Origin of the sequence: Streptomyces sp. NPDC096339 (genome assembly GCF_044762985.1) — a bacterium.
Classification (GTDB): Bacteria; Actinomycetota; Actinomycetes; order Streptomycetales; family Streptomycetaceae; genus Streptomyces.
In genome coordinates this window covers 1-85,683 of the sequence record NZ_JBIWFI010000035.1, presented here as the reverse complement: position 1 = coordinate 85,683, position 85,683 = coordinate 1, and the positions used below count along the sequence as shown (strand labels likewise).

Sequence of the window (85,683 nt, the reverse complement as noted above, 5' to 3'; positions counted from 1 at the left end):
ACGCGCCTCGAATGCCGGCGGGGGCTGGAGGTGGTTTGGGCGTCCGTCCCAGACCTCGCGCCTCGAATGCCGGCGGGGGCTGGAGGTGGTTTGGGCGTCCGTCCCAGACCTCGCGCCTCGAATGCCGGCGGGGGCTGGAGGTGGTTTGGGCTTCGGGGGCGGGGAGTTCCGTGCGGGCTGGGCTTGGGCTCGGCCTGCGTTTTTGCGGGCGCGGCCGCGAGTGGGCCGTGCCTAGCATGCCGGGGTGGATGGGTTTCGGCTTGATGTGGCGCAGGGGGAGTTGGACGACCTGCGGGAGCGGTTGGGGCGGGTGCGGTGGGTCGAGGGGTTGGAGGGGGTGGGCTGGGACTACGGGATCCCGGTGGCCGAGGTGCGCGAGCTCGTGCGGTACTGGCGCGACGAGTACGACTGGCGTGCTGCCGAGGAACGGTTGAACGAGTGGCCGCAGTTCGTGACCGAGATCGACGGGGCTCGGGTGCATTTCGCTCATGTTCGATCGCCTGAGGCCGGAGCCACGCCGTTGTTGATGACCCATGGGTGGCCGGGGTCGTTCGTGGAGTTCCAGCGGGTCGTCGGGCCGCTGACCGATCCTCGGGCTCATGGCGGGGATGCCGATGACGCGTTCCATGTGGTGATGCCGCACATTCCGGGATTCGCCCTGTCCGGGCCGACCAAGGAGGTGGGGTGGGAGTTCAAGCGGGTGGCGCGGGCCTTCGGGACGTTGATGGAGCGGCTCGGGTACGCGGAGTACGGGGTGCAGGGTGGCGACTGGGGGGCCGCCGTCTCGCGGGAGCTCGGGCGGGTGCGGCCGGGGAACGTGGTGGGGGTGCATTTGAACCTGCTGCCTGGGGGTGGTGCCACCGCCGAGCCCGGGGAAGAGGAACTGGCCGCGCTGAGCCCCGAGGAGCGGGAGCGCACGTGGGCCTCTTGGGAGCGGTACCGGGTGTGGGCGCGTGAGCGGCAGGGCTACGCCGACATCCAGGCGACCCGGCCCCAGACCCTCGCGTACGGGCTGAACGATTCGCCGGTCGGGCTGCTCGCCTGGATCGGGGAGAAGTTCGCGGAGTGGAGTGATCCCCGGTGCCCGATCGACCGGGATCAGATGTTGACCAATGTGATGCTGTACTGGCTGACGGGGACGGTTGGGTCCGCTGCTCGGATGCACTACGAGCGGGCGCGTGCCGGGTATGCCGGGGAGGCGGTCGACGTGTCGCGGACGCCTACCGCGGTGGCCGACTTCCCCCAGGACAACTTCATTCCGCTGCGGCACGTGGCCGCGCGGACCGACTCCGTCGTGCGGTGGACCTCGTACGACCGGGGTGGCCACTTCGCCGCCATGGAGGTGCCGGAGTTGCTGGTGGCGGACGTGCGGGCCTTCTTCCGGCAGTTGCGGGCGAGGGAGCCGCAGGCTTCTTAGGCCTGGGCGGTGGGGTGGCGGTCCACCGCGTCGAGGGCCAGCTGCCACGGGAAGTGGGGCGGGGTGTCAAGGCCGGCCGGACCGGGGGTGAAGCCGGACTCGCCGTACAGGAGCTCCACCCCGGCGGTGCGCAGGACGGCCAGGGACTGGTCGAACTGGGGGTGCGCGGCGATGGCGGAGTTCGTGCAGGGCATGGCGACGACGGGGGTGCCCTTGCCGATCGCCTCGGCGGCGACCCCCACCACGAAGCGGTCGGTCAGGCCGAGGGCCCAGGCGTTGACCGAGTTGAACGTGGCGGGGGCGAAGAGCAGCGCGTCGGCCGGGGGCCATACGTCGGGCTCGCCGGGGAGCTTGTACTGCCAGCGCACGGCGTGGCCGGTCAGGGCCGCCAGCCCGTCGAGGCTTCCGGACAGCCAGTGCGCCGCGGTGGGGGTGAGGCCCAGGCAGACGTCCCAGCCGCGGGCCTGGGCGTCCTCGACCACGTGGGCCACGTCGAAGACGGGCGGAGCGGCGGAGCAGAGCAGGTAGAGGGTCTTCGTGGTCATGTTCGTGGTCATGCCGCAATATGATCATATTGCTTGACCTTGGGAGGTCGTCAGGTCAGCGGGAGGACGCCCACCGGCTGGTCGCCGCTGAGCTCGCCCGTGCGGTGGAAGCCCAGGCCCAGGTAGAACGGCTCGGGGCTGCCCTCGCCCGCGTGCCACGTGACGTACACCTGCGAGGCGCCCCGGCCGCGGATCTCCTCGGTGACCGCCTGGACCGCGAAGCGGCCGTAGCCCTTGCCCTGGTGGCCGGCGGCGATGTTCAGACGCCAGATGCCCGAGCGCCGGTCGGCCGGGTCCTCGGCGGGGTTCCAGGCGATGTCGAGGAACGCCATCACGAAGCCGACCACCTCGTCGCCGTCGACGATGGCCCGGGGCCAGGCCGTCTCGCCGTGCACGTACGCCTCGGCCAGCGACTTCATCACGGGGGAGACCAGGTGGTTCTGGTCGGGGCGGACCCGTATCGCGCACACCGCGTCGATGTTGTCGGCGGTGACCGGTTCCAGGCGGAGGGAGGCGGGGGTGGTCATGGGGGGAGTCTAAGTGGCCTCTGCGCTGGTCAGGGGGCTGGGGCGGGTGCGGCGAAGGTCGCGCACATCCGGCGCTCAAGCGCAGGGGTGCACCATCGGGGCGCGTCGAGCCGTAGGCGCGGGCCGTGGGTGTGTCGAGCTGCATAACACCCAGTTCCGCGCGCCCAGTTCCGTGCGTCTTGTTGTATGCGTCCTGCTGTGTCGGTCCTGTTGTATCGACCTGTCGTATTCGTCCAGTTCCACGCGTCCAGTTCGTTGTGTCTCCCGGACTCAGAGAAGAGGAACCGCCCTGATGCCGTCGACCTCCATCACCACCACGACCGCCTGGCTCGCCTCGCTGGAACAGCGGATCGAGCGCCGTGACCCCGGCGAGCCGGAGTTCCACCAAGCCGTGCGGGAGGTGCTGGAGACGCTCGCCCCGGTCTTCGACGCGCGCCCCGAACTGCGCGAGGCCAGGGTGATGGAGCGGATCGCCGAGCCCGAGCGGCAGATCCTCTTCCGGGTGGTGTGGCAGGACGACCAGGGCCGTACGCAGGTCAACCGCGGGTTCCGGGTCGAGTTCAACAGCGCGCTCGGCCCTTACAAGGGCGGCCTGCGCTTCCACCCGTCGGTGAACCTCGGGATCGTGAAGTTCCTCGGGTTCGAGCAGATCTTCAAGAACGCCCTGACGGGGCTCGGGATCGGCGGCGGCAAGGGGGGCAGCGACTTCGATCCGCGCGGACGTTCCGACGCCGAAGTGATGCGGTTCTGCCAGGCCTTCATGACCGAGCTGCACCGGCACCTCGGCGAGCACACGGACGTCCCGGCCGGTGACATCGGCGTGGGCGGCCGCGAGATCGGCTACCTCTTCGGGCAGTACCGGCGCATCACCAACCGCTGGGAGGCCGGCGTCCTCACCGGCAAGGGCACCGGCTGGGGCGGTTCGCAGGTCCGGACCGAGGCCACCGGATACGGCAACGTCCTCTTCACCGCCGAGATGCTCAAGGTGCGCGGCGAGGACCTCGACGGGCAGCGGGTCACCGTCTCCGGCTCGGGCAACGTCGCCATCTACACGGTGGAGAAGGCGCAGGCGCTGGGCGCGCAGGTGCTGACGGTGTCGGACTCCGGCGGATACGTGGTCGACGAGAAGGGGCTCGATCTGGAGCTGCTCAAGCAGATCAAGGAGGTGGAGCGGGGCCGGATCAGCGAGTACGCCGAGCGCCGCGGAGGCTCCGCCCGCTACGTCGAAGGCGGCAGTGTCTGGGACGTGCCGAGTGATGTGGCGCTGCCGTCCGCGACGCAGAACGAGCTGACCGAGACCGACGCGCTGAACCTGGTGCGGGGCGGGGTCAAGGCCGTGTCGGAAGGCGCGAACATGCCGACCACACCCGAGGCGGTGCGCGTCCTCCAGGAGGCCGGTGTCGCCTTCGGCCCCGGCAAGGCCGCGAACGCGGGCGGGGTGGCCACCAGTGCGCTGGAGATGAGCCAGAACGCCGCGCGCGACGCGTGGCCGTTCGCCCGGGTCGAGGACGAGCTGGCCGGGGTCATGCGCCGCATCCACGACACGGCGTACGAGACGGCTGAACGGTACGGCCGTCCCGGCGACTACGTGGCGGGCGCCAACCTGGCCGGCTTCGAGCGGGTGGCCGACGCGATGCTGGCGCAAGGCCTGATCTGACGCCTCCATCTCACTTCCGTCGCGGCCCGAGTGGGCTGAGACACGCTCGACGCGTCCATGCGAGCGATGGAGGGCTGACGATGACGGTGAAGGCGATGGGCAAGGCTCCGGAGAGGCCCGTGGCGCTGGTGACCGGGGCCACCAGTGGTATCGGGCTGGCCGTCGCCCGGGATCTGGGAGCCCGCGGCCATCGGGTGTTCCTCTGTGCCCGCACCGAGTCCGTGGTCAAGCAGACCGTGGAGGACCTGCGGGCCGAGGGGCTGACCGTGGAGGGCGCGGCCGCCGACGTACGCGACCGCGCCGCCGTGGAGGCGCTGGTCGCCGCGGCCGTGACGGCGTACGGCGCACCCGTCAGCGTCCTCGTCAACAACGCGGGCCGCAGCGGCGGCGGCGCCACCGCCGGCATCACCGACGAGCTGTGGCACGACGTCATCGACACCAACCTGAACAGCGTCTTCCTGCTGACCCGCGAGGTGCTGACCAGCGGCGGCCTCGGGGCCGAACCCTGGGGGCGCATCGTCAACATCGCCTCCACCGCGGGCAAGCACGGGGTGCTCCTCGGGGCGCCCTACTCGGCCTCCAAGCACGCGGTGATCGGCTTCACCAAGTCGCTCGGGAAGGAGCTCGCGACGACCGGGACCACCGTCAACGCGGTCTGCCCCGGCTACGTGGAGACGCCGATGGCGGCGCGCGTGCGCACCGGGTACGCGCAGGCCTGGGACACCACCGAGGAGTACATCCAGGAGCAGTTCGAGGCGAAGATCCCGCTCGGCCGCTACTCCACCTCCGAGGAGGTCGCGGGTCTGGTGGGCTACCTGACCACCGACCTGGCCGCCTCCATCACCGCCCAGGCGCTCAACGTGTGCGGTGGTCTCGGGAACTACTGAGGCCACCCGCCCGTGGCGCGTACGAGAGGGCCCCGGCCGGTTTCTCCGGTCGGGGCCCTCTGGTGTGTGCTTCCGGTGTGCTTCGCGTGCGTGGGGTGCGTGGGGTGCTTCGCGTGTTTCGCGGGCTTCGTGCGGTGTCCCTCACAGGATGGTCGGCGACCCCGACACGTCCCGTACGACGGCCCGCGGAGCGATTCCGGCGGCCCGCCAGTCGGCCAGCACCCCGGAGTCCACCTGCTCGTCCGCCAGCAGGACGTGCCGCAGCGCCGGCAGACTGCTGCCGCGCGCCGCCGAGGTCAGCCGGGCGAAGGCGGACGGCAACTGCGTCACCACCGTCACCTCCTGCTCGGCCAGCAGCCGGGCGAACCCGCTCGCGTCGGACGCCGTCTCCCGGTCCACGACGACGGCCCGTCCGCCCGTGAGCAGCGGCCCCCACATCTCGCGCATGCCCAGGTCCAGGCTCATGGAGTGGAAGTACGTCCACACGTCCTCCGGGCCGGTCTCCAGCATCGGGACGCAGCTGTCCACCCAGGACAGCACGTCCAGGTGGGACACCGGCCGCACGGCCACGGCCCGCCCCGGGTCGCCGCCGGAAGGGAGCGCCAGGAAGGCCGTGTGCGGCGGGATCTCGCGGCGCATCGCCACCTCCGGCCGCATCGCGATGACGAACCGGCCCGCCTTGGCCACCGGGATCTCGTCACGCAGCAGTCCACTGTCCGAGATGACCATCTCGGCGCCGGCGTCGCGCATCAGGAACTCCTGCAGCCCCGGGTTGTGCCCGGGCTCCAGGGGCAGCACCGCCGCCCCGGTGCGCAGCGCGCCCACCACGGCGGACGACGCCATGCACGAGCGCTGCGCGCGCACGGCGACGGCCGCACCGGGGCCGGTCCGCCCCGACAGGCGGCGTGCGATGTCGTCCGCGGCCCATTCCAGTTCGAGGTAGGTCGCCTTCTCCTCCGCGTCCTGGGCGGCGACCCGGCCCGGATGGCGGGCGGCCGCGGCCGCGAAACGGACGTCGATGCGGTCCCGGCCCGCGGGCCACTGGCCGGCCGGGTCGAGCCCGATCCGTCCGAGCAGACCGGCCAGGTCGGCGGACAACTGGTCAAGCTCCGGACGGTCCGGAGTGGCGTTCATGCGGCCTCCCAGCGGGCGGGTCGTTACTCCATGCCCGATGGTGTGGGGCCGCGCCGGAGAAACGCTCAAGTCCTGACGTACAGGACTGGTCAGGGGAGGGTCAGGGGCAGGTCAGGAGCACGTCCGGGGCCGCTTGAGAGGTCCTGGAGGCCGGGTGCAGACGGGGTCGAGGGCCGCTCGGGACAACCTGGCAGGGCCCCCGGGCGCGTGCCTACGATTCTGGGGCTCATACCGAAGCCGCACTTTCCCAGTCGTGCTCCGAGCGGACCACTCGTAGACGCACGCACATGGAACTGAGCTTTGTGGCTATGGCCCGTCTCACGAGACTGGAATTGACTGTACTCATGACTCAGAACGCGAACATCACCCTCGTCATCGGCGGAAACGGCAAGACCGGCCGCCGCGTTGCCGACAAGCTTTCCGCCCAGGGCCGCGAGGTCCGGATCGGGTCCCGCAGCGGTGTGCCCCCCTTCGACTGGCACGAGCCCTCCACCTGGGTGCCGGCGCTGGAGGGCGTCGACCGGGTGTACGTGACCTACTTCCCCGACCTCGCCTTCCCCGGTGCCGCCGAGCAGGTCGCCGAATTCTCCAAGGTGGCCGTCGCGAACGGCGCGCGCCGTCTGGTGCTGCTGTCCGGCCGCGGTGAGGAGGCCGCGGAGGTCAGCGAGGAGAACCTGAAGGCCTCCGGCGCCGACTGGACCATCGTCCGGGCCAGCTGGTTCAACCAGAACTTCTCCGAGAGCTTCTTCCTGGAGCCCGTCCTGGCCGGCGAGATCGCCCTGCCGACCGGGGACGCCGTGGAGGCCTTCGTCGACGCCGACGACATCGCGGACGTCGTGGTGGCCGCGCTGACCGACGACAAGCACATCGGCAAGACCTACGAGCTGTCCGGTCCGCGCCTGCTCAGCTACACGGACGTCGCGGCGGAGCTGTCGAAGGCCACCGGGCGCGAGATCAAGTACATCTCCGTCACCAACGAGGAGTACCGCGCGGTCCTGCGCGAGAACGACCTCCCGGAGGAGTTCGCCGACCTCTTCACCATGATCCTCGACGGGCGCAACGCGCACCTGGTGCACGGTGTCGAGGAGGCCCTGGGCCGCAAGCCCAAGGACTTCGCGGAGTTCGCCCACGAGGCGGCCGCCAGCGGGGTCTGGAACGTCTGACCCGCTCCACGAGTGCCTTCCCGTACTGCCCGCCTGCCGGGCGGCGACTCTGGTACGGCCGCCGCCCGGTGCGCAGGGCCCTCGGGGAGGCATCCGCGCACCATGCACGACGCACCACGCATGACCGACCGGCAGGAGGCTCCCGTGCCCACTCCCAAGTCGTTCTCCAGCGAACACGGACTGGAATCACTACCCCCGCACTTCCACGGCTTCGCCCTGATGCACATCGCGATGCGTCGCGACGCGGCCCGGCTGCGCGCCGCCGCCCCCACGTGGAAGGGCTCGGGAGCCGAGTGGTGGCAGAAGTTCCGCGAGGTCGTCGAATGGCACCACATCAGCGAGGACGACGTCCTGTGGCCGGGACTGCGCCGCCGGGACGCCGACTTCGACGCGCAGGCACGTGAACTGCACGAGGACCACGAGGAACTGGACGCGGCCATGGCGGCCGTGTCGACGGCGATCGACCGCCGCGGCGAGGACCTGGTCCGGGCGGCGTCGACCTTCGAAGGCGTGCTGCGCGACCACCTGCGCGACGAGGAGCGGATCGTCTTCCCCGTCTTCGACCGGCTCGGCGAACGCGCCTACCTGGCCGAGGAACGCAAGCTGATCTCCAGCGCCCCCATGCGCGTGATGACGTACCTCCAGCCGTGGATGTTCGACGGTGCGAGCAGCCGCTCCGTCGCCTACGTCTCCGAGACGATTCCGCCGCCCGTCCGGCTGATCGGTGCGACGCTGTTGAAGAGGCGGTACGAGCGCACGCTGAAGGGAATCCTGAAGTGACCAGCACGACGACGCAATCCGTGACCCTGGTGGCGGCGACGGTGGGCACCGGCCTGATGGCCGGCCTCTACTTCGCCTTCGACATCTCGGTGATGCCGGGCCTCGGCCGCGGCGACGACCAGACCTATGTGACCGCGATGCGGAACATGAACGAGGCCATCGACAACGGCCTGTTCGGCCTGCTGTTCCTGGGCGCCTTCCTGGCGACCGGGGTCGCGGCCGCGCAGCAGCAGCGCGGCGGCCGGCCCGACGCGGCGCGCTGGGGCTGGGTGGCCTTCGCGCTGTACGGGCTGTCGCTGCTCGTGACGGCGATCGTGAACATCCCCCTCAACAACCAGCTCGCGCGGGCCGGGGCCGACGTCTCGGCGGCCCGCACCCGCTTCGGCGGCCGCTGGACCTCCGGCAACGTCGTGCGCACGGTGGCCTGTACGGCGGCCCTCGCCGCGCTGGGCCGCGTACTGACCCTGCACGGCCGCGCGTCGGCGGCGTAGGCAGACAGGCAGGCAGGCTGTTGCAGCACCGGTTCCACCCCCGTGAACGGCGCCCGCTCTCTCTCCGTCCCCCGCGGCAGAGCGGGCGCTTCGGGGTGCCCGGGGACGGTTCGGAGAATCCGGAGAGGACGTACGCATGGACACGCTGACCGGGCTGCTGGAAGGGCCCAAGGCCCGTGGGGCCTTCCTCCTCAAGTCCGTCTTCAACCCGCCCTGGTCGCTGCGCGTCGAGGACCGGGCCCCGCTGTCCGTCGTCACGATGGTGCGCGGAAACGCCTGGCTCCTGCCCGACCACGGGGAGCCGGTGCGGATCCGGCCGGGTGACGTGGCCGTCGTACGGGGCCCCGAGTGCTACACGGTCGCCGACGCCCCGGACACCCCGGTGCAGATCACCGTCGGTCCGGAGCAGCGGTGCAGCACGGAGGAGGGCGAGGACGTCACCGAAACCATGGCGCTCGGCGTACGCACCTGGGGAGCCGGCTTCCAGGACGCCGGCTCAGCGGTGATGCTCAGCGGCACCTACCAGGCTCCCAGCGAGATCGGCAGGCGGCTGCTGAACGCGCTGCCGACCATCCTCGTACGACCGGCCGAGGCCGCCGACAACACCCTGGTCACCCTGCTGACCTCGGAGATCTCCAAGGACGAACCGGGCCAGGAGATCGTCCTGGACCGGCTCCTGGACCTGCTGCTGATCGGGGTCCTGCGGACCTGGCTGGCGGCCCCCGGCAGCGGCGCGCCGTCCTGGTACCGCGCCCAGAGCGACCCGGTGGTCGGCCCCGCGCTGCGGCTGCTGCACGAGAACCCGGCGCACGGCTGGACCGTCGCCGAACTCGCCCTGAAGGTGGGCGTCTCGCGGGCCTCGCTGGCCCGCCGGTTCACCGAGGTCGTCGGTGAAGCGCCGGTGGCGTACCTGACCGGCTGGCGGCTCGCGCTCGCCTCCGACCTGCTGCGCGAACCGGACGCCACGGTCGCGACGGTGGCCCGGCGCGTGGGCTACGGCTCGGCCTTCGCCCTGTCGACCGCCTTCAAGCGGGTGCGGGGGGTCAGCCCCCAGGAGTTCCGTACGGGTGCCGGCCCGGCCGCCGCGCCGGAGGCGGCGCAGCCGCCGCGCACGGTGGTGCTACCGGCCGGCTGAGCGCACCACGGCGGTCAGGACCAGGTCGGGGCCGGCCAGCCAGCGGCCCTCGTAGACCGGGTCCACGGGGGTGGGGGTCGGGGGGCGGAGGGTGGTCGTGAAGGTGCCCTCGGGGGAGAGGGTGAGGGTGGCGTCGCGGAAGCCCAGCCAGATGCCGGTGGCCGGGTACCAGGCCTTGTACGCGGCCTCCTTCGCGGAGAAGAAGACGCGGTCCCAAGGGACGGAGGGGTCCGCGCCGGCGAGGGCGGCCAAGTGGGCGCGTTCCTCCTCGGAGGTGATCAGGTTCAGGACGCCCTTGGGGAGCGGGCCGGACGGTTCCGCGTCGATGCCCAGGGCGGCTACCGAGGAGGCCGTGGCCGCCACCGCCCCGCGGTAGCCGTCGCAGTGGGTGATGCTGCCGACCACGCCGGACGGCCACCGGGGGGCGCCGCCCGGGCCCGGGAGGAGGGGGACGGGCCTGCGGCCGAGGTCGGCGAGGCAGCGGCGGGCGCAGGCGCGCGCCGTCGCGAACTGGCGGCGCCGGCGCGCCCGGCGGCCCTCCATCAGGGCCGCTTCGGCCGGGAACAGAGGAGCGGGCGCCGCGTCGTCGAAGGCTTCCGATGACGTGACGCCCGGGGGCAGGAGTTCCTCGATCATCGCGAGGCGAGTTCGGCGACCGCGGAGACGGCGAGGAGGGGGCGTTCCAGGGGGAGCATGTGGCCGGTGTCGGAGATCTTCTCGAAGCGGGCGTTGGGGAGCGCGTTCGCGAGGATTTCCGCCAGGTCGATGTCGATGACCTTGTCGGCTTCGCCGTGCAGGACCACCGCCGGGATCGTGACCGAGGCGAGGGCCCCGCGCAGGTCCCAGCCGCGGGTGCAGCGGAAGAAGTCCGCCCGGACCCGGGGGACCGTCGCGGCGAACATCTGGCGGTTGACGTCGAGGAGGACCGGGTCCACGCCCTTGCCCATGGTGGAGCCGAGCAGCTTGCGGCCGAGCCACGGGCGGCGCAGGGCCTTGGAGAAGAGGGGGTTGCCCATCATCTTCACTTCGCTGTCCGGGGTGTCCTGGCCGTGCGCCGCCGTACCCAGCAGCACCAGACCGCGCAGCCGGCTCGCGGAAGGAGAGGTGGTGGCGTACGAAAGGGCCGCGAAGCCGCCGCCCGAGTGGCCGACGACCACGGCCTCGCGGGCGCCCGTCTCGGCCAGGACCGCCGCCAGGTCGGAGCCGAGGCGTTCCACCGACACCGGAGTGCGGCCCTCGGTGGAGGCGCCGTGGCCCCGCTGGTCGTAGAGCACCACGCGGTGCCCGGCCCGGATCAGCCGGTCGGCGACCGTGCCCCAGGCCCGGCGGGCGTGCGCCCAGCCGTGGACGAGGACCACGTCGCCGGCCGTGGCCGGGCCCGAGAGAGGGGCGAGGATGGTGACCGCGAGGTCGGCGCCGTCGTCCGTGCGGATCGTCAGTTCGTGGGTGGTTTCCGGGGCCGTGGTCACCGCGGGACCGCCGACAGTTGACGGTCCAGGGACTCGAAGGCCGCCAGGGTGCCCTTGGAGTGCTCCGCGCCCAGGTCGGCGACCTTGGAGAGGATCTTCAGCCAGCCGTGCGGGGTGCCGACGAAGTGCATGGAGATCCGGGTGCGGCCGTCGCCAAGGGGTTCGAGGCGGAAGGTGCTGGGGCCCCGGAAGACCCCGTCCACGTACTCGATGTCCAGGCGGCGGCCCGGCTCCACGGCCACCGTGCGCGAGGTGAAGCGCAGCTTCAGCCCGCCCTTGTCGGAGCCCTTGGTGTGCACGGTCACGCCCACCAGGCCGCCGACCTGGTCGGGGGCGCCGGAGATCGTCTTGAACGTGTTGGCCGGGACCCACCACTTCTCCCCGCCGCGGAATTCCGAGAGGAGCGCGTCCCAGACGGCGTCCGCCGGAGCGTCGATCACCGCCTCGTCGATCAGGTCGTACGTCGTCATGCCGAAGCCTCCAGTGGATGGGGGATACGAGGGAACGTCCGGGAAAAAAGGGAAAGGCGGGGGCGGGATCCCTCTCCCGCCCCCGCCGGGACTCCACGACCGTCAGGGCCGCCGTCAGGCGAAGAAGCCCTGGCCGGGCGTGAAGGTGTTGTTGGGGTCGTACTTGCGCTTGGCGCTGCAGAAGGCCGTCCAGCGGTTGCCGAAGTGGGCCTTCCAGTCCTCGCGGGTCATGTTCGGGATCGAACCCACCAGGTAGCGCTTGGCACCCATGGCGCGCGCGATCTCGTACAGGCGGCGGTTCTGGGCGAGCATGCCCTGGATGTCGGCGCCCGGGTTGGGGAAGCGCAGCAGGTCGAAGAGGTAGCCGACCGACTCGTTCGGCTGCACCGCCAGCGGTCGCTTGATCTTCGAGGTGAGGTACGGGTAGAAGAGCAGGAACCCGCCGCCGAGGGACTCGGCGTTCAGCTCGCGCTCGACCTGCTGCATGAAGGTCTTCGTCTTCGACGCCGGCAGGAACATGCTCAGCCACGGCTTGGGCTGGTACCAGTGGCCGGACTCCTTCAGGTACGCCTCGTAGGCGTCGAGCCGGAACATGTACTCCCGGTACGACGTGTCCTCGATGATCGCGTCGGCCCGGACGTCCTTCAGGTCGCCGATGAGCGCGTCGCGGTTCGGCGGGGTCGTGTCGTAGGTGGCGCCGACCTCCATCTTGTAGCGCCAGCCCGAACCGTCGGGCTTCTGCAGCATCTCGCCCGCGTGGACCTGGAACCGGCCCTCGGCCATGACCTTCTCGGAGTCGGCGAGGTAGGTCGCCACGTCGTTGTAGAAGAGGCTGAAGATGACCGAGCGCTGCGGCGCCGGGACCAGCTTGACGTTGACCCGGACGATGATGCCGACCTGGCCACCGCCCGACAGGGCCGCGTTGAACAGGTCCGAGCGCAGCCACGGGGTGGCCGTGACCAGCTTGCCGTCGCCCGTGATGATGTCGATGGCCTGCACGGTGTCGCACAGCAGGCCGTACTTCTGCACGGTGCCGCCGATGCCGCCGATGCTGATGGTGCCGCCGACCGAGATGTACAGGTAGTCGGGCAGCGCCGGCGGGGTCTTGCCCAGCTTCAGGGTGGCGTCGGTGAGCTGGCCCCACGTCACACCGGCCTCGACCACGGCGTAGTCGCTGCCGATGGAGAGGATCTTCGACATGCCCTTGGCGTCGATGGAGATGCCGCCCGGGACCCGGGCCTGGCCGTACACCGAGTGGGACTCGATGTCGGTGCCGGTGCCGCCCTGGCCGTTGACCGCGACCTTGATGCCGTTGACCCGGGCGTAGTTGACGATCTTGACGATGTCGTCGATGTTGCCCGGCCGCAGCACGGCCCACGGCTTCGCGTCGTCCCACAGGTGGCCGAAGTCCTGGCCGAAGGCGCCGACCGTGGCCGCGTCCGTCGTCAGGGTGCCGGTCAGTCCCGGAACGGGGACGATGTTCGCGTTGCCCGCGGCCTCGGCGGCCGTCGCCCAGCTCTGGTCGACCGCGTTCCAGCCGACGACCGCGACGGCCGTGGCGGCGATGCCGCTGAGGATCCTGCGCCGCGACGGCTCCGCGACCGCGTCGCCGGTGGTGTTTCTTGGGGTAGTGCTCATCTGGGTGCGTCTCCCGAATCCCGTGGGCGTACTACTGGTGAGGTACCGGCTTGCTGGTGCGCACCTGCGAGGCGAGCTGGTACTCGCTCAGGTCGAAGCGCTTGGTGGCGCCGCGGAAGCGCCAGGTGTACGTCGGCCAGATCGAGGGGTTGCGGCCGCCGGCGTCCAGGTACCAGCTCTGGCAGTTGCCCGCGTTCCACACGGTGCCGTCGAGCTTGGCGTCGAGCGCCTTGTTGTAGGCGTCCTGCGCCTCCTGCCGGACTTCGACGCTGGCCAGGCCCCGCTTCTCGATCTGCTTCAGCGCGTCCAGGACGTACGCGATCTGCGCCTCGATCATCACGACCTGGGAGGAGTGACCCAGGGTCGTGTTCGGGCCGAGCAGCATGAAGAGGTTGGGGAAGCCGGCGATGGTCGTGCCGCGGTGCGCGGACATGCCGTCCTTCCACGCCTCGCGCAGCTGCACGCCGCCGCGGCCCCAGATCCGCTTCGCGACCGGGCGGTCGGTGGCCTGGAAGCCGGTGCCCAGGATGATGGTGTCGACCTCGCGCTCGACGCCGTCCTTGCCGACGATCGACTTGGCGCGGACCTCGGCGATCCCGTCGGTGACCAGGTCCACGTTGGACTGCTGGATCGCCGGGTACCAGGTGTTGCTGAAGAGGAGGCGCTTGCAGGCCATCACGTAGTCGGGGGTGAGCTTGGCGCGCAGCGCCTCGTCCGGGACCGACTTCTTCAGGTGGTCGCTCGCCATCTTCTGCATCTTCCCGGCGACCTTCGGGCGGGCCATCACGAAGGCCAGGATCTCCCGGCCCCACATGTTGAAGTTCCGCCGGAAGTTCTGGTAGCCGGGCAGCGAGCGCAGCAGCTTGGCCTGGAGCGGGGTGGTCGGCTTGTCGTTCTTCGGGCCGATCCACGGGGGCGTGCGCTGGTAGAGGTCCATGTGCCCGACCTCGGGCTGGATCTGCGGCACGAACTGGATGGCCGAGGCGCCCGTCCCGATGACGGCGACACGACGGCCGGCCAGGTCGTGGTCGTGGTCCCAGTTCGAGGAGTGGAAGACCTTCCCCTCGAAGTCCGCGAGGCCCTTGATGTCCGGCACGGCCGCCTCGCTGAGGTAGCCGGTGCCGGTGACCAGGACCTGCGCGGTGTACTCGCCCTGCGACGTCTCGATCTTCCAGTGCCGCTCGCCGTCGTCCCAGCGGGCGGCGACCAGTTCGTGCCCGAACCGGATGTGGGGGCGCACACCGAAGCGGTCGGCCGTCTCGCGCAGGTACGCGTACAGCTCGTCGCGCTTGCCGAAGGTGGACTTCCAGTTCGGGTTCTGGGCGAACGAGAACGAGTAGAGGTGGGACATGACGTCGCACGCACAACCCGGATAGCTGTTGTCGCGCCAGGTGCCGCCGACCTCGTCGGCCCGCTCGAACACCAGGAAGTCGTCGATGCCCGACTGCAGCAGTCGGATGGCGGTGCCCAGGCCCGAGAAGCCGGTGCCGATGACCGCGACCCGCAGGTGCCGGGTCGGACCGCCGCCGCCGGGAGCCGCCGCGGTGCCCGTCAGCGCACCGCCGTCCTTGGCCGGGTTGAGAATGCTCGCCACGTCGGCCTCCTTAACGGCGCGTGATGGTGACGCGGAAGTTGTTGAAGAACTTGTCCTCGAGCGTGTACGCGAAGATGTCGAGGTAGCGCTCGAAGCGGGAGACGACCTCTTCGCCCTCCAGGGCCACGGCCTCGTCCCGGCGCTCGGCCAGCAGGACCAGCCAGGCGCGGCAGGCCATCGCGAAGGACTCGCGCTCGTTGACGATCTCGTCGATCTCGAAGAGACCCTCGGCGGCGGAGCTCAGCTCGTGCAGGTGCGGGATGTGGCAGCCCTCGAACTCGGAGCGCTGCAGGAACTTCAGGTCGTCGAGGAGCGCGCGGTTCATCGGCAGCGCCTCGGCGGTCATGGTGTGCAGGACGAACTTCGCGCCCGGGTTCAGGGCGTTCGCGATCTGCTGGAAGAAGTAGCGGTAGCGCTTGGTGCGCTCCTTCGGCGGCAGGTTGGAGGAGACGAAGTGCTCCAGCGCGTTGATGCAGAACGCCGCGTCGTACTTCTCGCTGTCGTCGGCGACCTTGTAGTCCGCCCAGCTCTGGACCAGCGTGGTGATCTTCGGGTTGTTCAGCCCGTCGATGAACGCTTCCTGGGTGCGGGACAGGGTCAGGCCGACGGCCTGCTCCGCGCCGTGCACGGTGGTGAGGCGGTTGAGCATGGTGCCCCAGCCGCAGCCGACGTCCAGGACGCGCTTGGTGGAGCCGGCGCGGACGCCCGCGAGCTCGGCGAACTTGTCGAGCTTGCGCTCCTGGGCCTCGTCCAGGGTGGCGACGAGGTCCTCGCCGTCCTCCCAGTAGCCGCCGGAGTACATCATCGTGGGGCCCAGCAGGAGCCGGTAGAAATCGTTGCTGACCTCGTAGTGGTGCCTGATCGCATCGACCTCGGGGTCCACCGACTTGGGGGCGACCGTTGTCATCCTGATCCTCTTTCCTGCGTGTCCGGCGGGCCGTATTTCCGAATTCGCGTCAGAGAAAACCGGATGCCCCGCAAGGCGTGCGCAAGACGGGCAGGATTCAGGCCGGCGTCCGGTGTTGCGGCTTCCTTGCGGGGGCGGAGCTTTTATCGCTCTCGAAAACCAGACACGCACTGCCGAGTTGCATTGCCGAGAGAGGACCGACCCCATGTCGCTGCCCACCATCGAAGAACTGGCGAGCCAGCTCGAGGCCGTTTCGGGTGCCGCGGAGGTCAGCCCCGACGCCCCGCTCCAGCACATCGCGGACGTCGACTCGCTGGACCTGATGGAGTGGCTGTACGGATTCCAGAACCAGTACCCGCACATCCCGGCCGACGAGTCCCTCTTCGCCGACCTCGACGACACGACCACGCTGCGTGACGTGTACGCGAAGATCGTCGAGCTCGTCCCGGCTCAGGCGTAGCGAGGGGTGACGTGACCGGCTTCGACATCACCGGGTGGGGCATGTCCGTACCCGAACGCATCGTCACCAGTGCCGAACTCGCCGAGCGATTCGGCGTGGACGAGCACTGGATCACCAGTCGCTGCGGCATCCGCGAGCGGCGGGCGGTCGACCCGGGGCAGACCACCGCCTCCCTGGCCGTCGAGGCCGGCCGGCGTGCGCTGGAGAAGGCCGGCCTGACCGGCGCCGACATCGCCCACCTCATCGTCGCGACCGCCACGCCCGAGCAGCCGTCCCCCGCGACCTCCGCGTTCGTCCACCACGAGCTCGACATCGCGGGAAGCGCGCACGACGTCAACTCCGAGTGCGCCGGCTTCGTCTACGGGCTGGTTTCCGCGATGGCGCTGATCGCCATCGACCCCCGCCCGATCCTGCTGATCGGCTCCGACACCCACACCCTGACGGCCAACCCGGCCGACCGGGACCTGTCCATCCTCGTCGGCGACGGCGCGGGCGCGATCGTCCTGCAGCCGGGCTCCGAGAACCGGGTCAAGGCCTGGAACCTGGGCGCGGACGGCTCCTGCACCGGCTCCCTCAAGGTGCTCGCCGGCGGCAGCCGGATGCCGACCACCCAGGAGACGCTGGACGCGGGCCTCCACTACGCGCAGATCAACGGCAACGAGATCTACCTCAACGCCGTCCGCTACACCGTCCGCACGGTGCGCGAGACGCTGGAGAACGCCAAGGTGGACGCGGCCGACATCGACCACGTCGTACCGCACCAGGCGAACATCAGGATCATCAACTCGATCCTGTCGCACACCGGGCTCCGCCAGGAGGCCCTGATCACCAACCTCCAGAAGTACGGCAACACGGCCTCGGCGTCGATCCCGATCGCGCTGACCGAGGCCCTGGAGGAAGGCCGGATCAAGGCCGGCGACAAGGTCCTGCTGGCCGGCTTCGGAGCCGGCATGACATGGGGTTCGATCCTGATGGAATGGGGCGGTGTCGCGGCATGAGCAAGAACAGTGCGGGTGTGCGACCGGAGTCCCCGGTCGCGCTCGTGACCGGTGCCTCGGGCGGTCTCGGCCAGGCCCTGGCGCTGGAGCTGGACGCGCTGGGCTGTCGGGTCGCCGTCCACTACAACAGCTCCCGCGAGGGAGCCGAGGCGGTCCGCGAGAAGCTGACCAACCCGTCGGTGCTGGTCACCGGTGACGTCGGATCGTGGGAGGCCACCCAGGCCCTCTACCAGCAGATCTCCGACGAACTCGGGCCGGTGGACGTCCTCGTCAACAACGGGGCCATCCGCAAGGACAGCCTGATGGCCATGCAGAACCCGGCGGACTGGGCGCAGGTCATCCAGACCAACCTGATCGGCTCCTTCCACACCGCCCGCGTCTCGGTGCCGTACATGCTGCGGCAGCGGTGGGGCAGGGTGATCAACATCGTGTCCCCGTCCGGCATCATCGCGACGGCCGGACAGACCGCGTACTCGGCCTCCAAGGCCGGTCTGATCGGCTTCACCCGGACCCTCGCGTCCGAGTGTGGCCGGCGTGGAGTGACGGTCAACGCGCTCTCGCCCGGCTTCATGATCACGGGCATGACGAACACCCTTCCGGACCGGGTCATCGAGGGCATGGAGGACAAGGCCCCGATCCCGCGCTTCGTCACGGTCGAAGAGGTCGCGCGCAGCGTCGGCCTCTTCCTGGACCAGGACTGCATGACGGGCCAGGTCATCAGCATCGACAGCGGGGTGTCCATCACCTGACCCCCGCGGTCGCCCCCCTCGGCTCCGGCCTCCCTCCCCCCGGGGAGGCCGGAGCCGCCGTTCGTTCCCGCGGGGGAGGGGTGGGGCGGGGTACCGGCGTGCCGCCGTTTGGACGCATCGCCGTACTGGCGCAATGACGCATGACGAAGGCCGCCGCCGCGGGAACTTGCCGCGGCGGCGGCCTTCGCCGTACGTCAGGCGGCGGGGGAGGAGGCCACCCGGTGCGTGACGCAGCCGGCGGCCGGTGAACGGGTGCCGGGAGCCCGGTGGTCCACCTCGAAGACCCCCATCAGCACCGGGTCCAGGCAGGTGCACGAGCGCGGGGCCGGCCGGGGCTCCGGAGTGCGCAGCAGCTCCAGGTACGCGGCCTCCGTCTCCGGGGCCGGGTCTATGCCGAGCTCCTCCGCCAGTACCTCGCGCAACTGCTGGTAGCTGCGCAGCGCTTCCGCGCGGTTGCCGGCCCGGGAGTGGGCCGTCATCCGGCAGCGGTAGGCGCTCTCCCGGAACGGGGCCCGGCGCACGGCCTCCTCCGCGTAGCGCAGCGAGTGGTGCTCGTCGCCCAGGGCCGAGGAGGACAGGCTCGCGATCTCCAGCGCCTTCAGGCGGAGCTCTTCGAGCTGCTCGCGCACCGCGTCGACCCACTCGCCCTCGTGGGAGGGCAGGAACGAGCCGCGCAGGTTCGACACCGCGCCGGCCGCGAGCTGCTGGGCGACCGGGTAGGCCCCCGTCGCGTACGCCTCGGTGGCCTCCGTCACGGCCACCTCCGCGCACTCCACGTCCACGGCCGCGTCCTGCGGCAGTCGCAGGATGTAACGGCCGCCCTGTGCGATGAGGGGCGTGACCCCGGGCTGGTCCCCGGGCGTCGTGACGAAGGTGCGCACCCGGCTGACGAGGCTGCGCAGCGCGGAAGCCCAGGTGTCCGGCAGGCCCTCGGGCCAGATGGTTTCGGCCAGTTGGTCACGGTCCGTGCCCCCGGCGCGCTCCATGAGCAGTCGTGCGAAGGCGACCTGGGCCTGGGCGCTCGACAGGTGTTGTGGCGGTGCTCCGTCCGGCTCGATCGTGACAAGGCCTACGAGTCTGATCAGCACTATGCACTCTCCGAAACGGTCGTCATCCGGCCGAGTCCCCCAAGGTCGTGCGATTCAGAGAATAGCGGCGGCCTGCTCTTGCGTCGCTCTTGCGCCCCCCGAGCCTTAATGGAATTCCACTAGAGCCGAGCCGGAAAAACGGCGGAGCACCGATGGAGTTCCGGGTCAGCCGGACGATCACGACGAGGAGAAGAACGTGAACTCATCCGCTGCCTGGAAGCGCTTGGAGCCGAAGCTGGCGTATTTCCGTGACCGCGTCGCGCAGCTGGAATACGAGCCCAACCGGAAGAACAGCTTCGTCGCCTACACGGCCGAGCGGGACTCCGCCTACGCCGACCAGGACGGCCGCCGGCTGCTGATGATGTCCGGTTACTCCTACCTCGGCCTCGCCGGCGACGAGCGCGTCGTCGCGGCCGCCAAGGCCGCCGTCGACCTCTACGGCACCGGCAACCACGGGGTGCGCGCCCTGGCCGGGACGACCCCGCTGCACGAGGAACTGGAGGCGGAGGTCGCCAAGGTGGCCGGCCGGGAGAAGGCCCTGGTCTTCGGCTCCGGCTACGCCGCGAACACCGGCACCGTCGGCGCGATCGTCGGCCCCGGCGACACCGTCTTCATCGACAAGTACGACCACGCCAGCATCGTCGACGGCTGCAAGCTCTCCGGCGCCAAGGTCGTCCGCTTCCGCCACAACGACGTCGCCCACCTGGAGCGCCGCCTCGCCACCGCCCCCGACACCGGCGTTCGCCTCGTCATCGTCGACAGCGTCTACTCCATGGACGGCGACATCGCCCCCCTGGTCGACCTGCGCAAGGTCTGCGACGCCCACAACGCGCTCCTGATGGTCGACGAGGCCCACGCGCTCGGCGTCATCGGCGCCACCGGCAAGGGCATCGAGGAGCACTTCAACTACGAGGTGAAGGTCGACGTCAAGCTCGGCACCCTCTCCAAGGCCATCCCCTCCATGGGCGGCTGGGTCGCCGGCTCCGCGGAGTTCATCCACCACCTGCGCTACGCGGCCCGCCCCTTCCTCTTCTCCGCGGCCCTCGGCGGAGCCCAGACCGGCGCGGCCCTGGAGTCCCTGCGGATCCTGCAGCGCGAGCCCGAGCGCGTCGAGTTCATCCAGAAGGAATCCCAGCGCTTCCGCGACACCCTCAACGAGGCCGGGATCAGCACCGTCGACAGCGAGACCGCCGTCGTCCCCGTCATCGCCGGCTCCGACGACTCCGCCTACGACCTGGCCACCGTCGCCCGCAAGAACGGCGTCATCGGCCTCCCCGTGGTCACCCCGGCCGTCCCCAACGACCTGGCCCGGCTGCGCATCGCCATCACCGCCGCGCACACCAAGGCGGACCTCGACTTCGCCGCCGAGGCCTTCATCAAGTCGGCGCGCGAGTGCCGGATCATCTGACCGCCCTCACGACGACCGTTCACACGCACAAGGGAGCAGACATGCCTGGACCGTCCAGGGGCAGTTCGGCGCGGCCGCCCGTAGCCATCACCGGCATGGGCGTGGTCACCCCCGGCGGGTGCACCCCGGACGAGCTGTGGCAGACGCTGCGGGCCGGCCGGTCCACCGCCGCCGAGCTCACCCACTTCGACCTCAGCCGCCACCGCGTGAAGATCGGCTGCCGCGTCCGCGGCCTCGACGGCCTCGCCGGGCTCGTCCCGGCCAAGGAAGCCCGCCGGATGGACCCCTTCGCCCACTACGGAACGGCCGCGGCCCTCGCAGCCCACCGCGACGCGGGATCGCCCACCGCCGAAGCCGGCCGCACCGCCATCGTCGTCGGCAACGCCGTCGGCGGCCGCGCCACCAGCGACCTGGAGTCCGCCCACTTCACCGAAGGCGGTCCGGCCAAGGTCAACCCGCTGATGCCGCTGATGACGATGCCCAACGCGGCCGCCGCGCACATCGCGATCCGGCTCGGCTGGACCGGCCCCGCCCTGACCGTCGCCAACACCTGCGCCAGCGGCGCCGACGCCATCGGACACGCGCTGATGCTCCTGCAGACCGGCCGCGCCGACCTCGTCATCGCCGGCGGCGCCGAGCACACCCTCACCCCGGTCACCCTGGCCGGCTTCGGGAACCTCAACGCGGTCTCCTTCCGCAACGACGACCCGGAGCACGCCTCGCGCCCCTTCGACAAGGACCGCGACGGCTTCGTGATGGGGGAGGGCGCGGGGTTCGTCGTACTGGAGCGGCTGGACGACGCGCTGGCCCGCGGCGCGAAGACGTACGGGCTGGTCGCCGGGTACGCCGCCACCTCCGACGCCCACCACCTCGCGATGCCGCTCCCCGACGGCGCGCAGGCCGCGGACGCCATGGCCGCCGCCATCGCCGACGCTGGCCTCGCCCCCTCCGACATCGTGCACGTCAACGCGCACGGCACCTCGACCCCGCACAACGACCGGGCCGAGGCGGCGGCCCTCAGGAAGGTGTTCGGCAGCTCCCAGCCGCCCGTCACCGCACCGAAGTCGGTCATCGGCCACCTCATCGGCGCCGCCGGGGCCGTCGAACTCATCGCCACCGTGCAGGCCATGCGGCACTGCGAGGTGCCGCCCACCGCCAACCACGAACAGCTGGAGCCAGGAATGGACATCGACGTCGTCCACGGCGCACCCCGCGCCGTGCCCTCGGGACCCGCGATCACGAACTCCTTCGGGTTCGGCGGCCACAACTCCTCCGTGGTGGTGACGCCGGTATGACGCTCCTGTCGCTTCCCTCCCCGGTCCGCACGCTCACCGTCACCGAGCCTCAGATCACCGACTACCGCGGCGCCGCCCGCCGCGGACTGTCCACCGCCCGCCCCGGCCAGGCCTCGCCCGTCCACACCTTCGTCCTCGCCCACACGGTGGCCGAGCAGACCGTCGCCGCGCTGACCGAGGCCGAGCCGGGCCCGGTGTCCGTGGTCCACCTCGGCCAGGACATCCGCACCGCCCGTCCCGTCCGGCCCGGTGAGGAGGTGACCGTACGCCTCGACGTGCTCGGCATACGCAAGGAGCCGCGCGGCGCCCGGATCGCGCTGCGGGTCCGCCTCATCGGCGAGGACGGCCCGGAGCCCTTCGCGGAACTGGTCATCTCCGCCCTGCTGGTCGGCGCCACCCTGCTGGAGCCCTTCGGCGACATCGCCGGCGGTCCCGCGGCTCCCACCCCGCTCGGGGCGGGCGAGCCGCAGAACGCGGTGCACGAGCTGACCACCGACTGGATCAGCACCTACGCCCACGCCTCCGGTGACCTGAACCCCATCCACCTTGACGAGGAGGCGGCCCGCGGGGCCGGCTTCGACACCGTCATCGCGCACGGCATGAGCGTCGTCGCCCTCGCCGTGGAGGAGGCCGTCGACCGCTTCGCGGACGGCGACTCCGCCAAGGTGCGCGGCCTCGGCTGCCGCTTCTCGGCCCCGGTGCCGCCCGGCATCCCGCTGGAGATCACCCTCCAGCCCGACGCCGACGCCCGCGTCGTCCGCTTCACCTGCAAGACGCCCAAGGGTGCCGCCGTCAAGAGCGGCTGGATCGAGTTCGACCGGCCGGCCGCGGCGGAGGCGGGTGAGGCACCGTGACCGGAATCCCGACGATCCCGACGAGCCCCGCCGTCGAACTCGGCCTCCTGGGCGGATTCCTGACCCAGGTCCGCGACCGGCCGCACGCCACCGCCCTCGTCTTCAACGGGGTCGAGACCACCTACCGCGAGCTGTACGAGCTGGCGGGGCAGGAACGGGACCGGCTCGCCCGGCTCGGACTCGCCCCCGGTGTGCCGGTCGGCGTCCTCGCCGACAAGTCCCCCGCGACCGTGGCCCTCGTACTCGGCTGCCTGCTCTCGCGCCGGCCGCTGCTGCTCCCGTCCCCCGCCCTCGCCGACACCCTGCTGGCCGATCTCTTCGCCCAGGCCGGCTGCGCCCAGGTCCTCGCCCCCGGCGGCGAGAGCGCCCGGGTCGCACCCAACCCGGACGTCGCCGCCCAGCCGCTGCCCGCCGACGAGGCCGCCGACACGGCCTTCATGCTCACCACCTCCGGCTCCACCAGCCTCCCGAAGATCGTCCCGATCACCCTGGACGCCGTGGACCGCTTCACCCGGTGGGCGGGCAACGCCTTCGAGATCGGCCCCGACCGGACCGTCCTCAACTACGCCCCCCTCAACTTCGACCTCTGCCTCCTCGACGTGTGGACCACCCTCGCCCGCGGCGGACGCGTGGTCCTCGTCGACCCGGCACTGGCCGCCCACGGCCGCCACCTCAGCGACCTGGTCAAACGCCACGAAGTACATGTGGTGCAGGCCGTACCGATGGCCTTCGGGCTCCTCCAGGACGCCGCCGCCAAGACCGGCGACACCTTCCCCGGCGTCGAGCACGTGATGTTCACCGGGGACGCCATCCCCGACCGCACCTTCGCCGCCCTGCCCGCCCTCTTCCCCAAGGCCCGCATCCACAACATCTACGGCTGCACCGAGACCAACGACAGCTTCATCCACGAGGTCGACACCTCGGCGACCTCCTTCCCGCCCGTCCCCATCGGCCGCCCGCTGCCCGGCGTGCACACCCTCGTCCTCGACCCCGACACCCTCGCCCCCGTCGAAGGGCCCGGCAGCGGAGAGCTGTTCGTCTCCACGCCCTTCCAGACCCGCGGCTACCTCGACCGGACCCGGCACGCCGACAAGTTCACCGGTCACCCGCTCGGCCTCGACGACCGCCGCTGGTTCCGCACCGGCGACCTCGTACGGCGCGACGCCGCCGGCACCCTGCACCTGACCGGCCGTACCGACTTCCAGGTCAAGGTGCGCGGGGTCGCCGTCAACACCGCCGAGATCGAACGGGTCCTACAGGAACACCCCGAGGTCCTGGAGGCCGGCGTCGCCGCCCTGCCCGACCCGATCGCCGGCAAGCGGCTCGTCGCCGGCGTCCAGCGGGCCCCCGGATCCACCCTGACCGGCCTGCAACTGCGTACGCACTGCGCCCGGCACCTGCCCAGGGCCGCCGTGCCCCACCAACTCACCCTCACCGACGCGCCGTTGCCGAAGACGGCCACCGGCAAGGTCGACCGCAAGGCGCTCGACCGGCTCGACCAGCTGAGCCTCACCACCACACCCGTCGCCACACCTCTCGTCTAAGGAATCCGTCATGAGCAACGTCGACACCATCAAGAACTTCGTCATCACCGAGTTCCTCCCGGGCACCCCGGCCTCCGAGCTGGCCGTCGAGCACGACCTCCTCAACGACGGGGTCATCGACAGCCTGGGCGTCCTCAAGCTGATCGCCTGGGTCGAGGACCGCTTCGAGCTCGCCATCGGCGACGAGGACCTGGACCCCAACAACTTCCGCAGCGTCGAGGCGATCGACACCTTCATCAGCCAGGCCCGCAGCACGGCTGCCGCCTAGGCCAACCACCCACGGCACGCCGACCCACGGCACGCCGACCCACGGCACGCCGACTTACGGCACGCCGACCCACGGCACGCCGACCCACGGCACGCCGACTTACGGCACCCGACGGAGACGAGACGGAGACGACCGTGCACGACGCACTCACCGGCCTGCTGGAGCAGCAAGCTCCCGTCGGCCGCGAGACCTGGCGGTCCTGGTGGGACCAGCTGGGCGCGGGAGGCCTCGACAAGGCCGAGGTCCTCGCCCTGCTGGCCTCCCTGACCAGCCGGCTCCCCGACCACCAGACCCTGCGCCACCTGCTGGACTCGCTCGCCGAGCGCCGGCTGGCGGCCACGGTGACCACCCCCTGGGAGGGCACCGTGAACGTCGTCGGCACCGGCGGCGGGCCCAAGACCTTCAACATCTCCACCGCCTCGGCGTTCGTCGCCGCGGCCGCCGGGGTCAAGGTCGTCAAAACCGGCTCCCGGGCCTACACCAGCTCGCTCGGCTCCGTCGACCTGCTGGAACGGCTCGGAGTCCGTCTCACCTCCTCGTACGCCCAGACCGAGGACACCCTCGCCGCCCACGGGATCGCCTTCGCCGGGCCGTTCGTCTACCCGGCGCAGCTGACCCGACTGGCCCGGACCGTGGCCCCGACGAGCATGAAGCCCTTCGGCCGGTTCCTGAACGCCCTGGGCCCCTTCCTCGCCGACCTGCCGGTGACCGCCCAGGTCACCGGGGTCTCGGCCGCCGCACCCCTCGACACCCTGCGGGAGCTCGCCGCGACCACCACGACCCGCCGCATCTGGCTCACCACCAACGACACCGGCGCGGACGAACTGCTCCCCTTCGCCACCAACACCATCCACGGGGACCGCTCCCTGACCCGGATCATCCGGCCGGGCGAACTCACCCCCGGCGACGGCTCCTTCGGCGACCTGCGACCGGCCGCCGACCCGGCCGCGGCCGTCGAGCACTTCCTCTCCGTCCTGTCCGGGGCGGCGGGCCGGGTCGCCACCCGTACGGTCTGCCTCGGCGCGGCCGCCCTGGTCGTCGCGGCCGGCACCCGCCGGGACTGGCCCTCCGCGGTCTCGCTGGCCGAGGAGGCCGTCCGCTCCGGCGCCGCCCACGACCTGGCGCAGCGCCTCGCGGCGGGCGCCAAGGCCGCCACCCCGGCCCCGCGCACCCTGGCGGTGGCCAGTGTCTAGCCACACGGCGGCGGGGACCCTCGCGGCCCCGACCGCGGCGAACGCACCGGCCCCCGCACTCGCCCCCGCTCCCTTCTTCGCCCGCCGCACCCCCGGCGGGGTGCCCGGACTGGCGCTGTTCCTCAACGCGGGGGACCCGCCCCTGCCGGTCCTGCGGGACCTGGTCCTGATGCTCGACGAGGAGGGCGTGGACTGCCTCGAACTGGCCGTCCCGTTCCCCGACTCGGTCACCGACGGCCCGGTCGTCCGGCGCTCCGCGCGCCGGGCCCTGGACCGCGGCGGGGCCGGACTGGACGACGTACTCGCCTTCATCGCGGACGTACGGCCGCACCTGTCGCACCTGCGGATCGCCCTGCTCGCCGACTGGAGCCACTCCCTCAAGCACCGGGACCTGGCCACCGCCACCCGCGAGATCGCCGCGTCCGGAGCGGACGGACTGCTCGTGCACGCGCTGCCGCCGAGGCTGCGCGCCGAACACCTGGAGTCCGCCGCGGCGGCGGGCCTCCCGGTCGTCACCACCTGCTACGCCAAGAGCGACCCCGAGACGCAGGCGCTGGCCGCCGCACACGCCTCGGCCTACCTCTACCTCGTCGCCCACTACGGACGCAGCGGGACCGCACCCGCCGAAGGCCATGCCGCGCTGGCGCGGACGGTCACCGCTCTGCGGGCGCACACCGACTCCCCGATCGCCGTCGGCTTCGGGGTCAGCACACGACGGGACGTCGAGGCGGTCGGCGCTGCCGGCGCAGACGCCGCGATCATCGGCTCCGCCGCGGTGGCGGCCGTGGAGCGGGCGCAGGAGGCCGGCCTTGATGTGACCGAGGCCTTCCGCGAGTTCGTCCGCTCGGTCCTGCCCGAGGAACCGCACCGCACCGCCTGACCAGTACCGATCCACCCGAAGAAGGCTCCACCCCTCATCCGGAACATCCGAGCGCCACCATCACACCGGGAGACCGTCATGATCGTTCGCGACATCGAGTCCGTGAAGACCGTCGAGTGGGGCAACGGCCTCAGCCGCCGCTTCCTCCTCGCCTCCGACGGACTGGGCTACTCGCTCACCGACACCCTCGTCCTGGCCGGCACCAAGTCCCGCCTGGAGTACGTCAACCACCTCGAGGCCTGCTACTGCATCGAGGGCTCCGGCGAGGTCATCGAGCTCGACGGCACCTCGCACGAGATCGTCCCGGGCCGGATGTACGCCCTCGACCAGCACGACGCGCACTACCTCGTCGCCAGCCCGCACGAGGACCTGCGCCTGGTCTGCGTCTTCTCGCCGGCCCTGCGCGGCGACGAGGTCCACAGCCTCGACGCCCACACCTCCTCCGCCTACTGAGGCACAGCGCGCGCCCCGGCGCCCACCCGGCCCACCCGGCCCACCCGGCCCGTCCGGAGCGCCACTCATCCGAAGCACCACCACCGAAACAAAGGGGTCCGTCGTGATCCGTTGGAACGCCGACCAGGCCGAGCTGCGCGACAGCCTGGAGCGGTGGGGAGACGCACTCAGCGCAGACCACATCGAGCTCGACGAGCAGTCCGCCTTCTCGGAGGACAAGTGGAAGCTCGTCCAGAAGACCGGGATCCTCTCGCTGCCCTTCGACGAGGACTTCGGAGGCCTCGGGCAGTCGATCCTCACCACCATGTACGTGCTGGAGGGGCTCGGCGAGTACAACCGCGACGCCGGCCTCAGCTTCTCGGTCACCACGTCCATCTGCTCGACCGGAATCCCGCTCCAGCAGTTCGGCACCGTCGAGCAGAAGGAGCGCTACCTGCCCCTGATCTGCTCGGGCGAGGCGATCGGCGCCCACGCCATCACCGAGGCCGAGGGCGGCTCCGACGCCATGGCGATGGGCACCAGGGCCATCCGTGACGGGGACGACTTCGTCATCAACGGCAGCAAGGTCTTCGTCAGCAACGGACCGGTCGCCGACCTGGTCGTGGTCTACGCCCGGACCCACCCGGACGGCGGCCCGCTCGGAACGACGGCGTTCCTGGTGGACCGGAACACGCCCGGGATCACCGCCGGCAAGCCCATCAAGAAGATGGGGCTGAGGACCTCGCCGATCAGCGAGCTGTTCTTCGACGACGTACGGGTGCCCAGGAGCGCGGTGCTCGGCAGGGTCGGCGGCGGGTTCATGGTCATGGACTACGTGATGAAGCGGGAGATCCTCTTCTCCTTCATCGTCAACGTGGGCGAGATGCAGCACCGGCTGGAGCGGTGTGTCGAATACGCGAAGACGCGTAAGTCGTTCGGAAAGGCGATCGGTTCGTACCAGACGATCGCCAACAAGATCGTCGACATGAAGATCCAGCTGGAAACCGCCCGCAAGTGGCTCTACGACACGGGCGAGCGGCTGCAGGCCGGCGAGAACGTCACCCAGGACCTCGCCATCGCCAAGCTCGTCACCAGCGAGGCCAACCTGGCCGGCAGCATCAGCGCCGTACAGATCTTCGGCGGCCACGGCTACATGTCGGAGTTCGGCCTGGAGCAGGAAGTGCGCAACGCCGTCGGCGGCACCATCTACTCCGGCTCCAACGAGATCCAGTACAACCGCATCGCCTCCACGCTGGGACTGGGCAAGTGACCACCGCGCGCCCCCTGTCCCAGACGCTGCTGAAGGTCTGCGGGGCCACGGTCCCGCAGGACATCGAGGCGGCGGCGGCCGCCGGGGCCGACTGCGTCGGGCTCTGGCACGGCGTACCCGGCGGCCCGTCGGAGCTGGACCAGGACGGGTTCGCCGCCCTCGCGGCGGCGGCCCGTTCGGCCGGGCTCCTCCCGGTCCTGGTCACCTTCCTGGCCGACCCCGCCGAGATCGCCGGGCTCGTCCGGCGCACCGGGGCCGGCTGGGTCCAGCTCCACGCGTACCAGCCGCCGGCCGTCGTACGGGCCCTGCGCGAGCAACTGCCCGCCGAGACCGGCATCGTCAAGGTGCTGCACGTCGAGGAGCGCGGCGGCTGCGTGGAACGCCCGCTGATCGGCGCGTACGAACGGGCCGGCACCGACCTCTTCCTCCTCGACACGGCCACCGGCGACGGCCGGATCGGCAGCACCGGACGCACCCTCGACCCGACCCGCCTCACCGCCCTGCTGCCCCGGCTGACCAGGCCGTTCCTGCTGGCCGGCGGCCTGTCCCCGGCCAACCGCCCCGCCTACGAGGAGGTCGTGCACCACCCCGGTTTCCGCGGCATCGACGTGGACACCGCGGCGCGCGACCTGACGACCGGCCGCTTCGGCGTCCCGGAGATCGCCGCCCTGGCCCGTGCCTGGCGCACCGACGCCCACCTTTCAGACCCCGCTGACGACCCTCGACTGGAGCTTTCGCGATGACGAAGCAGAACCGGACCGGCTTCCCTTTTCTCGAGGCCCTCCAGGCCTCCCCCACCCCAGTCGTGATGGAGGTGAAACGGCGCGACGCGCACGGCTACGACCTGGTCGGCGGCAGAACCCCGGCCGCGATCGTGGGCTCGTACGAACTCGCGGGCGCGCCCTGCATCTCCGTGGTGACGGGCCGCTGGTTCGGCGGCTCGCCCGCCCTGCTGCGGGACGTGGCGGCGCTGACCGACCTCCCGCTCCTCCAGAAGGACTTCATCACGAGGAAGGATCAGATCCGCAACGCCAAGGAGCTCGGCGCCTCCGCGGTGCTGCTGACGGCGGCCCTGCTGCCCGCGTCGAGCATGCGAACGCTGGTCACGGAATGCCTGCTGACCGGCCTCACCCCCTTCGTGGAGGTCACCGACGAATCCGAACTCGAAGCGGTCCACCACCCCGAGGAGTGCGTGATCGCGGTCAACAACAAGGACATCAAGACGCGCGAGCGCGGCGCCGGCGACCTCGGCCGCTCCCTGGACCTGCTCCCGGCGCTCCGCGCGATCGGCACCGCCTGCCCCGTCAGCGCCAGCGGCATCGAGGGCCCGGCGAACGCCGCCGAACTCCTCGACGCGGGCTTCGGCGGCCTGCTCGTCGGCACCTCGCTGCTGCGCACCGGATCCCCGACGGCCTGGGTCGACGCGATGGCCTCGGCCCGGAAGGAGCTGGCGGTCCGATGACCACACTGCTGGGAGGCACGCGCCCCTACACCCTGAACGCGGCCGGCATCCCCCTGTCGGCGATCCTCGCCCTGCCGGAGGGCTCCGCACCCCGCTCCACCATCCTGGCCATCCACGGCCGGGGCATGCGGGCGGCCTACTGGAACTCCTTCATCCCCCTCGCCACCAGCCTGGGCCACGCGGTCCTGGCGGTCGACCGGCCGGGCTACGGCGACTCGGCGAACCTGCTGCCCGAGGGGCAGGGCCTGGCCGCCCAGGCGGAATCCCTCCACGCGGCACTCAAGGAACACGCCGCCGGCCACGACATCGGTGCCGGAGTCTTCCTCCTGGGCCACTCGGACGGCGGCAAAGTCGCGCTCCACACGGCGGCCACGGACGGCGGCGTTCCGCTGCTGGGCCTGGACGCCTCGGGAGTCGGCTACCGCTACAACCCCGAGGCACTGCACTTCCCGTCCACCCTCGGCGGCGGCGCCACCAAACTCAACTGGGGCCCGCTGCCCCTCTACCCGCGCGGCACCTTCCAGGCCAGCCGCGCCCTGCTCTCCCCGACCCCGCCGCGGGAGTCGGCCGAAACCCTGCGCTGGCCCGCCCAGTACGAGGACCTGGCGGACCGCGTGCGCATCCCCGTACGCCTCACCTTCGCGGAACACGAGGCCTGGTGGGACCTGGACCCCGCCGTCCTGACGGCGATGGCGGCCCGCCTCACCTCGTCCCCGCGGGTGGCCCTGGAACACCTCCCGGCGGCGGGCCACAACATCAGCCTCGGCCACGCGGCGGCGGCGTACCACCTGCGGGTGCTGATGTTCCTGGAGGAGTGCCTGCCGCCGCCGGGCGCCTAGAGCTCGGAGGTGTCGAGCTCGATCCCGAACGGCTCGGGGAGGCGGAGGGCCGCACCGAAGGGGTGCGGCCCGTCGCCCTTCGTCAGCTCCTTCGGTGCGACGGCGATGTCGGGGGCGTACCAGTTGAGCGACCCGGGGAGGTCGAGGTCTCCCGACCCCATGAAGCCACCGAGCTCCCCGACCCGGTCCCGGATCGTGCGCCGCACCGCGGCGGCGGAGGCTTCGTCACCCCAGGGGCGCGACTGGTGGACGATGCGCACTTCGAGAGTTCGGAGACGTCTTCACCCCCTGACCGCCACCCGGCTCGACCCGCCTGCTGAACACGAGCAACTGCCTGCAGGCAGAAACGCCTGTGCCCCCGGAGAGGCCGGGGGCACAGGAAGCTCGTTCAGAAGGGTCACGTCTCCGAGCGGGCGAGGGACTTCAGGTGTCCGAAGTCCACGATCTCGTAGTACCGATTCGACCGGGTGCCGGGTGCCAGCTCGGTCAAGACCCCGACGGCCCTCAGGTTCGCGATGGCCTTCTCCACCGTGGTGCGGCCAAGTCCGAGCGCGTCGGCGATGTCGGCCTGGCTAGGGCCGTGGAGCGTGACCGCGCCGGTGGGCACCTGGTGGGCTCCGGTGCGGGTCCACCGGAAACGATCGGCCCCCTTTCGGGACGGCGTCATCGCGAGGTACTCCAGAAGGCGCGCGACCCGGATCACGGGGTCCGCCTTCGTGGCCCCGTAGACCGACTCCACGATCCGGGAGCGCTCGTTGGTCAGTTGGGCGAGTAGGAGGGCCAGCACGGGCTCCTTCTCGATCAGCGTCGCAAACGTACGGGTGGTGACGCTCAGGCAAGATCCGATGTGCAGGAACTCGATGTGCGTTCCGGACCCGCGGGAACCAGACTCATCGATGATGCTCTTCCGAAGCATCACCCGACTGATGTCGCCCAGGATCATGCCCGTTCTCCACAAGCGCGCGCTGCCGTGGGGGGTGGTCTCCTTGATGATTCCGCGGCCCATGATGTGGATCCACTCCGGGCCATAGGCCAAGACATCACCTCGCTCCTGGGCCTCAATACGGCCGGCGAGCATCAGGGACTCCATGGCGTACGAGGGCAGGCCCAGCGACTTCAGGTACACGGAGACTGAGCTGTACGGCCAGGACCGGAAGCGCTGGGGCTCGTAGACTACGACGTCGGTCATCGAGCACCCTCTCCGAGGCCGGTCCCGGCCTGTGGGAGCCCCGGGTTGGGCACAGCGGGGGCGACGATCTGCCCAGACGCAGGGGAGGGCGATTCAGCGAGGATCTTGACGACCGGCACCAGGGCGCCGACCAGGACGGCCAGGGCCGTGATGACGACGGCGATGCGGCCAGCGGCCTTGTTGAGGTAGTGGATGGCGAAGCAGGCCGCCCCCACCACGATCGCGACGATCAGTACCGCCGCGAGAATTCCAGACACGAGTACCCCTGGGGTATGGCGGCCGAGCCGTACTGGCCCCGAGGGGAAAGCACAGCTCGACCGCATCTTTGGAATGATCTCGACTTACGAAACGCATGACCGGTGGAGCTCGAACCCTGGCGAGGGGTCGAACCGGCTACACGGCAGAATACGCCACCCGAGTGACCCGGCCGAAACTTCCGCCGCCCGGAGGGAATTCATCCGAAACGGCGAGTCGGGGAGGCATGTTTGGGATTCAACAAAGCTCTACCCAGAGATTTTTGATTGAGTGTCAAGATCCCTTGGAGTAACGCAAAGGCGGTCGCCCCCACAGAGGGTGCGACCGCCTTAGTGCGTGCTCTACGAGCACAAGAGATCAACAGGGGGAGCCACCCTCTGATAGATCTCGGACGCTGAGCGAGACCATTCCAAAGCCGTGTCAGCTGAGAAACAGTGAAGACTGATAACCCGTCCCAGAATCCACCCTGCGAGGGAAACTGCACGCTTCCAGTGCCGAAATCCCCATGGGGGAGGGTTTTACATGCAGAAATCAGGACTTTGTGAGCTTGTGAATACTAACCCAAGATCTTCCAAGTGCTCATAGGGTTCCAGAACTTCTTGGAAACCGAGGGTGCAGGCCCGGCAGTCGAAGGTAGCAATCCGGGGGCAGACTGCCCGCATGAACGCACCACGTCGACCCCTGGTCTCGGTCCGAAGGCGTCGCCGGCCTTCTTTCCCGGCGGGTGTTCAGGACCGGCTTGTGACTCGGCCCCGGGTGCGTGGCGCACCCGGGGCCGGAGGGTCAGGCCGCCACCACTCGGCTCACCAGTTGGTCGCGGATGCGGGACGGGATGGCCGGGGCGAAGCGTTGGAGGTAGTGGTCCATGTGGGAGTCGTCGCTCACCAGGAACGGGAGGTCGAAGACCAGGAGTTTTCGGACCGCGAGGAGGGGGAGCGGGGCGCGTAGGGGGCGGAAGGACTCGTTGTAGAGGCCCGGCTCCTCGCAGACGGGGTGGAACTGGCCGATCATCAGGCCCTCCGCGACGAACTCGTCCTTTGCCTTGCGCTGGAGTTCGTCGAGTTCGATTGAGTCCGTGGGGTCGAAGGCGGGGAGGACCAGGAGGATCGTGAGGAGCTCGCGGTCCTCCGGGGAGAGGGGCTCGGAGAGGACCGCGTGGCGGGTGCGGAGGGAGTCGACCGCCTGGCTGAGGTCCTCGCAGTCGGGGGAGGGCAGGGCCAGGTGGAAGAGTTCCTTGCGCAGTGAGGGCTGGGTGTAGGGGCAGACGGGGCCGGTGCGGCCCAGTTCGGGGTGGCTGGAGACCAGGAAGTCCCGGCTCCACATGAGGACTTGCAGGAGCGGGCCGATCGCGTCGGCCGGTACCTCGCCGCGCGCGATCTCGCCCGCGGTCCACGACTGGATCAGGTCGTCGCCCCTCATCGGGAGTTCCTCCACATCGGGCGGAGGACCGGGCCGTCGGCGGGGAGGGCGATGTCGCCTCCCAGGAGCTCGAAGCCCGCGCGGCGGCAGGCGGCCTCGCCGCCCGGGGAGCTGGCCTCGGCGTAGACGGGTACGCCCTCGGCGTCCGCGCGGTTCAGGACTTCACACAGGAGCGCGGTGATCAGGCCGGACTGCTGGCGGCCGGCGCGGACCGCGCCGAAGGAGACGTAGTAGTGCGGCGGGCCGTGTGGATGGGCCTCGGCCTGGAGGCGGGCGATGGTGCGCAGGGCGTCCGCGTGCTCGCCCAGGGCCTCGGCGAAGGCCGCGTCCAGGGCGGCCTCGTCCGGCTCGGCGCCGGGCGGGAGGAAGAGCAGCACCGCGTCGCCGTCCGGGGTGGTGAGTACGGCGTCGTAGGCAGCCGAGAGTTCGACGAACACGCGGAAGAAGCCGGGCAGCAGCTCGGCTCGCAGGCGCTCGTCGGGGATCATCCAGCGGGTCAACGCGTCCTCGTGGAAGGTGGTCGCGAGGAGCGTGGACAGGTGGGCAACTTGAGAGCGGCTGAGGTTGGGGGAGAGGGTCGGGGACAAGGCAGGCCTCCTGTGGGAAGGGGGGTAGGCGTGTTCGGTCAGGCGCGGGCGTGTGCGGCGAGCTCCGCCACGCGGGCGTGGAGCGTCGGCAGGTAGTGCTCGTGCTCCGGCTTGATCAGGACGCTGCGGATCACGCGGGCCGCCTCCGCGTCGCGGACCGTGTGCGGGTGGCGTCGTACGAACGCGTCGGCGTCGGCGCGCAGCACGCTCAGGAACACCGGGTCGGCCTCGGCCGTCATGCCGTCGCGCAGCAGCCGGTCCGAGGCGGCGTCGACGGAGGAGAGGGAACCGTCGGCGGTCGTCGGGAAGTACGTGACGATGTCGAGGTCCGGGCGCTGGTAGAGGGTGAGGTCGGGGGAGGCGGTGATGAGGTCCGACCAGTGCAGGGCTGCGCGGCGGTTCGCCGACAGGATGCGGCCGAAGCCGTCCGGGGTGAGGGGGAGGAGTTGCAGGGTCAGCCAGAGGGCGGCGGCGGCCGCGCCCGCGCGCGAGCACTCCAGGCTGATCTCGCCCAGGTGCAGGTCCGAGTCGGTGAAGTAGGTGTACGGGGAGTCGTGCGCGAAGTGCCGGCCGGCCCGGGGGTCCGGGAAGAGGACCGCACCGCAGCCGTAGGGCTGGAGGCCTTGTTTGTGGGGGTCTACCACCACTGAGTCGCATGCGGCTATCGCCTGCCAGGGGGCGGGGTCGATTCCGCCGGTGTCGGCCCGGCCGAGGATCGCGTAGAAGCCGCCGTACGCCGCGTCGACGTGGACGCGCGCCCCGTACTGGCGGGCGAGCGGCAGTACCTCGTGCACCGGGTCGACCGCGCCCAGGCCGGTGGTGCCCGTGGTGACGACGACGGTGCCGATCCGCCCGCCGCGCAGGGCGCTCTCCAGCGCGTCGAGGTCGATGCGGCCGTGGGCGTCGGCGGGGATGCGGTGGCCCTCCATGCCGAGGACGTGGCACATCCGCTCGTGCGTGTAGTGGCACTCGGCGCTGTAGGCGATCCCGCGGTCCGGGTGCAGTTGCCTGGCGACGTACAGGGCCTCCAGGTTGGCCATCGTGCCGCTGGTGGTGAGGTGCCCGACGTGTGCGGCGAGGCCGAACATGGCGGCCAGGTCGGCGACCGCCTCGCGTTCCATCTCGGTGGTGGCCGGGCCGCCCTCCGCGGCGTGGTTGTTCGGGTTGAAGAGCATTGCGGTGAGGTAGCCGGTGACGGCCGCCGGGTGCGGGGGCTTGACCATCTGTCCGGCGTAACGCGGGTGGAAGAACGGATAGTTGTGGTCCATCCGCTTCGCGAGGCGGTCGAAGGCCTCGGTGAACGCCTCGGGGTCCGTCCGGTGGGCGTCGTGGGTTTCGTAGGGACCGAACTGGCCGCCCCAGCGTTCGGCCACCCCGAGTGCGCGCGGCAGCCAGCCGCGTAAGTCGTGCAGGTCGTTCAGGTCCACGGGAGCCTCCCCCAGCGGCCGCCGGGCAGGGCGGCACGAGTCGGGCGTACGCGGTCGTACGTACGCACGAGTAAGGGTCGCCGGGCCCCCGCAAGGCCCGCGCAACCTGACCCCATCCGGGCTCGAGTGACCTGCGAGCCGGCCCTGTTCCACTCGCGGCGCGACACCCGCGCGGTCCCCACCCGTCCCAGGAGGAAACCCATGGTCACCAGACGCAGCGTGCTCGGCGGCGCCATAGGCGCGGCCGGTGCGGGCCTGCTCACCACCGGCGGGCTGGCGCCGCTGCTCAACGCCGGGTCCGCGCAGGCCACGGAGGCGGTCACCGTCCCGGCGCCGTTCACCGTGAAGATGCCGACGCTGCCGGTGCTCTCGCCGTACAACGTGCTGGGCGGCCAGGACACGTACGCCGTCACCATCAAGGAGGTGGCGCGGGAGATCATCCCCGGGGTGCAGACGAAGGTCCTCACCTACGATGGCCACTTCCCCGGGCCGGTGCTGCGGGCCCGCAGCGGGCGGAGGGTGTCGATCCGGCACCGCAACAGCCTCACCATGCCGGTCTCGGTCCACCTGCACGGCGGCAGCGTCTCACCGGAGAACGACGGCGGCCCGATGGACACCTTCGGCCCGGGGACCTCGCGCACGTACACCTACCCCAACCAGCAGCCGGGCGCCGCGCTCTGGTTCCACGACCACGCGCACCACATGGAGTCGGAGCACGTCTTCCGCGGTCTGTCCGCCATGTACCTGCTGTCGGACGAGACCGAGCGCTCGCTGCCGCTGCCGGCAGGCCAGTACGAGGTCCCGATCGCGCTCCGCGACGCCCGCTTCGACGAGGCCGGACAGCTGGTCTACCAGATGGACGACGTCTTCGGGCGGACCACGATCCTCGCCAACGGGCGGCCGTCGCCGTACTTCGAGGTCGCGGCGCGCAAGTACCGCTTCCGGCTGCTCAACTCCTCCAACATGCGCTTCTTCCAGCTGCGCCTGTCGGACGGCGGCCAGATGATCCAGATCGGCACGGACGGCGGGCTGCTGGAGCGCCCCTTCACCACGGACACCGTCGGGCTGTCCCCGGCGGAGCGCGCGGACGTGGTCATCGACTTCTCCCGCTACCCGGTCGGCACGAAGATCGTCCTGGAGAACACCCTGGGCCCGGGGACGCCCGACCAGGTGGGCAAGGTGCTGCGCTTCGACGTCGTACGGACGGCCGCCGACCCGAGCCGGGTGCCCGACGTGCTGCGCACGCTGCCGGCGATGCGGACGGCCACGGTCCAGCGGAACATCGTCCTCAGCATGGACGAGGACGGCCGCGAGGAGCCGAGGGGCCTGATGGACGGGCAGGAATGGGACTACCAGCGCATCGACCAGACCATCGCGCACGGCACCTCGGAGATCTGGACCGTCACCAACGCGAACAAGATCATCCCGCACAACTTCCACATGCACCTGATCCAGTTCCGGGTGCTGGAGCGCAACGGCGCCCCGGTGGCTCCGGCCGAGGCCGGGCTGAAGGACACGGTCCGGCTGTTCCCCGGCGAGACGGTGAAGCTGCACGCCACCTTCGACACGTACAAGGGGACGTACGTCTACCACTGCCACCTGCTGGACCACTCGGCGATGGGGATGATGGCGAACTTCCGCGTGCGTTAGGGGACGTCCGGCGGGGCGTGCGGCAGGGCTGTCGCCCCGCTCGACGAACGCTCAAGGACGAGCCGAGGGAGCGTCGGAAGAATCCTGGGCAACAGACCATGTCCGGCCGTGTCCCCCACGGATCTCCGCATGAGTCCACGTGTACGAGTCCGGCAGCTTGAGTCCCGCTCAAGCACTGGTGGAAACCCATGGCAGGGCATTCCGGGGAATGCCACGATCGGATGTCCGTGCCGAGGGCGAGCACTACTCCCACCACCCAGATGAGGATGTCCCATGAACTCCAATCCGGCCGGTAGCGGCTACTACGCCCCGCCCCAGCAGCCCGCGCCGGCGTCCGCCGAGCGTTCCGGGCTCGCCACCTCACTGCTGATCGTCTCGACGGTCCTCATCGGCCTGATGGCGGGCCTGTTCTTCGCCTTCGACGTCTCGGTGATGCCGGGTCTGGCCGCGGGCGACGAGCACACGTACGTCACCGCCATGCAGAACTTCAACTCGAAGATCGACGGCAACGGGCTCTTCGGCATGGCGTTCATCGTCGCGCTGCTCGCGTCCGCCGCCTCCGCGGTGATCGAGTTCCGCAAGGGCCGCCGCAACGTGGCGATCTGGGTCGGGGCCGCGGCGCTGGCCTACTTCGTCGTCCTGATGATCACCTTCTCCGTGAACATCCCGCTCAACAACGAGCTCGCCGACGCGGGCGACGCGGCGAAGCTGACGGACTTCTCGATCGTCGAGAAGTTCAAGACAACCTGGGTCTCGACCAACATCCTGCGCACCCTGCTGTGCACGTTGGCCCTGACCGCCATGTCCCGCGCCCTGATCCTCTTCGGCCGGGGCACCCGCTGATCCACCGACCCCGCCGGTCCCGAGCCTCCCCCCACGCACCACGACGAAGTCCTCCGGCCCACCCGACCGGGGGACTTCGTGCGTGTGCCCGCGTCCACGTCGGCCGGCCCGGGTCAGGCGGTCTGGCCGTGCAGGTACAGGGCCCAGGCCAGGAAGCCGACGGCGGCGGTGCACAGCAGGGTGCGCCAGACGTTGGCGCGGACCCAGGGGCCCTCGAAGGCGCGCCGGACGGCGGCCGGGTCGGCGATCCGGGCCACCGGGCCGGCCTGTTCCAGGGCGTTGTTCAGCGGGATGTTCACCTTGTTGGTGACACCCATCGAGACGATGTAGCAGACCAGGGCCGCGATCAGCGGCGGCAGCACGTCACGGCCGTCGGACGGGACGTGCAGGGCCAGCGCCAAGGCGGTGAAGAGGAACGCGCCGATGTAGCCGAGGACGAACCAGCCGTTGAGGATCGCCTTGTTGATGTGCTGCATGACCTCGATGACGGTGCGGTCGTCCGTACGCTTCAGACCGGGCATCACGGAGACGGAAAAGCCGTAGAACAGGCCGCTGACCAGGCCCATGGTGAGGGTGGCGGCGATGAGCGAGGCCAGGCGCGCGGTCTCCATACGGTCTCCCCCTGGGTCATCGGTTCTTCGGGAACGGGTCATCGAATAGTCAAGGCATGGTGACTATACGGGGGTAGGCCTCGTGTGGCGCGGAGGATTCGAGTGGCCTTCCAGTGCGTCTTGAGCGGTGCTGCTCCAACTCTCCCTGCGGGAGCGGGAGTTCCCCGGAACCCGCGGGCTCGACAACTGGAAAACAAACGGGGCCGCCGGTATATTTTCGGCCGCCGGATGGACACGGGCTGTCGATGGGGGGCACCGCTGTGCAGGGGTTACGTCGCATGCAGGCGCAGGTGGTCGTGGTCGGCGGGGGGCCGGTCGGCATGCTCGTCGCCGCCGAGCTGGCCGCCTACGGGGTCGACACCGTCCTGTTCGAACCGCAGACCCGGGTATCGGACCGGCCCAAGGCGACCACGCTGCACGCCCGGGCCGTGCAGTGCCTGGCCAGGCGGGGCCACCTGCCGGAACCCGGTGCCCGGTCCGCGGCCGCGGCCGGGCCCGCCCCCTTCCACTTCGCGGGGCTGTCCGGCCTGCTCATCGCCGCCCCCCGGACCGAGCCGCGGCCGATCCTCAAGTGCCCGCAGGCGGAGCTGGAACGTCACTTCGAGGGACGGGCCCGGGCGGCGGGGGCCAGGATCCTGCGCGGGCAGCGGGTGACGGGGGTCCTTCAGGATGCGGAGGGGGCGAGCGTCACGGCGCACGGGCCGCTGGGGCCGGTGACCTGTTCCGCCGATTACGTGGTGGCGGCGGACGGGGCGCGCAGTACGGTCCGCGAGCAGGCGGGCATCGCCTCCGACGTCCGGCCGGCCACGGTCGCCTCGCTGATGGGCACGGTCACGCTCGCGGACCCGGCCGCGCTGCCGGAGGGCTGGCTGCGGACGGACCGGGGTTGGATCGTCTCCAAGCGCGATCCGCAGGGCGCGACCCACATCCGCACCCTCGACTGCGCCGGAGCCCATGGCGACCGGCACAGGGAGCCCACCCTGGAGGAGATGCGGCGGGAGGTGTCCCGGATCGCCGGACACGAGGTCGCCATGGCGGATCCGCGCTGGCTGAGCAGGTTCAGCGACGCCACCAAGCTGGCGCGGACCTTCCGGGCGGGCCGGGTCTTCCTGGCGGGGGACGCGGCGCACGTGCACTTCCCGATCGGCGGCCAGGGCCTCAGCACCGGGGTGCTGGACGCCCTCAACCTGGGCTGGAAGCTGGCGCTCGCCGTGCACGGCAGGGCGGCCGGGGAGCTGCTCGACACGTACGACGCGGAGCGCAGGCCGGCCGCCGAGCGGGTCATCGGCAACACCCGGGCCCAGCTCGCCCTGATGCGGCCGGGACCCGAACCGGACGCCCTGCGCACGGTGTTCACCGAACTGCTGGCCGCGGGCGGCGGCCAGGGGCGGCTCAGCGGCATGATCAGCGCACAGGACACTGTGCTCCCGGTGCCCGCCGACCGTGCATCGCCTGATGCGGGAACGTTTCTCTACAACGCGCCGCTGCGCACGCGTACGGGTGCGACCGATGTGATCGGACTCCTGCGGGACGGCCGCCCGCTGCTCCTGCTGCTGGGCGAGCAGGGCGCCTCCCGGGAGGCGGAGGCGCGTTCGTGGGAGGGGGCGCTGCACGTGGTGCGGGCGCTGCCCACACCCGAAGTGCCGTACGACGCGCTGCTGGTGAGACCCGACGGGTACCTGGCGTGGACGCCCGGGGGCATGGAGCTGTCGGCCGCGGTGGCGGAGTACGTCGGGCGGCCGGGTGCGGTGGGTGCGGCGGGGAGGCCGGGACCGGTGGGTCCGGCCTCCCCGGCGGTTCAGCCGACGGCGCCCGCGAGTTCCTGCTCCTCGGCCGCCTTCACGGCCTCGGCGTAGACCGTGGCACCCCGGGTCGCGGAGAGGTCCAGCGAGGCGAGGATGGAGGGCACCACCACGCTGGGCAACACGTGGCGCATCAGCGCGGAGACCCGGCTCACCAGGTCGGCGTAGTCGCAGACGGCCTGGGACATGGACTGGACGCCGGCGAAGGATCCCACGATGACGTCCGCGGTCTCGGACAGCACGACGTGGGGCAGCAGTTCGCCCTGTTCCTGTGCCTGCCGGAGGAAGTGGACGCCGACCTCGCTCCAGCGCAGGAACGGTCCGCTGCGGTCCAGGCCCTGTGCCCGCTGGTCCATCGAAAGGCGGACTCCGGCGCGCACGATGGGGTCGGTCGACAGGCGGTGCGCGTGCAGCATCACCGCGTCGACGAGCTCCTGGGCCTTGCTGGCCCGGGCGGGCGGGACGAGGCTCTGGTCCTGCTCGGCGAGCACCCCCTGCGCCAGGTCCTCCTTCGACTGGAAGTGGAAGTACAGGGCGCCCTTGGTCACCCCGGCCTCGCTGAGGATCTGCGAGATCGTCGCAGCCTGGTACCCGTGTTCCTCGAAAATCTTGGCCGCTGCCATCAGGATCGCCTGACGTGTACGGACGGCTCGGAGTTGTTCGGCCACGCCGGCTCTCCCTTCCCCGGGGACGTGAGTTCGGGTCGATAAAAAAAACCGCTCAGTTCGTATCTTACAGAAGCCAATGGTCTTCGCTCGATCCATGGGACACAAGATGTTGAATGCGGGAGGAGAGGAAGCATGATCCTCGTCACTGGTGCCACCGGGACGATCGGGCGCGAGGTCGTCCGCAGGCTCCCCGCCGACCGGCCGGTCCGCGTCATGGCCAGGCATCCTGAGCGGGTCACGGGCGCCTCGCGGCGGACTCGGACCGTGTACGGGGACTACGAGGACCCGCGCTCGCTCGCGTCGGCGCTGAGCGGGGTGGCGGCCGTCTTCCTGGTCACCAACCGGCTGGGAGAGGACGACGCCCGCGTCGTGCGGGCCGCGCGGTCGGCCGGCGTGCGCCACGTGGTGAAGCTGTCCGCCGCCGCCGTCACCGACGACGGGGCCGACGACGTGCTCTCCCGGGGCCAGCGCGCCCAGGAGGAGGAGGTGCGCGGTTCCGGCATGGAGTGGACACTGCTGCGCCCCCGCGCGTACATGTCGAACACCCTCTCCTGGGCCCCGGCCGTGCGGCAGGACGGGGTGGTCCGGGCCCTGCACCCGGAGGCGTCCGTCGCCTGTGTCGATCCGCGGGACGTGGCGGAGGTCGCGGTGCGGGCACTCACCGAGGACGGGCACGCGGGCCGGACCTACACGCTGACCGGACCCGAGGCGCTCACTGCGGTCGAGCAGACGGCCCAGATCGCCGAGTTGCTGGGCCGCCCGCTGCGCTGTGCGGAACTGGGACCGGAGCAGGCGCGCACCGCGCTGCGCCGGGTGCACCCCGAGGCCGTGGCCGACGCCCTCGTGTACCGGGCGGGGCGGCAGGTCCAGGCCGGGAAGGGGCAGGTGGGGGACACGGTCCCCGCCCTGCTCGGCCGCCCGGCCGGATCCTTCAGGGCGTGGGCGCGTGATCACCTGGGGGCGTTCGAGGCCTCGTGAGGCGCGAACACGGGGGCATGCGCAGGGGCATGAGGAGGGGCATGAGAAGGGGTACGCGCAGGGGTGTGCGCCAAGGCGTGTACAAGGGCGTGCGCGCGGTCAGCGGCCGTGCGTTCCCGCCGTCACGGTGGCGCTGAAGACGAGGGCACCGTCCTGATGCGCGGTGACCAGGACGGTCTCCTCGTCGCCCGAGGCCGAGTCGGTGATCCTGCGGGCCTCGATCATGCAGGGGGAGTTCAGCTCGGCGTAGCGCATGAACTGGCCGGCGACCGAGAGCGGGAGGTAGGAGGAGCGGCCGAGCAGGGCAGCCGTGGCCTGCCGGGCGGCCTCCAGCAGCAGCATGCCGGGGACGTGGTCCACGGCGTGCTCGAAGAGGACGGGGTGCCGGGTGTCCACGCGCAGCTGCCAGCGGTCCGGCTCGGCCGTGGGGGAGAGGACGACATCCATGGGGGACATGCGCCCCACGCTCTGCGGGGCCGCCGGGCTGGTGAGCGGGAGTTGGTGCCAGTCGTCGCCGAGGGTGTGCGCGCCCCGTATGCGGCGGTAGACCGCGGGCGGCATGCAGGAACACGAGCCGTTTCCGGTGGCGACGACGTAGCCGTCGCGCCATACGACCGACTCGAAGCGGAGCTTCGAGACGTTTCTGCCGCGCCGTTCCATCTCCGTACACGTGATCTCGATGTCGAGCGAGGCGGGCTCCCAGCCCACGCGCAGGTGCTCGGGCCGCACGGTGACGTCGAGGTCCCACATGATGAACTGGTGGTCGAGCGGGACCCCGAACTCGGCGTGGGCCAGGAGGATGCTGTACTGGCGCACCGTCTCGCACATGATGAGCGGGTCGTGGTAACCGTCCGCCACGGGGGTGAAGAAGCTGTGGGCGCGGGGCCATTGGGCGGACACGAGGAAGCGGTCCTCCGTCAGCCGCTGCCAGTCGGTGAGCATGACCTCGGCGACGGACGCCCGGTGGACGAGTTCCTTCGGAACGGTGACGGTGAGGGACGGGAACCGGAAGCCGTTCTGGAGGGTCAGGGGAGAGGTGAGGTCTCCCGCTGCGGTGTTGACCGTGGGTTCGACGCGAAACGTGCTTGCGGACATGGCTCCCCCTAGGCTGCGCTGGCGTGAAGGGCTTGTGCCTCGGTGTCTCTGGGCCAGGAAGATACAGACCAGCCGGTTTAATCTCTAGCGGTACCCGACCATCCGCTATCGGGTGAAGTGGAGGGATCTTCTCTCCGTTACCTCTTACTCCTGGTCGGGCCGGTTGTCCCCCCTTCGGCCCCAACTCCGTTCGAAAATTAAGGGATTGCTGCGGGCATAGGCCGCTCGAGCGGGGTGCGAGCCGGTCTTGAGCGCCGGTGCCGAAGGTGGCCGGACGCCCTCGGCGGGGCCGATCCCCACGGCCGAGCAGCGGTGGGCCGTGGCTCACCTCCACAGAAACCGCACAGACGGTTTGTTATAGTGTTCCGTTGAGCGGGACCGCATCCTCGCGCAGCTCCGCGGCACCTTTGCCCTGCCGCCTCTCCGTGGGCGCGCACTCTCTCGCAGTGACGGAGCAGCCCATGGTCAAGCAGGAACGCGCGGCGCGCACGCGCGACACCCTGATCCGGTCGGCGGCCGAGGTCTTCGACCGTGAGGGCTTCCCGGTCGCGTCGCTCACCGCGATCAGTTCGCTGGCCGGCGTGAGCAACGGGGCGCTGCACTTCCACTTCGCCAGCAAGGCGGCGCTGGCCGACGCGGTCGAGGGGGCGGCGCTGACCAGACTCCTGGCCGTCACCGGTGCCGAGCCGGCGCCCGGGGCGAGCCGGGTGCAGCTCCTGGTGGACGTCACCCACGGGCTGGCCGGGGCGCTGCGCGAGGACGTCGTCCTGCGGGCCGGATTCGAGCTGAGCGGAGAGGTCTCCCGCTCGCCCCGGGTCGATCTGCGCGGACGGTGGCGGCAGTGGGTCGAGGAGACCCTGGAGCGGGCCGATGCCGGGGGCGAGCTGCGTTCCGAGGTGGCCGCGGGCGACGCCGGGGGTGCCGTGGTGGCCGCGACCGTGGGTCTGGAGGTGCTCGGGGCCCGGGACGCGGAGTGGCTCTCGGCCGCGACGGTCACCCGGTTCTGGCGCCTGCTGCTGCCGACGCTGGTGACGCCGGCGCTGCTCGCCGACCTGGAGGCCGGAGGGGCCCGCACCCGCTAGACAGTACGGCGCAGCCGGTTTGTTTTCGCAGCCTATGGGCCCGTTCTGGAGTGTCCCTGGAGTCTCCCTGTATGGGTCGTCGACCTTCGATTTTCCCAGATATTTGCAGGTCAGGAGCGTGTTTGGGTCGACAATGGATGGGTGATGAACCCAAAACAGCGCGGTCGGTTTTGTATTGACAAACCGTGGGTCCTGTTTTTAACTGGGATCGGCTCATCCAAGGACAGGGGAGTACGGCGTGGACATCGAAGTTCTGGGCACACTGGCCGTGCGGGAGCAGGGGATCTCCGTCACGCCGACCGCCCCCAAGCCGCGACAGGTACTGGCGATACTGGCGCTCCATGCCGACCAGGTGGTCCCGGTGTCGGCACTGATCGAGGAACTGTGGGCCGGCACCCCGCCGCGCAGCGCACGCACCACGCTCCAGACCTACGTACTGCAGTTAAGGACGCTCATCGCGGCGGCCCTGGAGCAGGGCGCGCCCGTCGGGGGCGACGGCGAGTGCGAGGGCCGGCGGCGCACGGCCAAGGACGTGCTCGTCACGCTGCCCGGCGGTTACCTGCTGGACAGCGGCGGCGGCCTCAGCGACATACGCGAGTTCGAACGGCTCTCCGGCATGGGCTACCGGGCCATGGACGCCGGCGACTTCCCCGGCGCGGCCCGCAAGCTGCGCGAGGCCCTGGCCCTGTGGTCCGGCCCCGCCTTCGCCGACGTACAGGGCGGGATCCAGCTGGACATGGAGACCCGGCGGCTGGAGGAGACCCGGCTCTGCGCCCTCGACCAGCGCATCGAGGCGGACCTGCGACTCGGTCGCCACCGCGAGCTGCTGGCCGAACTGACCGTGCTCGTCAGCCAGTACCGCACGCACGAGAACCTGCACGGCCAGTTCATGCTCGCCCTGCACCGCTCGGGCCGCCGCGGCGAGGCCCTCGACGTCTACCAGCGGCTGCGCGCGACGCTCGTACGGGAGCTGGGCCTCGAACCCTCCACCTCGCTGCGCCGGCTGCAGCGCTCGATCCTCATGGCCGGCCCCGACGGCCTGTCAGAGGTGCCGGAGGCGGGTGGCGGACGACTGGTACGCGTGGGCTGACATGGCCGCACGCGTGAGGGCGACACCTCAGACGACCGATCGCACGACGGACCGCACAGCGGATCGGACGGCGGACCGGACGGCAGCCCGTACGACCTCCCAGACGACGACCCGTACGACGGCCCGGACCGCGGTTCGCGCCGCGGCACGGCCCCGGAGCAGGAGCGCGGGCCGGGGCGGCACGGCCGTGCAGGAGCGCTCGGAGCGGACCCGGCGCAAGCTCGTGCACGCCGGGGCCGAATGGTTCCACCGCCACGGCTACGCGAACGCGACGCTCAGCGGGATCGCCGCCTCGGCCGGCGTGACCAAGGGGGCCCTGTACTTCCACTTCGCCTCCAAGGACGAACTCGCCGTGGCCGTCCAGGAGCGGGGCCGCGCGCTGCTCGACGAATCCCTGCGGGCGCTCGGCGCATCCGGGCTCTCGCCGCTCCAGTCGCTGGTCGACGCGACGCACTGGCTGGCCCGCGCCCTGCTCGACGAGCCGGCCGTGCCCGCCAGTTTCCGGATCACCAAGGAGTGTGCGGACACCCTGCCGGCCCTCACCGACTTCCACCGCGTCTGGGTCGCGGCGGCCTGCGGGCTGCTGCGCCAGGCCCGGGACGCGGGCGAACTGCGCGAGGGGTGCTCCTGGGAGAGCGCCGAATCGCTCGTCGCCGCGACCGTGTGCGGGATCGAGGTGATGGCGGGCACCGGAATGCCCGGCGCCGAGCTCCAGCGCAGGGTGGCCGCGCTGTGGACGCTGCTGCTGCCCGGCCTCGTACCCGAGGGCGCGGCGGACGGCTTCCGTACGGAGGCGCCGAGGGCCGCGTACGCACACGGATTCTCGGGCAGCGCCGGCTGACCCGCACCGGCGCCGGTTTGGAGGAGTCACCGATGACGTACGACCGTTCTTCCGCTCCGCCACGCGCCGCCGATGTGCTGCCCGACGTCATCGGGGTGCTCGGCGACGTGCTGAAGGTGGACCCGCAGAAGATCGACCCCGAGCAGACCTTCCAGTTCCTCGGCCTCGGCTCGCTGCTGATCGCGGAGTTCGTCGCCGTGGTCAACGCCCGTCACGGGACCGCCCTGTGCCCGAGCGACCTCTACGACCACCCCACCCCGGCGGCCTTCGCCCGGGAGGTGGTGCGGGCGGCCGAGCCGGTGGCGCCGGCGGTCCTCCCGGTCGGTCCCGGCGTTCCGGCGGCCGTGCCGATTCCGGTGGTTCCGCCTGTTCCGTCTGCGCCGCCGGTTCCGCCGGTTCCGCCTGTTCCTCCGGTTCCGGGAGTCCCGGTGGTGCCGGGCATGGAGATCGTCGACGTACTGCGCGAGCAGCTCACCGCGATCCTGTGCTGCGACAGCTGGGACGTGGACGCGGACACCCCGTTCCCGCGGCTGGGGGTGGACTCGCTCCTCGGCGCGGAGTTCGTCTCCGTCGTCAACCGTGTCTTCGGGCTGAGCGAGCGGGCCCTGGTGTTGCACGAGTACCAGACGCTGGACGCACTCGCGGCGTACGTGGGCCGGCAGACCGGGATCCGGACCGCCCCGCCGGCCGTCCGCGAGCTCGAACTGCTGCTGGACGCCTTGCAGGACGGGCGGCTCAGCGTCGCCGAGGCGCTCCTGCTGCTGCCGCGCCGAGCCCAGGTCTGACGGGAGACGGGCCGGGATGGACGAGCGGGAGATTCTCACCCGGTTCAAGGACGGGACCCTCGACCGGAGACAGGCGGTCGCCCTGCTGGCGCCCGCCGTCGGCACGGTCGGCACCGTTAACGGCGTTAACGCCGTTAACGCCCTCGGCGGCGCAGACGGCATGATCGTGACGGCCGCCGCGCCGGTCGCGCCCGTCATGCCGTACGAGCCCGCGGGACGGGAACTGCCCCTGCGGGCGGCCCCCGTGGCCGTCGTGGGGATGGCCGGCCGCTATCCGGGGGCCCCCGACCTGGCGGCGTTCTGGCAGCTGCTGTGCGACGGCCGGGACACGACCGCGGCGCCGCCGCCCGGCCGGCCCGGCGGCGAACCGGGCCACTACCTGGAGCGGGTCGGGGAGTTCGACGCGGAGTTCTTCGGGCTCGACCCGAAGGAGGCCGCGCTGACCGACCCCCGGGAGCGGTTGCTGCTGGAGACCGCCTGGGAGGCCTTCGAGGACGGCGGCTGCACCGGCAGCCGGCTCGACGCACTGCGCGCCCCGGACGGAACGCCCCGCAACGTGGGGGTGTTCGTCGGCGCCGGAGCGGGAGACTGGCCGCTGCTCGCCGCCGAGGCGGGCACGGCCTCGCGCGGCGGCCAGTGGGACATCGCCAACGGGGTGTCCCGGGTGCTCGGCCTGACCGGCCCCAGCCAGTGCGTGGACACCGCCGAGGCCTCCGTGCCGACGGCCCTGCACCTCGCGCTCGCGGCCCTGGAACGCGGGGAGTGCACGGCCGCCCTGGTCGGGGGCGTCCACCTGCTGCTGCACCCCTGGAGCCGACGGCCGGGCGCCGGCGAGGCGGTGGGGGCGCTGCTGCTGAAGCCGCTGGACCGGGCCCTCGCGGACGGCGACACCGTGCACGCCGTCGTCCGCGGCAGCGCGGCGGCCCACGCCCGGGGCGGCGCGGCACTCGCGGCGGCCCTGGAACGGGCCGGGGCCGACGGGCAGGAACCGGGCCTGCGCGAGACCGCGCCGTGCGCGCGGCCCTCCGTCGGGGAAGGCGGACCGGCCACCGGACTGGCACTGCTCACCCGGGCCGTCCTCCAGCTGCGCCACGGCGTCCTGCTCCCCGCGCCGGGCCGGGAAGCCGCCGAACCCTGGGGCCGGCCCGACCCGGCGGACCCCGCGGTACCCCGCCGGGTGGTCGCGGGCCTGCGCGGCGCGGGGGGAGTGGACGCCCAGGCGGTGCTGGAGGAGTACACGGCCCCGGCGGCCCCGGCGCCGCCGGCCCGGGAACGTTCGGCCGCGCATGCGGAACTCGTACTGGTGTCGGGTCCGACTCCGGAGCACGCGCGGGCCACGGCACGGCGGCTCGGGGAGTGGCTGCGGGCGGGCCACGAGCCGCCGGGCCACGAGATGCCCGGACGCGCGGTGCCCGGCCACGAGGCGCCGGGCCACGAGATGCCCGGCCACGAGATGCCCGGCCACGAGATGCCCGGACGCGAGATGCCCGGACGCGAAGTGCCCGGACGCGCGGTGCCCGGCCACGAGGTGCCCGGCCTCGCGGCGGTGGCCCGCGGGCTGCGGACCGGGCGCGCGGCCATGGACTGCCGGCTCGCCTTCGTCGTCCACGGAGTGGAGGAACTCGTACGGCTCCTGGCGGAGGCGGAAGCGCCGTGCGCCGACCTGCGCGGCGGGCGTCGGGACCCGATGCGCCTCGGCGAGGCCCCCGAGAGCGCCGACTACCTCGCCGCCCTGTGGCGCGGCCGCCGGCTCGGGCAGCTGCGGGACCTCTGGCTGGCCGGGGTGGACGTGGACTGGGCCGCGCTGGAGGCGGCTCCGGGTGCCTCGGCGGTGTCGGTCCCGATCCCGCCGTCCGCCCTGCTGCGCACCGCGCTGTGGCTGCCGGCGCGGTGAGCGCCGTCCGGTGAGCATCAGCCTCTGGTTCTGCCCCGACGCGGACCTCGCCCCTGCGGTCTCGGCGACCCTGGCCGCGCACTGGCTCGACGAGCAGGAACGGGAGACCGCCTCCCGCTTCCTCTTCGAACGGGACCGGCGCCAGTACCTCGTGGCGCACACCCTGCTGCGCCGGGTGCTGGCCATGGAGACCGGGATCCCCGAGGCGGAGGCCGTCCTGAGGCGCTCCCCGTACGGCAGGCCCCACCTCCAACCGCCGCCGGGGGGACTCCCGCGCGGGGGCGCCGCACTGGACTTCAACCTCGCCCGCACGCCCGGCCACACCCTCGTCGGCGTGGCCCGCGGCCACCGCATCGGGGTGGACGTGGAGCACCTCGGCCGGGGAGCGGCGGCCCTGGACAGCATCGTCGAGGGCTTCCCGCGGGCGGAACGCGACTGGATCGGCGCGGCGCCCGGGGGGCGTGCGCGCACCCGCCGCGCCATGCGGCTGTGGACGCTGCGGCAGGCGTACGCGAAGGCGTGCGCGAAGGCGTGCGCGCAGGGCGCCGGACCGGACCCGGCCGAGCCCCCGTCCACGTACACCTTCACGCGCGCCGACGAGCGCGGAACCTTCGCCTTCACCGTGGACGGGCAGGGGCAAGGCGCCAAGGACCGGTGGTGCTTCCTGGAGTTCGAGCCGGTGCCGGAGATGCTCGCCGCAGTCGCCGTACGGATCGAACGGCCGGCGGGCGGACCGCCGGCCGTGCACCTGAGGCAGGGGTTCCCGTGGGCACGGCCCACGCCCCGGGTCCTGCGCCTGACCTGACCCCCGCCCACCCGGCATGAGCTGACCCGATCTGACCTGACCCGTATGACTCGGGTGACTGGAAACAGCCCCTCGTTCCAGAGGCGTTCAAGCGTCGTTCGAACGGCTCGTGGCAATGCGGAAACGGGGTTCCGGGCCTTCCGCATACGGCCTCATTCAGCGGCAACTCCCCTATCGCGTAAGGGAATTGGAAGCGCGCTCGACGGCTGCTCAAGCTTCCGGAGGTTATTCGCGGAGTCCCGCTACCGTGCACGGGTCAAGGCTGGAAATCGAGGGGAACTCGACGAAAGTGACGGAGGAGACCATGCAGATTCAGGTTCTGGGTCCCTTGAGCGCCGAGGTCAACGGGGGCTCGATTGTTCCGACCGCCCGCAAGCCGCGACAGATCCTCGCACTGCTCGCGCTCTACCCCGGCCGGGTCATGCCCGTACCGACACTCATGGAAGAGATATGGGGGACGCAGCTGCCGCACAGCGCGCTCACCACCCTCCAGACCTACATACTCCAGCTGCGCCGGCGCCTCGGCACCGCCATGGGACCGGGCGCCCCGGGCAACGCCAAAGAGGTGCTCGCCACCCGCCACGGCGGCTACCTCCTGCAGATCGCGCCCGAGTCCGTCGACGTCCACGAGTACGAGCAGCTGGTGACGCGCGGCCAGAGCGCCTTCGAACAGGGGGAGGACGAGACCGCGGCCGCCCTGCTGCGCCAGGCCCTCGGCCTGTGGAACGGCAACGCCCTGGTCGACGTACGCGTCGGGCCGATCCTGGAGATCGAGGTCATGCGCCTGGAGGAGAGCCGGCTCGTCACCACCGAGCGGCGCATCGACGCCGACCTGCGCCTCGGCCGGCACACCGAACTCCTCGCCGAACTCAAGGAGCTGATCGCCCGCCACCCGCAGCACGAGGGACTGCACTCGCAGGCGATGGTGGCCTTCTACCGCTCGGGCCGCCAGGCCACGGGCCTCGACATCTACCGCAGAATGCGGGCCCGGCTGATCGAGGACCTCGGGGTGGAGCCCTCGCCGCAGCTGCAGCGGCTGCACCATGCGATGCTCGCGGTCGACCCGGCGCTCGACGTGGTCGCCGGACCCCGGGGAGGGTCGACCTTCAACCTGTACGCGGCCTGAGCGGACCGATCCGGCACGGGAAGGGCACGAGGATGGGCGTACGGGTGTGGTGCTTCGCGCACGCGGGGGCCGGGGTCTCGGCCTTCCACCACTGGCCGAGGCTGCTCGGGCCGGGCGTGGAGCCCGACGCGTGGCCGCTGCCCGGGCGGGACCGGCGGCGCCGCGAGGCACGGGTGACCGACCGGGCCGCGCTCCTGGAGGACCTCGCGCCGCTCGTCGCATCGCTCGCGCGCGCCGAGGAACCGTACGTGCTGTACGGGCACAGCCTCGGCGGGATCGTCGCCCACACCCTCACCCGGCACCTGCACGAGCGCGGACTGCCGCTGCCGGCCCTGCTGGCCCTCGGCGCCGTGCCCCCGCCCGACGGGCCCGCCGCGCTCGCGGCCTCCGCGGACCTGCCCGACGCCGCACTGCTGCGGCTGCTCGACACCTTCGACGCGCTACCGGGCGGCCTCGAACCCGGAGACATCTGGCACCGCATGGTCTTCCCCGTCCTGCGCGACGACCTCCGGCTCGCCGGAGCACTGCGCACCGCCGCCCGGGAGTCCGCCGATCCCCTCCCCGTACCGGTCCTGGCGGTCTCGGGCCGCGAGGATCCGCTGGTCACACCCGACGTGGTGGCGGGCTGGGCCCGCTGGACCACGGGCCCGTTCGTCCACCGCACGGTGCCCGGCGGGCACTTCTTCGTACGCGACCGGGTCCTGCCGCGGCTGATCGGGCGGGCCGCGCGGGTCGTGGCGCGGGTGACGGGGCCCGCGTCCGCAGTGGCGAGGGGCCGGTGAGGCGGGCCGTCGTCACCGGCCTGGGAATCGTGGCCCCGGGCGGCACCGGGGTGCGGGGCTACTGGGACCTGCTCACCGCCGGGCGCACCGCCACGGGGGCGCTGACCCGCTTCGACCCCTCCGGGTTCCGCTCACGGGTCGCCGCGGAGGCCGAGTTCGACGAACTGGCCCGCGGGCTCAGCCTGACCGAGGCGCTGCGGCTCGACCGCGTGGCGCAGTTCGCGGTGGCGGGCGCACGGGAGGCGCTGGCCGACAGCGGGCTCGCCGACTGGGGCCTCGCCGGCGGCGGCCTCGCCGGCGTCGCGGATCCGACGCGCCGAGCGGTGTCGCTGGGCAGCGCGCTCGGCTGCGCGAGTTCCCTGGACCGGGAGTTCGCCACCACCGCGACGACCGCCGCTACGGCCTTCGGCCACGCGCGTGCGGCGGAGCGGCTGTACGACTACTTCGTACCCTCCTCGATGGCTGCCGAAGTGGCCCGCGCGGTCGGCGCACAGGGCCCGGTGTCCCTGCTCTCCACCGGCTGCACCTCCGGCCTCGACGCCCTCGGCCACGCCCTCGACCTGATCCGCGAGGGCATCGCCGACGTGGTGGTCGCCGGGGCGAGCGAGGCGCCGATCTCCCCGATGACGCTGGCCTCCTTCGACGCCGTACGCATCGCCTCGCACCACCGCAACGACGATCCGGCGTGCGCCGCCCGGCCCTTCGACCGCACCCGCGACGGGTTCGTCCTGGGCGAGGGCGCGGCCCTCCTCGTCGTGGAGGAACTCGAACACGCGCGACGACGCGGGGCCCGCGTGTACGGCGAGATCGCCGGGTTCGGCTCGCGCAGCAGTGCCTTCCACATGACCGCGCTGCGCACCGGCGGGGCCGACCTCGCGGAAGCCGTCCGGGCCGCCCTCGACGAGGCCCGCCTGGACCCGGGCGCCGTCGACCACGTGGCCGCGCACGGCTCGGGCACCCGCACCGGCGACGTGCACGAGACCGTCGCCCTCAAACGCGCCCTCGGCGCCCACGCCCACCGCGTGCCGGTCAGCGCGGTCGCCTCGATGATCGGCTACTCGCTGGGCGCGCTCGGCGCCCTCGCCGTGGCCGCCTGCCTGCTGGCCGTCCGGCACGGCGTGGTCCCGCCGACCGCGAACCTGCACGACCCCGACCCGGTCTGCGACCTCGACTACACCCCGGTCACCGCTCGCGAACAGCGCGTCGGGGCGGCTTTGACGGTGGGCAGCGGCTTCGGCGGCACGCACAGCGCGCTGGTCGTGACGCGGGTCTGAGACCCGCGGACGCCCTGGCTTGGGGCTCATCGGTGCGGAGCAACGGGGACGAGCGGGGTGATTCAGCCCTCGTGGTCGTCGCCGTACAAGCGTTGGTCGAGGTCCTGGCTGAGGCGATCGACCAGGCCGTGGGCCTGGACGGCGTACCCGCCGGTGATCACCAGGGGATAGGGCGCGCCGATGTCGATCACCGCTGCCAATAGTCGGCGGTGCAGGTCGGTGAGCTTCACGCGGCCGCGGACCCAGCCGAAGTCAGTTCGGGGAAGGCGTTCTCCCAGACCGTGCGTACATGTCGGCTGACCAGCTTGCGCAGGACGGGCCACTGGGCGAGGAGGAGGTCACGGTTGAGGAGCCGCACGAGGTCTTCGTGCTGCCCCTCGGCCAGGACCGTGCGGTACATGCCCATGCGCAGACGCGGCCGGTCCAGGTCATAGGTGCGCAGCCCGGACCAGGCGACGTGCAGCGGCAGCTCGACCGGTCCGTGCCCGGGTCCCGCGAGGTCGTCGAGGGAGGCGGGGAGTCTGCTCGCGTACCGGGCACTCAGCACCTCGGCCGCCGACGAGCGGGGACTGGTGGGGGAGAGCGTGGCCATGAATCCGATTATTCGGTGTCCCGCCCGTCCCTGGTACCGCAGACGCGCCACACCGCACCGCACCGGTGGCTATACCGGGTGTCGTGCCGAAGCCGCGTGCCTGGCCCCCGTCAGCCGTTGTGAGCACCAGCCACAGAAAGTCAGCCCCGACGATGCCCGCCATGCGGGACCCGGCAGCAATGTGGGCATCAGCCAGCCCCGGTACCAGCCACGCTACTTGGTTGTTCGCCCTCCCGCGCCGACGCGGTGGGCACCGGTGATTGCCGGGCAGGGCTGGAACCCGGGGACGAGGCGGCCCGCAGTTGCACTGTTCCTGATGACGCACATAGAGGGCGCAGCCCCCGCAGCGCCCTGACCTGCTGAAATCGAAGGAGTATTGGCATCGCCAGATGCCAATATTGGCATCCTAGGATGCCAATACCTGGCGTGTGTGGTCATGTCGTCAGCGGTAAGAGAAGGAACCGTGAGGTTCGTTCAGTTACCACTGACGACATGACGCCTGCGGTAATGTTCGAAGGGTTCGCATCGCACGGCTCGGGGGGTCCAAAGTTGTCAAGGAATCCGCGCAGTAGCCGCAGGGAGCTGGTCAACAGGCAGACCGGTGAACTGCACGAGCTGTGGGAAGACGATTCTTCGCGCCGCTCGTACAGCCTCGGCGGCAGGTTTGGGCAGTTCTCCTTTGCCCGGGTCATGGCCATGCTGAGCAAGGACTCCGGTCTGACCGGTGACGACTTGCGAGTGTTCTTCTACTGCGCGATCCAGACCTACGAGCAAGGCGGGGCCACTGCGATCGAGACCGCCGCGTACCTTGGGCTGACGCCGCAGGGAACGAGGAGGATCGCGAAGAAGCTCGCGGAGAACAAGATCTTCCTCGTCGCCGAGACCGTGGGTCGCACGATCAGATACCGGGCCAGTCCCCACATCGTGTCCAGCCTCACGGGCGAAGAGCAATCGGAGGTTGCTGCCGCTTACCACCTGCCCACTCTCCCGGGAAGACCGGACACCGCACCGAAGGACGAACGCCATGTCACGCCAAAGCCCGTACCCCGAGCTCGAAGCTCTGCGTCTGCGGATAAGCGGCCTGTCACACCTCAAGCAGAACGTGCTGATGACGTATGCGATCTTCGGCGGGATGGACCACTCCGTGGAAAGGACGGCCGCCGAGCTGGCTGAGATCGTCGGCGTTCCGGCCTCGCACTTCTCTCGGAGCCGGCGCGAGCTGGAGGCAGAGGGGTGGATCGAATTCACCCACAAGCAGGGCCAGGTGAAGTTCTTCCGCCTGGGAGCCAAGGCAACCGGCCGACGCGTGGTCGTTCCCCTGCGGCGAGCGACCGGCTGACGCAGGGGCGGTGCCGTGCCGCGCAACGGAGCGAAGCCGGGTCGGCGCAAGGCGGCCCGGCTTCGTCGTCCTTGAGCCCCGGCTACGGCAGGTCGTCGCGGGAGACCAGGCGGTGCGCCGTGCGCCAGCGGCCCCGGGAGCGGACGAGGGTGTCCTCCATGACGCACACCCGGTGCACCTTCGGGACGCCGTCCGGCGGGGTCATGTACACCAGCGCGTAGGCGCGCGTGCGGATCGTGCCGTCGGGGCGCGGCTGTACGTCGAGCATGCCGAGCCAGTGCCGCAGCCGCTCACCGGTGCGCCGCGCCACTTCCTCGTTGTGGCGCACGCAGGCCGCCAGCGCGACCCGCCCGCGCACCGGCTCCGGCAGGGTCGGGACGTCGAAGACGGCCTCCTCGGTGAACGTCGCGGCCCACGGCTCGGCCCGGAACGCATCGAAGAGCTGCATCTGGTGCGCGTAGAACTGCTGGATCTCGGCATAGAGGACGCCGAACTCCACCTGTTCCCGCGCGGACCGGTCCATCGCGTCGATCGTCGTGGTCGGGGTCATGCGAGACAGCCTCTGTACCCGACATCGAGGCCGCTTCGAATCCTTCTCAAGCGTCTCGGCACAGGGTGGGGCACGTCCGATGAGGAGGACGAGGAGGCCGTGCCGTGCCGAGTTCCATCACGTACCCGCAGCTCACCCTCGACGGGCTGCTGCGCCGCGCCGCCGAGCGGGATCCCGACGGGTGCGCGCTGAGGATCGGTCCGGACCGGCTCACCTTCGCCGAACTCGACGCCCTCGCCGACCGGTTCGCCGCGTGCGCCGCGTACCTGACCGGCAGGCCGGGCGCCCGGATCGGGGTGGCCAACACGCTGGGGCCGGAGTTTCCCGCCGCCTACTACGGGGCCGTGCGCAGCGGCGGCACGGCCGTGCTGGTCAACCCGCTCATCAAGGAGGCGGGGCTGCTGCACGTCTTCTCGGCCGCCGCCGTCGAGGTCGCCTTCGTGCCCGCCGCGACCGCCGCGCTGCTCCGAGGCTTGCGCGAACGGCTGCCGGCGCTGCGCGCGGTGGTGGTGGTCGGGCCGGAGGGAGATGCGCTTCCCGGAGGGCTGTCCGTGGTCCCGTTCCCGGTGGTCGACCTCGACGCGGACGCCTGCGTCCAATTCACCACCGGTACGACGGGACGGCCCCGCGGCGTCCGGCTCAGCCACCGCAACCTGGTGGCGAACGCCGCGCAGACCGCGGCCGCGCACCGGCTGGACAGGGGCTCGGTCACCCTCAACCACCTGCCGCTCTTCCACACCATGCACCTGAACTCGGCCGTGTTCGCGGGCGCCACCCAGGTGCTGTGCACCAGCCCTGACCCGCTGGCCTCCCTCGCACTGGCCGCCCGCACCGGAGCCACCCACTACTACGGGCTGCCCGCCCGCCTGCACCGGCTCGCCGGGCAGCTCGTGCAGGCCGGTCCGTGGGCCGAGGGGGTGCCCGCCGGGCCCGCTCTGACGGCGGTCCTCTCCGGGGGCACCGCGCTCGCGCCCGCCACGGCCGCCGCGCTCTCGGCCCGGCTCGGCGTACCCGTGGTCCAGGGCTACGGGATGGCCGAACTGTCGCCGCTCTCGCACTGCCAGAGCCCCGACGGCGGCCCGGCCGGCTCCGTCGGCCGGGCCGTGCCCGGCACCGAATGCCGCGTCGTGGACCTGGAGGGCCGCCGGCCGCTGGGCTCCGGCGCCACCGGCGAGGTACAGGTGCGCGGGCCCCAGCTGATGGCCGGATACCTGGACCCCGCCGAGGACTCCGGGGTCGACGCCGACGGCTGGCTGTCCACCGGGGACATCGGATACGTCGACGAGCACGGCGAACTGTTCCTCGTCGACCGGATCGGGGACGTCTTCAAGTACGACAACGAACTCGTCTCGCCCACCGCCGTCGAGAGCGTCCTCGCCGAGGACCCGCGGGTGGCCGACTGCGTGGTCACGGGCTGGCCGGACCCGGTGCACGGCGCCGTCACCTGGGCCGGGATCGTGCTGCGCGAACCGTACGCACCACGCCTCCTCGACACCCTCGACTCGATCGTCGACGACGCCAACCGGCGCCTGGCCCGCTTCGAGCGGATCCGCCGCGTCGAGGTCGTCGACGCCGTGCCCCGCACCCCCGTCGGCAAGCCGGAACGGCGCCGGCTGCGCCAGGCCCTGCACAGCCGGGCCGCCATCGAAGCCGCTGTCTGAGCCGCTGTCTGAGCCGCTGTGTGAGACGTACCGCTGTTCGAGCCGCATGCACCGCCCCGAGAGAGAGGGACCACCATGGTGATGTCCGACCAGACCTCGGTGCTCGTCGTGGGAGCGGGGCCCGTCGGCCTGACCGCCGCCCACGAACTGGCCCGCCGGGGCATCCGCGTACGGCTCGTCGACGCGGCGCCCGGCCCGGCCGCGACCAGCCGGGCGGTAGCCGTCCACCCGCGCACCCTGGAGACCTTCGACCAGATGGGCGTGGTCGGCCCGGTGCTCGACAGCGGCCGCCACAACAAGGCCTTCACCATGTACGCCGGCGGGCGGCGCCTGGTGCGGCTCGAAGCCGACTACTCCTCGATGCCCACCCGCTTCCCGTTCACCGTCGTCATCGAGCAGACCCGCACCGAGGAACTGCTGCGCGAGGCCTGCGGACGGCTCGGCGTCACCCCCGAATGGGGGGTGCGGCTGACCGGCCTGCGCCAGGACGAACACGGGGTGCGGGCCCGCCTGGAGCACGCGGACGGCCGGACGGAGGAGTACGCGTCCGGCTGGCTCGTCGGCTGCGACGGCGGCCACAGCACCGTGCGCAAGGAGATCGGGCTGGAGCTGATCGGCGAATCCAGCGAGACCTGGGAACTGGCCGACGCACAGGTCGACTTCGACCTGCCGCCCGACACCATCTACTGGGTGCACACCGGCGGCCAGGCCCTGATGATGGTGCCCTACCTGCGCGACGGCCACTGGCGGCTGCTCGACACCGCGCCCACCGCCCGCGCCGGCACCACCGGCGCCGCCCACGACCTCAAGAGCGCCGAACGCTTCTCCGCCCGGCTCAGCGCGGGCCTCGGCCGCGAGGTGCGCGTCGGCCGGCCCGAGTGGACCTCCGTCTTCACCTTCCAGCAGCGCATGGTCCCCCGGATGCACGAAGGCCGCGTCTTCGTCGCCGGCGACGCGGCGCACGTCCACAGCCCCGCATCCGGACAGGGCATGAACACCGGCATCCAGGAGGCCTACAACCTCGCCTGGAAGCTCGCCATGACCGCGCACGGCCGGGCGGGGCGGGCCCTGCTCGACACGTACTCGGAGGAACGCGTCCCCGTCGGGCGCAGGCTCCTCGGCTCCACCAAGCAGGCGACCTTCCTCGTCCAGCTCAAGAACAACCTGGCCGGGGTGATGCTCCCGGCCGTCTTCTCCGTCGTACGCGGCGCGCCGCCGCTGCGCCGCAAGATCCAGCGCAAGGTGCTCGGCGGGATGTCCGGGCTGCTCCTCGGCTACCCCGACTCCTCGCTGAACGGAGCCGGCGACGACGGGCTGCGGCTGCCCGCCGGATCGCGCGCCGCCGCCGTCGCGGCCGCCCTCCCCGCGGGCCCCGCCGCCACCGCACTGCACGCCGAACTCCGCGACATCCGCTGGACCCTGCTGTACGCGCCCGACGGCGACGAGGCGAGCGCCGCCGCCGAGGGCGCCGACGCCACCGCACGGGACTGGCTCTCGGTCCGGGCCGTCGGCGCCCCCGAGGGCAGTGCGCCCTGGCCGCTGCCCGACCCGGACGGCAGGCTGCGCGACGCACTGGGCCTGGCCTCCGGCGGCTGGGTGCTGATCCGCCCCGACGGCTACCTCGCGGCCGGCGGCCGCAGCCTCACCGCCCGGCGGCTGGAGGACGCGCTGGCCGTACTCGGTCCAGCGCTCCTCCACCACACCTCGAACGCGTCCCCAGCGGCCCGGGACACGGTCAGGACAACCACCCGAGTCCTGGAGGGACGACGATGACGGCGACGACTGACGACGCGGTGCCCGCCCACCCCGTGGCCCTGGTCACCGGCGCGACCAGCGGGATCGGCCTGGCCGTGGCCCGGGACCTGGGCCGGCGCGGCCACCGGGTGTTCCTCTGCGCCCGCGACGCCACGGCCGTCAAGCAGACCGTCGAGGACCTGCGGGCCGAAGGCCTGGAGGTCGAGGGCACGGCGGCCGACGTCCGCGTCAAGGAGGACGTCGTCCGGCTGGTCGCCGCGACCGTCGAGACCTTCGGCCCCGTCGCCGTCCTGGTCAACAACGCCGGGCGCAGCGGCGGCGGCCGCACCGCCGAACTCGCCGACGAGCTCTGGTACGACATCATCGACACCAACCTCAACAGCGTGTTCCTGGTGACCCGGGAGGCGCTGCGCAGCGGCGGGCTCGGCACCGGCCCCTACGGCCGGATCATCAACATCGCCTCCACCGCGGGCAAGCAGGGCGTGGTGCTCGGCGCCCCCTACACGGCCTCCAAGCACGCCGTCGTCGGCTTCACCAAGTCCCTCGGCAAGGAGATCGCGGCCACCGGCACCACCGTCAACGCGGTCTGCCCGGGATACGTCGAGACGCCGATGGCCGCCCGGGTGCGCGCCGGGTACGCGGGCGTCTGGAACAAGACCGAGGAGGAGGTCATGGAGGAGTTCGAGGCGAAGATCCCGCTGGGCCGCTACTCGACCCCCGAGGAGGTCGCCGCCCTCGTCGGCTACCTGACCACGCCGCTCGCGGCATCGATCACGGCCCAGGCGCTCAACGTCTGCGGCGGGCTGGGGAACTTCTGATGACCACCTCCCTCCCCGAGGCCGGGCGCCTCCACCGCACCTCGCACGCGATCGAGGTCGCCGCCCCCGCGGGCGTGGTCTACGGCCTGATCGCGGACGCCGCCAAGTGGCCGCTGTACTTCCCGCCCAACGTCCACGTGGAGCGGCTGGCCTTCGACGGGGTGCACGAGCACCTCGCGATCTGGGCCACCGCCAACGGCCGGACCACCTCGTGGACCTCCCGCCGCACGCTCGACGCGGCCGCCCGCCGGATCGAGTTCCGCCAGGAGGTGCCCGCCGCCCCGCTGTCGGCGATGACCGGCACCTGGGCCGTGGAGGCGCTCGGCGCCGAACGCTCCCGGCTGACCCTGCTGCACGAGTTCTCCGTGGCGGGCGACCGGGCCGAGGACGTGGCCTGGGTGAACCGGGCCACCGACACCAACAGCCGCGCCGAACTGGGCAACATCGCCCGGCTCGGGGAGCGCTGGGGACGGCTCGACGCCCTCGTGATGTCCTTCGAGGACACCGTCCACGTGGCGGCCCCGCCCGCGGCCGTCCACGCCTTCCTGGAGAAGGTCGAGGAGTGGCCGGAGCTGCTCCCGCACGTCTCCCGGCTCGACGTGACGCAGGAGGGCCCGGTGCAGGTGATGTCGATGGACACGCTGACCGCCGACGGCTCGGCGCACACCACCGACTCGGTACGCGTCTGCTTCCCCGAGGCCGGCCGCATCGTCTACAAGCAGACCCGCACCCCCGCCCTGATGGAGGCACACACCGGCTCCTGGACCGTCACCGGCGACGCCCACGGCACCGTCGCCACCGCCCGGCACAGCGTGGTCCTGCGCGAGGACAACATCACCGCCGTACTCGGGGAGGACGCCGATCTGCGCTCGGCGCGCGCGTACGTCCGTACGGCACTGGGCCGCAACAGCACCGCCACGCTCACCTACGCCAAGCGGTACGCCGAGAGCCTCCAGTAGTTCGTTGCCGGAGGGCGGCGGCCGCTCCAGCCGTCCTCCAGTGCGGTCGTCGACGCTCGAAGACCGGTACGGGCAACCAACTCGCGGGGGGCAGCGATGAGACGCGTGGTCATCACCGGCATCGGGGTCGTCGCCCCGGGCAAGCCCGGTACCAAGGAGTTCTGGTCCCTGCTGACCTCCGGGCGCACCGCCACCCGCACCATCACGCTCCTCGACCCCGCCCCCTACCGCTCACAGGTCGCCGCCGAGGCAGACTTCGACCCGCTGGAGCACGGCTTCGGACCGTCGGATGTCCATCGGCTCGACAGGGCGGCGCAGTTCGCCCTCGTCAGCGCCCGCGAGGCGCTGGCGGACAGCGGGCTCGCGAACAGCGGGCCGGCGGGGTCGCCCGACCCCACCCGGTGCGGGGTGACCATGGGCAGCGCGCTCGGCTGCACCACCGGCCTGGAACGCGAGTACGCCGCCGTCAGCGACCGGGGCGGACGGTGGCTGGTGGACCACGGCCGGGCCGCCGAGCAGCTCTACGACTACTTCGTGCCCTCCTCGATGGCGGCCGAGGTCGCCCGCGCCGCCGGGGCCCAGGGGCCGGTGTCCCTCGTGTCCACCGGCTGCACCTCCGGACTGGACGCCATCGGGCACGCCGTCGACCTGGTCCGCGAGGGCAGCGCCGACGTGATGGTCACCGGGGCCGCCGAGGCGCCGATCTCGCCCATCAGCCTGGCCTGCTTCGACGCGATCAAGGCGACGACACCCCGCAACGACGACCCGGCCGGCGCCTCGCGCCCCTTCGACCGCACCCGCAACGGGTTCGTGCTGGGCGAGGGCGCGGCCGTCCTCGTCATCGAGGAACTGGAACACGCGCGGCGGCGCGGCGCGCACGTCTACGCCGAAATCGCCGGGTTCGCCTCCCGCAGCAACGCCTACCACATGACCGGACTGCGCCCCGAGGGCACGGAGATGGCCGAGGCGATCCGCCTCGCGCTCGACGAGGCACGGCTGGACCCGGGCGCCGTGGACTACGTCAACGCCCACGGCTCCGGCACCAAGCAGAACGACCGGCACGAGACCGACGCCTTCAAGCGCGCCCTCGGCGAACGCGCCCACCAGGTGCCCGTCAGCTCGATCAAGTCGATGATCGGGCACTCCCTCGGCGCGGTCGGCGCCCTGGAAGTGGCCGCCTGCGCCCTCACCATCGAGCACGGCGTCGTCCCGCCGACCGCGAACCTGCACGAGCCCGACCCGGCCTGCGACCTCGACTACACCCCGCTCACCGCCCGCGAACAGCGCACCGACACCGTCCTGACCGTCGGCAGCGGCTTCGGCGGCTTCCAGAGCGCCATGATCCTGACCCGCCCCAGCCTGAAGGCAGCCGTATGAACGCCGTCCTCGCAGCGCCCGCGACCACCGCCGTCTTCACCGGGATCGGAGTCGCCGCCCCCGGCGGGCTGGGCACCGAGGCCTGGTGGGCCGCCGTCCTGCGCGGCGAGAGCGGCATCGGCCCCGTCACCCGCTTCGACGCCTCCCCGTACCCGGTCCGCATCGCCGGGGAGGTGCCCGGCTTCGTCGACGAGGACCACGTCTCCAGCCGGCTCCTGCCGCAGACCGACCGGGTGACCCGGCTGTCGCTGGCCGCCGCCCAGGAGGCCATCGACGACTCCGGCGCCGAGATCGCGGCCCTGCCCCCGTACGAGGCGGGCGTGGTCACCGCGAACTCCTGCGGAGGCTTCGAGTTCGGCCACCGCGAACTCCAGGCCCTGTGGAGCCAGGGCCCGCAGCACGTCAGCGCGTACCAGTCCTTCGCCTGGTTCTACGCCGTCAACAGCGGCCAGATCTCCATCAAGCACGGGCTGCGCGGCGCCTCAGGCGTCGTCGTCTCCGAACAGGCCGGCGGCCTCGACGCGGTCGCGCACGCCCGCCGCCAGCTCCGCAAGGGCGCCCGGCTCGTGGTGACCGGCGGCCTCGACTCCGCCCTGTGCCCCTGGGGTTGGGCCGCACACCTCGCGGGCGGCTCCATGAGCACCGTCGCCGACCCCGCCCGGGCCTACCTGCCCTTCGACGAGGACGCCTCCGGCCACGTGGTCGGCGAGGGCGGGGCGCTGCTCGTCATGGAAGAGGCCCGCAGCGCGGCCGCCCGCGGTGCCCGCGTCTACGGCAGCCTGGCCGGCCACGCCGCCACCTTCGACGCCTCCCCGCGGGAGCCGCGCCTCGCGGACGCCGCACGCCTCGCGCTCGCCGACGCCGGGCTCGGACCGGCCGACGTCGACCTGGTCTTCGCGGACGCCGCGGGCGAACGGGAGGCCGACCGGGCCGAGGCCGAGGCCATCGCCGCCGTCTTCGGCCCGTACGCGGTGCCCGTCACCGCGCCCAAGAGCATGGCCGGACGGCTCTCCTCGGGCGGCGCCGCCCTCGACCTCGCCGCGGCCCTGCTCGCCCTGCGCGACCAGGTGATCCCGCCGACCACCGGCACCGTGCGGCCCGCCGCCGACTGCCCCGTGGACCTGGTCACCGGCACCCCGCGCACCGGGCGTGCCCTGCGCACCGCGCTGGTACTGGCCCGGGGCCGGGGCGGCTTCAACGCGGCGGCCGTCGTCCGCGCCGCCTGACACGACACACACACGGAAGAGAGGCAGTTCCATGGGACAGGGACAGGAGCGGTTCGAACTGGCGGACCTGGTCAGGCTGCTGCGCGAATGCGCGGGCGAGGCCGAAGGGGCCGACCTCGACGGGGACATCCTCGACAGGGCGTTCGGGGACCTCGGCTACGACTCCCTCGCCATGCTGGAGACCACCGGCCGGGTGGAGCGCGACCACGCCGTCGTACTCGACGAGGAGGAGCTCGACGAGGCGTACACCCCGCGCCGCTACCTCGACATGGTCAACCGGGCGCTGGCCGCCTCGCGGGCCGCAGTCTGACCGCCCCCGGACCGGCGGGCGGGCCCGGGCCGGCCGTCGACCCCTCCCCGAACGGTCCTCAAGCGGCCTTCCAGCCACCTTCCGGCGCGCTCCGGCACATTCGTGACCCTAGGGCGAGAGAGGTGGACCGATGTCACTCGAGCGGACACATCACAGGGCTTACACGGTGGACATGGACGCACCCGCCGGCGTGGTGTACGGCCTGATCGCCGACACCACCCAGTGGCCCCTGCTCATGCCTCCGAGCGTGCACGTGGAGCGGCTCGACTTCGACGGGACCGAGGACCGGTTCCAGATGTGGGTCACCGCCAACGGCGAGGTCAAGTCGTGGTTCTCCCGCCGGGCCATGGACCCCGTGGGCCGCCGCGTCGAGTTCCGCCAGGAGACCCCCGCCGCGCCCGCGCTGAGCCTGGGCGGCCGCTGGACCGTGGAGGACCTCGGCGCCGGCCGGTCCCGGCTCACCCTCGACCACGACTTCACCGTGGCGGAGGGACGACCCGACGACGCCGCCTGGGTGGGACTCGCCACCGACACCAACAGCCGCGCCGAACTCGACCGGATCAAGGAGGCCGCCGAGCGCTGGGAGCGCCTCGACGACCTGGTCCTCACCTTCGAGGACGAGATCAAGGTCCAGGCACCGCCGGAGCTCGTCTACGACTTCCTGTACCGGGCCGACGCCTGGCCCGCCCACCTGTCCCACGTCACCCGCGCCGAGGTCACCGAGGACGCCCCCGGCATCCAGCACCTCAGCACGGACACCCTCGGCGCCGACGGCGTCCGGCAGACCACCGAATCCGTGCGGATCTGCTTCCCGGCCGCCTATCGGCTCGTCTGGAAGGAGACCCCGGCCACCCCGCTGTTCGCCGCGCACACCGGCGAGTGGGCGCTGTTCCCCGACGAGACCGGAGTCACCGCCGTCTCCCGGCACAGCGTCCTGCTGCGCGAGGAGGCCGTCGAAACGGTCTTCGGTCCGGGAGCGGACCTCGCCGAAGCCCGTGCGTACGTCCGTCAGGCGCTCGGCCGCGACAGCACGGCCACGCTGGCCGTCGCCGCACAGCACGCGGAATCCGCTGTCCGCAGCCTCTGACCGGGGAGTTGAGCTCCGCACATGACGACCTCCCTGGCCCCCGCCGGCCCGCCCGTCACCGCCGTGGCGCAGCTCGGCGCCCCCGAGGCGGCCGCCCGCGCCGCCCGCCTCGAAACGCTGCTCGGCGACCCGCACGACCCGGCCAACCCGCACGGGATCGCGGCCCTCGCCGAAGCCGACGCCCGCCGCACGCCCCCGGCCGCCACCGAGGAACTGCTCGCCGGGGCACGGCTCGGGGCCGAGTTCGTGCCCGCCGGGGAGGGCGGCCGGCTCACCCGAGCCGACCTGCTCGCGCAGGTGCTGCGCCCCGTGTTCCGGCGCGACGTGGCCCTCGGCTTCGGGTACGGAATCACCTCGCTGTTCGCCGCCGCCCCCGTATGGGCCGAGGGCGGCCCGGAGCAGCGCGCGGAACTCGCGGCGGTGCTGCTGGGCGGGGGCCGGGCGTCGATCGTGCACCACGAGCTCGCCCACGCCAACGGCATCCTGCGCGACGAGTTCACCGCCGAGCCGGTGCCCGCGGGCGGCTACCGGCTCGACGGCAGCAAGGAGGTCATCCTCAACGCGGCCCGCTCCGGGGCGTACGTGGTCTACGCGCGCACCGCCCCGGCCCGCGGCCCGCGCAGCCACTCCGTCTTCCTGCTCGGCACGGACGCCATCGCGGGCGCCCGCACGGCCGGCCGGCTCACGCATCTGTCGCGCGTCCCCATGAACGGCATGCGCGGAGGCCTCTTCTCCGGGCTGCGCTTCGAGGACTTCCCGCTGCCCGGGCACGCCCTGGTCGGAGCCGAGGGCCAGGGCGTGGCCCTGGCCCTGCGCACCTTCCAGGTCAACCGCTGCCTGATCCCCTCCCTGGCCGTCGCCGCGGCCGACACCGTCCTGCACTCCGCCGTACGGGCCGTCACCGAGGGCCGCACCGCCCCCCTGGCCCGGCGCTGGCACAAACCGCTCGCCGGGGTGTTCGCCGACCTGCTGGCCGCCGACAGCATGGCCACCGTCTCGCTGCGCGCCCTCAGCCTGCTGCCCGAGCACGTCAACGTACTGGCCGCGGCCGTCAAGTACGTCGTACCCGACATGATCCGCGAGGACCTGGAGGAACTGGCCGGCGTACTCGGCGGCCACGGCTACGTGCGCGGCGACGCCCAGTACGGGGCCCTCGACAAGCTGGTCCGCGACCTCCCGGTGGCAGGCCTCGGCCACGCCGGGACCGCCGCCTGCCAGGCCGTCATCGTGCCCCAGCTGCGCCGCCTCGCCGAACGCTCCTGGTTCCGCATGCCCGAGCCGCCCCCCGGCCTCTTCGGTGGCGGCGCGCAACTGCCCGCCCTGGACTACCGGCAGCTCGGCATCGCCGGGGGCGACGACTTCCTCGCGGCGACCCTCGTCGGCGCCGCCGACCGGCTCGGCGGGGCCCTGTCGTTCGGCGGCCAGATGGCCGCCCTCGCCGAGCTCGCCGACGGCTTCGTGGGCGAGCTGCGCGAACTGCGCACCCGGTGCGCGGCCCTGCCCGAGGGCCGGGCCACCCTGGCCGGCCCCGGAGTGGCGGTGCTCGCCGACCGGTACGCGCTGGTCCTCGCTGCCGCCTCGGTCCTCGGCATCTGGGAGGCGCAGGACGGCTCGGACGCCTTCCTCGCCGACCCGGCCTGGGCCGTGCTCGCCCTCACCCGGATCGGCAGCCGCCTCGGCATCGCCGTGCCCGACCTGCCCGAGGGCTGCCTCGCCCAGGTCCTCGACGAGCTCATCCGCCGCCACCTCGCGGGCCGCAGCTACGACCTGGACGGGACGGAGCTCATCCGATGAACCCCGTACCCATCGATCGGGCACCCACCGATCCGGCACCGGTCAACCTGGCGGCGGCGCCGCCCCTCCACGTCACCGGCCCCGCCGGCCCCTGGGAAGAGGTCTCCGCCGGGCTGGAGTCGCGCGGCAGCGTCGTCGTGTACGCGACCTGGGGGGAGTGGCTGACCGCGGCGCTCGCCGACACCTCGCTGCGCCCGCTGCTCGGCCGGGACTGGCAACGCTACCGGCGCACCCCCGACGCGGCGGTCCGCTACCGCTTCGTCACCTCGCGCATGGTCGTCAAGTACACGGCGGCCGCCGCGCTGCGCACCGAGCCGGCCGCGCTCGACCTCTCGTACCGGATCGGCGGACGCCCGTACATCCGCGGCATGAGCCAGATCGACCTCAGCCTCAGCCACACCGAGGACCTCATCGCCGTGGGCCTCAGCCGGATCGGCCGGATCGGCGTGGACGTCGAACCGGCCGGCCGGCGGATGTCCTTCGAACTGCTGCGGGACCGCGTGTGCATTCCCTCCGAGGCCGCCGAACTCGGCCGGATGCCCCCGGACCGGCAGGCCGCCGAGATGCTGCGGCTGTGGACCCTCAAGGAGGCCTACACCAAGGCCCTGGGACAGGGACTGAGGCTGGGATTCACGGAGTTCGGCTTCGGCCTGGCCGACGGCGCCTTCCTCGGGCCGGACGGCCGGCCGGCGGCGGGGGAGGCCTCCTGGTGGTTCGCCACGCACCGCGTGCTGGGGCGGTACCTGCTCAGCACGGCCTGTTCCGACGCGGGACTGGACCCCGCCGGCGACACGGCCGTCGACACGATGTTCGACGAGGGGTTCATGCAAGCCGTGGAGGCCGAACTCGAAGCCGGCTGAGACACCCCCCAAACCCCCAGGCACTGCGATCGGCAATCCCGACAGGAGAGGAGGAACGGACGCGATGAGCGCGGCTCGCCAGAGCTTCCGCACGGGCACCGGCCCGCGCCCGCTGCCCGTCCCCGCCTCGGCCCTCCAACGGGACCTGCTCCTCGACACACTGGTCCGCCCGGGCGCCGGCGTCCACGCCGGTCAGCTGCTCGTGCGCTGGTACGGACCGCTGGACGCGGCCCGGTTCACCGCGGCCTGGCAGGCCCTCCACGACTCCGACGCCGCCCTGCGCACCGCGCTCGCCGACCCCGCGGGCGGGCTTCCCGCGATGGCCGTCCATCCCCGGGTGGAGCCGCGGATCACGCACGCCGACCCGGACGGCGCCGACTGGCACACCCTCGTCCGGCGCGAGCGGCTGCGCGAGTTCGACCTGCGCCGGCCGGGGCAGCTGCGCATCCTGCTGCTGGAGGAGACCACGCCGCCGCCCGGGGCCACGCGGATCCTGTTCACCTACCACCACGCCTTCCTCGACGGGCGCAGCATGCGCGGGCTGCTGCGGGCGTTCCTGCGCGCCTACCTCGCAGACGGCCGCCCGCTGGGCGGCGAGCGCCGGCCCGACGTACGCGACCACGCGCACTGGCTGGCCCGTCAGGACACCTCCGCGGCACGGGAGTTCTGGGTGCGGGCCGCCCCGCCGCCCGGGGCCGCGACCCTGCCCGCGCTGCGCTCCGCGCTCGCGGGCGAGCCGGACCGGTCCGGCCACGGGTGGAGCCGGGAACGGCTCACGCGGGCCGAGGCCGAGCGGCTGCGGGCCTGGGCCGCGGGCCGGGGGGCGAGCGAGTCGACGGCCCTGCACGCGGTGTGGGCGCTGCTGCTGTACCGGGCCGCCGCCGACGGCGGGCACCCGGACCCGGTGCCCGTCGCGTTCTCCGCGGCCGTCTCCGGCCGGGGCATCGGCCTCGCCGGCGCCGAGCTGCTCTCCGGCACGCTGCGCAACTCCCTCCCGCTGTCGGTGCGGATGCGGGCCTCGACACCGCTGGCGCTGCTGCTGGAGGAGCTCGGCGGGCAGGCGCTGGACCGGGCGGCGTACGAGTGGGTGTCCACGGGCCAGATCGAGGAGTGGGCGGGCGGACACCCCGGCACGGCCGCCGCGCCGCCGCCGCCCGCCCGGTCCCTCGTCGTCTTCGAACCGGGGTACGGGACCGACGCCGCCCTCGGCGCCGTCGCGCACGAACTCGCCGCGGAGGGCGTACGGGTGGACGCGCCCGAGGTCATCGAGGGGCACGCCGCCGTGCCCTTCACCCTCGTCGCCCACCACGACTCCGGGGGCGGGCTCCTCCTCACCGGCGTCCACGACCGCGACGGCCTCCCGGACGCCGCCGCGGCCGCGCTGCTCGCCCAGGCCGCCATGCTGCTCAGCGCCCTGCCCGACGGGCGGACCGCCCAGGACGTGGCCGGTGCCCTGACGCTGCTCGACGGCGTACCCGTACCACTGGCACGGCCCGGACGGGCCGCTCCGGCGCGGATCCTGCGGGCGGCCACCCGCCCCGGGGCGGGCACGATCTGCCTGCTGCCGCCGCCGGGTGCACCGCCCGGCTGCTACGACGGCCTCCCCGAGCTCTACGACGGCCCGCAGGCCCTGGCCACCCTGGGCACCCCGCCCGACGGGCAGGACCCGGTCGACCCGGTCCGGTGCCTGTGGGCGTTGCGGCCCGCGCTCGCCCGGGGCGAACCGGTGCTGCTCGGCGGCTTCTCCGGGGCCGGCGACGCCGCCCGGCAGGCCGCCGAACGGGTCGCCGCACACGGCTGGCCGGCGCCGCCGGTCGCGATCGCCGGGGCCGCGGACGGCGGCCCGGGTCCGCTGCGGACGCTGGCCCGCGCGCTGGCGGCGGTGGTGCGCAGCCCCCGCTTCACGTCCGCCTCAGCCCCGTCCACCTCCGTCCCACCGGCTCCCCCAGGCCCCTCGACCCCCTCAGACCCCTCAGTCCCCTCCGTTCCCAACCACCAGGAGTGACATGTCCCGCCGTCTGTTCACCTCGGAGTCCGTGACCGAGGGACACCCCGACAAGATCGCCGACCAGATCAGCGACACGATCCTCGACGCGCTCCTGGCCGAGGACCCGACCTCGCGCGTCGCCGTCGAGACCCTCATCACCACCGGTCTCGTGCACATAGCGGGCGAGGTGACGACGAAGGCCTACGCGCCGATCGCCAAGCTCGTCCGCGAGAAGGTCCTGGAGATCGGCTACGACTCCTCGCAGAAGGGCTTCGACGGCGCCTCCTGCGGCGTGTCCGTCTCCATCGGCGCGCAGTCCCCGGACATCGCCCAGGGCGTCGACACCGCGTACGAGAGCCGGGTCGAGGGCGATGAGGACGAGCTCGACAAGCAGGGCGCCGGCGACCAGGGCCTGATGTTCGGCTACGCCACCGACGAGACCCCCGAGCTGATGCCGCTCCCCATCCACCTCGCGCACCGGCTCTCCCGCCGGCTCTCCGAGGTCCGCAAGAACGGCACGCTGCCCTACCTGCGCCCGGACGGGAAGACCCAGGTCACCATCGAGTACGACGGCGACACCGCCGTCCGCCTCGACACCGTCGTCGTCTCCTCGCAGCACGCCGCCGACATCGACCTCGAGGGACTGCTGACCCCCGACATCCAGGAGCACGTGGTCGAGTACGTCCTCGCCCGGCTCGCCGAGGACGGCATCAAGCTCCAGACCGAGGGCTACCGACTGCTCGTCAACCCGACCGGCCGCTTCGAGATCGGCGGCCCGATGGGCGACGCCGGCCTCACCGGCCGCAAGATCATCATCGACACCTACGGCGGCATGGCCCGCCACGGCGGCGGCGCCTTCTCCGGCAAGGACCCGTCGAAGGTCGACCGTTCCGCCGCCTACGCCATGCGCTGGGTGGCGAAGAACATCGTCGCCGCCGGACTGGCCGGCCGCGCCGAGGTCCAGGTCGCGTACGCCATCGGCAAGGCCGAGCCCGTCGGCCTCTTCGTCGAGACCTTCGGCACCGAGACCGTCCCCGTCGCGGAGATCCAGCGGGCCGTCACCGAGGTCTTCGACCTGCGGCCGGCCGCGATCATCCGCGACCTGGACCTGCTGCGCCCGATCTACGCCCAGACCGCCGCCTACGGCCACTTCGGCCGTGAGCTGCCGGACTTCACCTGGGAGCGCACCGACCGGGCCGAGGCACTCAAGGCCGCCGCAGCCCGCTGACGGCTCACCCTCCTCCCCTTCCCAAGCCGCCCCACCCCGCCGACAGCGAGAGCCCGGCCCGACACGCCCCAGGAGAACCCGTGCGTATTGCGGTGACAGGATCCATCGCGACGGATCACCTCATGGCCTTTCCGGGCCGGTTCGTCGACCAGCTCCTTCCCGACCAGCTGGAACACGTCTCGCTGTCCTTCCTCGTCGACTCCCTGGAGGTCCGGCGGGGCGGGGTGGCGGCCAACATCTCCTACGGCCTCGGAGTGCTCGGGCTCGCCCCGCTGCTCGTCGGGGCCGTGGGACCGGACTTCGGCGAGTACGAGGTCTGGCTCAAGGAACACGGTGTGGACACCGGCGGAGTGCACGTCTCCGGCGGCCATCAGACCGCCCGCTTCATGTGCATGACCGACCAGGACTCCAACCAGATCGCCTCCTTCTACGCGGGAGCCATGGCGGAGGCCGCCGACATCGACCTGCGCGAGCTCGTCGCCTCCGCCGGCCCCCTGGACCTGGTCCTCGTATCGCCCAACGACCCGGCCGCGATGGTCCGCCACACCGAGGAGTGCCGCGCCCTGGGCATCCCCTTCGCCGCCGACCCCTCCCAGCAGCTCGCCCGGCTCTCCGGCGACGAGGTGCGGAGCCTGGTCGACGGCGCCCGCTGGCTCTTCACCAACGAGTACGAGTCCGCGCTGCTGCGCGAACGCGCCGAGTGGACGGCCGAGGACGTACTCGCCCGCGTCGACACCTGGGTGACCACCCTCGGCTCGAAGGGCGTACGCATCGAACGACAGGGCGCCCCGGCCATCGTCGTGGACGCCATCCCGAACGTGCCCGCCGAGGACCCGACCGGCGTCGGGGACGCCTTCCGCTCCGGCTTCCTCGCCGCCACGGCCAAGGACCTGCCGCTGGAGGCGGCCGCCCGGCTCGGCTGCGCGATGGCCGCCCTGGTGCTGCGGGCCGTCGGCTCGCAGTCGTACGAAGCCGACCCCGCCGAACTGCTGCGGACCGTGGGGACGGTGTACGGACGGGACGCCGAGCGGCAGCTGGAAGCCGTCCTGGGCCCGCAGGGAGGCACCTCATGAACCGGGTCGACTCCCTGCGCGAGGCGTTCGCCACGCGCGTGGTCGTCGCCGACGGGGCGATGGGGACGATGCTCCAGGCGCAGGACCCCTCGATGGACGACTTCCAGCAGCTGGAAGGCTGCAACGAGGTCCTGAACGTGACCCGGCCCGACATCGTGCGCACGGTCCACGAGGCGTACTTCTCGGTGGGTGTCGACTGCGTCGAGACGAACACCTTCGGTGCGAACTACGCGGCCCTGGCCGAGTACGACATCGCCGAACGCAACTTCGAGCTGTCGGAGGCGGGCGCCCGGATCGCCCGCGAGGTCGCCGACGAGTTCACGGCCTCGACCGGTCGGCAACGCTGGGTGCTCGGCTCCATGGGCCCGGGGACGAAACTGCCGACGCTGGGCCACATCACGTACGACAGGATCCGCGACGCCTACCAGGTCAACGCGGAGGGCCTGCTCACGGGTGGGGCCGACGCCCTCCTCGTGGAGACCACGCAGGACCTGCTGCAGACCAAGTCGTCGATCATCGGCGCCCACCGCGCCATGGACCGGCTGGGCATCAGCGTCCCGCTGATCTGCTCGGTGACGGTGGAGACGACCGGCACGATGCTGCTGGGCTCGGAGATCGGTGCGGCGCTGACCGCGTTGGAGCCGCTGGGCATCGACATGATCGGTCTGAACTGCGCGACCGGTCCGGCGGAGATGAGCGAGCACCTGCGCTACCTCGCCCGCAACTCCCGCGTCCCGATCTCCTGCATGCCCAACGCCGGCCTGCCCGTCCTGACGAAGGACGGCGCGCACTACCCGCTGTCCGCCTCCGAGCTGGCCGACGCCGAGGAGACCTTCGTCCGCGAGTACGGTCTCTCGCTCGTCGGTGGCTGCTGCGGCACGACCCCCGAGCACCTGCGGCAGGTGGTGGAGCGGGTCCGCGGCATGGTCCCGACCGTGCGTGATCCGCGTCCGGAGCCGGGTGCGGCGTCGCTGTACCAGACGGTGTCGTTCCGGCAGGACACCTCGTACATGGCGATCGGTGAGCGGACGAACGCGAACGGGTCGAAGAAGTTCCGCGAGGCGATGCTGGAAGCGCGCTGGGACGACTGCGTGGAGATGGCACGCGACCAGATCCGCGAGGGCGCGCACATGCTGGACCTGTGCGTGGACTACGTGGGCCGTGACGGTGTCGCGGACATGCAGGAACTCGCCGGCCGGTTCGCCACCGCCTCCACCCTCCCGATCGTCCTGGACTCCACCGAGGTCCCGGTGATCCAGGCGGGCCTGGAGAAGCTGGGTGGTCGCGCGGTCATCAACTCCGTCAACTACGAGGACGGCGACGGCCCCGAATCCCGCTTCGCGAAGGTCACGCGTCTCGCGCAGGAGCACGGCGCGGCGCTGATCGCGCTGACCATCGACGAGCAGGGTCAGGCCCGCACCGTCGAGCACAAGGTCGCCATCGCCGAGCGCCTCATCGAGGACCTGACGTCGAACTGGGGCATCCGCGAGTCGGACATCCTCATCGACACCCTGACCTTCACGATCTGCACCGGGCAGGAGGAGTCCCGGGGCGACGGCATCGCCACGATCGAGTCGATCCGAGAGCTCAAGCGCCGCCACCCGGACGTGCAGACCACCCTCGGCCTCTCGAACATCTCCTTCGGTCTGAATCCAGCCGCCCGTGTGCTGCTGAACTCGGTCTTCCTCGACGAGTGCGTCAAGGCCGGCCTCGACTCCGCCATCGTCCACGCCTCGAAGATCCTGCCGATCGCCCGCTTCGACGAGGAGCAGGTCAACACCGCGCTGGACCTGATCTACGACCGTCGTGAGGGCGACTACGACCCCCTCCAGAAGCTGATGGCCCTGTTCGAGGGCGTCAACACCAAGTCCCTGAAGGCCGGCCGCGCCGAGGAACTCCTCGCCCTGCCTCTGGAGGAGCGGCTTCAGCGCCGGATCATCGACGGGGAGAAGAACGGTCTGGAGGCCGACCTCGACGAGGCCCTGGCCACCCGTCCCGCTCTGGAGATCGTCAACGACACGCTCCTTGAGGGCATGAAGGTCGTCGGCGAGCTCTTCGGCTCCGGTCAGATGCAGCTGCCGTTCGTGCTCCAGTCCGCCGAGGTCATGAAGACCGCGGTGGCCCACCTGGAGCCGCACATGGAGAAGTCCGACGCGGAGGGCAAGGGCACGATCGTGCTGGCCACCGTCCGCGGGGACGTCCACGACATCGGCAAGAACCTCGTCGACATCATCCTCACCAACAACGGCTACAACGTCGTCAACATCGGCATCAAGCAGCCGGTCTCCGCGATCCTCGAAGCCGCAGAGGAACACAAGGCCGACGTGATCGGCATGTCGGGTCTGCTGGTGAAGTCCACCGTGATCATGAAGGAGAACCTGGAGGAGCTGAACCAGCGCAAGCTGGCGGCCGACTACCCGGTCATCCTCGGCGGCGCCGCGCTGACCCGCGCCTACGTCGAGCAGGACCTCCACGAGATCTACGAGGGCGAGGTCCGCTACGCCCGCGACGCCTTCGAAGGCCTGCGCCTCATGGACGCGTTGATGGGCGTCAAGCGAGGCGTCCCCGGTGCCGTTCTGCCCGCCTTGAAGCAGCGCCGCGTCGCCAAGCGGGACACCCCCGCCCTGCACGTGACGGAGCCCGAGCCCGGTGGCCGTTCCGACGTGGCCGTCGACAATCCGGTGCCCGCCCCGCCGTTCTGGGGGACCCGCGTGATCAAGGGCATCCCGCTCAAGGAGTACGCCTCCTGGCTCGACGAGACCGCCCTCTTCAAGGGCCAGTGGGGTCTGAAGGACGCCGACACCATCGAGTCGGACGGCCGGCCCCGACTGCGCGGCTGGCTCGACCGGCTGCACACCGACGGGCTGCTCGAAGCGGCCGTCGTGCACGGCTACTTCCCCTGCGTCTCCAAGGGCGAGGACCTGATCATCCTCGACGACAACGGCTCGGAGCGGACCCGTTTCACCTTCCCCCGCCAGGGCCGCGGCCGCCGCCTGTGCCTGGCGGACTTCTTCCGTTCGGAGGAGTCCGGCGAGACCGACGTCGTCGGCCTCCAGGTCGTCACCGTCGGTTCGAGGATCGGCGAGGAGACGGCCCGCCTCTTCGCCGCCGACGCCTACCGCGAGTACATGGAGCTGCACGGTCTCTCCGTGCAGCTCGCCGAGGCCCTGGCCGAGTACTGGCACGCCCGGGTCCGTGCCGAGTTGGGCATCGCCGGATCCGATCCGGCTTCCATGGCCGGCATGTTCCGCACCGAGTACCAGGGCTGCCGCTACTCCCTCGGCTACCCCGCCTGCCCCGACCTGGAGGACCGCGCGAAGATCGCGGACCTCCTCCGGCCGGAGCGGATCGGCGTGCACCTCTCGGAGGAGTTCCAGCTCCACCCCGAGCAGTCCACCGACGCCATCGTCATCCACCACCCCGAAGCCTCGTACTTCAACGCGCGCTGACCAGTACAGACAAGGAAGGAACGAGCATGGGAGCCGTCCTCACCGAGCACCCGGCGCTCTCGCCCCCGGCGACCGCGACCGCGCCCTCGACCCCGCCCACACCCTCAGCCGTACCCGCGGCCCGTCCCGACGTGCGCGAGCTGCTGGCCAGTGGACGGCGTTCGTTCTCCTTCGAGTTCTTCCCGCCGAAGACGGAGGCGGGGGAGCGCACGCTCTGGAAGGCGATCCGGCGCATCGAGTCGCTCTCGCCGTCGTTCGTCTCGGTCACGTACGGCGCGGGGGGTTCCTCCCGCGACCGTACGGTCGAGGTCACCAAACGGATCGCGGCCGAGACCACGCTGCGCCCGGTGGCCCACCTGACGGCGGTCGGGCACTCGGTCGCCGAGCTGCGGCACATCATCGGCCAGTACGCGGACGCCGGGATCCGTGACGTCCTCGCCCTGCGCGGTGACCCGCCCGGCGACCCGAAAGGCGTGTGGACCCCGCACCCGGACGGCTTCACGCACGCGCACGAACTCGTCAGCCTGATCCGCAGGCTGGGCGACTTCACGGTGGGCGTGGCCGCGTTCCCCGAGCGCCACCCGCGTTCGCCGGGCTGGACCGAGGACATCCGGCACTTCGCCGCCAAGTGCAGGGCGGGCGCCGACTACGCGATCACGCAGATGTTCTTCCAGGTGGAGGACTACCTGCGGCTGCGCGACCGGCTGGCCGCCGTCGGCTGTCTGACCCCGGTGATCCCCGAGATCATGCCCGCCACGGACGTACGGCAGATCAGCCGGTTCTCCGAGCTGAGCGACGCCCACTTCCCCGAACACCTCGCGAGCCGCCTGGAGGCGGTACGGGGCGACGCGGCCGCCGGCCACGCCATCGGGGTGGAGTACGCGACCGTCATGGCCGAGCGGCTGCTCGCCGAGGGCGCGCCCGGCCTGCACTACATCACCCTCAACCGCTCCACGGCGACCCGAGAGATCCACCAGAACCTGAACGTCAACTGACGCTGCACGCTGCCGCCCACACTCCGGAGTAGTCCATGCCCAGCCAGTCCACCGACACCGCCGCCACCGCCGAGTTCACCGACTACAAGGTCGCAGACCTCTCCCTCGCCGCCTTCGGCCGCAAGGAGATCACCCTGGCCGAGCACGAGATGCCCGGTCTGATGTCGATCCGGCGGGAGTACGCGGCGTCGCAGCCGCTGGCCGGCGCCCGTATCACCGGCTCCCTGCACATGACCGTGCAGACGGCCGTGCTCATCGAGACCCTCGTCGCCCTCGGCGCCGACGTCCGCTGGGTGTCGTGCAACATCTACTCGACGCAGGACCACGCGGCCGCGGCCATAGCCGCCGCCGGGATCCCCGTGTTCGCCTGGAAGGGCGAGACGCTGGAGGAGTACTGGTGGTGCACCGAGCAGGCGCTGACCTGGCCGGGCCACGCGGGCCCGAACATGATCCTCGACGACGGCGGTGACGCCACCCTCCTCGTCCACAAGGGCGTCGAGTTCGCGAAGGCCGGCTCCGTCCCGGACCCGTCCACCGCGGACAACGAGGAGTACGCGCTCGTCCTCGGCCTGCTGCAGAAGAGCACCATCGACTGGGTCACCCTCGCCGCCGGCATCCGCGGCGTGACGGAGGAGACCACGACCGGTGTCCACCGCCTCTACGAGATGCACAAGGAAGGCGCCCTGCTGTTCCCGGCGATCAACGTGAACGACGCCGTGACGAAGTCGAAGTTCGACAACAAGTACGGCTGCCGCCACTCCCTGATCGACGGCATCAACCGCGCCACCGACGTCCTCATCGGCGGCAAGACCGCCGTCGTCTTCGGCTACGGCGACGTCGGCAAGGGCAGTGCCGAGTCCCTGCGCGGCCAGGGCGCGCGCGTCATCGTCACCGAGATCGACCCGATCTGCGCCCTGCAGGCCGCGATGGACGGCTACCAGGTCGCGACCCTCGAAGACGTCGTCGAGACGGCCGACATCTTCATCACGACCACGGGCAACAAGGACATCATCATGGCCGCCGACATGGCCAAGATGAAGCACCAGGCGATCGTGGGCAACATCGGCCACTTCGACAACGAGATCGACATGGCCGGTCTGGCCAAGGTCGAGGGCATCGTCAAGGACGAGGTCAAGCCGCAGGTCCACACCTGGACCTTCCCCGACGGCAAGGTCCTGATCGTCCTGTCCGAGGGCCGTCTCCTCAACCTGGGCAACGCGACCGGCCACCCGTCCTTCGTGATGTCGAACTCCTTCGCGGACCAGACCCTCGCGCAGATCGAGCTCTTCACCAAGCCGGAGGAGTACCCGACCGACGTCTACGTGCTGCCCAAGCACCTCGACGAGAAGGTCGCCCGCCTCCACCTCGACGCCCTCGGCGTCAAGCTCACCACCCTGCGCCCCGAGCAGGCCTCCTACATCGGCGTCAAGGTCGAGGGCCCGTACAAGCCGGACCACTACCGCTACTGACGCGGCTTCCGATCGAAGACCGCCGGCCGGCTGCCCGCCCCGTCCCGACCGGGAGGGGCGGGCGGCCGGCAGAACCTCCCCACCGCCCCGGAGGAACCCCGTGACCATCAGTGAAATCGCCCCACCCCCGATCCAGGACCGTGCCGCGGAACTCGCCGAGATCAAGGCCATGGCCATCGCCGGGCCCGACCCGAAGGCCACCGAACGGCAGCACGCCAAGGGCAAGCTGACGGCGCGGGAGCGCATCGAGGCGCTCCTCGACGAAGGCTCGTTCCAGGAGATCGAGGCCCTGCGCCGGCACCGGGCCAGCGGTTTCGGCCTGGAGCACAAGAAGCCCTACACCGACGGGGTCGTCACCGGCTGGGGCACCGTCCACGGGCGGACGGTCTTCGTCTACGCGCACGACTTCCGCATCTTCGGCGGCGCCCTCGGCGAGGCCCACGCGCAGAAGATCCACAAGGTGATGGACCTCGCGGTGGCCGCGGGCGCCCCCCTGGTCAGCCTCAACGACGGCGCCGGAGCCCGGATCCAGGAGGGCGTCACCGCCCTCGCCGGCTACGGCGGCATCTTCCAGCGCAACACCAAGGCCTCCGGCGTCATCCCGCAGATCTCGGTCATGCTCGGGCCCTGCGCCGGCGGCGCCGCGTACTCCCCGGCCCTCACCGACTTCGTGTTCATGGTCCGCGAGACCTCGCAGATGTTCATCACCGGCCCGGACGTGGTCCGCGCGGTGACCGGTGAGGAGATCACCCAGAACGGCCTCGGCGGTGCCGACGTGCACGCCTCCGTCTCCGGGGTCGCGGCCTTCGCCTACGACGACGAGCACAGCTGCCTGGAAGACGTACGGTTCCTGCTGTCGCTGCTGCCCTCCAACAACCGTGAGACCGCCCCCCGCGAGGAGACCGGCGACCCCGCCGACCGCCGCACCGAGGCACTGATCAACCTCGTCCCGGCCAACCCGAACCAGTCCTACGACATCCGCAAGGTCGTCGAGGAGATAGCCGACGACGGCGAGTACTTCGAGATCCAGCCCGGCTGGGCGCAGAACGTCGTCGTCGCCCTCGCCCGCTTCGACGGCCACGTCACCGGCATCGTCGCCAACCAGCCCTCCTCGATGGCCGGTGTCCTCGACATCCACGCCAGCGAGAAGGCCGCCCGCTTCGTGCAGTTCTGCGACGCCTTCAGCATCCCGCTGGTGACCCTCGTCGACGTCCCCGGCTTCCTGCCCGGCGTCGACCAGGAGCACAACGGCATCATCCGGCACGGCGCCAAACTGCTGTACGCGTACTGCAACGCGACCGTCCCCAGGATCCAGCTGATCCTGCGGAAGGCCTACGGCGGCGCGTACATCGTCATGGACTCGCGCTCCATCGGTGCCGACGTCTCCCTGGCCTGGCCCAGCAACGAGATCGCCGTCATGGGCGCCGAGGGCGCCGCCAACGTCATCTTCCGCCGGGAGATCGCGGCGGCCGAGGACCCGGACCTCGAACGGGCGCAGAAGATCAAGGAGTACCAGACCGAGCTGATGCACCCGTACTACGCGGCCGAACGCGGCCTCGTCGACGACGTCATCGACCCGGCCGAGACCCGCTCCGCGCTCATCGGCGCCCTCGCCATGCTGCGCACCAAGTACGCGGACATCCCGTCCCGCAAACACGGCAACCCGCCGGTGTGACGGGCCACGGCACAGGAGGCAGCGGACCGATGACCATCCCCTGGAAGATCACCGGCGGCCACCCCTCCGCGGAGGAGACCGCCGCCCTCACCGCCGTCCTCACGGCCCTGCTGGCACGGCGGACCGCCGCCGCGCCGGCGCCGGCCGCCGACGGCCGGGCCCCCGACAGCGGCTGGCACCGCGCCCACCGCAACCCGCACGCCGCCGCGGGGATGTGGCGCGCCCGGTGAAGGAGCACTCCGCACACGTCACCGAAGTGGCGGAGGGCGTCCACGCGTACGTACAGCCCGACGGCGGCTGGTGCCTGAACAACGCGGGCGTCCTCACCGACGGGCGCCGCAGCGTGCTCGTCGACACCGCCGCCACCGAGGCCCGCGCCCGGCACCTGCGCCGGGCCGCGCTGCGGCTCGCGCCGCGGCCCCCGCACGCCCTGGTCAACACCCACTTCCACGGCGACCACACCTACGGCAACTTCCTCTTCCCCGAGGCCCTGACCATCGGCCACGAGAAGACCCGCACCCTGGTCGGCGCGGCCGGGCTGCACATGGCCGGGCTGTGGCCGGACGTCTGCTGGGGAGACATCGAGATCGCCCCGCCCGAGCTGACGTTTCAAGACCGCATGACACTCCACGTGGGCGACTTTGTCCGCGCCGAGCTCCTCCACATCGGACCGGCCGCACACTCCGTCGACGACACCGCGGTCTGGCTGCCCGAACAGGGAGTGCTGTTCACGGGCGACCTCGCCATGAACGGGGTCACGCCGTTCTGCGTCATGGGCTCCGTCGCCGGCTCCCTGCGGGCCCTTCAGCGGCTGCGTAACCTGGGCCCGACCACGATCGTCCCCGGCCACGGCCCGGTCGGCGGCCCGGAGATCCTCGACGCCAACGAGGCGTACCTGCGTTGGGTGCAGGGCCTCGCCAAGGAGGGCGCGGCGGCCGGGGTGAGCCCCCTCGAACTCGCCCGGGCCACCGACCTCGGCCCGTACGCCGACCTGCTGGACGCGGAACGCCTCCTCCCCAACCTGCACCGCGGATACGCGGAGGAGCGGGGACTGCCCGAGGGCACCCCGCTCGACATCGGGGCCCTCTTCGAGGAGATGGCCGGCTACCACGGGCGCCGTCCGGAGTGCCTCGCGTAGGGTCGCGCCCCGCCTTCCCCGGGCCCCGGGGCAGCCGCGTGCAGTTGTGGCCAGGCAACTAGTGGTCACGGCTCGGGGCGGGTACGCGCCCGGGCCGGTCCCTACGCTGGCGGACCGGGACACCACGCAAGCGCCCGGCGGCCCCAACGGGCCCTGGCGCGAACGTCGTTGACCAGTGCGGGTCACTGTCCCGGAGCTCAGTGCGAGCCACTTCGGTGGAAGGACGAGGAGTACCCGTGAACAAGTTGCGCGGGAACCCGTGGGCGGTCTTGGCGACGCTCGGTCTCGGGTTCTTCATGACGCTGCTGGACCTGACGATCGTGAACATCGCGATCCCCGACATGATGGAGAGGCTCGGCTCCTCCCTCGACGAGGCCCTGTGGGTGGTCAGTGCCTACGCGCTCGTCCTCGCCGTCACCCTGATCACCTTCGGCCGCCTCGGTGACCTGCGCGGCCCGCGCACCCTGTTCGCCGCGGGCGTCGTGCTGTTCACCCTGGCCAGCATCGCCTGCGGCCTCGCCGCCGGCCCCGGCACGCTCATCGCCACCCGCGCCGTGCAGGGCCTGGGCGCGGCCATGATGGTGCCGCAGACCATGGTGATGATCGTCGCCGTGTTCCCGGCGGACCGGCGCGGCGCGGCCATGGGCGTATGGGGCTCCATCGCCGGTGTCGCCACCATCTCCGGCCCGACGCTCGGCGGTCTGATCGTCAGCACCGTCGGCTGGCGCTGGATCTTCTTCATCAACGTGCCCGTCGGCATCGCCGTGCTCGCGCTGACCTTCATGCTCGTGCCCGACATCCGCCCGGCCCGCGCCCACAAGTTCGACGTCGTGGGCGTCCTCATCGTCACCGCCGCGCTGTTCTGCCTGAGTTTCGGCCTCCAGGAGGGCGAGCGCTACGACTGGAACGCGGGCATCATGGCGCTGATCGCCGGCGGCGTGGCCCTGCTCGGCGTGTTCGTGCTCCACCAGCGCCGCAAGCAGGAGGACGAGCCGCTCGTCCCGTTCGCGCTGTTCCGCGACCGGAACTTCACCGTGATGACCGTGATCGTCGCGCTCATTTCGATGGCCCTGCTCGGCCTGGTGCTGCCGATGAACATCTACCTGCAGTCCGTGCTCGGCATGTCCGCCGTCCAGGCGGGTCTGACCCTCGCGCCCTCACCGCTGCTGTCGATGCTGACCGCCCCGTTCGCGGGCCGGATGTCCGACAGGATCGGCGGCAAGTACGTCCTGCTGTTCGGCCTCGCCGTCTACGGCATCGGCATCTCGCTGGTGCTCGCCCTCGCCGCGGTCGACAGCCGCTGGTACACCTTCACGCTGCCCATGGCCGTCGTGGGCCTCGGCACCGGCTGCCTGCTCGCGCCGATGGCCACCGAGGCGATGCGGGGCGTACCGCCGCGGCTGGCCGGTGCCGCCTCCGGCGTCAACAACACCATCCGCCAGATCGGTTCGGTCCTCGGTGCCTCCGTCGTGGGCGCCGTACTGCAGAGCCGGCTCGCCACCACCCTGCACGAGGAGGCCGCCAACCGCTCCGGTGACCTGCCCGCGCAGAGCCGCGAAGGCTTCGTCGCCGCGTTCTCCCACGGGGCGAGCCCCGACGCCGGCGTGCTGAAGGAGCTCGCCGCGGGCCTGCCCGGGCAGGCCGCCCGGCAGCTCGCCGACGCGGCGCAGGCGGTCTACTCCCACGGGTTCGTCACCACCATGAACAGCACGCTGGTCCTGCCGCTCGGCGCGGTCGCCGGCTCCCTGCTGCTCTGCCTGGCCGCCAAGAACCACCTGGCGGTCAAGAAGGCCTCCGGGGCCACCGGGGCGAGCGCGCCGACGGCGCCGCCGCGGCCCGAACCCGCCCGCTGATCCCCGGTCCGGTCCGGGCCTCAGGCCATGCCGTCCGCGAAGTCGAGCATCCCGCTCGCGGCCACGCTCACGCCCGCCTGGAACCGGCTGGTGGACTCCAACTCCTCCATGATCTGGGAGATGTAGCGCCGGCATGTCCGTACGGACATGCCGAGGCGGCGCGCCACCATCTCGTCCTTGTGGCCCTGGGCCATCAGCCTGATGATCGACCGCTTCAGGTCGTCGGTCACGGCCGTCGGCTCCTCCGCGCCGGGGGAGAAGGAGGTGGCGCCCGCCCACAGGTGCTCGTACACCTTGCAGAGGAAGGCCACGAGCGTCGGCTCGCGCACCACGACCGCGCCCGGTTCGCGGCCGTCGACGTCCTGTTCGGGAAGGAAGACGATCTCGCGGTCGTAGATGACGATCCGGTCGATCAGCTCGTCCGTCGTACGGACCTCCGCGCCGCGTGCCGTCACCTCCCGCACGTACGCGGTGGTCGGCAGGTCGCTGCGGACGGTGTGCTGGTAGAGGTGGCGCACCTTCACCCCGCGGGCCAGCCGGGCCAGGGTACGGGGCCGCACGGCGTCGAGGGCCGAGATCGGCCTGGGACCGCCCGGCTGTGCGGTGAGCACCTCGGTACGGCTGCGGGCGCCCCAGTCGTCGAGCATCGCCTGCAGCACGTCGATGTCGCTGACGATGTCGAAGGCCTCGTCCTGGTTGCGGCGCCGGCGGCTCTCGAAGTAGGCGGGCTCCAGTGCCCGCATCCGGGCACGTACGTCCGTGACGGCCTGCTGCAGCTCGCGTATCCGTGTCTCGGTGGGGCCGACGAGATCGGCGGCGGCCGCGTCGGGGCTGACCGGGACGAAGGTGCCCGGTTCACCGGGCATGGGGAGCAACAGGCTCAGGGACCGCAGGACGTCCTCGATCCGGGCGGCCTCCGCGAGGTCCGTCCCGAGCGCCTCGGCGACCACCTGCCGCGTGTACCGGCCACGGGCCACGGCGTGCTGATAGGCGAGGGCGCAGTCGTCGTCGAAGTCGTCGGAGCGCGGCGAGGAAAGGGGTTCGCCGGTCATCTGGTGATACTCCCCCGTAGGTAAGGACCCGGTCGCGCGAGGCCACCCTAGGTGATGGGGGCGAATCATCCGATCCAGATGTATCGAGATTGATATAAACTCGTCCCTGTGAACGGAGTACAGCTCTTCCTGCTGGGGCGCACGCTGATGAAGATCGGCGAGGAGGCCATTCCCACCGATCGTGTCGCCAAGCGGCCCATGAGCACGCGGTCGGTCCTGATCGTGATGCTCGACATCTACGCGCACCCGGACACGACGGTCGGCGAGATCGCCACCCGCTCCGGTCTGCCGCAGAGCGCCGTGTCCGCCTGCGTGGCCCGGCTGCGGGAGACCGGATCGGTGGTGGCGCAGACCGACCCCCGGGACCGGCGCCGGACCCTGGTCCGGCAGAACCCCGAGGTGACCGACCGTCGTGCCGAAGTCGCCGGGGCGCGCATCGACGACGCCCTCGGCACGGCGCTCGGAACCGACGATCCCGTGGAGGTCGCCCAGGTGGTCGCCCTCCTGGAGGCCCTGGCCCGGCGCCTGTCGCCCGAGGCGCTGGCCCGGCTGGCACCGGAGTCGACCTGACGGAACGCCGACGGGGCGGCGTCCACCGACGTGGTGTCGGAGTACGTCGCCCGGGGCGGGACGTTGCGGGAAGTGGCCCGCGCTGTCATGGCGGTTACTTCGGGTCGCGCTTGAACGATGCGGTCGACCAGCGGTAGCCGAGCGCGGCCAGGCCGAGGGACCAGGCGACCGCGAGCCACCCGTTGTAGCCGATCTCGGTGCCGAGCAGCAGGCCGCGCAGGGTCTCGATGGCCGGGGTGAAGGGCTGGTACTGGGCGATCGGCTGGAACCAGCCCGGCATCGAGTCGATCGGGGTGAACGCGCTGGAGATGAGCGGCAGGAGGATCAGAGGGGTGGCGCTGTTGCTGGCCGCCTCGGCGTTCGGGCTGGCCATGCCCATCCCGACCGCGATCCAGGTGAGGGCGAGGGCGTAGAGCGCGACCAGACCGAAGGCGGCGAACCACTCCAGGACGCCGGCACCGGTGGAGCGGAAGCCGATGGCCACGCCGACGGCGCCGACGAGGACCACGCTGGCGACGGTCTGCAGGACGCTGCCGATGACGCGTCCGATGAGCACGGAACCGCGGTGGATGGCCATGGTGCGGAAGCGGGCGATGATGCCCTCGTTCATGTCGGTGGCGACGGAGACCGCGGCACCGATGACGGTGCTGCCGACGGTCATCAGCAGGATGCCCGGGACGATGTAGGCGATGTACTCGGACCGGCCGCCGCCGCCGATGCCGCCGCTCATCGCGCCACCGAAGATGTAGACGAAGAGCAGCAGCAGCATGATCGGCGTGAGCAGCAGGTTCAGGGTGAGGGACGGGTAGCGCCGCGCGTGCAGGAGGTTGCGGCGGAGCATGGTGGCGGAGTCGCGCACGGCAAGGGACAGGGTGCTCATCGGACAGCCTCCTTCGGCTGGTTGTTCTGGTTCGGGACGGTGGAGCCGGTGCTGCCGGTGAGGGCGAAGAACACGTCGTCGAGGTCGGGGGTGTGCACGGTGAGTTCGTCGGCCTCGATGCCGGCGGTGTCGAGGCGGTCCAGGATGGAGCGCAGGGCGCGCTGGCTGCCGTCGCTGGGGATCTGGAGCGCCAGTGCCTCGTCGTCGCGGGCGACCTCGTGGAGGGCGGAGGCGGCGGCGCGATAGGCGGCGGGGTCGGAGAAGCGCAGTCGTACGTGTCCGCCGGGGATCAGCCGCTTCAGCTCCTCGGCGGTGCCCTGGGCGGCGATCTTGCCGTCGTTGAGGACGGCGATCCGGTCGGCCAGCTCGTCGGCCTCCTCCAGGTACTGCGTGGTCAGAAAGACCGTCACCCCGTCGGAGACCAGCTCGCGGATGATCTGCCACATGTTGTGGCGCGAGCGCGGGTCGAGACCGGTGGTCGGCTCGTCCAGGAAGATGATCCGCGGGTTCCCGACCAGCGTCATCGCGATGTCGAGGCGCCGCTTCATGCCGCCGGAGTAGGTGGAGGCCGGCTTCTTCGCCGCCTCGACCAGGTCGAACCGCTCCAGCAACTCGGCTGCGACCCGCCGTCCTTCGCGCTTGGACAGGTGGTGCAGGTCCGCCATGAGGAGCATGTTCTCCTCGCCGGTGATCAGCCCGTCGACCGCGGAGAACTGCCCGGTCACACCGATCGCGCCGCGTACTGCCTGCGGGTCGGCGCCGAGATCGTGGCCGGCGACCTGTGCCTGTCCGTCGTCGGCGGTGATGAGGGTGGAGAGGATCTTCACGGCGGTGGTCTTGCCGGCGCCGTTCGGCCCGAGCAGGGAGAAGATCGTCCCCTCGGGGACGGCCAGGTCGATGCCGTCGAGTACGACCTTGTCCCCGTAGGACTTCCGCAGCCCGTTCGCCGCGATGGCCAGGTTGGTCATGATGAGTGCTCCTTCGGAGGCTTCGGGCGGGTCAGTTGCTGCGGGCGGTGATGTTGCCGTAGCCGGTGGTGGCGTGGATGTTGAGGCCGGCGTCGGGGCCTTCGGTGTTGCGCAGGGAGTTGTGGATGCGGCCGTAGGCGGTGTCGGCGTCGAGGGTGGCGGAGGTGCCGCGGGCGGTGGTGACGGCGATCTGGCCGTGTTCGGTGCGCAGTTCGAGGTCGCCTCGGATGGCGTCGGTGATCTGGATGTCGCCCTTGTGGG

At 71.7% G+C, this 85,683-nt stretch carries 82 protein-coding genes and 1 pseudogene; 57 read left to right on the top strand and 26 right to left on the bottom strand.

The features are described from left to right. The first annotated feature begins 244 nt into the window (after positions 1 to 244). Complete coding sequence (locus tag ACIQ5Y_RS32210) at positions 245 to 1,417, top strand: epoxide hydrolase family protein (protein WP_403888444.1); 1,173 nt, start codon at positions 245 to 247, stop codon at positions 1,415 to 1,417. Here the strand turns inward: ACIQ5Y_RS32210 and ACIQ5Y_RS32205 are convergent. Continuing rightward, on the bottom strand, positions 1,414 to 1,974 hold the full coding sequence (locus tag ACIQ5Y_RS32205; RefSeq protein ID WP_403888441.1) for a flavoprotein: 561 nt from the start codon (positions 1,972 to 1,974) through the stop codon (positions 1,414 to 1,416). The genes ACIQ5Y_RS32210 and ACIQ5Y_RS32205 overlap by 4 nt on opposite strands. Positions 1,975 to 2,012: 38 nt before the next feature. Next, positions 2,013 to 2,489 (bottom strand): GNAT family N-acetyltransferase, encoded by a 477-nt coding sequence (locus ACIQ5Y_RS32200; protein ID WP_403888439.1) that lies wholly within the window; start codon positions 2,487 to 2,489, stop codon positions 2,013 to 2,015. A gap of 292 nt (positions 2,490 to 2,781) precedes the next feature. Between ACIQ5Y_RS32200 and gdhA the strand changes: the two genes are divergently transcribed. Continuing rightward, the gene (gene gdhA, locus ACIQ5Y_RS32195) at positions 2,782 to 4,146 is read left to right on the top strand and encodes an NADP-specific glutamate dehydrogenase (protein ID WP_403888436.1); all 1,365 of its coding nucleotides are present in this window, start codon (positions 2,782 to 2,784) and stop codon (positions 4,144 to 4,146) included. 80 nt (positions 4,147 to 4,226) lie between these two features. Then, complete coding sequence (locus tag ACIQ5Y_RS32190) at positions 4,227 to 5,033, top strand: SDR family NAD(P)-dependent oxidoreductase (protein ID WP_403888433.1); 807 nt, start codon at positions 4,227 to 4,229, stop codon at positions 5,031 to 5,033. A 141-nt stretch (positions 5,034 to 5,174) separates the two neighbouring features. Here the strand turns inward: ACIQ5Y_RS32190 and ACIQ5Y_RS32185 are convergent, their stop codons facing one another. Beyond that, the gene (locus ACIQ5Y_RS32185) at positions 5,175 to 6,167 is read right to left on the bottom strand and encodes an AMP-binding protein (RefSeq protein WP_403888430.1); all 993 of its coding nucleotides are present in this window, start codon (positions 6,165 to 6,167) and stop codon (positions 5,175 to 5,177) included. 344 nt (positions 6,168 to 6,511) lie between these two features. Between ACIQ5Y_RS32185 and ACIQ5Y_RS32180 the strand changes: the two genes are divergently transcribed. The 4 genes from ACIQ5Y_RS32180 to ACIQ5Y_RS32165 all read left to right on the top strand — a co-directional run bounded on the left by ACIQ5Y_RS32180 (position 6,512) and on the right by ACIQ5Y_RS32165 (position 9,736). Beyond that, a complete protein-coding gene (locus ACIQ5Y_RS32180) occupies positions 6,512 to 7,330 on the top strand; it encodes an NAD(P)H-binding protein (protein WP_403888427.1) in 819 nt (272 codons plus the stop codon). A 120-nt stretch (positions 7,331 to 7,450) separates the two neighbouring features. Then, entirely contained in the window at positions 7,451 to 8,110 is a 660-nt protein-coding gene (locus ACIQ5Y_RS32175; RefSeq protein ID WP_403888424.1) for a hemerythrin domain-containing protein, read from the top strand. Continuing rightward, positions 8,107 to 8,601, top strand: a complete 495-nt coding sequence (locus ACIQ5Y_RS32170; protein WP_376657902.1) for a DUF1772 domain-containing protein — start codon at positions 8,107 to 8,109, stop codon at positions 8,599 to 8,601. The genes ACIQ5Y_RS32175 and ACIQ5Y_RS32170 overlap by 4 nt, the downstream gene beginning before the upstream one ends. A gap of 136 nt (positions 8,602 to 8,737) precedes the next feature. Further along, positions 8,738 to 9,736, top strand: coding sequence for an AraC family transcriptional regulator (locus tag ACIQ5Y_RS32165; RefSeq protein WP_403888420.1), 999 nt, complete (start codon positions 8,738 to 8,740; stop codon positions 9,734 to 9,736). On the opposite strand, the gene ACIQ5Y_RS32160 is transcribed toward ACIQ5Y_RS32165, so the two are convergent. The 6 genes from ACIQ5Y_RS32160 to ACIQ5Y_RS32135 all read right to left on the bottom strand — a co-directional run bounded on the left by ACIQ5Y_RS32160 (position 9,722) and on the right by ACIQ5Y_RS32135 (position 15,814). Continuing rightward, positions 9,722 to 10,372, bottom strand: coding sequence for a 4'-phosphopantetheinyl transferase (locus ACIQ5Y_RS32160; RefSeq protein WP_403888417.1), 651 nt, complete (start codon positions 10,370 to 10,372; stop codon positions 9,722 to 9,724). The genes ACIQ5Y_RS32165 and ACIQ5Y_RS32160 overlap by 15 nt on opposite strands. Further along, positions 10,369 to 11,205 (bottom strand): alpha/beta fold hydrolase, encoded by an 837-nt coding sequence (locus tag ACIQ5Y_RS32155; RefSeq protein WP_403888414.1) that lies wholly within the window; start codon positions 11,203 to 11,205, stop codon positions 10,369 to 10,371. Before ACIQ5Y_RS32155 ends, ACIQ5Y_RS32160 begins: the two co-directional genes overlap by 4 nt. Next, entirely contained in the window at positions 11,202 to 11,675 is a 474-nt protein-coding gene (locus ACIQ5Y_RS32150) for an SRPBCC family protein (RefSeq protein WP_403888411.1), read from the bottom strand. The genes ACIQ5Y_RS32155 and ACIQ5Y_RS32150 overlap by 4 nt, the downstream gene beginning before the upstream one ends. 114 nt (positions 11,676 to 11,789) lie before the next feature. Then, on the bottom strand, positions 11,790 to 13,313 hold the full coding sequence (locus tag ACIQ5Y_RS32145; RefSeq protein ID WP_403888408.1) for an FAD-binding protein: 1,524 nt from the start codon (positions 13,311 to 13,313) through the stop codon (positions 11,790 to 11,792). 31 nt (positions 13,314 to 13,344) lie between these two features. Next, positions 13,345 to 14,868, bottom strand: coding sequence for a flavin-containing monooxygenase (locus tag ACIQ5Y_RS32140; protein ID WP_403888477.1), 1,524 nt, complete (start codon positions 14,866 to 14,868; stop codon positions 13,345 to 13,347). A 49-nt stretch (positions 14,869 to 14,917) separates the two neighbouring features. After that, positions 14,918 to 15,814 (bottom strand): class I SAM-dependent methyltransferase, encoded by an 897-nt coding sequence (locus ACIQ5Y_RS32135; protein ID WP_403888405.1) that lies wholly within the window; start codon positions 15,812 to 15,814, stop codon positions 14,918 to 14,920. A gap of 205 nt (positions 15,815 to 16,019) precedes the next feature. Here ACIQ5Y_RS32135 and ACIQ5Y_RS32130 point away from each other — a divergent pair, with 205 nt between their 5' ends. The 3 genes from ACIQ5Y_RS32130 to ACIQ5Y_RS32120 are packed head-to-tail and all read left to right on the top strand — an operon-like array spanning position 16,020 to position 18,021. Beyond that, a complete protein-coding gene (locus ACIQ5Y_RS32130; RefSeq protein ID WP_219665194.1) occupies positions 16,020 to 16,274 on the top strand; it encodes a hypothetical protein in 255 nt (84 codons plus the stop codon). 11 nt (positions 16,275 to 16,285) lie between these two features. Continuing rightward, a complete protein-coding gene (locus ACIQ5Y_RS32125; RefSeq protein ID WP_403888401.1) occupies positions 16,286 to 17,272 on the top strand; it encodes a 3-oxoacyl-ACP synthase III family protein in 987 nt (328 codons plus the stop codon). Beyond that, positions 17,269 to 18,021 (top strand): SDR family NAD(P)-dependent oxidoreductase, encoded by a 753-nt coding sequence (locus ACIQ5Y_RS32120; RefSeq protein WP_403888398.1) that lies wholly within the window; start codon positions 17,269 to 17,271, stop codon positions 18,019 to 18,021. Before ACIQ5Y_RS32125 ends, ACIQ5Y_RS32120 begins: the two co-directional genes overlap by 4 nt. A 194-nt stretch (positions 18,022 to 18,215) precedes the next feature. On the opposite strand, the gene ACIQ5Y_RS32115 is transcribed toward ACIQ5Y_RS32120, so the two are convergent. Then, positions 18,216 to 19,109, bottom strand: a complete 894-nt coding sequence (locus ACIQ5Y_RS32115; RefSeq protein WP_403888395.1) for a BTAD domain-containing putative transcriptional regulator — start codon at positions 19,107 to 19,109, stop codon at positions 18,216 to 18,218. Positions 19,110 to 19,305: 196 nt separating this feature from the next. On the opposite strand from ACIQ5Y_RS32115, the gene ACIQ5Y_RS32110 reads away from it, so the two are divergent. The 12 genes from ACIQ5Y_RS32110 to ACIQ5Y_RS32055 all read left to right on the top strand — a co-directional run bounded on the left by ACIQ5Y_RS32110 (position 19,306) and on the right by ACIQ5Y_RS32055 (position 30,554). After that, the gene (locus tag ACIQ5Y_RS32110) at positions 19,306 to 20,517 is read left to right on the top strand and encodes an aminotransferase class I/II-fold pyridoxal phosphate-dependent enzyme (RefSeq protein WP_403888392.1); all 1,212 of its coding nucleotides are present in this window, start codon (positions 19,306 to 19,308) and stop codon (positions 20,515 to 20,517) included. A gap of 41 nt (positions 20,518 to 20,558) precedes the next feature. Then, positions 20,559 to 21,812 carry a beta-ketoacyl-[acyl-carrier-protein] synthase family protein gene (locus ACIQ5Y_RS32105; protein ID WP_403888389.1) on the top strand — a complete coding sequence of 418 codons (1,254 nt, stop codon included), beginning with the start codon at positions 20,559 to 20,561 and terminating at the stop codon, positions 21,810 to 21,812. Then, positions 21,809 to 22,666, top strand: coding sequence for a MaoC/PaaZ C-terminal domain-containing protein (locus ACIQ5Y_RS32100; protein ID WP_403888386.1), 858 nt, complete (start codon positions 21,809 to 21,811; stop codon positions 22,664 to 22,666). Before ACIQ5Y_RS32105 ends, ACIQ5Y_RS32100 begins: the two co-directional genes overlap by 4 nt. Continuing rightward, positions 22,663 to 24,210, top strand: a complete 1,548-nt coding sequence (locus tag ACIQ5Y_RS32095) for an AMP-binding protein (RefSeq protein WP_403888382.1) — start codon at positions 22,663 to 22,665, stop codon at positions 24,208 to 24,210. The genes ACIQ5Y_RS32100 and ACIQ5Y_RS32095 overlap by 4 nt, the downstream gene beginning before the upstream one ends. A 10-nt stretch (positions 24,211 to 24,220) precedes the next feature. Then, on the top strand, positions 24,221 to 24,478 hold the full coding sequence (locus ACIQ5Y_RS32090) for a phosphopantetheine-binding protein (protein ID WP_376656250.1): 258 nt from the start codon (positions 24,221 to 24,223) through the stop codon (positions 24,476 to 24,478). Between the two features lie 134 nt (positions 24,479 to 24,612). Further along, complete coding sequence (locus ACIQ5Y_RS32085; protein WP_403888379.1) at positions 24,613 to 25,671, top strand: hypothetical protein; 1,059 nt, start codon at positions 24,613 to 24,615, stop codon at positions 25,669 to 25,671. Continuing rightward, positions 25,664 to 26,551: a tryptophan synthase subunit alpha gene (gene trpA / locus ACIQ5Y_RS32080; protein ID WP_403888376.1), complete on the top strand. Its 888-nt coding sequence runs from the start codon at positions 25,664 to 25,666 to the stop codon at positions 26,549 to 26,551. Before ACIQ5Y_RS32085 ends, trpA begins: the two co-directional genes overlap by 8 nt. Before the next feature lie 78 nt (positions 26,552 to 26,629). After that, the gene (locus ACIQ5Y_RS32075) at positions 26,630 to 27,004 is read left to right on the top strand and encodes an ectoine synthase (protein WP_384578522.1); all 375 of its coding nucleotides are present in this window, start codon (positions 26,630 to 26,632) and stop codon (positions 27,002 to 27,004) included. Between the two features lie 103 nt (positions 27,005 to 27,107). Then, positions 27,108 to 28,253: an acyl-CoA dehydrogenase family protein gene (locus ACIQ5Y_RS32070; protein WP_403888372.1), complete on the top strand. Its 1,146-nt coding sequence runs from the start codon at positions 27,108 to 27,110 to the stop codon at positions 28,251 to 28,253. Further along, the gene (locus tag ACIQ5Y_RS32065) at positions 28,250 to 28,996 is read left to right on the top strand and encodes an N-(5'-phosphoribosyl)anthranilate isomerase (RefSeq protein WP_403888369.1); all 747 of its coding nucleotides are present in this window, start codon (positions 28,250 to 28,252) and stop codon (positions 28,994 to 28,996) included. The genes ACIQ5Y_RS32070 and ACIQ5Y_RS32065 overlap by 4 nt, the downstream gene beginning before the upstream one ends. Continuing rightward, positions 28,993 to 29,715 (top strand): indole-3-glycerol-phosphate synthase, encoded by a 723-nt coding sequence (locus tag ACIQ5Y_RS32060; protein WP_403888366.1) that lies wholly within the window; start codon positions 28,993 to 28,995, stop codon positions 29,713 to 29,715. Before ACIQ5Y_RS32065 ends, ACIQ5Y_RS32060 begins: the two co-directional genes overlap by 4 nt. Further along, positions 29,712 to 30,554, top strand: coding sequence for an alpha/beta hydrolase (locus ACIQ5Y_RS32055; protein WP_403888363.1), 843 nt, complete (start codon positions 29,712 to 29,714; stop codon positions 30,552 to 30,554). The genes ACIQ5Y_RS32060 and ACIQ5Y_RS32055 overlap by 4 nt, the downstream gene beginning before the upstream one ends. Here ACIQ5Y_RS32055 and ACIQ5Y_RS32050 read toward each other — a convergent pair. The 6 genes from ACIQ5Y_RS32050 to ACIQ5Y_RS32025 all read right to left on the bottom strand — a co-directional run bounded on the left by ACIQ5Y_RS32050 (position 30,551) and on the right by ACIQ5Y_RS32025 (position 35,431). Beyond that, complete coding sequence (locus ACIQ5Y_RS32050; protein ID WP_403888360.1) at positions 30,551 to 30,814, bottom strand: hypothetical protein; 264 nt, start codon at positions 30,812 to 30,814, stop codon at positions 30,551 to 30,553. The two genes, ACIQ5Y_RS32055 and ACIQ5Y_RS32050, sit on opposite strands and share 4 nt — an antisense overlap. Before the next feature lie 137 nt (positions 30,815 to 30,951). Beyond that, positions 30,952 to 31,743: a hypothetical protein gene (locus tag ACIQ5Y_RS32045; RefSeq protein ID WP_403888357.1), complete on the bottom strand. Its 792-nt coding sequence runs from the start codon at positions 31,741 to 31,743 to the stop codon at positions 30,952 to 30,954. After that, positions 31,740 to 32,000: a hypothetical protein gene (locus ACIQ5Y_RS32040; protein WP_403888354.1), complete on the bottom strand. Its 261-nt coding sequence runs from the start codon at positions 31,998 to 32,000 to the stop codon at positions 31,740 to 31,742. The genes ACIQ5Y_RS32045 and ACIQ5Y_RS32040 overlap by 4 nt, the downstream gene beginning before the upstream one ends. A 781-nt stretch (positions 32,001 to 32,781) precedes the next feature. Continuing rightward, positions 32,782 to 33,417, bottom strand: coding sequence for a DUF6875 domain-containing protein (locus ACIQ5Y_RS32035; RefSeq protein WP_403888351.1), 636 nt, complete (start codon positions 33,415 to 33,417; stop codon positions 32,782 to 32,784). Further along, the gene (locus ACIQ5Y_RS32030) at positions 33,414 to 34,004 is read right to left on the bottom strand and encodes a hypothetical protein (protein WP_403888348.1); all 591 of its coding nucleotides are present in this window, start codon (positions 34,002 to 34,004) and stop codon (positions 33,414 to 33,416) included. Before ACIQ5Y_RS32030 ends, ACIQ5Y_RS32035 begins: the two co-directional genes overlap by 4 nt. A 38-nt stretch (positions 34,005 to 34,042) precedes the next feature. After that, a complete protein-coding gene (locus ACIQ5Y_RS32025; protein WP_403888345.1) occupies positions 34,043 to 35,431 on the bottom strand; it encodes a pyridoxal phosphate-dependent decarboxylase family protein in 1,389 nt (462 codons plus the stop codon). 201 nt (positions 35,432 to 35,632) lie between these two features. On the opposite strand from ACIQ5Y_RS32025, the gene ACIQ5Y_RS32020 reads away from it, so the two are divergent. Together ACIQ5Y_RS32020 and ACIQ5Y_RS32015 are read left to right on the top strand one after the other, a co-directional pair. Next, positions 35,633 to 37,081: a multicopper oxidase family protein gene (locus ACIQ5Y_RS32020; protein WP_403888342.1), complete on the top strand. Its 1,449-nt coding sequence runs from the start codon at positions 35,633 to 35,635 to the stop codon at positions 37,079 to 37,081. A 273-nt stretch (positions 37,082 to 37,354) separates the two neighbouring features. Beyond that, complete coding sequence (locus tag ACIQ5Y_RS32015) at positions 37,355 to 37,924, top strand: DUF1772 domain-containing protein (protein ID WP_403888339.1); 570 nt, start codon at positions 37,355 to 37,357, stop codon at positions 37,922 to 37,924. A 113-nt stretch (positions 37,925 to 38,037) separates the two neighbouring features. On the opposite strand, the gene ACIQ5Y_RS32010 is transcribed toward ACIQ5Y_RS32015, so the two are convergent. Beyond that, positions 38,038 to 38,535 carry a DUF1772 domain-containing protein gene (locus ACIQ5Y_RS32010; RefSeq protein WP_403888336.1) on the bottom strand — a complete coding sequence of 166 codons (498 nt, stop codon included), beginning with the start codon at positions 38,533 to 38,535 and terminating at the stop codon, positions 38,038 to 38,040. A 278-nt stretch (positions 38,536 to 38,813) separates the two neighbouring features. On the opposite strand from ACIQ5Y_RS32010, the gene ACIQ5Y_RS32005 reads away from it, so the two are divergent. Further along, complete coding sequence (locus tag ACIQ5Y_RS32005; RefSeq protein WP_403888333.1) at positions 38,814 to 40,391, top strand: FAD-dependent monooxygenase; 1,578 nt, start codon at positions 38,814 to 38,816, stop codon at positions 40,389 to 40,391. On the opposite strand, the gene ACIQ5Y_RS32000 is transcribed toward ACIQ5Y_RS32005, so the two are convergent. After that, positions 40,334 to 41,005 carry a ScbR family autoregulator-binding transcription factor gene (locus ACIQ5Y_RS32000; protein WP_403888330.1) on the bottom strand — a complete coding sequence of 224 codons (672 nt, stop codon included), beginning with the start codon at positions 41,003 to 41,005 and terminating at the stop codon, positions 40,334 to 40,336. The genes ACIQ5Y_RS32005 and ACIQ5Y_RS32000 overlap by 58 nt on opposite strands. Before the next feature lie 132 nt (positions 41,006 to 41,137). Between ACIQ5Y_RS32000 and ACIQ5Y_RS31995 the strand changes: the two genes are divergently transcribed. Continuing rightward, a complete protein-coding gene (locus ACIQ5Y_RS31995; protein WP_403888327.1) occupies positions 41,138 to 41,983 on the top strand; it encodes an NAD(P)H-binding protein in 846 nt (281 codons plus the stop codon). Positions 41,984 to 42,082: 99 nt separating this feature from the next. Here the strand turns inward: ACIQ5Y_RS31995 and ACIQ5Y_RS31990 are convergent, their stop codons facing one another. Next, entirely contained in the window at positions 42,083 to 43,078 is a 996-nt protein-coding gene (locus ACIQ5Y_RS31990; RefSeq protein WP_403888324.1) for a ScbA/BarX family gamma-butyrolactone biosynthesis protein, read from the bottom strand. A 446-nt stretch (positions 43,079 to 43,524) separates the two neighbouring features. Between ACIQ5Y_RS31990 and ACIQ5Y_RS31985 the strand changes: the two genes are divergently transcribed. From ACIQ5Y_RS31985 to ACIQ5Y_RS31945, 9 genes are all read left to right on the top strand, one after another. After that, positions 43,525 to 44,160 carry a ScbR family autoregulator-binding transcription factor gene (locus ACIQ5Y_RS31985; RefSeq protein ID WP_403888321.1) on the top strand — a complete coding sequence of 212 codons (636 nt, stop codon included), beginning with the start codon at positions 43,525 to 43,527 and terminating at the stop codon, positions 44,158 to 44,160. Between the two features lie 238 nt (positions 44,161 to 44,398). Next, positions 44,399 to 45,250, top strand: coding sequence for a BTAD domain-containing putative transcriptional regulator (locus ACIQ5Y_RS31980; RefSeq protein ID WP_403888318.1), 852 nt, complete (start codon positions 44,399 to 44,401; stop codon positions 45,248 to 45,250). A 187-nt stretch (positions 45,251 to 45,437) separates the two neighbouring features. Continuing rightward, entirely contained in the window at positions 45,438 to 46,091 is a 654-nt protein-coding gene (locus ACIQ5Y_RS31975) for a ScbR family autoregulator-binding transcription factor (RefSeq protein ID WP_403888316.1), read from the top strand. A gap of 32 nt (positions 46,092 to 46,123) precedes the next feature. Continuing rightward, on the top strand, positions 46,124 to 46,876 hold the full coding sequence (locus ACIQ5Y_RS31970; protein ID WP_403888313.1) for a phosphopantetheine-binding protein: 753 nt from the start codon (positions 46,124 to 46,126) through the stop codon (positions 46,874 to 46,876). A 16-nt stretch (positions 46,877 to 46,892) separates the two neighbouring features. Next, on the top strand, positions 46,893 to 48,770 hold the full coding sequence (locus ACIQ5Y_RS31965) for a beta-ketoacyl synthase N-terminal-like domain-containing protein (RefSeq protein ID WP_403888311.1): 1,878 nt from the start codon (positions 46,893 to 46,895) through the stop codon (positions 48,768 to 48,770). Positions 48,771 to 48,780: 10 nt separating this feature from the next. Next, positions 48,781 to 49,575, top strand: a complete 795-nt coding sequence (locus ACIQ5Y_RS31960; RefSeq protein WP_403888308.1) for a 4'-phosphopantetheinyl transferase family protein — start codon at positions 48,781 to 48,783, stop codon at positions 49,573 to 49,575. A 304-nt stretch (positions 49,576 to 49,879) separates the two neighbouring features. Continuing rightward, on the top strand, positions 49,880 to 50,701 hold the full coding sequence (locus ACIQ5Y_RS31955) for a BTAD domain-containing putative transcriptional regulator (RefSeq protein WP_403888305.1): 822 nt from the start codon (positions 49,880 to 49,882) through the stop codon (positions 50,699 to 50,701). A 32-nt stretch (positions 50,702 to 50,733) separates the two neighbouring features. Beyond that, on the top strand, positions 50,734 to 51,483 hold the full coding sequence (locus tag ACIQ5Y_RS31950; RefSeq protein WP_403888302.1) for a thioesterase II family protein: 750 nt from the start codon (positions 50,734 to 50,736) through the stop codon (positions 51,481 to 51,483). Next, a complete protein-coding gene (locus tag ACIQ5Y_RS31945) occupies positions 51,480 to 52,757 on the top strand; it encodes a beta-ketoacyl-[acyl-carrier-protein] synthase family protein (RefSeq protein ID WP_403888300.1) in 1,278 nt (425 codons plus the stop codon). Before ACIQ5Y_RS31950 ends, ACIQ5Y_RS31945 begins: the two co-directional genes overlap by 4 nt. Positions 52,758 to 52,819: 62 nt before the next feature. Here the strand turns inward: ACIQ5Y_RS31945 and ACIQ5Y_RS31940 are convergent, their stop codons facing one another. After that, positions 52,820 to 52,987 carry a hypothetical protein gene (locus ACIQ5Y_RS31940; RefSeq protein ID WP_403888480.1) on the bottom strand — a complete coding sequence of 56 codons (168 nt, stop codon included), beginning with the start codon at positions 52,985 to 52,987 and terminating at the stop codon, positions 52,820 to 52,822. Beyond that, positions 52,984 to 53,349 carry a hypothetical protein gene (locus ACIQ5Y_RS31935; RefSeq protein ID WP_403888297.1) on the bottom strand — a complete coding sequence of 122 codons (366 nt, stop codon included), beginning with the start codon at positions 53,347 to 53,349 and terminating at the stop codon, positions 52,984 to 52,986. The genes ACIQ5Y_RS31940 and ACIQ5Y_RS31935 overlap by 4 nt, the downstream gene beginning before the upstream one ends. Positions 53,350 to 54,373: 1,024 nt before the next feature. Between ACIQ5Y_RS31935 and ACIQ5Y_RS31930 the strand changes: the two genes are divergently transcribed. After that, on the top strand, positions 54,374 to 54,688 hold the full coding sequence (locus ACIQ5Y_RS31930; protein ID WP_403888295.1) for a hypothetical protein: 315 nt from the start codon (positions 54,374 to 54,376) through the stop codon (positions 54,686 to 54,688). Positions 54,689 to 54,770: 82 nt separating this feature from the next. On the opposite strand, the gene ACIQ5Y_RS31925 is transcribed toward ACIQ5Y_RS31930, so the two are convergent. After that, positions 54,771 to 55,238 carry a nuclear transport factor 2 family protein gene (locus ACIQ5Y_RS31925; RefSeq protein ID WP_403888292.1) on the bottom strand — a complete coding sequence of 156 codons (468 nt, stop codon included), beginning with the start codon at positions 55,236 to 55,238 and terminating at the stop codon, positions 54,771 to 54,773. 104 nt (positions 55,239 to 55,342) lie between these two features. Here ACIQ5Y_RS31925 and ACIQ5Y_RS31920 point away from each other — a divergent pair, with 104 nt between their 5' ends. The 20 genes from ACIQ5Y_RS31920 to ACIQ5Y_RS31825 all read left to right on the top strand — a co-directional run bounded on the left by ACIQ5Y_RS31920 (position 55,343) and on the right by ACIQ5Y_RS31825 (position 81,952). Next, positions 55,343 to 56,899: a class I adenylate-forming enzyme family protein gene (locus tag ACIQ5Y_RS31920; protein WP_403888289.1), complete on the top strand. Its 1,557-nt coding sequence runs from the start codon at positions 55,343 to 55,345 to the stop codon at positions 56,897 to 56,899. Between the two features lie 81 nt (positions 56,900 to 56,980). Continuing rightward, positions 56,981 to 58,672 (top strand): FAD-dependent oxidoreductase, encoded by a 1,692-nt coding sequence (locus ACIQ5Y_RS31915; RefSeq protein WP_403888286.1) that lies wholly within the window; start codon positions 56,981 to 56,983, stop codon positions 58,670 to 58,672. Then, positions 58,669 to 59,472: an SDR family NAD(P)-dependent oxidoreductase gene (locus ACIQ5Y_RS31910; protein ID WP_403888283.1), complete on the top strand. Its 804-nt coding sequence runs from the start codon at positions 58,669 to 58,671 to the stop codon at positions 59,470 to 59,472. Before ACIQ5Y_RS31915 ends, ACIQ5Y_RS31910 begins: the two co-directional genes overlap by 4 nt. Further along, entirely contained in the window at positions 59,472 to 60,431 is a 960-nt protein-coding gene (locus ACIQ5Y_RS31905) for an aromatase/cyclase (protein WP_403888280.1), read from the top strand. The genes ACIQ5Y_RS31910 and ACIQ5Y_RS31905 overlap by 1 nt, the downstream gene beginning before the upstream one ends. Before the next feature lie 96 nt (positions 60,432 to 60,527). Next, positions 60,528 to 61,808 (top strand): beta-ketoacyl-[acyl-carrier-protein] synthase family protein, encoded by a 1,281-nt coding sequence (locus ACIQ5Y_RS31900; RefSeq protein WP_403888277.1) that lies wholly within the window; start codon positions 60,528 to 60,530, stop codon positions 61,806 to 61,808. Further along, complete coding sequence (locus ACIQ5Y_RS31895) at positions 61,805 to 63,034, top strand: ketosynthase chain-length factor (protein ID WP_403888275.1); 1,230 nt, start codon at positions 61,805 to 61,807, stop codon at positions 63,032 to 63,034. Before ACIQ5Y_RS31900 ends, ACIQ5Y_RS31895 begins: the two co-directional genes overlap by 4 nt. A 31-nt stretch (positions 63,035 to 63,065) precedes the next feature. Beyond that, positions 63,066 to 63,344: an acyl carrier protein gene (locus ACIQ5Y_RS31890; protein WP_403888272.1), complete on the top strand. Its 279-nt coding sequence runs from the start codon at positions 63,066 to 63,068 to the stop codon at positions 63,342 to 63,344. Positions 63,345 to 63,516: 172 nt separating this feature from the next. Next, entirely contained in the window at positions 63,517 to 64,431 is a 915-nt protein-coding gene (locus tag ACIQ5Y_RS31885) for an aromatase/cyclase (RefSeq protein WP_403888269.1), read from the top strand. A 21-nt stretch (positions 64,432 to 64,452) separates the two neighbouring features. Further along, the gene (locus ACIQ5Y_RS31880) at positions 64,453 to 66,225 is read left to right on the top strand and encodes an acyl-CoA dehydrogenase (protein ID WP_403888266.1); all 1,773 of its coding nucleotides are present in this window, start codon (positions 64,453 to 64,455) and stop codon (positions 66,223 to 66,225) included. Further along, positions 66,222 to 67,085: a 4'-phosphopantetheinyl transferase family protein gene (locus ACIQ5Y_RS31875; RefSeq protein ID WP_403888263.1), complete on the top strand. Its 864-nt coding sequence runs from the start codon at positions 66,222 to 66,224 to the stop codon at positions 67,083 to 67,085. Before ACIQ5Y_RS31880 ends, ACIQ5Y_RS31875 begins: the two co-directional genes overlap by 4 nt. 64 nt (positions 67,086 to 67,149) lie before the next feature. Beyond that, positions 67,150 to 69,090, top strand: a complete 1,941-nt coding sequence (locus ACIQ5Y_RS31870) for a condensation domain-containing protein (protein WP_403888260.1) — start codon at positions 67,150 to 67,152, stop codon at positions 69,088 to 69,090. A gap of 1 nt (position 69,091) precedes the next feature. Next, positions 69,092 to 70,300 (top strand): methionine adenosyltransferase, encoded by a 1,209-nt coding sequence (gene metK, locus ACIQ5Y_RS31865; RefSeq protein ID WP_403888257.1) that lies wholly within the window; start codon positions 69,092 to 69,094, stop codon positions 70,298 to 70,300. Positions 70,301 to 70,380: 80 nt separating this feature from the next. Further along, positions 70,381 to 71,373 (top strand): carbohydrate kinase family protein, encoded by a 993-nt coding sequence (locus tag ACIQ5Y_RS31860; RefSeq protein ID WP_403888254.1) that lies wholly within the window; start codon positions 70,381 to 70,383, stop codon positions 71,371 to 71,373. Beyond that, positions 71,370 to 74,822, top strand: coding sequence for a methionine synthase (gene metH / locus ACIQ5Y_RS31855; RefSeq protein ID WP_403888251.1), 3,453 nt, complete (start codon positions 71,370 to 71,372; stop codon positions 74,820 to 74,822). Before ACIQ5Y_RS31860 ends, metH begins: the two co-directional genes overlap by 4 nt. Before the next feature lie 26 nt (positions 74,823 to 74,848). Next, positions 74,849 to 75,817, top strand: a complete 969-nt coding sequence (metF, locus tag ACIQ5Y_RS31850; protein WP_403888248.1) for a methylenetetrahydrofolate reductase [NAD(P)H] — start codon at positions 74,849 to 74,851, stop codon at positions 75,815 to 75,817. Between the two features lie 35 nt (positions 75,818 to 75,852). Then, positions 75,853 to 77,286 carry an adenosylhomocysteinase gene (ahcY, locus tag ACIQ5Y_RS31845; RefSeq protein ID WP_403888245.1) on the top strand — a complete coding sequence of 478 codons (1,434 nt, stop codon included), beginning with the start codon at positions 75,853 to 75,855 and terminating at the stop codon, positions 77,284 to 77,286. A gap of 169 nt (positions 77,287 to 77,455) precedes the next feature. After that, entirely contained in the window at positions 77,456 to 78,961 is a 1,506-nt protein-coding gene (locus ACIQ5Y_RS31840; protein ID WP_403888474.1) for an acyl-CoA carboxylase subunit beta, read from the top strand. Between the two features lie 29 nt (positions 78,962 to 78,990). Then, positions 78,991 to 79,191: an acyl-CoA carboxylase epsilon subunit gene (locus ACIQ5Y_RS31835; protein ID WP_403888242.1), complete on the top strand. Its 201-nt coding sequence runs from the start codon at positions 78,991 to 78,993 to the stop codon at positions 79,189 to 79,191. Continuing rightward, entirely contained in the window at positions 79,188 to 80,099 is a 912-nt protein-coding gene (locus ACIQ5Y_RS31830; RefSeq protein ID WP_403888239.1) for an MBL fold metallo-hydrolase, read from the top strand. The genes ACIQ5Y_RS31835 and ACIQ5Y_RS31830 overlap by 4 nt, the downstream gene beginning before the upstream one ends. 236 nt (positions 80,100 to 80,335) lie before the next feature. Next, on the top strand, positions 80,336 to 81,952 hold the full coding sequence (locus tag ACIQ5Y_RS31825) for a DHA2 family efflux MFS transporter permease subunit (protein ID WP_403888236.1): 1,617 nt from the start codon (positions 80,336 to 80,338) through the stop codon (positions 81,950 to 81,952). Positions 81,953 to 81,972: 20 nt separating this feature from the next. Here ACIQ5Y_RS31825 and ACIQ5Y_RS31820 read toward each other — a convergent pair whose 3' ends face one another. Further along, complete coding sequence (locus tag ACIQ5Y_RS31820; protein WP_403888233.1) at positions 81,973 to 83,004, bottom strand: LuxR C-terminal-related transcriptional regulator; 1,032 nt, start codon at positions 83,002 to 83,004, stop codon at positions 81,973 to 81,975. Positions 83,005 to 83,151: 147 nt separating this feature from the next. On the opposite strand from ACIQ5Y_RS31820, the gene ACIQ5Y_RS31815 reads away from it, so the two are divergent. Next, on the top strand, positions 83,152 to 83,574 hold the full coding sequence (locus tag ACIQ5Y_RS31815) for a MarR family transcriptional regulator (RefSeq protein WP_403888471.1): 423 nt from the start codon (positions 83,152 to 83,154) through the stop codon (positions 83,572 to 83,574). A gap of 94 nt (positions 83,575 to 83,668) precedes the next feature. Here the strand turns inward: ACIQ5Y_RS31815 and ACIQ5Y_RS31810 are convergent, their stop codons facing one another. From ACIQ5Y_RS31810 to ACIQ5Y_RS31800, 3 genes and pseudogenes are all read right to left on the bottom strand, one after another. After that, positions 83,669 to 84,454: an ABC transporter permease gene (locus ACIQ5Y_RS31810; RefSeq protein WP_403888230.1), complete on the bottom strand. Its 786-nt coding sequence runs from the start codon at positions 84,452 to 84,454 to the stop codon at positions 83,669 to 83,671. Next, on the bottom strand, positions 84,451 to 85,422 hold the full coding sequence (locus ACIQ5Y_RS31805; protein WP_403888227.1) for an ATP-binding cassette domain-containing protein: 972 nt from the start codon (positions 85,420 to 85,422) through the stop codon (positions 84,451 to 84,453). The genes ACIQ5Y_RS31810 and ACIQ5Y_RS31805 overlap by 4 nt, the downstream gene beginning before the upstream one ends. A 31-nt stretch (positions 85,423 to 85,453) precedes the next feature. Then, a pseudogene (locus tag ACIQ5Y_RS31800) lies at positions 85,454 to 85,683 on the bottom strand (hypothetical protein); the annotation flags it as partial.

What these genes read in the sequence shown, in the direction of transcription:
- ACIQ5Y_RS32205 (WP_403888441.1), bottom strand. Translation starts at nt 1,974, where the DNA reads ATGACCACGAACATGACCACGAAGACCCTCTACCTGCTCTGCTCCGCC.
- ACIQ5Y_RS32200 (WP_403888439.1), bottom strand. Translation starts at nt 2,489, where the DNA reads ATGACCACCCCCGCCTCCCTCCGCCTGGAACCGGTCACCGCCGACAAC.
- gdhA (WP_403888436.1), top strand. Translation starts at nt 2,782, where the DNA reads ATGCCGTCGACCTCCATCACCACCACGACCGCCTGGCTCGCCTCGCTG.
- ACIQ5Y_RS32190 (WP_403888433.1), top strand. Translation starts at nt 4,227, where the DNA reads ATGACGGTGAAGGCGATGGGCAAGGCTCCGGAGAGGCCCGTGGCGCTG.
- ACIQ5Y_RS32185 (WP_403888430.1), bottom strand. Translation starts at nt 6,167, where the DNA reads ATGAACGCCACTCCGGACCGTCCGGAGCTTGACCAGTTGTCCGCCGAC.
- ACIQ5Y_RS32180 (WP_403888427.1), top strand. Translation starts at nt 6,512, where the DNA reads ATGACTCAGAACGCGAACATCACCCTCGTCATCGGCGGAAACGGCAAG.
- ACIQ5Y_RS32175 (WP_403888424.1), top strand. Translation starts at nt 7,451, where the DNA reads ATGACCGACCGGCAGGAGGCTCCCGTGCCCACTCCCAAGTCGTTCTCC.
- ACIQ5Y_RS32165 (WP_403888420.1), top strand. Translation starts at nt 8,738, where the DNA reads ATGGACACGCTGACCGGGCTGCTGGAAGGGCCCAAGGCCCGTGGGGCC.
- ACIQ5Y_RS32160 (WP_403888417.1), bottom strand. Translation starts at nt 10,372, where the DNA reads ATGATCGAGGAACTCCTGCCCCCGGGCGTCACGTCATCGGAAGCCTTC.
- ACIQ5Y_RS32150 (WP_403888411.1), bottom strand. Translation starts at nt 11,675, where the DNA reads ATGACGACGTACGACCTGATCGACGAGGCGGTGATCGACGCTCCGGCG.
- ACIQ5Y_RS32145 (WP_403888408.1), bottom strand. Translation starts at nt 13,313, where the DNA reads ATGAGCACTACCCCAAGAAACACCACCGGCGACGCGGTCGCGGAGCCG.
- ACIQ5Y_RS32135 (WP_403888405.1), bottom strand. Translation starts at nt 15,814, where the DNA reads ATGACAACGGTCGCCCCCAAGTCGGTGGACCCCGAGGTCGATGCGATC.
- ACIQ5Y_RS32130 (WP_219665194.1), top strand. Translation starts at nt 16,020, where the DNA reads ATGTCGCTGCCCACCATCGAAGAACTGGCGAGCCAGCTCGAGGCCGTT.
- ACIQ5Y_RS32120 (WP_403888398.1), top strand. Translation starts at nt 17,269, where the DNA reads ATGAGCAAGAACAGTGCGGGTGTGCGACCGGAGTCCCCGGTCGCGCTC.
- ACIQ5Y_RS32105 (WP_403888389.1), top strand. Translation starts at nt 20,559, where the DNA reads ATGCCTGGACCGTCCAGGGGCAGTTCGGCGCGGCCGCCCGTAGCCATC.
- ACIQ5Y_RS32100 (WP_403888386.1), top strand. Translation starts at nt 21,809, where the DNA reads ATGACGCTCCTGTCGCTTCCCTCCCCGGTCCGCACGCTCACCGTCACC.
- ACIQ5Y_RS32090 (WP_376656250.1), top strand. Translation starts at nt 24,221, where the DNA reads ATGAGCAACGTCGACACCATCAAGAACTTCGTCATCACCGAGTTCCTC.
- ACIQ5Y_RS32075 (WP_384578522.1), top strand. Translation starts at nt 26,630, where the DNA reads ATGATCGTTCGCGACATCGAGTCCGTGAAGACCGTCGAGTGGGGCAAC.
- ACIQ5Y_RS32060 (WP_403888366.1), top strand. Translation starts at nt 28,993, where the DNA reads ATGACGAAGCAGAACCGGACCGGCTTCCCTTTTCTCGAGGCCCTCCAG.
- ACIQ5Y_RS32055 (WP_403888363.1), top strand. Translation starts at nt 29,712, where the DNA reads ATGACCACACTGCTGGGAGGCACGCGCCCCTACACCCTGAACGCGGCC.
- ACIQ5Y_RS32045 (WP_403888357.1), bottom strand. Translation starts at nt 31,743, where the DNA reads ATGACCGACGTCGTAGTCTACGAGCCCCAGCGCTTCCGGTCCTGGCCG.
- ACIQ5Y_RS32035 (WP_403888351.1), bottom strand. Translation starts at nt 33,417, where the DNA reads ATGAGGGGCGACGACCTGATCCAGTCGTGGACCGCGGGCGAGATCGCG.
- ACIQ5Y_RS32020 (WP_403888342.1), top strand. Translation starts at nt 35,633, where the DNA reads ATGGTCACCAGACGCAGCGTGCTCGGCGGCGCCATAGGCGCGGCCGGT.
- ACIQ5Y_RS32015 (WP_403888339.1), top strand. Translation starts at nt 37,355, where the DNA reads ATGAACTCCAATCCGGCCGGTAGCGGCTACTACGCCCCGCCCCAGCAG.
- ACIQ5Y_RS32010 (WP_403888336.1), bottom strand. Translation starts at nt 38,535, where the DNA reads ATGGAGACCGCGCGCCTGGCCTCGCTCATCGCCGCCACCCTCACCATG.
- ACIQ5Y_RS32005 (WP_403888333.1), top strand. Translation starts at nt 38,814, where the DNA reads ATGCAGGCGCAGGTGGTCGTGGTCGGCGGGGGGCCGGTCGGCATGCTC.
- ACIQ5Y_RS31995 (WP_403888327.1), top strand. Translation starts at nt 41,138, where the DNA reads ATGATCCTCGTCACTGGTGCCACCGGGACGATCGGGCGCGAGGTCGTC.
- ACIQ5Y_RS31990 (WP_403888324.1), bottom strand. Translation starts at nt 43,078, where the DNA reads ATGTCCGCAAGCACGTTTCGCGTCGAACCCACGGTCAACACCGCAGCG.
- ACIQ5Y_RS31970 (WP_403888313.1), top strand. Translation starts at nt 46,124, where the DNA reads ATGACGTACGACCGTTCTTCCGCTCCGCCACGCGCCGCCGATGTGCTG.
- ACIQ5Y_RS31965 (WP_403888311.1), top strand. Translation starts at nt 46,893, where the DNA reads ATGGACGAGCGGGAGATTCTCACCCGGTTCAAGGACGGGACCCTCGAC.
- ACIQ5Y_RS31955 (WP_403888305.1), top strand. Translation starts at nt 49,880, where the DNA reads ATGCAGATTCAGGTTCTGGGTCCCTTGAGCGCCGAGGTCAACGGGGGC.
- ACIQ5Y_RS31950 (WP_403888302.1), top strand. Translation starts at nt 50,734, where the DNA reads ATGGGCGTACGGGTGTGGTGCTTCGCGCACGCGGGGGCCGGGGTCTCG.
- ACIQ5Y_RS31935 (WP_403888297.1), bottom strand. Translation starts at nt 53,349, where the DNA reads ATGGCCACGCTCTCCCCCACCAGTCCCCGCTCGTCGGCGGCCGAGGTG.
- ACIQ5Y_RS31930 (WP_403888295.1), top strand. Translation starts at nt 54,374, where the DNA reads ATGTCACGCCAAAGCCCGTACCCCGAGCTCGAAGCTCTGCGTCTGCGG.
- ACIQ5Y_RS31925 (WP_403888292.1), bottom strand. Translation starts at nt 55,238, where the DNA reads ATGACCCCGACCACGACGATCGACGCGATGGACCGGTCCGCGCGGGAA.
- ACIQ5Y_RS31915 (WP_403888286.1), top strand. Translation starts at nt 56,981, where the DNA reads ATGTCCGACCAGACCTCGGTGCTCGTCGTGGGAGCGGGGCCCGTCGGC.
- ACIQ5Y_RS31910 (WP_403888283.1), top strand. Translation starts at nt 58,669, where the DNA reads ATGACGGCGACGACTGACGACGCGGTGCCCGCCCACCCCGTGGCCCTG.
- ACIQ5Y_RS31905 (WP_403888280.1), top strand. Translation starts at nt 59,472, where the DNA reads ATGACCACCTCCCTCCCCGAGGCCGGGCGCCTCCACCGCACCTCGCAC.
- ACIQ5Y_RS31900 (WP_403888277.1), top strand. Translation starts at nt 60,528, where the DNA reads ATGAGACGCGTGGTCATCACCGGCATCGGGGTCGTCGCCCCGGGCAAG.
- ACIQ5Y_RS31895 (WP_403888275.1), top strand. Translation starts at nt 61,805, where the DNA reads ATGAACGCCGTCCTCGCAGCGCCCGCGACCACCGCCGTCTTCACCGGG.
- ACIQ5Y_RS31890 (WP_403888272.1), top strand. Translation starts at nt 63,066, where the DNA reads ATGGGACAGGGACAGGAGCGGTTCGAACTGGCGGACCTGGTCAGGCTG.
- ACIQ5Y_RS31885 (WP_403888269.1), top strand. Translation starts at nt 63,517, where the DNA reads ATGGACGCACCCGCCGGCGTGGTGTACGGCCTGATCGCCGACACCACC.
- ACIQ5Y_RS31880 (WP_403888266.1), top strand. Translation starts at nt 64,453, where the DNA reads ATGACGACCTCCCTGGCCCCCGCCGGCCCGCCCGTCACCGCCGTGGCG.
- ACIQ5Y_RS31875 (WP_403888263.1), top strand. Translation starts at nt 66,222, where the DNA reads ATGAACCCCGTACCCATCGATCGGGCACCCACCGATCCGGCACCGGTC.
- ACIQ5Y_RS31870 (WP_403888260.1), top strand. Translation starts at nt 67,150, where the DNA reads ATGAGCGCGGCTCGCCAGAGCTTCCGCACGGGCACCGGCCCGCGCCCG.
- metK (WP_403888257.1), top strand. Translation starts at nt 69,092, where the DNA reads ATGTCCCGCCGTCTGTTCACCTCGGAGTCCGTGACCGAGGGACACCCC.
- metH (WP_403888251.1), top strand. Translation starts at nt 71,370, where the DNA reads ATGAACCGGGTCGACTCCCTGCGCGAGGCGTTCGCCACGCGCGTGGTC.
- metF (WP_403888248.1), top strand. Translation starts at nt 74,849, where the DNA reads ATGGGAGCCGTCCTCACCGAGCACCCGGCGCTCTCGCCCCCGGCGACC.
- ahcY (WP_403888245.1), top strand. Translation starts at nt 75,853, where the DNA reads ATGCCCAGCCAGTCCACCGACACCGCCGCCACCGCCGAGTTCACCGAC.
- ACIQ5Y_RS31840 (WP_403888474.1), top strand. Translation starts at nt 77,456, where the DNA reads ATGGCCATCGCCGGGCCCGACCCGAAGGCCACCGAACGGCAGCACGCC.
- ACIQ5Y_RS31835 (WP_403888242.1), top strand. Translation starts at nt 78,991, where the DNA reads ATGACCATCCCCTGGAAGATCACCGGCGGCCACCCCTCCGCGGAGGAG.
- ACIQ5Y_RS31820 (WP_403888233.1), bottom strand. Translation starts at nt 83,004, where the DNA reads ATGACCGGCGAACCCCTTTCCTCGCCGCGCTCCGACGACTTCGACGAC.
- ACIQ5Y_RS31815 (WP_403888471.1), top strand. Translation starts at nt 83,152, where the DNA reads ATGAAGATCGGCGAGGAGGCCATTCCCACCGATCGTGTCGCCAAGCGG.
- ACIQ5Y_RS31810 (WP_403888230.1), bottom strand. Translation starts at nt 84,454, where the DNA reads ATGAGCACCCTGTCCCTTGCCGTGCGCGACTCCGCCACCATGCTCCGC.
- ACIQ5Y_RS31805 (WP_403888227.1), bottom strand. Translation starts at nt 85,422, where the DNA reads ATGACCAACCTGGCCATCGCGGCGAACGGGCTGCGGAAGTCCTACGGG.